This is a genomic window from Pseudomonas sp. FG29, assembly GCF_057809355.1.
Window position 1 is genome coordinate 1 of sequence record NZ_JBMDJU010000016.1, and the last position, 114473, is coordinate 114473.

Genomic DNA, 114473 nt, shown 5'->3' on the forward strand with positions numbered 1-114473 from the left:
GCTTCATCGCTGAAGTGGCGCGCATTCTACATCCAGCAGATTGCGCGTCAAGCTTTAATTGCAGTTTTATTACTCAGCCTTGAGCGTAATGCGCGCAAAGGCTTTTTTGCCGGCCTGGCAGACATGGGTCGCCCCAATCTTGAACAGGAAGGCACGATCAACCACTTCACCATCAACACGCACACCACCCGAGCCGAGAAGATCACGAGCTACGGCTGCGTTCTTAACCAAGCCTGCCTTATTAAGGACGGAGGAGATCGGCATATCTTCAGCAGAGGTCAGCTCCACCTCGGGCAGATCCTCGGGCAGCTCGCCGTCTTTCATACGATTGCCGGCAGAACGGTGCGCATTGGCAGCCGCCTCCTCACCATGGAAACGCGCAACGAGCTCTTCAGCCAGCTTGATCTTGATGTCACGCGGGTTTGCCCCCTGCTCGACATCACGCTTGAACTGCGCGATCTCCTCCATACCGCGGAAGCTGAGCAGCTCGAAGTAACGCCACATCAAGGCGTCAGGCATGGAAACCAGTTTGCTGTACATCACGCCCGGCGCTTCCTGGATGCCGACGTAGTTACCCAGCGACTTCGACATTTTCTTCACGCCATCGAGACCTTCCAACAACGGCATGGTGACGATGCACTGCGATTCCTGACCATAGGCGCGCTGCAGCTCACGCCCCATCAGCAGGTTGAACTTCTGATCGGTACCGCCCAGCTCGACGTCAGCCTTGAGCGCCACGGAGTCATAACCCTGTACCAGCGGGTAGAGAAACTCATGAATGGCAATGGGCTGATTGCCGGTGTAGCGCTTATCGAAGTCATCGCGTTCGAGCATACGCGCCACGGTGTACTGCGAAGCCAGGCGAATGAAGTCAGCCGGCTTGAGCTGATCCATCCAGGTGGAGTTGAACGCGACCTCGGTCTTGGCCGGATCTAGAATCTTGAAGACCTGCTGCTTGTAGGTCTCGGCGTTATCCAGTACCTGCTCGCGCGTCAGCGGCGGACGAGTGGCGCTCTTGCCGCTGGGGTCGCCGATCATCCCGGTGAAGTCACCAATAAGGAAGACCACCTGATGGCCAAGCTCCTGAAACTGGCGCAGCTTATTAATAAGGACGGTGTGGCCGAGATGAAGATCCGGCGCAGTCGGGTCGAAACCCGCCTTGATCCGCAGCGGCTGACCACGCTTTAGCTTTTCGATCAGCTCAGCCTCAACCAGAACCTCTTCCGCACCGCGCTTGATCAGCGCCAGCTGCTCTTCAACCGACTTCATAAAATGACTCGCAATGACCGTATTCAAAAGGGAACCAACCATACAAGAACGCCGACAAATCACAAGTTTTGCTCAGCGTGAGGCAGCCCCGGCGTCGATCATCGTCTGCAGGGTTGCCTCTGGGCGGTTTTGGTTATATTTTATACAGTTAGTGCATATTCATCATGCTCTTCTTTTAATCTTCATTTTTTCACTTCAAAAGCAGCCCTATGACCTCTACATCTAAAGCGCCGCCACTCTATCCAAAGTCCCATATTCTGGCAGCGAGCGGCGTTGCCGCGCTGTTGAGCCTGGCCCTGCTGGTATTTCCTTCGCGCGAAGTCGAAGCGCAGAAGACATTCATCGACCTGGATCTCGGCAACGATGCCGAGATGGTGCTGGAGGAAAAGGATGACCTTCGAGCGGGACAGGCAGCGGATCAAGCTGCCTCTCCATTCGCTCAGATCGATGAAGGTTCTGACGACGCAGAAAACAGCGCAGCCCTAGAAGACGCTGACGAAGACACCCCCACCACAGCAGACCTCCCCCCGGACGACCCCACTCATAAAAGCATCATCGTCGGTAACGGCGATACGCTTTCTACCGTATTCGCCAAGGTAGGGCTGAGTGCCAACGATCTGCATGAAGCGCTCGACAGCAGCAAAGACGCCAAAGAGTTCAGCCGCCTCAAGGTAGGTCAGGCACTGCAATTCGAACTCGATGAGGCGGGCAAACTCAAGAGCTTGCAGAGCAAGCTCAGTGATCTGGAAACCATTCATCTCAGCCGCAGCGACAAGGGCTACGAATTCCAGCGCGACCTGGTCAAGCCTGAGGTGGTCAAGGCTTACAGCCACGGGGTGATCAATAGCTCGCTGTTTCTCTCGGCAAAACGCGCAGGCCTTTCTCATGGCCTGACCATGGAACTGGCCAACATCTTCGGCTACGACATCGACTTCGCCATGGATATTCGTGATGGCGACGAGTTCGAACTGATCTATGAAAACAAGGTGGTCAACGGCAAGCGTGTGGGTACCGGCGATATCATCTCGGCACGCTTCACCAATCGCGGCAAGACTTACACCGCCGTGCGTTATACCGACCGCCAGGGTAATACCAGCTACTACACCGCCAATGGCGAGAGCATGCGCAAGGCGTTCATCCGCACCCCGGTCGACTTTGCCCGCATCAGCTCGCGCTTTTCCACAGGGCGCAAGCATCCGATCCTGAACAAGATTCGCGCCCACAAGGGTGTCGACTATGCAGCACCTCGTGGCACACCGATCAAGGCAGCCGGCGATGGCAAGGTCGTTCTCGCCGGTCGCAACGGTGGTTACGGCAATACCGTGATCCTCCAGCATGGCCAGCGCTACCGTACGCTTTATGCGCACATGCAAGGCTTCGCCAAAGGCGTGCGCAACGGCGTGAACGTCAAGCAAGGTCAGATCATCGGTTACATCGGCACCACCGGCCTGTCCACCGGGCCTCACTTGCACTACGAGTTCCAGGTCAACGGTGTCCACGTCGATCCTCTGAGCCAGAAGCTGCCGATGGCCGACCCGATCGCCGCCAACGAGAAAGCCCGCTTCATGCAACAGAGCAAACCGCTGATGGCACGCATGGATCAAGAGCGCGCCACCATGCTGGCTGCCAACAAGCAGTAAGCCATGCCTCATCTCTATATCGGCGTGATGTCCGGCACCAGCCTGGATGGCCTGGACATCGCGCTGATAGAACAGACCCGCGCCAACACCCGCCTCGTCGCCACCCTTTACCGCTCAATGCCGCAATCGTTGCGCAGCGTGCTGCTGGAACTCTGCAGCTCCGGCAACGACGAACTGGCACGCGCCGCGATCGCTGAACAGCAATGGGCCGAGCTGGCGGCCGAGTGCATCAACACCCTGCTCCTGCAACAGGGGTTGGTGGCAGAAGAAATTCGCGCCATCGGCAGCCACGGGCAGACCTTGCGCCATGAGCCCGCGCGCGGTTTCACCATTCAGATCGGCAACCCTGCTCTCCTGGCGGAGCGCACCGGGATCAGTGTCGTCGCCGATTTCCGGCGTCGTGACGTCGCAGCGGGCGGCCAGGGCGCGCCGCTGGTACCGGCTTTCCATGAGGCGCTATTTGGCTCGGCACAGCAACACATCGCCGTTCTGAACGTCGGGGGCTTCAGCAACCTGAGCCTGCTCTCCCCAGGGAAGGACGTCCACGGCTTCGATTGTGGGCCAGGCAACGTGCTGCTCGACGCCTGGATCCAGCACTGCCGCGGCGAGTCCTACGATCGCGACGGTGCCTGGGGGAAGAGCGGCACGTTACAGCAGGCGTTGCTGGATGACCTGCTCGGCGATCCTTTCTTCGCGACGCAAGGCCCCAAGAGCACGGGGCGCGAACTGTTCAACCTGAACTGGCTGATGAGCCACCTTGAGCGCCACCCTGGTCTCGCGGAACAGGATGTACAGGCCACGCTGGTCGAGCTGACCGCCCGCAGCATTTGCGACGCGTTGCAACGCGCTCAAGCACGGACAGACCGACTGCTGGTCTGTGGGGGCGGAGCGCACAATCGGCATCTGATGGCGAGAATGAGCACCCTGCTGGCCAATACCGAGGTGGCCTCCACCAGCAGTTGCGGCATCGATCCGGACTGGATCGAAGCCATGGCATTTGCCTGGCTGGCGCACTGCACCCTCGAGGGTATTGCCGCCAACCGCCCAAGTGTCACGGGAGCGCGTGGCCTGCGCATACTGGGCGCGATCTATCCGGCCTGACTCACCAGGCGGGCAGAAACAAAAACGCCGCGTACAAGACGCGGCGTTCGCGGAACAAAGCGGTCAGATCGAGAAGGACGAACCGCATCCGCAGGTCGTGGTGGCATTCGGATTCTTGATCACGAAACGCGAGCCTTCCAGACCTTCCTGATAATCCACTTCCGAGCCCACCAGGTACTGGAAGCTCATGGCGTCCACGACCAGACTGACGCCTTCACGCTCGACGATGGTGTCATCCTCGGCGACGTCCTCATCGAAAGTGAAGCCATACTGGAAGCCGGAGCAACCGCCGCCCGTGACGAATACACGCAACTTCAAGCGCGGATTACCTTCTTCATCGACCAGGGTCTTCACCTTGTTGGCTGCGCCCTGAGTGAAGTGCAAGGGGGCAGGGGTGAAGCTTTCGACGCTCATGCTGTACTCCCGGCGACATGCGCCATACTGCGTTAGGCGGACATTATCCGCTTGCCCGAGAAAATCGGTCAACTATTGCTCGACGTCCAACGTCTTCGGCAACTCCAGGGGACGTCCTTCTCCGTCCTTGATTGGGCACAAGCGCCCTTCGATCTGCGCCCCCATGGCCATTTCCATCAAAGCGTAATGAAGATTGCCGCGTACCCGAGCACGGGCGCCCAATTCGAGATGCGTCGACGCGAATACATCACCGATCACCTCGCCATCGATGACGATATGGGGAGCCCGCACCTCGCCTTCAACCGTGCCGCCGACGCTGATCCGCACCAACCCTTCGGAAGCGAGCAGATTGCCCGTGACACGGCCGTCGACCTGCACAGCGCCCTGAAAACGCATATCGCCGATCAGCTCAGCGCCCGCTGCAATAAGGCTGGTCTTGCCACTGAAACGCTGAAGATCCGGCTTGGGCTTTTCTTTATTCCACATGTGCGGGTGTCACTCCTTGTTTAACCATTTGAATGTACGACTCACCGTTTTTTGCCCCTCCACCGTGGCCTCCACCTTGATCTGGCTCGGCAGGAAGCCCTCGGGCAACAGCAGTTCGCCAAATCGCCCGGCCTCGGGCAGCGACTGGAAGTGCTTGAAGGAAAACGGCGTCTTCTCGCTCTCGAATTCTTCACTCAGCGCCGCCAGGGCGAGCACGCTGTCCTTCCCCCCCTGCTTGCCCTGAATGCTGACACTCAACTTACCCTCCAAGGGCTGTTCGGCCGAGCCAACCCGACTGAGCAGCAACTTGTAGCGAAAACGCAGGGGATCATCGGTCGCCTGGAGTTCGAACGTGCGAATACGCAAGCCCTCACGGCGACTGCCCGGCGCCAGCACTCCCTTGTAGAACGCCACGTCCTGCTGCAGCTTGAAGATCTGCTCTTCGAGCAGCTTGATGGTGCGGCGATTCTGCTCCATCGCCTGCTGACCGACCTTCTCGCCACTGCCGACGACCGCCAAACGCTGACGTAGAAACTCGAGCTCCTGATCCTGCTCGGCGATGCGCGTATGCAATTGCTGGTTACTGGCCGCATCCGACGCGAACGACAGGTAAGCGACGAACCATCCGGCGGCGAACATGAGTGGGATGGCGAGCAGCAGCGACCAGAACAGACGACGACGCAGACGTTCGCGCCGCGGATCGCTGAAACGGATCTCCCAGCCCGCACTCATGGGCGGGCCGCCATCATGCACGTATCTGGACGTTTCGCAGGTGAATTCGACACGCCAAGCTCACGGAGCATGAGCGCCCTGCTCACTGGCAGTTCATCGCCGATCGTGCGTCTGATCATCAAATGCCTCCGCCAGAAACGAGTGGAAAGCCGCCGATGATAAAGCTGCATCGGCCAGGCGCCAAACCCGATGGTGACGCAGCAGCGTGACAGCCTCTACTATCGGCCCCATTCGCTGACCGAGGAACGCTCATGCTGTATCTGTGGCTCAAAGCCTTTCACATCATCGCCGTGGTCTGCTGGTTCGCCGGCCTGTTCTACCTGCCAAGGCTGTTCGTCTATCACGCCATGAGCAGCGACGCGGCCAGCCACGAGCGTTTCTGCATCATGGAGCGCAAGCTCTACCGGGGCATCATGATGCCCTCGATGATCCTGACACTGGCCCTGGGTATCTGGCTGATCAGCCTCAACCCGAGCTACTACTTCAGCCAGGGTTGGATGCACGCCAAGCTCACGCTGGTCGTCGCCCTGGTGGCCTACCATCACGTGTGCGGTGCACAACTCAAGCGTTTCGCCCGTGGTGAGAACAGCCGCAGCCACGTGTTCTATCGCTGGTTCAACGAGGCACCGGTGCTGGCCCTGCTCGGCATCGTCATTCTGGTCGTCGTTCGCCCCTTCTGAGGAGTGCGTCATGTCCCTGCCCACCCTGCTCGAACAACGCCTGCGCCTGCCACTGGTGGCGGCACCGATGTTCCTGGTCTCCAACCCGGCGCTGGTGATGGCCTGCTGCAACAGCGGCATAGTGGGCAGCTTCCCGGCACTGAACCAGCGCGAGAGCGCGGGCTTTCGCGCCTGGCTGGAAGAAATCGCCGCCGGCCTCGACGACAGTGCCGCCCCCTATGCGGTCAACCTCATCGTGCACCCGAGCAATCCGCGCCTGCAGGCCGATCTCGCCATCTGCGTCGAGCAGCGCGTGCCCATCGTGATCACCAGCCTGGGCGCCGTGAAGGAAGTCGTCGACGCTGTGCACGCCTATGGCGGCCTGGTTTTCCATGACGTGACCACCCGCCGCCACGCAGAAAAGGCAGCACAGGCCGGTGTCGACGGCCTGATCGCGGTGGCCGCCGGCGCTGGCGGTCACGCCGGCACCTGGAGTCCTTTCGCCCTGATCGCCGAGATTCGCCAGTTCTTCGACAAGACCCTGCTGTTGGCTGGCTGCCTCAATCACGGCCACGAAATTCTCGCCGCCCAACTGCTCGGCGCCGACCTCGCCTATATGGGCACACGGTTCATCGCCACCCAGGACAACGACGCGCCCGATGCCTACAAACGAATGCTGCTGGAGGCGCATGCCGCCGACATCATCCACACGCCGGCCGTCTCCGGCGTGCCGGCCAGCTTCATGCGCCAAAGCCTGGAGCAGGCCGGTTACGACCTCACGCGCCTGCAGGACAAGGCGGCGATCGACTATGGCGAGAAGCTCAAACCGATCAACGACGAAGCCAAGGCCTGGAAAACCGTGTGGTCGGCCGGCCAGGGCGCTGGCGGTATCGATGACCTACCGCGCGTAGCCGAGCTGATCGCTCGCCTTGATCAGGAGTATCGCGCCGCCCTGCAGCAGAGCGCACGCCTGGGACAACGCTGGAGCCGATGAAACGTCGCCATCTGCTGGGCCTCGGCCTACTGGGAGTGGCAGGGGCCTGGGCACAGCGCCCCAACGATCTCGGTCGGCCTTACGCCCCCTATTTCGAGTCACTCAACACTCAGCTCAAGACCGACACTGATGGCCTTCCGGTACTGGTGCTCGACCTCGACCGACTCGACCAGAACGCCGAGGTGATCAGGAGGCTGCTGGGCAACCGCCTGCAATTGCGCCTGGTGGTCAAGTCGCTGGCATCGCCAGGGCTGCTGGAATACCTGGCCAAGCGCCTCGACACCCAACGCTTCATGGTGTTTCACCAGCCGCACCTCAACCAGTTGGCGCGCAGCTTCCCGCAGGCTGATCTGCTGCTGGGCAAGCCGATGCCTGTGCAGGCCGCGCTCGGTTTCTATCAGCAGTTGCCACGCCACAGCACCTTCGCCCCTGATCGACAACTGACCTGGCTGATCGATAGCGCAGCGCGGCTGCAGGAATATGCCGAACTGGCAGACGCCCTGCAGCGCCCGCTGCGCATTGCCCTGGAGCTCGATGTTGGCCTGCGTCGAGGAGGCTTTGCCGATGCCCGGAGCCTGTCACAGGCACTGCAACGCCTGCAGCGCGACAAACCCAATCTGCATCTGCAAGGGCTGATGGGCTACGACGCGCAGGTGGCGCATGCGCCGCCCTGGATCAGCACCACCGAGGCATTCGCCCAGGCTACCGCACGCTATCGCGAACTACTGAGCACCGCACAAGGCTTCTCCGAAATTTGGCCCGAGCAGCCACTGCTCAATGGCGCCGGCAGCCTGACCTACCCGCTGCACAGCCAACTGGAGACACCGTTGAACGAGGTCGCAGTGGGCTCAGCCCTGCTCAAGCCGGGCGACTTCGACAGTGATTTACTGCAAGCCCACCAACCAGCCCTCTGGCTCGCCAGCCCGGTGCTGAAAGTCGTCGATGGCGCCCTGCCCTTCGTGCAATCGGCGCAGGGTTTGCTGGAGGCATGGAACCCGAATCGCCAGCAGGCCTGCTACCTCTATGGCGGGCACTGGCCCGCGCAACCGGTCGCGCCAGAAGGCCTGGCTTACGATGAGCTATACGGCCGCAGCCGCAATCAGGAGCGCCTGATCAGCAGCCATGCCACTCGACTGCGGGTCGGCGACTGGGTCTTTCTACGCCCCTCGGTCAGCGAAGGAGTGATCGGCGAGTTCCGCGAAATCCGTCTGCTGCGGGGTGGCCAACTGGTTGGACGCTGGTCAACGCTGCCAAGTGTGTGAATTGTGCTGCAGGCCGCTTGTGCTCTGGGCTGTGGGCGCTCTACGCTTCACCCGCTGGTTGCGCTGAATCACTTTCGTCAAACACCTGGCCTCTGCCCCCAATCCAAGCAGACAAGGAAGCTCGCATGAATCAACCCTCCTACAAGATCGTGTTCAACGGCGAACTGATGCCGGACGCCGCGCTGGATACGGTCAAGGAAAACCTCGCGCGTCTGTTCAAGAGCGATATTGCGCGGATCAACGCGTTGTTCACGGGTGCGGCGGTGACCCTGAAAAAGGATCTGGCCGAGCATGAAGCGGATCAGTATCTGGAAGCCCTGCAAAAAGCCGGGGCTCGGGTGCGCAAGGAACTGGATCTGGCAGCCAGCCTGAGCCTGGTACCGACCGACGAGCACGCCGATGCCGATAGCGCGCCGGCCGAAGGCAGCGCAGCGTCCATGAGTTGCCCGAAGTGCGGGCACGAACAGCCCAAGGCAGAGAGCTGCGTAGCCTGCGGCATCATCATCGAGAAATACCTGGCGCGTCAGGCACAACAAGCTGCCACGCCGGTGGCTGCCGTAGCGCAACCCGCAGCATCGCCCTACGCCCCGCCACGCGCGGATGTCGCCGAAAAGCTCCCGGAGTTCGGCGAACTCAAGGTGCTCAGCGTCAGTGGCCGCATCGGACGTGTGCGCTACCTGGGCTGGAGCATGGCCATGATGCTGTGCGCATTGCCCATTTTCGGGATCGGTGCGGGGCTGACCGTCGCCTCGGAAACACTGGGCATGATCCTGATCGCCATTGCCATGCTCGCCATGGCGGCATTCAGCGTCTGCATCGGCGTCCAGCGCCTGCACGACATGGGTTGGTCCGGCTGGTTGTGGCTGCTCAACTTCGTCCCCGTCGTCGGCGGCGTGTTCTCCCTGTTGATGCTGATCATTCCTGGTACACAGGGCGCCAACCGCTATGGCCCGCCACCGCCGCCCAACAGCACCTCGGTCAAGGTCATGGCCTGGCTGATCCTGCTGGTGCCGGTGATTGGTATTCTGGCCGCCATCGCCCTGCCGCAGTACCAGAGCTACGTCGAGCGTGCCGCCCAGTCCGAGTACTCCAGCGACAGCGAGGCGCGCTGATCGCCTGCCATGCCCAGTTATGCATTGATCACCGGCGCCTCCAGCGGTCTTGGCCTGGCGCTTGCCGAGGCCCTGGCACGCCGGGGCCGCAACCTGATTCTGGTCGCGCGCCGTCGCGACGCCCTGGAAAGCATCGCCAGCGAGCTGTCACAACGTTTCGGGGTCGAGGTGCTGTTCCGCCTTTGCGATCTCGGCAAACCCCTGCAGATATCCGGGCTGCTGCTGGAGCTGGAGGAAGGCGACTGGCGCATCGATCTGCTGATCAATAACGCCGGGCTGGGTAGCGCCGGCCCCTTCCTCGAACAGGACTGGATGCGCGAGCTCGAGCAACTGGAAGTGAATATCGTCGCCGTCACACGTCTGAGCCACGCGCTCGGCAAACGCATGGCCTTGCAAGGCGGCGGGCAGATCCTCAATGTCGCCTCGGTCGCCGCCTTCCAGCCTGGCCCGTGGATGAGCAGCTACTACGCCAGTAAGGCCTATGTGCTGCACTTCAGCGAGGGACTGCGCGAAGAACTGCGCCACTATGGCGTGCGCGTTTCGGTGCTGTGCCCCGGGCCGACCCGTACCGCCTTCTTCCGCAGCGCACGGATGGACGTCTCCAATCTGGAGCGCAGCGTCTGGATGATGAATGCAGACGAAGTGGCCCTGCTCAGCGTACGCGCGCTGGAGAAGAACCGCGCGCTGATCATTCCCAACTGGCGCAACCGGTTGCTAGCCAACTGGCCGCGCCTGGCTCCGCGCTGGCTGGTACGCAAGCTGACAGCCCGCTTTACGCGGCCGTTCAGCCGGCGCTAATCCACCTGTTCTAGCCTGCGTCGACCGTACGACCGTGCGCCCAGTGGCGCAAGGCCGCCAGGTTCTCGGCCATCACTACCGACAAGGGCGAGGTGCCTTGCAGGGCACGCAGCAACAGCGCCTGGTCGACCGCCTGTTGCTGCGCCTGCCCGGCATACAGGGCGCTGACCACGGCCTGCTCGATCTCCGCGCCGGAAAAGCCCTCGCTGGCCTCGGCCAACTGAATCAGATCGAAGCGGCCCGCTTCCAGCTCGCGGCGCTCCAGATGAATACGGAAGATGTCGACGCGGACTTCGGCGCTGGGCAGGTCGACGAAGAACAACTCATCGAACCGTCCCTTGCGCACCAACTCAGGTGGCAGGCGGTCGATGGCATTGGCCGTCGCCACGACGAACACCGGCGCCTTGCGCTCGGCCATCCAGGTCAGCAGGGTGCCGAGCACGCGCAGGCTCACACCGCCGTCATGGTCACCACTGGCCAGGCCTTTCTCTACCTCGTCCATCCACAGCACGCAGGGTGCCATTTGCTCAGCGAGACGCAGCGCCTCGCGCAGGTTGCGCTCGGTCTCGCCGAAGAACTTGTTGTAGAGACAGGCAAAATCCAGGCGCAGTAGCGGCAAGCCCCAGAGTCCGGCAACCGCCTTGGCCGCCAGGCTCTTGCCGCCACCCTGAACGCCGACCAGCATGACGCCCTTGGGCGCATCGATCAGCTTGCCCTCGAGGAAACCCGCCTGGCGCTCGGCCAGCCAGCGCTTGAGATTGACCAGCCCGCCGACCTCGGCGAAACGTGCAGTGTCGTACTCGAAACTGAGCACGCCTTCCAGATCCAGCAACTGGAACTTGGTCTTGTTCAGCTCGGGAATATCTTCCTGGGTGATCGCCCCGTCATCGCAGATCACGTTGCGCGCCAGCGCTCGCGCCTCGGCATGACTGAGGCCGCGCAGGTTCTTCACCACCTGCTGCAGGGTGCGGTTGTCGGTACGCACTCGCGCGCCGCGATTGCCTTCGCTCCAGCGTGTAGCCTCGTCACGCACGATGCTCAGCAACTCGTCTTCGGACGGCAGGGAAAGGCTGAAGCGGGCCGCATAGCGCTGCACTTCCGGCGGCAGCTTGAGCGCGTGGGAAACCAGTACCAGAGTCGGTTTGTGCGCGGCCTCGCTCATGGCGATTTCCTTGAGCAGGCGCACCAAACGGGGATTTTCGTCGAGGAAGGGATGCAGGTCGCACATCACGTAGAGATTCGGTTGCGGATCGGCCTTGATCAGACGCAGCGCCGCTTCCGGCTCCAGCGTTGGCGACTCACCGACATCCGCGCCGCCGAAACCCAGGCGTTGCAAGCCTTCGGTCACCGACCAGGTGTGCAGGCCTAGCCCACGCTTGACCGCCAGGCCCGTCAGAGTCTCCAGCACGCGGGGCTCATCCCAAGACTCGATGACCACCAGCTTGACCTTGGAGTCCAGCACCAAGCCCAGGTCGTGAATATCGTTCTTCAACACATGCTCCTTGTGAAAGTTGGCCCGCCACTCGTCCGGGTTTACCATCCGCCGTTTGGCAATGACGGGAACCGCTGCATGGGTTGGCTGAATACAGATCGTCGCCGCAGGCCTCGCACCATGCAAGTGCCGGACGTGAGCCGTTTCACTGCCATGATGATCGGCGCGAGCCTGGGTCTGACCACGCTATCGGCTGGCGCCAGCGAGCCCTTTCGCGACGCCTTGCACATCGCAGGACACGGCCCAGAGCTGGTCCGAGTGCCGGCAGGTCAGTTCCTCATGGGCGATGGTAGCGGCAAGGGCAATGATAACGAGCGCCCACAGCGCTCCATCACGTTCGAACGCCCTTTCGCCATCGGCCGTCACGAGGTCACCTTCGCCGACTGGCGCCGCTACGCCGAAGCCACCGGGCAAGCGATGCCGGACAACGAAGGTTGGGGGCTCTCGGCCCAGCGACCGGTGATCCACGTGTCCTGGCATGAAGCGCAAGCCTACACGCGCTGGCTTTCGCAGCAGACCGGCGCCCGCTACCGCTTGCCGACGGAAGCCGAGTGGGAATACGCCGCACGCGGTGGCAGCCAGAGCTACTACTGGTGGGGCGACGAACTCGATAGCGATGAACGGGCACCTCGTGCTCATTGCCGCGGTTGCGCCACCTCGCGGCTACTGCGCAACAAGACCGCAGCCGTCGGTCAGTTTCCGGCCAATGGTTTCGGCCTGCATGACACGGCGGGCAATGTCTGGGAGTGGACGGCCTCGAACTTCACCCAGCGTTTCGACGGTAGCGAAACGCAAATCGCCGCCCTGCCCGACGAGAGCCCCCGCGCGGTGCGCGGCGGCGCCTGGAACAGCGGCCCGGTCTACCTGCGCAGCAGCATGCGCGACCTCAAGCAGCCGCAGCATCGTGACTATGCGCTGGGCTTTCGCGTGCTGCGCGAACTGCCCTGAGCGCGGACGCTCGCGCAACTTTGCAGTAGACTAGGGCGTCGTTCCACCCGGAGGTGCCCCATGGCCAGCGAACGCCAGTATTCCCCCGTCGACCGCCTGCTGCTGCAGGCCGATGCCGCCCTGCGCACCTTGCTGCCCTTCAGCGGCGCATCGGGCCGTCCCTCGCCCGCCATCGTGCAGAACGAAAGCGAGATGAGCAGCGATGAGTCCCGTCATGTAGCCGGTCTGATGCGCATCAACCACACCGGCGAAGTCTGCGCCCAGGCGCTCTATCAGGGCCAGGCGCTGACCGCCAAGCTGCCGGAAGTGCGCAGCGCCATGGAACATGCGGCCGATGAGGAAATCGACCACCTGGCCTGGTGCGAACAACGCATTCGCGAGCTGGGAAGCCAGCCGAGCGTGCTCAACCCGCTGTTCTACGGTCTGTCCTTCGGTGTCGGCGCCGTCGCCGGCCTGGTCAGTGATCGCGTCAGCCTGGGCTTCGTCGCGGCCACCGAAGACCAGGTGTGCAAACATCTGGATGAACACCTGGAGCAACTGCCGGAGCACGACGCCAAATCACGCGCCATCCTCGAGCAGATGCGCATCGACGAGCAGCAGCATGCCAACAGTGCGCTGGCGGCTGGCGGCGTACGCTTCCCGGCGCCGATCAAATTCGGCATGAGCCTGCTGTCGAAGGTCATGACCAAGAGCACCTACCGCGTCTGAAACGGCAAGGGCGCCGAATCAGACCCTGTGAAAACGTAGCGAGCGAAGGTCAGGCAAGGCAAAAAACGGCGAGAAAGCGCAGTTTACGAGCTGTAAATGAGCATTTTGAGCCGTTTTTTAACGCAGCATGGCCGAGCGCAGTAGTTTTCACACAGTCTGAATGGCGCCCTTGTCAAATGCGTAAACCAGGCTCAGCCCAGCTCGACGATCTCGTAGTCGTGGCTGATGTCCACGCCACCGCGTCCCAGCATGATCGAAGCCGAGCAGTATTTTTCCGCTGACAGTTCAACGGCACGTTTGACCTGGGCTTCCTTCAGCCCGCGCCCCTTGACCACAAAGTGCAGGTGAATCTTGGTGAATACCTTGGGTTCTTCGGTCGCACGCTCGGCGTCGAGGAACACTTCGCAGCTTTCCACCGGCTGACGACCCTTGCGCAGAATGCTGACCACGTCGAAGTTGCTGCAGCCACCGAGACCGATCAGCACCATCTCCATCGGTCGAACACCCAGGTTACGGCCGCCGGCCTCGGGCGGACCGTCCATTACAACGGCATGGCCGCTGCCGGACTCACCGAGGAACAGGGCTTCGCCGGCCCACTGCACGCGCGCTTTCATCTATCCAGGCTCCGTAGCTTTGCAAAGGCACGCAGATTAGCACAGGCCAAGACTGTGCCGTTGCATGACCGGTACGTCAAAGTTCAACTAGGCTGTGTTAGCCAGGTCACAAAAAACGCCCGTGCTTTCTTGCGTCTGTTAAGCTGGCGCCGGAATGCTGGCACACTTGGCCGGATAACTAATAAGAAATTGCCTGTTGGACAAAGGCCTACATTTTCATATTCGGGACTCGGGCATGGTAGCTATTACCCTTACACCTAAAATCAAGAACATCGATAAGCTTCTCGCGCACTGTCATCGCCGCCGCTATACCTCCAAAAGCACCATCATTTACGCGGGCGATCGCTGCGAAACACTCTTCTTCATCGTCAAAGGTTCGGTCACCATCCTCATCGAAGATGACGACGGCCGGGAAATGATCATCGCCTATCTCAATGCCGGCGACTTCTTCGGCGAGATGGGCCTGTTCGAAAAGGAAGGTACTGAGAAAGAGCGCAGTGCCTGGGTTCGCGCCAAGACCGAGTGCGAGGTCGCGGAAATCAGCTACGCCAAGTTCCGCGAGCTGACCCAGCAGGATCCGGACATCCTCTTCGCCCTGGGCAGCCAGATGGCCGAGCGCCTGCGCAACACCACGCGCAAGGTCGGCGACCTGGCTTTCCTCGATGTGACTGGCCGCGTCGCGCGTACCCTGCTCGACCTGTGCAAGCAGCCGGACGCCATGACCCATCCGGATGGCATGCAGATCAAGATCACCCGCCAGGAAATCGGCCGCATCGTCGGCTGCTCGCGCGAGATGGTCGGGCGCGTGCTCAAGTCCCTGGAAGAACAGGGCCTGGTACACGTCAAAGGCAAGACCATGGTGGTCTTCGGCACCCGCTGAAACCCGCTCAATAAAAAGCCGGCTTGATTGCCGGCTTTTTCACGCGCGCTATTCGGGGTCGGTGCCAATCACGGCAGGTCGACCGCGTTCGGGAAAGAACAGGCGCTGCAATTCGCTGCCGGGGCTTTCCGCACGCATGAAGGCCTCGCCGACCAGGAAGGCATACACCTCGTTGATTTCCATCAGCTCAACATCGGCGCGGTTGAGGATGCCGCTCTCGGTCACCACCAGGCGGTCACGCGGAATGCGCGGCAGCAGGTCGAGCGTGGCTTCCAGGCTGACATCGAAGGTGTGCAGGTTGCGGTTGTTGATGCCCACCAACGGCGTGTCCAGGGTGGTCAGCGCACGCTCCAGTTCGTCGCCATCATGCACCTCGACCAGCACGTCGAGGCCCACGTCCTTGGCCACCGAGGCCAGTTCGGCCATGCGCACGTCATCCAGGCAGGAGACGATCAGCAGCACGCAGTCGGCGCCGATCGCACGAGCTTCGACGATCTGGTACGGATCGACCATGAAGTCCTTGCGGATCACCGGCAGTGCGCAGGCGGCACGCGCCTGTTGCAGGTATTGATCGGCACCCTGGAAGAAGTCGATATCGGTCAGCACCGACAGGCAGGTGGCACCACCGGCCTCGTAGCTACGGGCAATCTCGGCCGGTACGAAGTTCTCGCGAATCACGCCCTTGCTTGGCGATGCCTTCTTGATCTCGGCGATTACCGCCGGCTGCTTGCGCGCCGCCTGTTCCAGCAGTGCACGGGCAAAGCCACGCGGGGCGTCGGCGCTGCGCGCGGCGGCTTCGAGTTCGGCCAGGCTGACCTGGGCACGACGGGCCGCCACTTCTTCGAACTTACGGGCGACGATCTTCTCCAGTACGGTTGGTACGCTCACCCTTCGTTCTCCTGTTTGAATACCGCGGTAAAGGACACCAGTTCTTCCAGCTTCTCACGCGCCAGGCCGGTATGCAGGGCGTCATGCGCCAGCTGGATGCCTTCGCGCAGGCTGCTGGCATGGTCGGCAGCATAGAGTGCAGCACCGGCATTGAGCACGATCATGTCGGCAGCCTTCTGGCCATTGTCGGTCTTGCGTCGGCCCAGCGCGTCGCGGATCAGCTCCAGCGACTGCTCGGCGTTGTCGACGGTCAGACCGATCAGGCTCTGGCTCTTGATGCCGAAATCCTCGGGCTGGATACGGTACTCGCTGACCTTGCCGTCCTTGAGCTCGGCGACGAAGGTCGGCGCGGCCAGGCTGATTTCGTCCAGACCGTCCTGCGCATGCACCACCAACACGTGCTCGCTACCCAGACGCTGCAGCACTTCGGCCATGGGACGGCACAGCGCCTGGCTGAACACGCCGATCACCTGATGCTTGGCGCCCGCCGGATTGGTCATCGGGCCAAGCATATTGAAGATGGTGCGCAGGCCCAGCTCGCGGCGCGGGCCGATGGCATGCTTCATCGCGCCGTGATGAGACGGGGCGAACATGAAACCGACGCCGACGCTTTCGACGCAGCGCGCCACCTGCTCGGGCTTGAGCCCCAGGTAGACGCCCGCAGCTTCCAGAAGATCGGCGCTGCCGCTCTTACCGGACACCGCGCGGTTGCCGTGCTTGGCCACCTTGCCGCCCGCCGCCGCGACGACGAAGGCCGCCGCGGTGGAGACGTTGAAGATATTCATGCCGTCGCCGCCGGTGCCGCAGGTATCGACCAGACGCTCGGCATCGATCACCACCGGCGCAGCCAGCTCGCGCATGACGCTGGCGGCACCGACGATCTCGTCGATGGTCTCGCTCTTCATGCGCATGCCCATGAGGAAGGCACCGATCTGCGCGTCGGTGCACTGGCCGGTCATGATCTCGCGCATGACCGCCTGCATTTCCTCGGTGGTCAGATCGAGCTGGGCGACGATGCGGTTGAGGGCTTCCTTGATATTCATGCGCGCACGCCTCCGGTCTGCTTGAGGAAGTTGGCGAACAGTTCGTGGCCCTGCTCGGTGAGGATGGACTCGGGATGGAACTGCACGCCCTCGACGTTCAGGGTCTTGTGACGCAGGCCCATGATCTCGTCGACCGAGCCGTCTTCATACTGCGTCCAGGCGGTGATCTCCAGGCAATCCGGCAGGGTTTCGCGCTTGACCACCAGGGAATGATAGCGGGTCACGGTGAGCGGGTTGTTCAGACCGGCGAACACGCCCTTGTCCTCGTGGAACACCGGGCTGGTCTTGCCGTGCATCACCTGGCGCGCGCGTACCACGTCACCGCCATAGGCCTGGCCGATGCTCTGGTGGCCGAGACAGACGCCGAGGATCGGCAGCTTGCCGGCGAAATGCAGGATGGCCTCAATGGACACGCCCGCTTCGGTCGGCGTGCACGGGCCGGGCGAGACGACGATGCGCTCAGGCTTGAGCGCTTCGATCTCGGCGATGCTCAGTTCGTCATTGCGAATCACGTGCACATCGGCGCCCAGCTCACCCAGGTACTGCACGACGTTGTAGGTGAAGGAGTCGTAGTTGTCGATCATCAAAAGCATGGTACGGCTCCTCTTATTCCTGGGCCTGGGCGGCAGTCTGTTCGGCGAGCGCGACGGCGCGGAACATGGCGCGGCGCTTGTTCAGGGTTTCTTCCCACTCCAGCGCGGGCACCGAGTCGGCGACGATGCCGGCGCCAGCCTGCACATGCAGCTCACCGTCCTTGATCACCGCGGTACGAATGGCAATGGCGGTGTCCATGTTGCCGTTCCAGGCGTAGTAGCCTACCGCACCGCCATAGACGCCGCGCTTGACCGGCTCCAGCTCGTCGATGATTTCCATGGCGCGGATCTTCGGCGCGCCGGACAGGGTGCCGGCTGGCAGAATGGCGCGCAGCGCGTCCATGGCCGACAGCTCGGGCTTGAGCTGGCCGGTGACGTTGGAAACGATGTGCATAACGTTGGAATAGCGCTCGATGACCATCTTCTCGGTGAGCTTGACCGAACCGATCTGCGACACGCGTCCGGTGTCGTTGCGGCCCAGGTCGATGAGCATCAGGTGTTCGGCGACTTCCTTGGCGTCGGACAGCAGATCTTCTTCCAACGCCTTGTCTGCCTCCTCGCTGGCGCCACGTGGGCGCGTACCAGCGATGGGACGCACGGTGACCAGGCCGTCCTCGACGCGCACCAGCACCTCGGGCGAGGAGCCGACCACATGGAAGTCGCCGAAGTTGAAGAAGTACATGTACGGCGTCGGGTTGATGCAGCGCAGTGCGCGGTACAGGTCGATGGGCGCGGCCTTGAACGGAATCGACATGCGCTGGGAAATCACCACCTGCATGCAGTCGCCGGCCAGGATGTAATCCTTGATCGAACTGACTGCCGCCTCGTAGTCGCCCTGGCTGTAGCTGGAGCGGAACGCCGGCTCCTCGCCCAGCGGCGCGGACAGATCCACACCCAGGCGCGGGGTGATCGGCTGGCGCAGCTTGCGCAGGATTTCGCGCAGGCGGGCCTGGCCTTGCTCGAAGGCGTCCGGCTGAGCCGGATCGGCGAGGACGATGCCGTGCATCTTGCCGGCCAGGTTGTCGAACACCACCACCGCATCGGAAACCATCAGCAGGATGTCCGGCGTACCCAGCGCATCGGGATTAACGCCGGCAGCCAGCTTGGGCTCGACGTAACGCACGCTGTCGTAGCCGAAATAACCCACCAGGCCGCCGTTGAAGCGTGGCAGACCGGCGATAGTCGGCACCTTGTAGCGCGCCTTGAATTGCTCGACGAACTCCAGCGGGTCGGCGCACTGATGGCGCTCGACCTCAACGCCGTCGGTGCTAACCACAACGTCATGGCCATGCACGCGCAGCACGGTGCGCGCCGGCAGGCCGATGATCGAGTAACGGCCCCACTTCTCGCCGCCCTGCACGGATTCCAGGAGGTAGGAGTTGGGCGCGTCGGCCAGTTTCAGGTAGATGGACAGCGGCGTGTCGAAATCCACCAGGGTTTCGCAGGCCAGGGGAATGCGGTTGTAGCCTTCGGCGGCTAAACGCAGGAATTCTTCATGGGTCATGATCAGCCTCATGGCTCGGGGAAAACGGTCGGGTGCAAACGGGCCGCGCGCAGCGGCAGGACGAAATCAGGCGCGCCAGCGCCAACGGGCCAGAGCCTTGATCACTTTCATCCAGAGTTTGCAGCTAACCACCACGGTGCGATCTCGACAGGCGGGGGATAAGGAGAGCGGCCAAGGTAGCAGCTACACGCCAAGCGCTGCAAGCGGGGCAAAGCGATAGCTTGGTGGGAGCGGGTTTATCCGCGATCTCAATCGCCAGTTTCGTGGATAAATCCGCCCCTACAAAAAGCGAACGGCACAGCTGAAGATTCGTCAGAGCAACTCGGCGAGGCTATCGACCACCAGGTTCGGGTTTTCTTCGGCAATCGGGCGGCCATGGTTATAGCCATAGCTCACCGCGACGCAAGGCACGCCGGCTGCGTAGGCGGCCAGCACGTCATTGCGTGAATCGCCGACGAACAGCGATTGCGCCGCAGTGACATCAGCCAAGCGCATCACCTGGAGCAACGCTGCCGGATCCGGCTTCTGCTGCGGCAGGGTGTCGCCGCCGATAATCCAGCGAAAGTACCCACCGAGGCCAACCTGCTCCAGCAACGGCGCAACGAAACGCTCCGGCTTGTTGGTCACCACGGCCAGCTCCACGGCTGCAGTGCTGAGCGCTTCGAGAAGCTCATGCACGCCTGGGTAGAGCACGGTCAGCTCATGGCAGTCGGCGTAGATATCGAGAAAGCGCGCCAGCGCCTGCTCCGTCTCGCCCTCACCCACTGCCGTGTGATCCAGGCCACCGGCCAGGGCACGGCGCACCAGCACGCGGGCGCCGTTGCCGACCCACTCGCGAACCTGTTCTACACCCGCCGGCGGACGGCCCAGCTCGACCAGCATGCGGTCGACCGCTGCGGCCAGGTCAGGCACCGAGTCGATCAGCGTGCCGTCCAGGTCGAACATCACCAGGCGCGGCAGCTCACCGCCGCACAGCTCGCGCAGCGGTTTCATCCACGCACCTGGGCCAGTTCGGCACGCATAGCGTCGATCACCGCCTTGTAGTCCGGCTGGTTGAAGATCGCCGAGCCGGCGACGAAGGTGTCGGCACCCGCTTCGGCGATCTCGCGGATGTTCTGTACGTTGACGCCGCCGTCGATCTCCAGGCGAATCTCGCGGCCGCTGGCGTCGATCAGCGCGCGCGCTTCACGCAGCTTGTCGAGGGTGCCGGGGATGAACTTCTGCCCGCCGAAGCCGGGGTTGACGCTCATCAGGAGGATCATGTCGACCTTGTCCATCACGTACTTGAGCACGTCCAGCGGGGTGGCCGGGTTGAACACCAGGCCGGCCTTGGCGCCGCCGGCCTTGATCAGTTGCAGGGAACGATCGATGTGCTCGGACGCCTCCGGGTGGAAGGTGATGTAGCTGGCGCCAGCCTCGATGAAGTCGCCGATGATGCGATCCACCGGCTTGACCATCAGGTGCGCGTCGATGGGCGCGGTGATGCCGTACTTGCGCAGCGCCGAGCAGACCATCGGGCCGATGGTCAGGTTGGGCACGTAGTGGTTGTCCATGACATCGAAATGGACGATGTCCGCCCCGGCGGCGAGTACGTTGTCCACTTCCTCACCCAGGCGGGCGAAGTCGGCGGAAAGGATCGACGGGGCGATGGCGAAGGGTTGCATGGCGCACCTCTGAGTGCTGGGTCACGGTGGCGCGCATTGTAACGGCTCAGCGGTTATCTGGCAGTGCCACCGAACCGCCCGCGCCAATTCGCCTCACAGCAAAAGGCCCCGCCGGTTGCCCGGCGAGGCCTTGATCGTGCAGGTGCGGCTGTCTATTCCGGCGTCGAAGTGCGCAGTTTCTCGCTACGCCCACGCAGCCACTCCAGGGTCAGCAGCAGCAGGATGGAGAAGCCGATCAGCAGGGTGGCGGCGGCGGCGATGGTCGGCGACAGGTTCTCGCGGATGCCGCTGAACATCTGCCGTGGCAGGGTGGCCTGCTCGGGACCGGCGAGGAACAGGGTCACCACCACTTCATCGAAGGAGGTGGCGAAGGCGAACAGCGCGCCGGAGATCACCCCCGGCGCGATCAGCGGCAGGGTCACGCGGCGGAAGGTTGTGATCGGAGAGGCGCCGAGGCTGGCAGCGGCGCGCACCAGGTTGTGGTTGAAGCCCTGCAGCGTGGCCGACACGGTGATGATGACGAAGGGCACACCCAGCACAGCGTGCACCAGGATCAGCGACAGGTAGCTGTTGCCCATGCCCAGCGGGGCGAAGAACAGGTAGCTGGCGACACCGATGATCACCACTGGGACGATCATCGGCGAAATCAGCAGGCTCATCACCAGCGCCTTGCCGCGGAATTCGCCACGGGTCAGACCGATGGCCGCCAGGGTGCCGAAGCCCATGGCCAGCAGCGTTGCCGCCGGGGCGATGATCAGGCTGTTCTTCAGCGAGCGCATCCAGTCGGCGGACATGAAGAAGTCTTCGTACCAGCGCAGCGAGAAGCCCTGCAGCGGGTAGACCAGGAAGGTGCCGGAGTTGAACGACAGCGGCACGATCACCAGCACCGGCAGGATCAGAAACAGCAGCACCAGGGCGCAGATAAGGCGCAGGCCGTAGTACCAGAGGCGCTCGACGGGTGACATGTAGGGGCTGAGCATGGGTTTTACTCCAGTGAGCGTTTTAAGCTCCCCTCTCACATTGATGGGAGAGGGGCTGGGGGAAAAGGCGCTCTTCCTGCGCCATTCTCCCGAGTTCGGTTACCGAGCAGCGGTGGTGCCGAAACAAGCACCCTCTCCCGCCCTTCGGGCACCCTCTCCCGCAAGCGGGAGAGGGGCATAAGATGGTCTGCTACGCAGACCGCTTTTAGCCAAGGCGCAGCTTGCTGGCGCCGACCAGCCAGCTGTACACCACGTAGAGCACCAGGGTCGCGGCCAGCAGCAGGCCGCCGAGAGCCGTGGCCATGCCCCAGTTGATGGTGGTGTTGGTGTAGAAGGCAACGAAGTAGCTGATCATCTGGTCGTTCGGGCTGCCCAGCAGCGCCGGGGTGATGTAGTAGCCAATCGACAGGATGAACACCAGCAGGCAACCGGCGCCGACACCCGCCAGGGTCTGCGGAAAGTACACCCGCCAGAAACTGGCGAACGGGTGGCAGCCAAGCGACACCGCCGCACGCATGTAGGTGGGCGAAATACCCTTCATCACGCTGTAGATCGGCAGGATCATGAACGGCAGCATGATGTGCACCATGGCCACGTACACGCCGCTGCGGTTGAACACCAGTTGCAGCGGTTGCTCGATGATGCCCAGCGACATCAATGCGGTGTTGATCAGACCGCCGGACTGCAAGAGCACGATCCAGGCCGCAACCCGCACCAGGATCGACGTCCAGAACGGCAGCAGCACGAGAATCATCAACAGGTTGCCGGAACGCGTCGGCAGGTTGGCCAGCAGGTAGGCCAACGGATAAGCCAGCACCAGGCAGATGGCGGTGATCACCAGCCCCATCCAGAAGGTGCGGGCGAAGATGTCCAGGTAGATGGCCTGATCGGGCGTGGCCTTGGCCAGCTCGCCGAGGTCGTCGATACGGTGATCGAGCGAAGCCAGCAGGTAATAGGACGTCACCGACGAGGCGTTGCGGCGGATCACCTGCCAGTAGGCAGGGTCACCCCAGCGCTCGTCGAGATTGAGGAATGCCTCCTGGTAGGACGCGGGTTCCTCGCGCAACGGCAACTTGCGTGCAGTGCTGCTGACCAGACTACGGAAGCCCGCCAGCTCCATGTTCAGGCGCTTGGACAGATCGCCCAGGCTCTGATTGCGGCGTGCTTCGACGATATCTGCAGCAATCGCCTGATAGACCGCATCCTCCGGCAAGCCACGGCCATCCCAGGCGGCAATCGCCTCAACGGTACGCGGCAGGCTGCCGACCACTTCCGGATTGTCCACACTGCGCAGCAGCAAGGCGCCGATGGGCAGCAGGAAGGTCAGGAAAAGGAACAGCAACAGCGGCAGGATCAGCGCCTTGGATTTCAGGCGATTGAAACGCTCGGCACGGGCCAGACGCTGCTTCAGGCTCGGCCCGGGCAAATCGTTGGCAGGCAGTACGGCGGCCATGGACAACTCCGCAAGCAAGAAAGGAATTCAGACGGCCCCGCCGCAGGGCGGGGCCGGATCGAGTCGCAGAACCTGTTCACGAGCTGGCGAGCTAGAGCGATGCAAGGCAAAAACGCGTGAGGAAGCGGAGTTTACGAGCTGTAAATGAGCATTCCGAACGTGTTTTTAACGCAGCAGCGCCGACGCGCAGCAGGTCGTGAATAGGTTCTTAACGCGCGGCCCAGGCGTTGAAACGTTGCTCCAGCTGCTCGCCGTAGTCAGCCCAGAAGGTCACGTCGATGGCCACCTGGTTGGCGATGTTTTCCGGCGTGGTCGGCATCAGGTTCAGACGCTCCGGCGCCAGCAGCTCGATAGCCTTCTTGTTGGCCGGGCCGTAGGCGATGTTTTCCGAATAGGTCTTCTGCGCTTCGGGCTTCACTGCGTAGGCGATGAACTCCTTGGCCAGTTCGGCGTTCTTGGCGCCACGCGGGATGGCCCAGGAATCGAAGTCGTAGATGCCGCCGTTCCACACCACCTGCAGGTTGCTCTCGGCTTGTACGGCAGCGATACGGCCGTTGTAGGCCGAGCTCATGACCACGTCACCGGAGGCGAGGTACTGCGGCGGCTGGGCGCCGGCTTCCCACCACTGGATGTTGGGTTTCAGCTCGTCGAGCTTCTTGAATGCGCGATCCTGGCCTTCTTTGGTGGCCAGCACCTTGTACACGTCCTTGACCGGCACACCGTCGGCCATCAGGGCGAATTCCAGGGTGTACTTGGCGCCCTTGCGCAGGCCGCGCTTGCCCGGGAATTTCTTCACGTCCCAGAAGTCGGCCCAGCTGGTCGGCGCCGCGCTCAGTTTGTCGGCGTTGTAGGCCAGTACGGTGGACCAGACGAAGAAGCCGACGCCGCAAGGCTGGATGGCACCGTCGATGAAGTTGGACTGATCACCGAACTGGGCCGGGTCGAGCTCTTCGAACAGACCTTCGTCACAGCCACGCGCGAGTTCCGGCGACTCCACCTCCACCAGATCCCAGCTCACGCTGCGGGTGTCGACCATGGCTTTGACCTTGGCCATTTCACCGTTGTATTCGCCGCCGATCACCTTGTTGCCGGTGTCCTTCTCGAAGGGTTCGTAGAACGCCTTGACCTGCGCCGCCTTGTTCGCGCCGCCGAAGGAAACCGCCGTCAGATCTACCGCCAGTGCCGGCATGGCACAGCTAACGCCCAGGGCCAATGCCGCGAGCTTCAGGGATTTCGTCATTCTTATCAGCTCCTCTGTGTTACGGGTAAAGGTGAAGCACTGCGCGAAAGGCTCACTCGGCTTGGAGTGGATCCAGCGCGCGGACATGCTCGACAGACCAGCCGAGCGGAACCAGATCACCAACCGCCAGGGTCGAGTCCAGCTCGGCCACGGGTTGCTTGACGTAGAAATCGGATTGGCCGCACACCTCCATGCGGATACGCACGTGGTCACCCAGGTAGATGAACTCGGCGATGCGCCCGGAGAAACGGTTCGGGCAGGCTTCGCTGTGGCCATTGAGACGAATGCGCTCCGGGCGGATCGACAGGCTCACCGCCTCGCCCACGGCGCCGACGTTGACTGCCGTGGCGCGCACTTCCTCACCCCGCGCCAGACGCACCACGCACTGCTCGCCATCACGGCTGACCAGCTCGCCCGGCAGGCGGTTGTTCTCGCCGATGAACTGGGCGACGAAGGTGTTGTGCGGCGCCTCATAGAGTTCACGCGGCGGCGCGATCTGCTGGATCTCGCCCTGGTGGAAAACGGCCACACGGTCGGACATGGTCAGTGCTTCGCCCTGGTCGTGGGTCACGTAGACCACGGTCACGCCCAGGCTCTGGTGCAGGTGCTTGATTTCCATCTGCATGTGCTCGCGCAACTGCTTGTCCAGCGCGCCGAGTGGTTCGTCCATCAGCACCAGTTGTGGCTCGAACACCAGTGCACGGGCCAGGGCCACGCGCTGCTGCTGACCACCGGAAAGCTGGCCCGGATAACGGTTGCGGAAAGTGTCGAGCTGCACCATGGACAACGCACGCTTGACCCGCTCGCTGATGTCGGTGCGCGACATGCCACGCACGCTCAGCGGGAAGGCCAGGTTCTCCGCCACGGTCATGTGCGGGAACAGCGCGTAGTTCTGGAACACCATGCCGATGTCGCGTTTGTGCGGCGGCAGTTTGTTCAGCGAACGACCATCGAGAAGGATTTCACCGGCAGTCGGCGTTTCGAAACCGGCCAGCATCATCAGGCTGGTGGTCTTGCCGGAACCGGACGGGCCGAGCAGGGTCAGAAACTCACCCTTGCGGATATCCAGGTTGAGGTCTTTGACGATCAGCGTTTCGCCGTCGTAGCTCTTCTGCACGCCGCGGAAGCTCACCAGTACATCGTTTGCCATCACACCACACCCTTGTTCTTGTCTCAGGCCGATAGATCAAGAGTAGGCCGGCAAGGCGAATGTGAAAAATCGGGCGGGATGACAAGCTGATATCAGGCGTACGGAGAATCTCGTGTAGGGATCGCCCTACAAATTCCGAGTGATCGTGTCGGTTATCGAAGGCCCCCATGGGTAATCCATGGGTAGGGTGGACATCACTTTTCATGTCCACCACTGCAGGTGTTCCGGTATCGAAACGGTGGATGAAAAGAGCGTCATCCACCCTACACCTCGGGACAATCAGACCAAACGGTGCTCCATGGCGTAGCGCACCAGATCGGCCACCGAATTCGCCCCCAACTTCTGCATCAGGCGCGCCTTGTGCGTGCTGACAGTCTTGTTGCTCACGGCCAGGTGCAGGGCGATATCGTTGACGCCCTCGCCACGCACCAGACGCTCGAACACCGAGAACTCGCGTTCCGACAGTTGCGCGTGAGGGGGGCGTGAATCGGTCAGGCCGACCTCGAAAACCATGCGATCGGCCAGTGCCGGATCGATATAGCGACCACCGCCAGCCACCTTGCGAATCGCGGTGATCAGCAGCGCCGGATCACTGTCCTTGGTGGCATAGCCCGCAGCGCCAGCCTTGAGCGCACGCGCCGCCATCTGCGCCTCATCGTGCATCGACAGCACCAGGATTGCCGGCGCCTCGCTCAAGGCGCGGATGCGCGGAATGGCCTCCAGGCCGTTGACGCCCGGCATGGAGATATCCAGCAGCACCACGTCGCAGGGCGTGCGGCGCAGCACCTCGAGCAATTGCTCGCCATTGCTCGCCTCGCCGGCCACCTCGAGATCGCGCGCCATGCCGATCAGTTGCTTGATGCCTTCCCGCACGATGGTGTGGTCTTCGGCCACCAGTACCCGAATCACGCCGTGGTCTCCTCATTCATGGCTATGCGCGCGCACAGCGTAGTACCTTCGCCGGGCTGACTGTCAATCTGCAACTGGCCACCGAGCATGAGCATGCGCTCCTGCATGCCGACCAGGCCGAACGACTGCCCCGGCTTGCGCGTTGCAACCTCGAAGCCCTTGCCATCGTCGATGACCGACAGGCACAAAGTGCCGGCCTCCAGCCACAAACGCACCTGAACGCTGTGTGCGCCGGCGTGGCGCATGACGTTGGTCAGGGCCTCCTGGAGGATGCGGAACAGGCCGATGGCCTGGGCATCGGGCAGATCAGGAAGATGCTCCGGCACCTCGACCAGGCAGGGAATCTGCGTGCGCTCTTCGAAGCGGCGCACCTGCCATTCGATGGCCGAGGCAATACCGGCATCGAGGATCGGCGGGCGCAGTGCGGTGGCCACGTCGCGCACCAGTTGGAATAGCTGAGCGATCAGACGCTTCATGCTGGTCAGGCGTTCGTCCAGTTCGGGAATCTGCCCGGCGCAGACCAACTCGCACATCGCCGTTTCCAGCTTGAGCACGGTCAGCACCTGACCCAGTTCGTCATGCACTTCGCGGGCGATGCGCGCCTTCTCCTCCTCGCGCACGCTTTCCAGGTGCGCCGACAGCTCGCGCAGGCGCGCCCGCGAATCGGCCAGGGCCAGTTCGGCCAGCTTGTTTTCGGTGATGTCCCAGAGAATCCCGTCCCAGACCACGCGGCCATTACCCAGTGGGCGGGCGGTAGTGCGGATGTCGGCCCACAGCACCTCCTGATCGGCGGTAAGGATGCGCCCTTGCCAGTACCAGTCGCTTTCGCCCTCCAGCGCCAGGGTCTGGCTGTTGAGGTAACTGGTCAGATCCTGCGGATGCACCAGGCTGCGCAGGCCGCGATCCTCGCGCTGCAGTTCCTGCGCCGGCCAGCCGACCATCTCCTGGCTGGCTTCGCTGATGTAGGCGAAGTTGACCACCGCCCCCGGCCCGGCGCGCTCCAGACGAAACACCAGGCCCGGCACGTTGCCGGCGATGCCCTTGAAGCGCGCCTCGCTCTCCTCCAGCGCGGCGCGCGCGCGTCGCCGCTCGGTGACATCGCTGAGAAACACCACCAGGTACTCGGCCTGACGATAACGCAGAAAACTCAGGGAAACGTCGGCCGGCATACGGCTGCCGTCGGCGCGCAGGCAGTCGATCTCGAAACTCGGCGAACCTTCCTCCTGCTCGCGCACGCGCTTCCACAGGTTGAGCCAGCGATCCATGTTCAGGCCGGGTTCGAGCCGACTCAGGGGCTTGTCCACCAGTTCGCCAGCGGCATAGCCGAGCATGCGTTCGGCGGCGCGATTGGCGTAGCGCAGGTGGCTGTCCCAGTTGACCCAGAGAATGCCCACGGTGCTGTGATCGAGGGAGAACTGGCTCAAGCGCAGCGCCTCGGCAGCCTGCTGGTGGCGATCCAGCTCGCTGCGCGCGCCGAGCAACCCACGCTCGAGCAAGCGGGTCTGCTGGCGCTGGCGATACAGCGCCGTGGCCCCGATCAGCATGACCAGGGCGAGAAACAGGCTGAGGGTCTTCCAGAAACCGACGAAATCGCTCATCTGCGGATAACGCAGCGGCAGCCAGCGCTCGCGTAAATCCTCCAGCTCGCGCGCGGGCAGCGCCTGCAGGGTGCGGTCGACGATGGCCGCCAGTTCGGGCGCGTCGATCCGCGAGGCCAGGCGCAGCAGTTGCGGCAAGCCGATGTCGCCGACGATGCTCAGGCTGGCAAAGCGCGGCTCACGTAACAGCAGGCTCAGGCTGGCCTCGTCCAGCACCGCGTAATCGGCTTCCTGATTGAGCACTCGCTGCAAGGCTGTGCGCTCGGAGCCAACCTTCATCAGGCGCAGATTGCTATGCGTGCGCTCCAGATATTCCGCTGCCTGACTGGGCGCCCGCACGGCCACCAGTTGCTCCAGTGCCAGCTGATCCAGATCCACCACGCCGTTGCCACTGCGCTCACCCACCACCAGATGCGGCACACGCAGGTAAGGCATGGAGTAATGCCAGATGCGCAGCCCGGCAGGCGTTTGTTGCAGCCCCGGGGCCAGATCCACATCGCCCTTCTGCACGGCTTGCTCGAGCGCTTCCACCGATGGATAGAGACGCCAGTCCGGCGTGACATCCATGCCCTCGAGGAGGCGCTTCATCAGCTCGACATTGGCTCCGACCAGATGCCGATTGCGCTCCATCTGTGCCCAGGGCGCCTGCAGCACCAGGCCGACGCGCAGCCGGGGATGAGCCGCCAGCCAGGCCTGCTGTTCGGCATCGAATGCCGGCCGCAACGGCATCCGGCTGGATTCCGCCCAGGCGGGGGCGGCGCTCGACAGCAACGAGAGCAGGAAGACTAGGCTGAGCAGACACTTCATGTGCGGGGCGAATCCACGAGCGTGATGGCCTAAGTTAACCCACTCCGAGGCTCACCGCCTGACAAACGCAGCGCCCCGCATTAGGCTCAAGCGAGGAAACCATGGAGAAATCTCGATGCGCGCCACTTCGCATGCCCTGTTCGGTCTGTGCCTGCTCGCCAGCGCTACTGCCTGGGCTCAGGATCCCGCGACGCCCGACAGCAGCGCGCCAGCCGAACCCCCGCCTGCGAGCAACGAGCGCGTACCGCTGCCCGAGCGCAGCGTCAGCGAGGCCCAGGCCCTGGAGCAACGCCTGGACAAACGCGAGCAGCAGATGCTGCAAGCCGGTAGCGAACAGTTTCTCGCCCTGTGGTTGCCGGCCAATGTCGGTGAGCCCAGCGGCACGGTCATCCTGCTGCCGGGCGATGTGGAAAATGCCGATGACGCACAGGTGGTCGGCCCCTTGCGGCGCAAGTTTCCAGACAGCGGCTGGCACAGCCTGAGCCTGACCCTGCCGGATCCGGACGGCGATCCCCTGCCGCTGCGTGATACCTCGCCAGCGCCTGCCGACACGTCGACGAGCGAACAACCCGCTTCGCCAGACGGAGAAGCGCAGGCGCCCACCCAGGCGCCCAGCGAAGGCAGCACCGATACACCACCTGCCGAACTGAGCCCGGAAGCACGCCGCGACGCCCATGCCGAGCGCGTCATGGCGCGCATCGACGCGGCCATCGAATTCGCCAAGCAGAAGGATTCCGTGCATATCGTGCTGCTCGGGCATGGCAGCGGCGCCTATTGGGCGGTGCGTTACCTCAACGAGCGCAAGCCGGCCTCCGTACACAACGTACTGATGGTCGCACCCGGAGTCCCTGCCGGCTTCGGCCCGCCACTCGATGAATTGGTCACGCAATTGCCAGTGGCGGCGGGCGACTTCTATTACCGTGATCAGGTAGAGGATCGCAACGCAGCGCTCAAGCGGCTGCAGGCCAGCAAACGCGCCAAGCTGCCCATTTATATTCAGGTCGCCATGAAGGCTCTGCCGGGGAATCGCGCGGTGGAGCAGGAGCAGCTCTACCGGCGCCTGCGCGGCTGGCTGAAACTGCACCTGAGCAAAGGCTAGGCGGGCTCAGCGCAGCCCGCGGCGCTCTCGGATCAGGGTATAGGCCTGGTGCAGCTGGCGGGTCGTCTCGGTGGCTTCACGAATGCGTTCAGGCGACGCACCGGCACCGGCCAGCTTGTCCGGATGATGGCGACTGAGCAGACGCCGATAGGCACGCTTGATCACCTCCGGCTCGCTATCGGCAGCCACCCCGAGCATGCGCAACGCCTCCTGGTAGCTGCCGCCCGAAGGCGCTGGCTGCTGGCTGCGCCGTGGCGCGTACTCGTCACCGAGGCGCTCCAGGCGCGCCGTTTCCCACCCCAGCCATTTGCCCCAAAGCAGGATCAGCTCATGCTCGCTGGGCGCCACCCGGCCATCGACCCAGGCCATGCGCCAGCAGGCCCTGAGCAGCGAGTCGGCGCGTTCACGCTGACGCTGCAACGGCGCTCGCAGGTTGTCGCGGCCGGTCTTGCCACGAGCGAACGCGTCGATGGCGCGGCGCTGGCCCGCATCATCCAGCCCCAGGCGCTGCATCTCCGAACGCGCCTGCTGGATATGGCTCGGCACCACGCGCCCGCCGCTCTTGGCCAAGCGCCCGAGCATGACGAACAACAACTCGTCATCTGCGGGTACGCCGCGCCCGCCCAGGCGTTCGCGCAAGGTATTCCAGTCATGCAGGCGCAGCCGTCGATCCAGCACCTGGCCCAGCAGCCCTCCGAGCATGGCGCCCGGAATGCTGGCCAGCGCCCAGCCGGCGGCAGCCCCCAGCAATGTCGCCGGCCACAGCATTAAACAGCCCCCAACAACAGGCGCTCGACCTCGGCCAGGCGCTCATGGGTACCGACATCGACCCAGCATCCGGCATACCGCTCGCCACTGACCCGATCCGCCGCCATCGCCTCACGCAGCAACGGCGCCAGCTTGAAGGCGCCCGCTTGGCAGCCGGCGAACAGCTCAGGGCTGAGCACGGCGATGCCACTGTAGGTCAGCCGCTCGCCATCTGCCGCCGCATCATGAACCTGACCCTGCTGCAGAACGAAATCACCCTGCGGGTGATGCAGCGGGTTGTCCACCAGCACTAGATGCGCCAGCCCGGGCAGAGGCCGACGCAGCTCGGCGAAGGCGTAATCGGTGAAGATGTCGCCATTGACCACGACAAACGGCTCGCTGCCCAGCAGCGGCAAGGCGCGGAAGATACCGCCCCCCGTCTCCAGCGGCTCACCCTCCGGCGAATAGGCGATACGCACGCCAAAGCGCGTGCCATCGCCCAGGTAATCCTCGATCTGCTGCCCCAGCCAGGCGTGATTGATCACCAACTCATCAAAGCCGGCAGCGGCCAGGGCCCGTACGTGGTACTCGATCAACGGCACGCCAGCCGCCCTGACCAGCGGCTTGGGCGTATGCAGCGTCAGCGGGCGCAGGCGCTCACCCTTGCCGGCGGCGAGGATCATCGCCTTCATGCAGGAGCCCCTTCTTCTATTGCCAGGCTGGCGAACAGCTCGCGCAGTTCAGCCAGCTCCGGCCTACGTGCCAGCACGTCCTGGATATAGGCAAAGAAGCGCGGTACGTCACCCAGGTACTTGGGCTTGCCGTCCCGATGGCAGATGCGCGCGAAGATGCCGATCACCTTCAAGTGGCGCTGCACGCCCATCAGGTCGCTGGCGCGCAGGAAATCATCCAGCGATGCCTGCACCGGGATACCGGCCTGCCGGGCGCGTTGCCAGTAATCCTGCAGCCAGGCGTGCACGCGCGCCTGCGGCCAACTGAGGAAGGCATCCTTGAACAGGCAGGTGATGTCATAGGTGACCGGGCCGTAGACGGCATCCTGAAAATCCAGGACGCCGGGATTGGGTGTGCTCTGCATCAGGTTGCGCGGCATGAAGTCGCGGTGCACCAGCACCTTGGGTTGCGCCAGTGCGCTGTCGATCAGCAGGCGGCTGATACGTTGCCAGGCGGCCTCCTGCTCAGGGGTGAAGCTGCGCCCCAGATGGCGTTGCACGTACCACTCGGGGAACAGTTGCAGTTCGCGGCGCAGCAAGGCCTCGTCGTAATGCGGCAGATCGCCGTCGAGCGGCAAGCGCTGTTGCAGCAACAGGGCCTCGATGGCGTCATGGAACAGGGCGTCGGCATTGTGCTCGTCGATCACGTCCAGATAGGTCTGGCGCCCCAGATCGTCGAGGATCAGAAAGCCTTGCGCGAGATCGGCCGCCAGCACTTCGGGCACATGCACGCCGGCACTAGCGAGCAAGGCGGCGATGCGTACGAAGGGTGCGCAATTCTCCTGAGGCGGCGGTGCGTCCATCAGGATCAGGCTGTGCTCACCGGCCTGCCAACGGAAATAACGGCGAAAACTGGCATCGCTGCTGGCAGCCGTCAGTTCGGCCTCGGGCACCTCACCCCAGCCGCGCGTGGCGAACAGAATGGGCAATTGCTCGGCAAGCCAGGCTTGCAGGTGTTGCAGACGTACATCGTGTTCGGACATCTAGGGGTCTCCGACGGCGCTAGCCGTTGCGCGGGTCATGCTTTATTATCCAGCATCTTTTTCAGCCCATCGAGAGGCGTGCGGCCCCTGGGCCGATAGCGCGCAGGAAGCCCGGACTAACAAGATGGCAGTAAAATACCCCGCGTTCCGCAAGAAGTTCCCGCTGCTGGTGACCGGCAGCCTCCTGGCCTTACAGCCCGCCTTCAGCCTACAGGCGTTCGCCGCTGAGCAGTATGACTGCGCAGCGTCGCCCACCGGCGGCTGGGCCTGTGCGCCCAAAACAGCAGCCAGCGCCCTGCCCCCACGCCCGGTGCACAGCCGCGATGCGGTCAGTGCGTCGGGTACGCCGGCAGCCGAGGCAACCGCCAAGCAGGAGGCCGCTCCGACTCTGGTAACAGAGAGCAAGGGCCGCGCCCTGGCTTCGCGCAGCGCTGACTACAGCCACCTCGACTGGGTGCCGCGTGACAAGCTCACCGCCGCGCAACTGGCCGAGGCTGGCCCGTATTGCGCCGGTGCCTATGTCGAGCCGCTGCGCCCGGGCATGGATGACACCACGCCGCTGAACGAGTCGCCCATGTTCGTTTCGGCCAAGGCGTCGCGCTACGAGCAGGAGCAACAGGTGGCCACCCTCGCGGGTGATGTCGTGCTGCGCCAGTCCGGCATGCAGGTCGAAGCCGACGAGGCCAGCCTGCACCAGACCGAGAACCGTGGCGAACTGGTCGGTAACGTGCGCCTGCGCGACAAGGGCATGCTGGTCGTTGGCGACCGTGCCGACCTGCAACTCGACAACGGCGAAGCCAAGATCGACAACGCCGAGTACGTGCTGCACAAGGCGCATGTTCGTGGCAGCGCGCTCTACGCCAAACGCGAAGAGACTGCGATCATTCGCCTCAAGGACGGTACCTACACCCGTTGCGAACCGGGCGACAACGCCTGGCACCTTAAGGGCAACAACGTCACCCTGAACCCGGCGACCGGCTTCGGCACCGCAACCAACGTGACGCTGCGGGTCAAGGACATTCCGGTGTTCTACACCCCCTACATCTATTTCCCGATCGATGATCGTCGCCAGTCCGGCTTCCTGCCGCCGAGCTTCAGCACATCGAGCGACACCGGGTTCTCGCTGCAGACGCCGTACTACTTCAACTTGGCGCCGAACTACGACGCCACGCTCTACCCGACCTACATGACCAAGCGCGGTCTGCTCATGGAAGGCGAGTTCCGCTACCTGACCAAGAGCAGCGAAGGCCAGGTCGGCGGCGCCTGGCTCAATGACGAGGAAGACGAGCGCAAACTGCAGTCGGGGTACGAAGACCAGCGCTGGATGTACAGCTGGCAGCACAAGCAGGGCCTCGATTCGCGCCTGCTCGCCGAAGTCGACTACACCGACATCAGCGACCCCTACTACTTCCAGGATCTGCGTAGCGATCTGGGCGTCGACAACGGCTCCTACGTCAACCAGCGCGGCACGCTCACCTACCGTGGCGACAGCTACACCGCCAAGCTGAACCTGCATGCCTACGAGCTGGCGACGATCACCGACATCACCCCGTACGATCGCCTGCCGCAGCTGACCCTCGACGGCAAGCTGCCCTTCCAGCCGGGCGGCCTGAACTTCGCCTACTCCACCGAGTTCGTGAAATTCGACCGCAGCCTGCGTAGCGGCTATTTCACCGACAAAAATGGCAATACCGGCACCGAAGAACAGCGCTGGTATGACGACCGAATTAAAGGTCTGGCACGTGCCAACGGCGATCGCCTGCACCTGGAGCCCTCGGTCAGCCTGCCTATGAGTTCGAGCTGGGGTTACGTCACACCGCAGCTGAAGTACCTGCAGACCAACTACGATCTGACTCTGGATAGCCAAGGCAAGAGAGATCTGGCCCAGGCCACACCAACCGACTTCTTCTACGGCCAGAACTACAAGAGCAGCCAGAGCCGCGGCCTTGGCCTGTTCAGCGTCGACAGCGGCCTGTACTTCGACCGCAATACCCAGCTGTTCGGCAAGGACTATCGCCAAACCTTGGAGCCACGCGCCTTCTACCTGTATGTACCGGAAGAAGATCAAGCCGACATCCCGGTGTTCGACACCAGCGAAAGCAGCTTCAGCTACGCCTCTTTGTGGCGCGAGAACCGCTTTACCGGTAAGGATCGAATCGGCGACGAGAACAAGCTGTCGCTGGGCGTGACCAGCCGCTGGATCGAGCCGAACGGCTTCGAGCGTCAGCGTTTCAGCATCGGCCAAGCGTTCTACTTCGAAGATCGCAAGGTGCAGATGCCGGGCATCGACTACCGCACCCGCGACGACGCCACCGCCAGCGTTTCGCCCTACGCCCTGGAGCACCAGTACCGCTTCAACCGCGACTGGCGCCTGAACTCCACCCTGAACTGGGATCCGGATCAGCGCAGCACCCGTTCGGGTAGCGCCATGTTCCACTACCAGCCGGAAGACAACCCGAACAAGGTGGTCAACCTGGGTTATCGCTATCGCAACGACACCGTTCGTTACGATCAGGCGAGCGGTCAGTGGCGCTTCGGTGGCGACTACGGCAACCCGGGCGACGCCAACTACATCAAGGACTACTACAAGATCAGCCAGCATGACTTCTCCGTCATCTGGCCGCTGGTTCCGCAGTGGAGCGTGATTTCGCGCTGGCAGTATGACTACAACCGCAACCGCACGCTGGAAGCCTTCGGCGGTTTCGAGTACGACAGCTGCTGCTGGAAACTGCGCCTGATCAACCGTTACTGGGTCGACTACGACGAAGTCAGCCTCAACCCGTCGCGCAACGACCAAGGCGACCGCGGCATCTTCCTGCAGATCGTCCTCAAGGGCCTCGGCGGCGTTGTTGGCAACAAGGTGGAAACTTTCCTCGACCAAGGCATTCAAGGTTACCGTGAACGTGAAGACCAAGCTTTCTGATTGCCTGCGCCCCCTGCTGTTGGGCGTAGCACTGCTGGCGGCGACGGCTCATGCCGAAGTTCGCCCGCTGGATCGTGTCGTGGCCATCGTCGATAACGACGTGGTCATGCAAAGCCAACTCGATGCGCGTCTGCGCGAAGTGCAACAAACCATCGCCAAGCGCGGCGGTGCGTTGCCGCCCGAGCACGTGCTGAGCCAGCAGGTACTCGAACGCCTGATCATCGAAAACATCCAGCTGCAGATCGGCGACCGTTCCGGTATCCGTATCACCGACGAAGAACTGAACCAGGCCATGGGCACCATCGCCCAGCGTAACGGCATGAGCCTGGAGCAGTTCCGTCAGGCGCTGGCGCGCGATGGCTTGTCCTATGCCGACGCCCGCGACCAGGTGCGCCGCGAGATGATCATCAGCCGCGTGCGTCAGCGTCGTGTTGCCGAGCGCATCCAGGTCACCGACCAGGAAGTGCAGAACTTCCTCGCCTCCGACCTCGGCAAGGCGCAACTGTCGGAAGAGTATCGCCTGGCCAATATCCTCATCCCGGTTTCGGAAGGAGCTTCCTCCACCGAGATTCAGGCCGCCGACCGTCAGTCGCAGGAGCTGTATCAGCAACTGCAGCAAGGTGCTGATTTCGCCCAGTTGGCCGTAGCCCGCTCGGCCAGCGAGAACGCCCTGGAAGGTGGTGAGATGGGCTGGCGCAAGGCCGGACAACTGCCGCCACCGTTCGACACCATGCTCAGCTCGCTGCAGCCGGGCCAGGTTACCGAGCCGGTGCGTACGCCGGGCGGTTTCATCATCCTCAAGCTGATGGAGAAGCGCGGTGGCGACACCCAGGTACGGGACGAGGTGCATGTACGCCACATCCTGATCAAGCCAAGCGAAATTCGCAGCGAAGAAGAGACCCGCCGCCTGGTCGAGCGCCTGTATCAGCGTATTCTCGCGGGTGAAGACTTCGCGGAGCTGGCGAAGAACTTCTCCGAAGACCCGGGCTCGGCGCTCAATGGTGGCGATCTCAACTGGATCGACCCGAACGCGCTGGTGCCGGAGTTCCGCGAGGTGATGAACAACACTCCGAGCGGCGAGCTGTCCAAGCCGTTCAAGAGCCCCTACGGCTGGCATGTGCTGCAGGTACTGGGCCGTCGCGCGACCGACAACAGCGAGCAGTTCCGTGAGCAACAAGCTGCCAACCTGCTGCGTAACCGCAAGTACGACGAAGAGCTGCAGACCTGGCTGCGCCAGATCCGCGACGAAGCTTACGTCGAAACCAAGCTGTAAGCGTTAATGCATTCGAGAAACCCGGCCTTGCGCCGGGTTTTTTCGTTATGGCTGCAGACGGATTAAACTGCTCCCCCGCTCCATCACCGAGACGCCGCGATGAACGTGCCCCCGATCTTTGCCCTGACCCCTGGCGAGCCTGCCGGCATCGGCCCTGACCTGTGCCTGCTGCTAGCGCGTGAAGCGCAACCGCAGATCCTGGTCGCCATCGCCAGCCGCCAGTTGCTCGCTTCTCGCGCCACTCAACTGGATCTAGCCATCGAGCTGATCGAGACTGGCCCAGGCCAATGGCCCGCCACCCCGGCGCCCGCCGGCAGCCTGTACGTCTGGGATACCCCGCTGGCCGAACCCTGCACGCCTGGGCAACTGAACCGCGCCAATGCCCATTACGTGCTGCAAACCCTGACCCGCGCCGGTCAGGGCTGCCTGGACGGCACTTTCGCGGCGATGATCACGGCGCCGGTGCACAAGGGCGTAATCAACGAGGCCGGCATTGTCTTCTCCGGGCACACCGAGTTTCTCGCCGAGCTGACCCAGGCCGAACAGGTGGTGATGATGCTGGCCACCCATGGCCTGCGCGTGGCACTGGTCACCACGCACCTGCCGCTCAAGGATGTCGCGGCCGCCATCACCAGCGAGCGCCTGCTGCGGGTCACGCGCATTCTGCATGCCGACCTGCAGAGCAAGTTCGGCATCGCCGAGCCGCGCATTCTGGTCTGCGGGCTCAACCCGCACGCCGGCGAGGGCGGCCATCTCGGCCGCGAGGAGATCGAGATCATCGAGCCGGCGCTGGAGCGCCTGCGCACGGAAGGCATGAACCTGATTGGCCCGCTGCCGGCCGACACGCTGTTTACCCCGAAGCACCTCGAACAGGCAGATGCCGTGCTGGCCATGTATCACGATCAGGGCCTGCCGGTGCTCAAGTACAAGGGCTTCGGCGCTGCCCTGAACGTCACCCTGGGCTTGCCGATCATCCGCACCTCGGTCGATCACGGCACCGCGCTGGATCTGGCCGGTAGCGGCCAGGTCGACACTGGTAGCCTGCGTGTCGCTCTGGAGACGGCCTATCAGATGGCGGCAGCCGCACGCTGAAGACACAAGTCGCCCGGCACGGATGCCGGGGCCAGCCTCAACTGATAAGCTTCGCCTCTTTATCTTTTCGCTTTACGCTCTTGCCTGACGCTTGCAGCTTGAAGCCTGGAGCTGCTCCATGTCCGAATACCAACACCGCGCGCGCAAGCGCTTCGGTCAGAACTTCCTCCACGACGCGGGCGTGATCGACCGAATCCTGCGTGCCATCCGCGCCAAGGAGGGCGAGCGCCTGCTGGAGATTGGCCCGGGCCAGGGCGCCCTGACCGAAGGACTGCTGGGCAGTGGTGCTCAGCTCGACGTGATCGAGCTGGATCTCGACCTCATTCCCATCCTGCAGGCCAAGTTCGGCGACAATCCGCGCTTCGCCCTCAACCAGGGCGACGCACTGAAGTTCGACTTCGCCCGCCTCAACGCGGCCCCTCGTAGCCTGCGCGTGGTCGGCAACCTGCCCTATAACATCTCCACCCCGCTGATTTTCCACCTGCTGGACAACGCGCCGGTGATTCGCGACATGCACTTCATGCTGCAGAAGGAAGTGGTCGAGCGTCTGGCCGCCGAGCCCGGTGGTGGCGACTGGGGGCGCCTGTCGATCATGGTGCAGTACCACTGCCGTGTGGAGCATCTGTTCAATGTCGGCCCTGGCGCCTTCAATCCGCCGCCCAAGGTGGACTCGGCTATCGTCCGCCTGGTGCCGCATGAAACCTTGCCGCATCCTGCGCAAGACCCACGCCTGCTAGAGCGCGTGGTACGCGAGGCCTTCAACCAGCGGCGCAAGACCCTGCGCAACACCCTCAAGCAACTGTTGCCAGCCGAAGCCATCGAAGCCGCCGGTGTCGATGGCAGCTTGCGCCCCGAACAGCTCGACCTGGCCGCCTTCGTCCGTCTGGCCGATCAGCTCGCCGCGCACCAGGCCGCCAGCCCGGTCTAAACTGCCAACAGGCTCGAAGAGTTCCCTGCATGTCCGACCCTCGTTACCAGATCGATGTCAGCGTCACGACCCAGTACCTGGCCGCGCAATCGCAGCCGGAGCAGAGCCGTTACGCCTTCTCCTACACCATCACCATCGTCAACAACGGCGAGCTGCCCGCCCAACTGCTCTCACGCCACTGGATCATCACCGACGGTGACGGCCGCGTGCAGGAAGTGCGCGGTGCCGGCGTGGTCGGCCAACAACCGCACATCGAGCCCGGCGCCAGCCACACCTACAGCAGCGGCACGGTGATGACCACGCAGGTCGGCACCATGCAGGGCAGCTACCAGATGCTCGCCGAGGACGGCAAACGCTTCGACGCCAGCATCGCACCGTTCCGCCTGGCGGTACCCGGGGCGTTGCACTGATGGCGGTGTATGCTGTCGGCGACCTGCAAGGCTGCCTCAAGCCACTCCAGTGCCTACTCGAGCAGGTGGCCTTCGATCCGGCGCATGATCAGCTCTGGCTGGTCGGCGATCTGGTCAACCGCGGCCCGCAGTCACTAGAAACCCTGCGTTTCCTCTACTCCATCCGCCATGCGGTGATCAGCGTGCTCGGCAACCACGACCTGCATCTGCTGGCCGTGGCGCACAACATCGAGCGCCTGAAGAAGGGCGACACCCTGCGCGAGATTCTCGACGCACCGGATCGCAACGACCTGCTCGACTGGCTCCGTATGCAGAAATTGGTGCACCACGATGCCGAACGCAAAATCACCCTGGTGCATGCCGGTATCCCGCCGCAATGGTCGTTGAACAAGGCCCTGCGCAAGGCGGCCGAGGTCGAGGAAGCACTGCGCGACGACGCTCGCCTGCCGCTGTTTCTCGACGGCATGTATGGCAACGAACCGGCCAAGTGGAGCAAGGAGTTGCACGGCGTGACTCGCCTGCGCGTGATCACCAACTACTTCACCCGCATGCGCTTCTGCACCGCAGACGGCACACTCGATCTGAAGAGCAAGGAAGGCGTCGGCAGCGCACCACCCGGCTTCGCCCCCTGGTTCAGCCACCCGCAGCGCAAGATGCGTGGCGAGAAGATCATCTTCGGCCACTGGGCCGCGCTCGAAGGCAACTGCCAGGAGCCGGGCCTGTATGCGCTGGACACCGGTTGCGTATGGGGCGGCGCCATGACTCTGCTCAACGTCGACAACGGCGAATATCATCGCTGCACCTGCCCCCAGGCCTAGAACACGACCCCCGAGGCACCCCATGAGCGAATTTCAGCGTATCTCCCCCGAACAGGCCCAGGCCCTGCGTGAAAAAGGCGCGGTGGTGGTCGATATCCGCGACCCACACAGCTTCGCCAACGGCCACATCGCCGGCTCACGCCACCTGGACAACCACTCCCTGCATGATTTCATCACCCACGCCGACCTCGATGCTCCGCTGATCGTCGCCTGCTACCACGGCAACTCCAGCCAGAGCGCGGCAGCCTATCTGGTCGGCCAGGGCTTTGCCGAGGTGTACAGCCTCGATGGCGGTTTCGAGCTATGGCGCGCCACCTATCCAGCGGAAACCGCGCAAGGCGGCGAAGAATAATTTTTCGTCTGCTGCAGGCCACGCCCGCTCTGGCCTGCAGCCACTTCCCGACAGGCGGTAACAACCTCTTATGGTTACCGTCGCCTTGACCCCCGCCAGAACGAACTATTCTGTTACTCAGGCCATCCATAGCAAGGTAGAGCCGGCCAACCGGCATCGGGCCATCGGTAACGATCTTTAGGGTTTGGGGGATTCATCCCCGGCACTTCTCCAGCCGGAGCCACCCAGCACCCACTCGCCCGACGACCCGCGCCCAGCTTCCAGCATCGAGCGAGGTGAAGTCATGAGTATTTTCAGTCACTTCCAACAACGTTTCGAGGCGACCCGCCAGGAGGAGTACTCGCTGCAGGAGTACCTCGAACTGTGCAAGCAGGATCGCAGCGCCTACGCCACTGCGGCCGAACGTCTACTGATGGCCATAGGCGAGCCGGAACTGTTGGATACCTCCAGCGACCCAAGGCTGTCGCGCATCTTCTCCAACAAGGTGATCCGCCGCTATCCGGCCTTTGCCGACTTCCACGGCATGGAAGAGTGCATCGACCAGATCGTGTCCTACTTCCGCCACGCTGCCCAGGGCCTGGAAGAGAAGAAACAGATCCTCTACCTGCTGGGCCCGGTGGGCGGCGGTAAATCCTCGCTGGCCGAGAAGCTCAAGCAACTGATGGAGAAGGTGCCTTTCTACGCCATCAAGGGTTCGCCGGTATTCGAGTCGCCGCTGGGGCTGTTCAACGCCACCGAAGACGGCGCCATCCTCGAAGAGGACTACGGCATCCCACGCCGTTACCTGAACTCGATCATGTCGCCCTGGGCCACCAAGCGCCTACAGGAGTTCGGCGGCGACATCAGCCAGTTCCGCGTGGTCAAGCTGTACCCCTCGATCCTCAATCAGATCGCCGTGGCCAAGACCGAGCCGGGCGACGAGAACAACCAGGACATCTCAGCCCTGGTCGGCAAGGTGGACATCCGCAAGCTCGAGGAATACCCGCAGAACGACGCCGACGCCTACAGCTACTCGGGTGCACTGTGCCGGGCCAACCAGGGCCTGATGGAGTTCGTCGAGATGTTCAAGGCACCGATCAAGGTGCTGCACCCGCTGCTGACCGCGACTCAGGAAGGCAACTACAACAGCACCGAAGGCCTCGGCGCGATTCCCTACAGCGGCATCCTGCTGGCCCACTCCAACGAGTCGGAATGGCACAGCTTCCGCAACAACAAGAACAACGAGGCCTTCATCGACCGTATCTACATCGTCAAGGTGCCCTACTGCCTGCGCGTCACCGATGAAATCCGCATCTACGACAAGCTGCTGATCAACAGCTCGCTGGCCAAGGCGCATTGCGCGCCGGATACCCTGAAGATGCTCGCGCAGTTCTCCGTCCTCTCGCGCCTCAAGGAGCCGGAGAACTCCAATATCTACTCGAAGATGCGCGTCTACGACGGCGAGAACCTCAAGGACACCGACCCGAAAGCCAAGTCGATCCAGGAGTACCGTGACAGCGCCGGCGTGGATGAAGGCATGAATGGCCTGTCGACCCGCTTCGCTTTCAAGATCCTCTCCAAGGTATTCAACTTCGACCCGCACGAGATCGCCGCGAACCCGGTGCACTTGTTGTACGTGCTGGAGCAGCAGATCGAGCAGGAACAGTTCCCGGCCGAAGTGCGCGAACGCTACCTGCGCTACATCAAGGAATACCTGGCGCCTCGCTACATCGAGTTCATCGGCAAGGAAATCCAGACCGCCTACCTGGAGTCCTACAGCGAGTACGGGCAGAACATCTTCGACCGCTACGTGCTGTACGCCGACTTCTGGATTCAGGATCAGGAATACCGCGACCCGGAGACCGGCGAGATCCTCAACCGCGTAGCCCTCAACGAGGAGCTGGAGAAAATCGAGAAGCCGGCCGGCATCAGCAACCCGAAGGACTTCCGCAACGAGATCGTCAACTTCGTGCTGCGCGCCCGCGCCAACAACAACGGCAAGAACCCAACCTGGCTCAGCTACGAGAAGCTGCGCGTGGTCATCGAGAAGAAGATGTTCTCCAACACCGAGGATCTGCTCCCGGTCATCAGCTTCAACGCCAAGGGCAGCAAGGAGGAACAGCAGAAACACAACGACTTCGTCAAACGCATGGTCGAGCGCGGCTACACCGAGAAGCAGGTACGCCTGCTGTCCGAGTGGTACCTGCGGGTTCGCAAGTCTCAGTAAGCCCTGTCCGGCGCGCAGCCCGCGCCGGGTCATTCGCTGTCTGCCTGTGGCTACAGGCGGGCAAGAACCTGTTCAAAGCCTCGCGTGCTAGAGCACTGCAAGGCGTAAACAGGTGAGGACGCGGAGTTTACGAGCTGTAAATGAGCAGTCCGAACCTGTTTTCAACGCAGCAGGGCCGACGCGCAGCAGGCTCTGAACAGGTTCGAAGGAGATGTCATGAGCTACGTGATCGACCGACGCCTGAATGGCAAGAACAAGAGCACGGTGAACCGCCAGCGCTTCCTGCGGCGTTACCGTGAGCACATCAAGAAAGCAGTGGAGGAAGCCGTCAGCCGGCGCTCCATCACCGACATGGAGCACGGCGAGCAGATCAGCATTCCTGGCCGTGATATCGACGAGCCGGTGCTGCACCATGGCCGTGGCGGCAAGCAGACCATCGTCCACCCCGGCAACAAGGAGTTCACCACCGGCGAACGCATCCCCCGTCCACAGGGGGGCGGCGGTGGACGCGGCAGCGGCAAGGCGAGCAACTCCGGCGACGGCATGGACGAGTTCGTCTTCCAGATCACCCAGGAGGAATTCCTCGACTTCATGTTCGAGGATCTGGAACTGCCCAACCTAGTCAAGCGCCACCTGACCGGTGCCGACACCTTCAAGACGGTGCGCGCTGGCATCAGCAGCGAGGGTAACCCCTCGCGCATCAATATCATCCGCACCCTGCGTTCGGCCCATGCCCGACGCATCGCCCTGTCCGGCTCTAGCCGCGCCAAGCTGCGCGAGGCCAAGGCCGAGCTGGAGCGACTGCGACGGGAGGAACCGGACAACTTCGGTGATATCCAGGCTGTTCAGGAGGAAATCGAACGGCTCAGCGCGCGCATCCATCGCGTCCCCTTCCTCGACACCTTCGACCTCAAGTACAACCTGCTGACCAAGCAGCCCAACCCCAGCTCCAAGGCCGTGATGTTCTGCCTGATGGACGTGTCCGGCTCCATGACCCAGGCCACCAAGGACGTGGCCAAGCGCTTCTTCATCCTGCTGTACCTGTTCCTCAAGCGGAACTACGACAAGATCGAGGTGGTGTTCATCCGCCACCACACCAGCGCCAAGGAAGTGGACGAAGAAGAGTTCTTCTACTCCCGCGAAACCGGCGGCACCATCGTATCCAGTGCGCTGAAGCTGATGCAGGAGATCATGGCCGAGCGTTACCCGATCAACGAGTGGAACATCTACGCCGCCCAGGCCTCGGATGGCGACAACTGGAACGATGATTCGCCGGTCTGCCGCGACATTCTGGTCAACCAGATCATGCCGTTCGTGCAGTACTTCACCTATGTCGAGATCACCCCACGCGAGCACCAGGCGTTGTGGTTCGAGTACGAGCAGGTGGCCGAGGCCTTCGCCGACAGCTTCGCCCAGCAGCAACTGGTGTCCGCTGCGGACATCTACCCGGTGTTCCGCGAACTGTTCCAGCGTCGCCTGGTGAGTTGAGGAGTTGCCATGAGCCCCGCCGAGAAGAAACGCCAGCCGATCTCCACCGGCTCGGAATGGACTTTCGAGCTGATCCGCACCTACGACCGTGAGATCGCGCGCATCGCCGAGCGCTATGCGCTGGACACCTACCCCAATCAAATCGAGGTGATCACCGCCGAGCAAATGATGGACGCCTATGCCTCGGTCGGCATGCCGCTGGGCTACCACCACTGGTCATACGGCAAGCACTTCCTCGCCACCGAAAAGGGCTACAAGCGCGGGCAGATGGGCCTGGCCTACGAGATCGTGATCAACTCCGATCCGTGCATCGCCTACCTGATGGAGGAGAACACCATCTGCATGCAGGCCCTGGTGATCGCCCATGCCTGCTACGGCCACAACAGCTTCTTCAAGGGCAACTACCTGTTCCGCACCTGGACCGATGCCAGCTCGATCATCGATTACCTGGTGTTCGCCAAGCAGTACATCATGCAGTGCGAGGAGCGTTACGGCATCGACGCCGTGGAGGAGTTGCTCGACTCCTGCCACGCCCTGATGAACTACGGCGTCGACCGCTACAAACGGCCCTACCCCATCTCCGCCGAAGAAGAACGGCGCCGGCAGAAAGACCGCGAAGAGCACCTGCAGAAGCAGATCAACGACCTCTGGCGCACCATTCCCAAAAGTGCGGACAAGGGCGGCGAGAAGGACAGCAAGCGCTTCCCCGCCGAACCGCAGGAGAACATCCTCTACTTCCTGGAAAAGCACGCACCGCTGCTGGAGCCCTGGCAGCGCGAAGTGATCCGCATCGTGCGCAAGATCGCCCAGTACTTCTACCCGCAACGCCAGACCCAGGTGATGAACGAAGGCTGGGCCACCTTCTGGCACTACACCCTGATGAACGACCTGTACGACGAAGGCCTGGTCACCGACGGCTTCATGATGGAGTTCCTGCAGTCGCACACCAGCGTGGTCTACCAGCCATCGTTCGACAGCCCCTACTACAGCGGTATCAACCCCTACGCCCTGGGCTTCGCCATGTACCGCGACATCCGCCGCATCTGCGAGAACCCCACCGAAGAGGACAAACACTGGTTCCCGGACATCGCCGGCAGCGACTGGCTGACCACACTCAAATTCGCCATGAGCAGCTTCAAGGACGAGAGCTTCATCCTGCAGTTCCTCTCGCCCAAGGTGATCCGCGACTTCAAGCTGTTCGGCATCCTCGACGACGACCAGAAGGACGAACTGCTGGTGCCGGCCATCCATGACGAGTCCGGCTACCGCACCATTCGCGAACTGCTCGCCGCCCAGTACAACCTGGGCAACCGCGAGCCCAATATCCAGATATGGAACGTCGACCGGCGTGGCGACCGCTCGCTGACCCTGCGCCACCAGCAACACGACCGCAAACCGCTGGGCGACTCTACCGGCGAAGTGCTCAAGCACCTGCATCGTCTCTGGGGCTTCGACATCCACCTGGAAACCCTGCAGGGCGAGCAACTGATCACCGTCCAGCACGTACCGCCCCGTGGCAGCAGCGACGGTGATAGCGACTACCCGCGTCTGGATCTGGTCATTCCACCCATTTGATCGGTTGTCGCCGCAAGGTAATCCCACCAGCATGCAGGCAGACCCCATGAGGCTGCCCGCATGCGCCTTTTCCTGGTAATCCTGCTGTGCCTGGGGCTGGCGACCTGTACCAGCCAGATTCCCCAAGCACGAATACTCAGCCCCGCTGACGCCTCGCTCGCCGGACACTACAGCTTCGCGCTGATCGACCCGCCGGGCACCGCCGCGACAGACGACTACAGCCAACTGCCACAGTTGCTGCGGCATGGCTTGTCCGCCCGCGGCTATCACGAAAGCACCCAGCCACAGCTGCGTGTCCACTACTGGCTGGCCGTGCAGGACAGCCCTGTGATGCTCAAGGTCGACGCCCCACCGCCCAGCTCACCCGGGATCTACCAGGCCATTCATCGGCTACACGACGAGCGCGGCACTTTGCGCCTGCGTCTCACCGACCTCGACGACAAGGTGCTGTGGGAAGGCACCATCAGCACCGGCCTCAGCCCGACACGCTACAGCGCCGAATTGCTGGAGCGCGCCACACAAGCGCTGACGGCGCAGATCCCTCTGGCTACGCCATAGCCTGCAGCCTCTGACGCAGACATCGCGGCGCGCCCCGCGGCGATCTTCGGTATCCTCTGCGCTCAGTGGAGGATCAGACATGCAGATCTACAAAGTCGGCGGCGCAGTGCGTGATCGCCTGCTCGGCCGCACCGTCAGCGAAGTGGATTGGGTAGTGGTGGGCGCCAGTGCCGAACAGATGCTCGAACTCGGCTACCGCCCGGTGGGCGCCGACTTTCCGGTGTTCCTGCACCCGCAGACGGGCGAGGAATACGCCCTGGCCCGTACCGAGCGCAAGAGCGGGCGCGGCTATGGCGGTTTCACCTTCCATGCCAGCCCCGATGTGAGCCTCGAAGACGACCTGATCCGCCGCGACCTGACCATCAACGCCATGGCCGAGGACGACCACGGCACCCTGTTCGACCCCTACGGCGGCCAGCAGGATCTGCAGGCCCGGCTCCTGCGTCACGTTTCCCCGGCCTTCGCCGAGGATCCGCTGCGCGTGTTGCGCGTCGCGCGCTTCGCCGCCCGCTATGCGCCGCTCGGCTTCAGCGTGGCGCCCGAGACGCTGGCACTGATGCGTCAACTGGCCGAATCCGGCGAACTGGCGGATCTCACCCCGGAGCGCAGTTGGAAGGAAATCTCCCGCGCGCTGATGGAACCGCGCCCGGACGTATTCATCCAGGTGCTACGCGACTGCGGCGCCCTGGCTGCGCTGCTGCCGGAAGTGGACGCCCTGTTCGGCGTGCCCCAGCCCGAGGCGCATCACCCCGAGATCGATACCGGCGTGCATGTGCTCGCCGTGTTGCGCCAGTGCGCCGAGCATGAGCAACCGCTGACCGTGCGCTGGGCCTGCCTGCTGCATGACGTGGGCAAGGGCCTGACGCCAACGGATGAGTGGCCACGGCATATCGCTCATGAACACAAGGGGCTGCGCCTGATCCAGCCGATCAACGAGCGCTGCAAGGTACCGCGCGACTGCGCCGAACTGGCGTTGCTGGTCGGCGAATTTCACACCCACGGCCACCGTGCGCTGGAGCTGCGCCCCTCGACATTGCTGGAACTGCTGCAACGTTTCGACGTGTTCCGCCGCCCACAGCGCTTCGCCGAATTCGTCGCGGCCTGCGAGATGGACGCGCGTGGTCGTAAAGGGCTGGAACAGCGCGACTATCCACAAGCCGCCTACCTGCTCGGCGCCGCCGAAGCCGCACGGCAAGTACCGGTCAAACCGCTGCTGGAGAAGGGATTCAAAGGCGCCGAACTGGGTGAGGCACTCAACCGCGAGCGCCTACGGGTGCTGAAGGCCTACAAGGCCAATAGCCTTGTAGGAACCGCGCACTGCGGCGAATAGTGGTCAAGTCGCAAATCTTCCTGAATGGCCACAATCGCTTTCGCCCCGGGACGGGGCTCCTACACCGATATGCATTTTTCCTGTAGGAGCCGCGCCTCGCGGCGAATCGTAGCCGCGCCGAAGCTTGCATCCTGCCTACGAAGAGCGCGCCTGCAACAGCTCAGCCGGCGTCAGCTCGGTGCCACGCCACTGGAAGGCTGCTGGCCATAACTGCTGATCGATCTGGGCGGACGCCCACAGCTCGGCGAACGGACGACCATCGAGCGGGTGCGACAACTGCGGCGCCAGCAGCGACAGCGGCCAGAGCACGAAGGCGTTCTTGAGGATTTCTGCCCGCGGCAGCACCAGGCCATCGAAGTTGCCGACCTGATCGCCATACAGCAGCACGTCGATATCCAGCGGCAGGCCCTTGCGATCCGGCGCATAGCGGCCGTTGTCAGCCTCGATGAACTTCAGTCGGCGATCCAGCTCAGCCAGCGGCAGATCGGTCTTGGCAGTCACCACCAGATTGAAGAAGTTGCCACTCTTGATGCCCACGGCATGGCTCTCGAACACCGGCGAGCACTGCAGGTCATGGAGAAAGCCGGCCAAAGCATCGAGGCCGGCACTCAGATGAACCTCGCGCTCGATGTTGCTGCCGAGGCCCAGGTAGATCCGCGTCAGGGACATCCGCGTTCGATCTCCACGCCAACACCGCCACGGGCCGCCGGCACCGCACCAGGCTTGGTCAGCTTGAGGTGAATCCAGGGAATGTCGAACTCGGCCATCAGCGTCTGCACCAGGCGCTCGGCGAAGGTCTCCACCAGGATGAACTGCGAATCGGCGGCGAAGGTCTGGATACGCGTCGAGACACTGGCGTAATCGAGCGCCTTGTCGAGGTCGTCATCGGCGGCAGCCGGGCGGTTATCCCAGGCCATCTGCAGATCCAGACGCAGACATTGACGAATGTCGCGCTCCCAATCGTAGGCCCCGATCACCGTCTCGACCTCGAGCCCCTCGATAAATACTCTGTCCACCCGCCTCTCCGCGCCACGACAAGGGCGCCGCACCTCGTTAGAATCGGGCCACCCCAAGCCTTGGAATGGCCACCATGTTCTGGCTTCTGGCAGTCCTTGCCTACCTGCTCGGTTCGCTCTCCTTCGCCATCCTGCTCAGCCGCCTGAGCGGCGGGCCGGATCCACGTGCCAGCGGCTCCGGTAACCCCGGCGCCACCAACATGCTGCGCGTCGCGGGCCGCAAGCTCGCCATACTGACGCTGCTCGGCGACCTGCTCAAGGGCTTGCTGCCGATCCTGGTGGCCAAGCTGCTCGGGCTTGGCCTGCAGCAACAGGCCTGGATCGGGCTGGCCGCCGTGATCGGCCACCTCTACCCGCTGTACTTCCGCTTCCGTGGCGGCAAGGGCGTCGCCACTGCCGCCGGCATGCTGCTGGGGCTCTACCCGCCCGCAGCCTTGCTCGCGCTGGCGGCCTGGGCGCTGGTATTCCTGCTGACCCGCACCAGCTCGCTGGCCTCGCTGATCGCCACGCCGCTGACCCTGCCACTGCTGGCCTGGCAACAACCGGCGGCCCTGCTGCCAGCCTGCGTGCTGACAGCGCTGATCGTCTGGCGCCATCGCAACAACCTGCGCGATCTGCTCGCAGGTCGCGAGCGCCGCTTTTAAGCAATCGGCCTTACGGGCATCGCGGCTGAAGCCGCTCCTACGCGGTAAAAATCTCGTCAGATCGCCGGCAGACTTTCCATCGGCCAGCGCGCCTGCACCTTGATCGCCAGATCCTCGTGCTGCCCGGCCAGCAGGCGCTGGCAACCGGCATAGGCGATCATCGCGCCATTGTCGGTGCAGAACTTGGGCCGCGCGTAGAACACCTGGCCGCGCATCTCGCCAAGCATGCGCTCCAGCGACTCACGCAATGCCTTGTTGGCACTCACGCCGCCGGCGATCACCAGGCTTTTCAGACCGGTTTGCTTGAGCGCGCGTTTGCACTTGATGGTCAGAGTCTCGACTACCGCCTGCTGGAAGGCCAGCGCGATGTCGCGGCGGGCTTGGTCGAGGTCGTCCCCGCCGTTCTTGCACTGCTGCCAGGTATTGAGCGCGAAGGTCTTCAGCCCGCTGAAACTGAAATCCAGGCCGGGCCGGTCGGTCATCGGCCGGGGGAAGACGAAGCGCCCCGGCGTGCCCTGCTCCGCCAGCTTGGCGATTTCCGGGCCGCCGGGATAATTGAGGCCCATCAGCTTGGCGGTCTTGTCGAAGGCTTCACCGGCCGCATCATCCAGCGACTCGCCGAGCAACTGGTACTGGCCGATGCCATCGACGCGCACCAATTGGGTATGCCCGCCGGAGACCAACAAGGCGACGAACGGAAACTGTGGCGGCTGTTCTTCCAGCATCGGCGCCAGTAAGTGGCCTTCCATATGATGCACGCCGACGGCCGGCACACCCCAGGCGAACGCCAGGGCCTGTGCGCAGGAAGCCCCGACCAGCAGGGCGCCGACCAGGCCGGGGCCGGCCGTGTAGGCCAGGGCATCGATATCGCTGGCCTGCTTGCCGGCTTCATCCAGCACCTGACGGATCAGCGGCAGCATGCGTTTGACGTGATCGCGCGAGGCCAATTCCGGCACCACACCGCCGTAGACGCGGTGCAGGTCGATCTGGCTGAACAGCGCATCAGCCAGCAGGCCACGCTCCGAATCGAAGAGCGCGACGCCGGTTTCATCGCAGGAAGTTTCCAATCCCAGTACGAGCATGGAGCGAGGCCTTGGTTTGCGGCGTGGAACGAAGGCGCGCATGATAAGCGCCGCCCGGCGGAGCGGCCAGCGCTTTTCGACCTAAGGGCTTTGCATTCCGCGCGATGAGGCGGTAACATCCGCAACCCTTGAAAACCGACGCATCCCGAGCCAACTGCCGGGCACGCGTTGAAACCGGTAATTAAAGATAGGTACGACCTGGATGCCAGCCGTCAAAGTTAAAGAGAACGAACCCTTCGACGTAGCCCTGCGTCGTTTCAAGCGCTCCTGCGAAAAAGCCGGTGTACTGGCCGAAGTTCGCAGCCGCGAGTTTTACGAGAAGCCGACTGCCGAGCGTAAGCGAAAGGCCGCTGCCGCTGTTAAGCGTCACGCCAAGAAAGTGCAGCGCGAGCAGCGTCGTAGCGTCCGCCTGTACTAATCAGTACGCGTGACGAACGAATGCCCGGCTCATGCCGGGCATTGCTTTTTCAGGAACTCCGCCTCACCTCAGGTGAACAGCGGAGTTTTCTGCTTTCTGAGTGCCCACACGGGCGACTATGCTGAGCACCTATGGCCGGCCTGATTCCGCAGTCCTTCATCGATGACCTGCTCAACCGCACCGACATCGTCGATGTGGTGAGTTCGCGCATCCAGTTGAAGAAGGCCGGCAAGAACTACAGCGCCTGTTGCCCGTTCCACAAGGAAAAGACCCCCTCCTTCACCGTCAGCCCGGACAAGCAGTTCTACTACTGCTTCGGCTGCGGCGCCGGCGGCAACGCCCTCGGCTTCGTCATGGATCACGACCAACTGGAATTCCCCCAGGCGGTCGAGGAACTGGCCAAGCGCGCCGGCATGGACGTGCCGCGCGAAGAGAGCGGGCGCGGGCACAAGCCCAGGCAACCGGTCGACTCACCGCTCTACCCCCTGCTGGAAGCGGCGGCCGAGCATTATCGCCAGGCCCTGAAAAGCCATCCGCAGCGCAAGTACGCGGTCGATTACCTGAAAGGGCGCGGCCTGACCGGCGAGATCGCTCGCGACTTCGGCCTCGGCTTCGCCCCGCCGGGCTGGGACAACCTGCTCAAGCAGATGGGCAACGATGCCCTGCAACAGAAGGCGATGATCGACGCCGGCCTGCTGATCGAGAACGCCGACACCGGCAAGCGCTACGACCGCTTCCGCGACCGCATCATGTTTCCCATCCGCGACAGCCGTGGCCGAGTGATCGCCTTCGGTGGTCGCGTACTGGGCGATGACAAGCCCAAGTACCTCAACTCGCCGGAAACTCCGGTGTTCCACAAGGGCCAGGAACTCTACGGCCTGTTCGAGGCACGCAAGCACAACCGCGATCTCGACGAAATCATGGTGGTCGAGGGTTACATGGACGTCATCGCCCTGGCCCAGCAAGGCCTGCGCAATGCCGTAGCGACCCTCGGCACGGCCACCAGCGAGGAACACCTCAAGCGCCTGTTCCGCATCGTGCCCAGCGTACTGTTCTGCTTCGACGGCGACGCCGCCGGGCGCAATGCCGCCTGGCGCGCCCTGGAGTCCACCCTGCCGAGCCTGCAGGACGGTCGCCGCGCGCGCTTCCTGTTCCTGCCCGACGGCGAAGACCCGGACACCCTGGTACGGGCGGAAGGCACCGACGCCTTCCGCGCCCGCATCAACCAGCACGCACAACCGCTGGCCGACTACTTCTTCCAGCAACTGTGCGAAGAAGCCGACCCGCGCTCGCTGGAAGGGAAAGCGCACCTGGTGACTCTGGCCGCGCCGCTGATCGACAAGATCCCCGGCAACAACCTGCGCGCCCTGATGCGCCAGCGCCTGAGCGAGCTCACTGGGCTCTCCGGCGAAGCCCTGAGCCAGATCGCCAGCGCGCCACGCAGCCAGACACCCAACCAAGCGCAGACGCAACACAGCGGCAATGCCTACCCGGAATACACCGACATCCCCAGCGGCGACTATTACGACGCCATCCCGGATCTGGGCGGTTACGAACAACCCACCCCCGGCTTCCAGGGCTACGACAGCAGCCCAGGCAAGAACAAGGGCAACTGGAAAAAGGATGGCGGCAGCTGGAAGAAAGACGGCGGCAAGTGGAATCGCAAGGGCCAGGGCCGTGATTATCCGCCGCGCACGGCGGTGAGCGTCGAATCCCCACACCTGAGTGCACTGCGCACCCTGCTGCATCACCCGCAGCTGGCGCAGAAGGTCGAGGATGTCAGCCACTTCGCCGACGAAGAAGACACCTACGCCCAGTTGCTCGTGGCGCTGGTCGGCACCCTGCAGAAGACGCCCAAGCTGCGTTCGCTGCAGTTGATCGCACGCTGGCACGGCACCGAACAGGGTCGCCTGCTGCGTGCGCTGGCGGAAAAGGAATGGCTGATTTCGGCCGACAACCTTGAACAACAGTTTTTCGACACTATAACTACTCTTGCAGCCCGCCAGCGGGAGCGCAGCCTTGAACAATTGCTACGTAAAGCCCGTCTAAGTGAACTGAGCGCAGAGGAAAAAGACCAGCTGCGCGCCTTGTTGAGCCGCAACGCCTCTCCAGTCGCCCCCTCATCAACTGGCGCTTGAGGCACTTTCTCTGGTATAATCCTCGGCTTGTTTTCAGCCCGCCAAGACCTTCAGTGGATAGGGTGTTATGTCCGTAAAAGCGCAACAGCAATCTCGTTTGAAAGAATTGATCAGCCGCGGTCGCGAGCAGGGTTACCTGACGTACGCGGAGGTCAATGACCACCTGCCGGAGGATATTTCCGATCCGGAACAGGTGGAAGACATCATCCGCATGATCAACGACATGGGGATCAACGTATTCGAGAGTGCCCCGGATGCGGACGCCCTGTTGTTGGCCGAAGCCGACACCGACGAAGCAGCAGCCGAAGAAGCTGCCGCCGCACTCGCCGCTGTCGAGACCGACATTGGCCGCACCACCGACCCGGTGCGCATGTACATGCGTGAAATGGGTACCGTGGAATTGCTGACCCGCGAAGGCGAGATCGAAATCGCCAAACGCATCGAGGAAGGCATCCGCGAGGTGATGAGCGCCATCGCTCACTTCCCTGGCACCGTCGAGAACATCCTCTCCGAGTACACCCGCGTCACCACCGAGGGCGGTCGTCTGGCCGAGGTGCTGAGCGGCTATATCGACCCGGATGACGGCAGCGTTCCGGACGAAGCCGCCGCGCCCGTTCCGGTAGAGGACGGCGCCAAAGCCAAGGATGACGAAGAGGACGAGGACGAAGAGAGCGAAAGCGACGACGACGAAGCCGATGGCGATGGCGGTCCGGATCCGGAAGAAGCCGCGCGTCGTTTCAACGCCGTGGCCGAGCAGCACGAAAAAGTCCAGAAGGCCCTGAAGAAACATGGCCGTGGCAGCCAGCAGGTCACTGACGAGCTGGCCGCACTGGCCGAGCTGTTCATGCCGATCAAGCTGGTGCCCAAACAGTACGACGCCCTGGTCGTTCATGTGCGCGACGCCCTTGACCGCCTGCGTGCGCAAGAGCGCGCCATCATGCAGCTGTGCGTACGTGATGCACGTATGCCGCGTGCCGACTTCCTGCGCCTGTTCCCGGGCAACGAAGTCGACATGGACTGGGCCGGTGATCTGGCCAAGGGCAAGGCCAAGTACGCCGAAGCCCTGGGCAACCTGCAGGCCGACATCAAGCGTTGCCAGCAGAAGCTGGTCGACCTGGAAGCCGAATGCAGCCTGAGCCTTGCCGAGATCAAGGACATCAACCGCCGCATGTCCATCGGTGAAGCGAAAGCTCGCCGCGCCAAGAAGGAAATGGTCGAGGCGAACCTGCGTCTGGTGATCTCCATCGCCAAGAAGTACACCAACCGTGGCCTGCAGTTCCTCGACCTGATTCAGGAAGGCAACATCGGCCTGATGAAGGCGGTGGACAAGTTCGAATACCGTCGCGGTTACAAGTTCTCGACCTACGCCACCTGGTGGATTCGCCAGGCGATCACCCGCTCGATCGCCGACCAGGCGCGCACCATCCGTATCCCGGTGCACATGATCGAGACGATCAACAAGCTCAACCGCATCTCCCGCCAGATGCTTCAGGAAATGGGTCGCGAGCCCACTCCGGAAGAGCTGGGTGAGCGCATGGAAATGCCCGAGGACAAGATCCGCAAGGTATTGAAGATCGCCAAAGAGCCGATCTCCATGGAAACCCCGATTGGTGACGACGAAGATTCGCACCTGGGCGACTTCATCGAGGACAGCACCATGCAGTCCCCGATCGACGTAGCCACGGTCGAAAGCCTCAAGGAAGCCACTCGCGAAGTGCTGGCCGGCCTCACTGCCCGTGAAGCCAAGGTACTGCGCATGCGCTTCGGGATCGACATGAACACTGACCACACCCTCGAGGAAGTGGGCAAGCAGTTCGACGTTACCCGTGAGCGTATCCGTCAGATCGAAGCCAAGGCGCTGCGCAAGCTGCGTCACCCGACGCGAAGCGAGCATCTACGCTCCTTCCTCGACGAGTGACACCCACAACCCCGGCCCAGGCCGGGGTTGTTGTTTTTACAGTCGAGCAAACTGCCAGTATGGCGATGGCGGTCTACACTCGAACGGTAACTAAACCGGACGAGATCGACATGCCACGCCTGCCAGCCATCCTGCTCTTGTGTCTGGCCTGCTGGACGCTACAAAGCCACGCCCTCCCCGCCGACGCCGCTCATCCCGATCAGCCCACAGCGCCCCATTCTCTCGGTACTGCGGACGAACAGACGCTCTGGTACGAAGCCCTGCCCTACAGCCTGCCCGGCCTGGCATTGTCGCTCGGCGTCATCCTGGTGATCCTGCTCACCAACCGCCGCCTGCACAGTGAAATGCGCCGGCGAGCCGCACTGGAAGACGAGCTGCGCGCCCGCGAGCGGCATTTCCGTGATCTGGTGGAAAGCCTCTCGGCCACCACCTGGGAAACCGAAGCCGACGGCCTGACCTACACCTACGTTTCACCGCATGCCGAAAAGCTGCTCGGCTATCCCCAGCAAGACTGGCTACAGTCGGGATTCTGGCAACGCCATGTGCATCCGGACGACCGCCAACGGGTCATGCGCCAATGCCTCGAAGACTGTGCGGCCGGGCGCGATCACGCCCTCGAATACCGCCTGCTGGCGGCGGATGGGCGCACCGTCTGGGTACGTGACACCGTCACCCTGCTGCAGCGCGACGACCGCCAGGTGATACGCGGCCTAATGATCGACATCAGTGAAGCCAAGCAGACCGAGCAGGCCCTGCGCCTGTCCGAGCAGAAGTTCGCCTCGGTGTTCCAGCAGTGCCCGGACATCCTCATCATCGCCCGCCGCGCCGATGGCGTACTGCTGGAGGTGAACAGCACCTTCATCCACTACACCGGCATCACCAACGAGCAGGCCGTCGGCAGAACGGCTACCGAGCTAGATATCTGGGGCATTCCCAACATCGGCCCGAGCCTGCTGCTGCACCTGCAGGACGACAGCCTGCGCAATCTGGAGATGCCCTTCCGCCGCGCCGACGGCAGCCTGTTCACCGGCCTGATCTCGGCTGCGCCCTTCCAGCTCGACGACACCGAGGCTCTGGTGGTGGTCGTCCGCGACATCAGCCAGTTGAAGGCGACCCAGGAACGCCTGCAGATATCCGAGGAAAAATTCGCCAAGGCCTTCCACGCCTCGCCGGACGGCCTGCTCATCACCCGCATCCGCGATGGCCTGCTGATCGAGGCCAACGAAGGCTTCAGCCGCATCACCGGTTATGGCCTGGATGTAACTGGGAACAGCACCACTCTGGGTCTCGGTATCTGGGCCAACCCGGAGGAGCGCCAGTGCATGCTCGACACCCTGCAGCGTGACGGCGTGGTTCGCGACCTGGTCGCCACGATACGCACCCGCACCGGCAAGCGCGTGCTCTGCGAACTGTCGACACAACCCCTGCAGTTGGGCGAGGAACAGTGCCTGCTGACCATCGCCCGCGACATCACCGAGCGTCAGCGCATGCAGGAGGAGCTGAAACAGGCCGCCACCGTCTTCGAGAGCACCGCCGAAGGCGTGATGATCACCGACACCCAGCAGCGCATCACCGCCGTCAACCGCGCCTTCACCCATATCACCGGCTATGACGAAGTCGAAGCACTCGGCCAGAGCCCGAAAATGCTCGCCTCCGGCCAGCACGACAAACCCTTCTACGCCGCCATGTGGCACTGCCTCGCCGCCCAGGGCCACTGGCAGGGCGAAATCTGGAACCGACGCAAGAACGGCGAGCTGTATCCGCAGTGGCTGACCATCAGCGCGGTACGCGACGAGCAGCAGACCATCACCCATTTCGTTGGCGTATTCGCCGACATCTCAAGTCTCAAGCACGCCCAGGCGCGCCTCGATCACCAGGCCCATCACGACCCACTGACCGGCCTGCCCAACCGCCTGCTGTTCGAGAACCGCCTGCGTCTCACCCTCGAAGGCTTGCATACGGAATATCAACAGGGCGCCGTGCTGTTTCTCGACCTGGATCGCTTCAAGCAGATCAACGACAGCCTCGGCCACCCCGTGGGTGATCAGTTGCTCAAGGTCATCGCCGCACGCCTGCGCCAGCAATTGCGCGACAGCGACACCGTGGCCCGCCTGGGCGGCGACGAGTTCATCCTGCTGCTACCGGACCTGCACCACGAACGTGATGCCGCACGCACCGCACAAAAGTTGCTGGATTGTTTCAGCGCACCCTTCATCATCGACGCACACGAGTTCTTCATCAGTGCCAGCATCGGCATCAGCCTCTACCCCAGGGACGGCAAGGACGTCGCCACCCTGGTCAAGAATGCCGACGCGGCGATGTACCAGTCCAAAGCCAAAGGCCGCAATCGCAGCGAGTTCTACACGCGCTCGCTGACCTTCCAGGTCAACGAACGCATGGCGCTGGAACAGGAACTGCGCCGCGCCCTCGAACGCAACGAGCTGAGCCTGCACTACCAGCCCAAGCAATGCCTGCGCACCCAGCACCTGGCCGGCGCCGAAGCCCTGCTGCGCTGGCAGCACCCGACCTTCGGCGAAATCCCGCCCGACCGTTTCATCCCCATCGCCGAAGAGAGCGGCCTGATCGTGCCGCTGGGCGACTGGGTGTTGCGCGAAGCCTGTCGCCAACTGCAACAGTGGAAGCAGCAGCACGCGCCCTTCGGCGCCCTGTCGGTCAACCTCGCCGGCGCCCAGCTGCGCCAGCCGAACCTGCTGCCACGCATCGAAGAACTGCTGCAGCAGTACCACCTGCAACCCGAGCGGCTGCAACTGGAGATCACCGAGAACTTCATCATCGACCAGGCCGAAGAAGCCCTCGACATCCTGCATCGCCTCAAGAGCCTCGGCATCCAGCTGGCCATCGACGACTTCGGTACCGGTTACTCATCCCTCAGCTACCTCAAGCACCTGCCGCTGGACACCCTGAAAATCGACCAATCCTTCGTTCGTGGCCTGCCCGACAACCCACACGACCTGGCCATCGCCCGCGCCATCATCACCCTCGGCACCAGCCTGCAGATGACGGTGATTGCCGAAGGCGTGGAGACCAAGGCCCAGGAACTCTGCCTGGCGGCCGAAGGCTGCCTGCAGATTCAGGGCTACGTGATCAGTCGCCCCCTCCCCGCCGACACCTTCGCCGAACGTTTTCTCCAACCGGCTCAAGCGGTTGGCGCTGGCGAGAGCGCGCCGGTATAATCCGCCGGCCTTCTGGGGGCCTATAGCTCAGTTGGTTAGAGCAGAGGACTCATAATCCTTTGGTCCACGGTTCGAGTCCGTGTGGGCCCACCACCTTCAAAGCCGCGCACTGCGCGGCTTTTGTGTTTCTACGCGGAGACAAATTCGCTGCTGCAGCCCGCCAAGTTTCCTGCGCCGACCACAAAACGTCCACACGCCCCAAGGGCTATCAAAAGCTCTGGGGATACCCATTCTGTACCCGCGCGACATCGGGATGATTAGACAGTGAGCCGAATAGTCGGCATTATCGGCTCACTCAATGAGCCGAATAGGCTCGTTAATCGGCTCACAGATGAACAACCCTTATGAATGACCCGCTCTGGATCTGGCAGCAGCCCCAATGGCCGCACTTCAGTTGGCAAGCAGAAGCGTTTGCACCACAGCTGCGTGCCTGCAATCTGATGCAGGGGCGTTTGTTGGGCATGCTCCGCGCGGTGGGTCGTGACACCGAAGTGCAGAGCAGCCTGGATGCCATGCTGCAGAACATCGTCACCTCTTCCGCCATCGAAGGTGAGCAACTGAATGTCGACTCGGTGCGCTCATCACTGGCGCGGCGTTTGGGGCTGAGCGAAGAAGGTCGCACCACGTCCCGCTCCGAAGGCCTGGCGGAACTGCTGCTCGATGCCACCCATGCGCATCAACAACCGCTAGACGAACAGCGACTCTTTACCTGGCACCGTTGGCTATTCCCCACCGAAGAGCAACTGCTGGCTCGGCCATTGCGCATCGGCGCACTGCGCGACGAAGAGCCTATGCAGGTGGTTTCCGGTCGCATCGATCAACCGACCGTACATTTCGAAGCCCCTCCACGAGCTGGGCTGGAAACGCAGTTGGCGGACTTTCTCGCCTGGTTCGAGAGCAGCCGCAGGGATGCCAGCCAGGATCCCTTTCTGCGTGCCGGCATCGCCCATTTCTGGTTCGTCACCCTGCACCCTTTTGATGACGGCAATGGCCGCCTCACGCGCGCCATTACCGACCTGGCGCTGGCCCAGGGCGAACAACAGGCCATCCGCTTTTATGCGATGTCTGCGAGCATCCTCGACGACCGTGCCGGTTACTACCGCATCCTCGAAGCCAGCCAGAAAGGCACCCTGGATATCACCACCTGGCTGCAGTGGTTTCTCGCCACCTTACTCGACAGCCTGGAGCAGGCCCTTGCTCGTATTGATCGCGTACTGGTCAAGGCGCGCTTCTGGCAGGCACACCGCAGCCAAACGCTATCGGCGGAGCAAATCAAAGTGCTTAACCGCCTGCTTGATGGCGGCGAGAGAGGTTTCGAGGACGGCATCAGTGCGGCGCAATACCAAGCTGTAGCAAAGGTTTCCAAAGCCACCGCGACCCGCCACCTGAGCGACCTGCTGGAAAAGGGCTGCATCGAGCGACTACCGGGTGGCGGACGCAGCACCCGTTACCAGATAGCACGCTGAGTGCCTGCACCGGGCTCATCAGCCCTTGGTGCGTCATCGCGCCATAGGACAATGGTCACTCCCCTGAACATTGAAAAATAAACCCTCTTCCCTCAATCCTTGGCGGCAATCTGGATAAAGCTCTACAGGTGAATGCCAATCTGCGGCAAACCAGCCAAGCCATTGACAGACACAATCTGCCAGCGCATAAACCGTCCTCAGTCCTAGGACAAAGGACAGCCGTTAACTGAGGCCACCATGAAGAGTCAAGACGTTCTGTTGCTAGTCAAACTGATCTGCCTTGAGCAGCGCGAACGCCTGCAACAGAGGCGTGAGAGCGAAACAGCAGAACTGCTCAAGCAAAGCGACGTCCCGTCACACGACCAGTGGCAAGGCTGGGAGGATGTCGCTGAGCAAGATCCACCCGTCCATCACGACAGTTACTCAGTGCGCGCCCTGCAAGCCTCACTGGGCATCAGTAAAAGCGAAATTGCCTCCGCGCTGAAACGCTGCCAACAGACAGGTCTCTTGCGAATAGACCCGCGCACACAGTTACCTCGGGTCAACAGCAAGGCACTATTGGGTTTCATCGAGCATGGCTTGCGCTACGTATTCCCGGTAAAACCCGCTGAAATCGTTCGCGGCATTCCTACAAGCTTCTCCGCCCCCGTGCTGCAAGGCACCCTGATGAGTGGTGGCGACCTTATCCATGTCTGGCCAGACGCTTACGGCAATCGCAAGGGACAATCCATAACGCCCCTGTTCAGGACGGTGCCAGGCGCAGTCAAGAAAGACCCGCGCCTGTATGAATACCTGGCCCTGATCGATGCAATTCGCTTGGGTAACGCCAGAGAAGCCAACCTTGCCAACCAGATGCTGCGCGAGAAGGTGCTGCAGGCATGAGCCACTCTCATAACATCCAGATGCTCGAAGTGGTCGCCCAGGCGCTTGGTCAGGACTTGTGCCAGCAGGTTGCCTTCGTTGGCGGCTGTACCACAGCCCTGCTATTGACCGATGAATTCAGCCTCGAAGAAGTCCGCTACACAGACGATGTGGATCTGGTCATTCATCTCACCGGCTATGCCCAATGGCAAAAGCTGGTCGAACAGTTACGTGAGAAAGGCTTCAAGCAATCCCCTCAGGATGACGTCGTGTGCCGTATGCGCCTGGGTGAGCTGAAAGTCGACTTTATGCCCGAAGATGCAGAGACCGCAGACTTACTGGGCTGCAACAATCGCTGGTTCAAGGATGGTCTAGCCTGCGCGCAATGGCATGAACTCCCCAGCGGTTGCCGCATTCGCCTGTTCACCCCGCCCTACTTTCTCGGCAGCAAACTCGAGGCCTATGCCGGGCGTGGTGCAAACAACCCATTGGGTAGCCAGGATCTTGAAGACATCCTCAACTTGGTCAATGGCCGCGAAGAACTACTCCAGGAAGTTGAAAACGCCGCACCCGAGCTACGCGCCTATCTGGCAGAGAAACTTACGGAGCTGCTGAACAACCGCGACTTCGCCTACCTGGTGCAGGATGCCGCCCGTGGCGATAACGAACGTGAGCAGATCATCTGGCAGCGGCTGCAACATATTGCCCAGGTAGCGACCTGAATGCGTGCAATCGTGCAATGGCATACTCAGACCGGTAAACGCATGGGCGACAACCGCGATGCTTATGCCCACCTGGATCTGCCGCAGGCCAGTTTCTATCTGGTCGCCGATGGCAGCAGCCGCCACCCAGGCAGCGGCAAAATGGCCAATGCTCTGCTGGCAGAGCTGACCCAAGGAATCGGCCGCCTACCTGCAACCGCTCTGAACCGGGAGCGATTGCCCGCAGAGTTGCTGCAGCTAATCGACGACAGCCATCGAACCCTGTGTAAAACACACCCGCATGCGGCCTGCAGTTACCTGGTTTTATGCCTGCTGGCCGATGCCGCACTCAGCATCCACGAAGGCGACTGCTGCCTGGGCCTTATAGACGCCGTAGATGCAATCAGTTGGCTGACTCCCGTGCACTGCATGGCCAACTGGCAAGGCAACCTCGCGCAAGCCGAGCTTGCGCAAATGCCATCACGCCACAGCCTGACCCGCTGCTTCAGCTCCAGACGCGTTGCCGACCCCGAAATCAGACACTGGCCGCTTGCCGCCAATCAACGCTGGCTGCTGGCGACCGATGGTTTCTGGGCTGGGCTGAGCACGTCACAGCAGCAACATTTCTTACATAAAGGTCACCTGAACACACCGCCCACGGACGACGATATCAGTTGCCTGAGCATCATCACGTCAACCATTCCATGAGCCGAATAGCGCCTGTATTCGGCTCATGGATAAACGATCCTTCTGAATGACCCGACCTGGTTCTGGCAGCAGCCCGGCTGGCCACACTGAACATGTCTGCAAAGGCACCAAACCAGGCGTAACCGCTTATCGACCATAGGACAATGGTCGCTATCCCCTTGAGCCATTGAAAGCAATTAGCCATTATCCGAATCAGTGCCAGGCAACTGGATTTCAGCACGCCTGCTCGCCCAGTCATCAAGCAGCTCTGCTCAAGGAAGAAAATGGATTACAGCCCGATAGTCGCCCAGGTCTGGGGCATGCTGACCTGGTTCATCCCAGCAGCCCTGCTGATCGGCCTGCTCAAATCGCCCTGGGCCAAAGGGCAGATCGGTGAACTGCTGGTACGCCTGTTCGCACATTGGCAACTGGACAAGCAAACCTACCGCCGCCTGCACAACGTCACCCTGAATACGCCTGACGGCACCACGCAGATCGACCACGTATTCCTCTCGCCTTACGGCATCTTCGTGCTGGAAACGAAGAACATGAGCGGCTGGATCTTCGGCAGCGAGAAGCAGGCGCAGTGGACGCAGAAGCTTTACAAACGCACCTTCAAATTCCAGAACCCGCTTAGGCAGAACTACAAACACCTCAAGGCTCTGGAAGCCACCCTTGGCGTCAGCCCTGAGCACCTGCACTCGGTCATCACCTTTGTCGGCGGCAGCACCTTCAAGACCGAAGTGCCGGCCAACGTGACCCAGGGCATTGGCTTTATCCGCTATATCCAGTCATTCCAGCAGCCGGTATTCAGCGCGGCTGAAGTCGACGCCATGCTGTACGCCCTGCAAACCGGCCGTCGCGCACCGACCCTCGCTACACACCGCGAGCATGTACAAAACCTCAAGCGCCGGAGCGATCCGACAGCTGAGCGGCAATGCCCGAAATGCGGAAGCGCACTGCTGGTTCGCACTGTGAAGTCAGGCCCGAAAGCGGGGCAGCAGTTCTGGGGATGCTCGGCGTTTCCCAAGTGCCGAACGATGCAGAATCTTTGAGAGGTAGAACAATGAAACGATCAAAGAGTGTTCGGGCAGAAAATGAATCTGTCCCCTTTTTCTCTTTTGACTTCCTGTACGGCGACAGCACAGGGCTTCCGGAGAGTAATTACAGCGTGGATGACATTAAGGCACTCACTGAAAATATCTTCCGCCACGTGTACCGGGCTTACCCGACCGTGCCGTCGCCGATATACGGGCACTGATAATTTAGAAAAATAAGCTGTAGTGCCAGTCGCTACGTTGCTTTTGCCTGGAAGGGAATGCTTATGACAAGCAAAGCAAATGAATTCGATGCAACAGCGTCAATGCTTGGTTACCTGTACCAAGCCCGGTACGCCTTGTTCTTAAGTCTTCAGAAAATCCGGGAGGTCCAGGACCCGGATGAATGCTTCGTTTCTATCGAAAAGCTGGACGATATTGCTTTTGAGACAGGTGGAAACCCCGCCGACATTCTTCAGACCAAATACCATGGTACTGAAGGAAACCTGACCGACAGAAGCGCCGACCTGTGGAAAACCATCAGGGTTTGGGCAGAAGGCATAACAAAGGGCAGCCTTGACCCCGCCACGACGAACTTCACCCTTATCACGACCCAGAGCGCGCCTGACACCGGGCTGGTGGCTGCTTTGCAGCCTGCTTCCTTCCGTGACATCAAGACGGCACGGGATTTTCTCGATGGGATTGCCGCCGAGACTTCCAACGCGACAAACCTACCGGCCTATGCGGCATACAACGCCTTGCTGGACTGGCAAAAGGACCAGCTTATCGGCTCCATCAACATCCTGTGCCGCTCCGCGAGCATTCTGGATGTAGCGGAACTGATAAAAAAAGAACTCAGGACCACTGCCGAGAAAAGACATATCGATGCTTTCAGCACACGCCTGGAGGGTGAGTGGTTTAAGCGCTTTATCAGCGCCATGTCGTCGTCAGATGAAAAGGAAGTCTGCCTCGGTGAGGTCGTCGCCATCATCGACGATCTGCGCTCCCAGTTTTCCTTGACCAATCTGACAGCAGATTATGCCGACGCGGAGCCAGAAGATATTGATATCGATGACGACGATAGAAATTTTGTAGAGCAGTTGCGTCTGGTAGGGATACCAAACCAGGCGATCCGCTTTGCGATAATCAATTATTACCGTGCTTGCGAACAGCGTTCACGCTGGTCAAGAGATGGGCTCGTCAAACCCGGCGAACTCAAATCATATTTGAAAAGACTGGAAGAGGAATGATTAAACCATTCGTCTCTCATTCTTCCAGATGTTGACACTAGCAATGTCGAGCAATGTAGAAAATCTGGGCGAGATGTCTACGGCAAGTGCCAGAACGAAGGCGCATTGGCCATTCGGCGAGACTTTAACCATCCTTACGTCGCCAGAGGAAGTTATCATACTCTAGCTGATGAGCTGAAAATAGGCTGGCACCCAAATTACAAATCCCTTCTTTTAAAGGAAGATAAGAAGGGAGCGGCCTGATGTCGTTGAGAGAAATTCTGACGCAGGAAGAGATCAATCTATACAACCCGGCCTATACCGGCTTTCTTTTCCTCTCATCATTGCGTGCCTATTGCGAAGTCAATGAGCAGGGGATGCACTGCGCATTGCCCTATATAGTGGTCCCGATGGCGCTATCGCCGCGTATCGCGGCCAGTCTGCCGACGACCTACAGGACTCCCATCGCTTCATGGGTTGCTGAGCAAGGAGGAGAGTTATCTGATTTTTCGGCGATGGCGTCAGCCTGTATTCCTGTTGTCAACGCTGCCACGCTCTTTTTGCTGGATAGGAAAGTCATCCAGCTGACAGAAGAGGCGTACTACCTTATTGCCAGTAATGAATTAGCCAAAGCGCCCAGCCTCTTCAATAAGAGCGAGAGCATGAAGCAAGCTCTTCATGCAGCCAACTTTATAGGAAAATGGTTTGCCCATTCCTCGACCGTTGAAACCATTTACGCACAGCTAGGGATCAGGCCATGACCATGCAGATTCTACAAATATCCGTCTACGGCAAAAACGGAGAGCGCCGAGATGTGAAATTTAATCCCTCCCGCGTCAATATCATTACGGGAGCATCCAAGAAGGGAAAGTCATCCCTTCTGGATATTGTAGAGTACTGCTTGGGTTCCAGTGAATGTGGAGTTGCAGAGGGCTTCATCAGGAAAACCGTCGATTGGTACGCCATCCTTCTTCAATTCCGTGATACGCAGGTGTTCATTGCCCGCGCTGCGCCACTGCAGGGGCAAAACTCTAGCAGCACATCGCATATGATTGTGGAGGCGGACATAAAGGTTCCGGACAGGTCGGAGCTCAAGTCATCCACGAACATTGACAGCGTTGTTAATTTCCTGACGGAGAAGCTTGGTGTCCCGGAGCAGGAAACAGAAGTTTCTGAAGGTCAGACACGCGCTTCCATTTCCATCAATTTCAAACACTCAAGGTATTATCTCTTTCAGAGCCAGGATGAGATTGCCGCTAAAAAGATCCTGTTTCACCGACAATCAGAACCGCACATTCCCCAGGCGATCAAAGACACCATTCCATATTTCCTGGGGGCTGCTGAAGATGACCGCCTGAAGGACCTCTCCTCCTTGCGGGGCCTGAAGCAGGAAAAGACACGTCTCACCAAGAAGCTGTATGAACTTGAATCCCTGAAAGGGGATGGGCTTCAGAAAGGTTATGTCTTGCTGGCAGAAGCCGCAGAAGCCGGTCTTTATACGGGTGAAAATCTCATCCCCAACGAGAAAGACCTGCTTGCTAGCCTCTCCCGCATCAGCAACTGGGCGCCGCCGCTCGTTCCTGTTGAAGACAATACCGACGATCCGTTGCCCGCACTGGAGCGCGAATATCAGCGCTTCCAGCAGCAAAAGCGTGAGGTGCGGTTCAAGCTCAATGCCGCCAACGAGTTCGCAAGGTCGGAAACCGGCTTTGAAAAAGAAGCCGAAGAACAGAGTTTCAGGCTGCAATCCATTGGCCTCTTCAAGAAGGCAGCGGCAGCTGAACATATCTGCCCCATATGCGACTCTCAGCATAAAGCCGCTGATAGTGCCGAGGGCATCATTCAGCAAGCCCTTGCAGACCTTGCGCACAAGCTCGATGGCGTCGAGCGAAACCGCCCACGGATTACGGGTTACATTCAGGGCCTGATCAAGGAGCAAAATGATCTGGCAGATAAGATCAAGAAGACTCGTGACAGCATGAATCAGATCAGGTCGAAGGACGCTACTTCGGAAGGTTTGCAGGACAGGAATCTGCTGAAATCCAGAGTCGCTGGTCGGGTATCGCTCTATCTGGACGGCATCAACTGGGCAGACGATACCGGGCCGATCAAGAGACAAATTGCTGCGCTTGAGCCGCAGATCGAAGAGCTCGAAGAAAGGCTAAATCCTGATGCTCTCAAAGAGAGGCTGGACGCCCAGATCAGCATCATCAGCGAGGATATGACGCGGTGGGCAAGGGAACTTGGACTGGAACACTCGGAACATCCTATCCGTCTTGATATACCTAAGCTTACTGTCGTGGCCGAGACGCCCCACGGCAGGACGCCGCTCTATCGCATGGGCAGCGGTGAAAACTGGGTTGGTTATCACCTCGTGGCTTATCTGGCATTAGCCAAATGGTTCATCAAAGAAAATCGTCCCGTCGGCAGGTTCATCTTCTTTGATCAGCCCACTCAGGTGTACTTCCCGTCTGACAAGGCCGTGACCGGAAACATTGACGAAATTGAGAACGACGAGGACCGCAAAGCGGTCAAGAAAATGTTCGAATGGCTCTTCAAGGTGGTCGAAGAGGAGCTGGGGCCTGACCTTCAGGTGATCGTCACCGACCATGCCGATATTGAGGAGGACTGGTATCAGTCCGCTATCGCCGATGAAAAATGGCGTGGAGATGTTGCGCTTATTCCAAAGCATTGGTACGCGGAAGAGTAAACGTGGCTCACGTTTTCACCTTAGATCCAATGACAGCTGACAGAAACCGCCTAGCGGTTTCTCGCTTGCGCCGCTGAAGCCACACACTGTGCTCTCAAAGGTACATAAAACAGTACACTGGCGGTACAGTGCCTAGCTTCTATCACTTTTGTAAAATTGCGCTCAAGCCCAGTAATGACGCTACTTTCAGCTTATTTCACTTGCACTAAGCTGCTAACGGTTTTACTGGGCTTGCGGCGTTTCGAGGCAACTCATAATCCTTTGCTCCACGGTTCAAGTCCGTGTGGCCCCCAACCTCCAAAGCCGCGCATTGCGCGGCTTTGTGCCGTATGCAGATCAGGATGGGGAAGCCGCCGAGAAGAGTGGCGGGAAGGAGGGTGTAGCCTCAGCGACAAGCCAGGCACGAGCCTGGGGTCAGGCGGAGTTGCGGGAGGCTTCGAGCTGGTTGGCCAACAGTTGCACCAACTGCTTCTGGTGGACGAGTTCGGCTTCGCAGTCCATCGAGCGTTCCAGGCGAAAGACGATTTCGCTGTTCATGCTGCGGTAGTTGTACCCAGCCTTGTCGTAGATCTGGTTACGCAGCGCTTCGGGCATGCGTAGAACGAATTTGTCGGTAGTCACGTTTTTTTGCATAAGGTTTCCCTCGGTTGTTCACGCCTGTTTGCCGCATTGGGCAAGGCGATGCAGTCACAACCCAGTTCATCCAGTTCGGGCTCGGCTGCATGGAAATTTCAGGGCGGCCAATCGTCCCTGTGGCGGCGAGACGAATTCTTGTTGTGTATAAAGTCGATCCCAGCGAGGCCCGAGGGTTCCCCCTAAATGACGAGCGTCAGCTTCGCTTAAGCTGCTTTTCGCCGGTGATCACAGCCGTACGTCGAGCTTGTCCAGCAGGATTTCGCTCGGCAGATCGGTGCTGACCAGTTGGTTACGTCCGCTCTGTTTGCCGCTGTACAGGCGGCGGTCGGCGCAGCGGTAGAGCTCGGCGGCGCTGCGCCCGTCCTCTGGCCAGGCTGCCAGGCCGAAGGTGGCGGACAGCGTGATCGGCTGGCCGTGATAGTCCAGCGTCTGCCCAGCGATATGCTGGCGCAACTGATCCACCAGCGGTTCGGCGCCGAGGCGGTCGGTGTGGCGCAGCAGCAGGCCGAACTCTTCCCCACCGAGGCGGCCGAGAAAGTCGGTCACCCGCAGGCGCTGCTGCAGGATCTGGCAAATGTGCTGCAGCGCCTGGTCGCCGGCCTCATGCCCCCACTGATCGTTGACCTGCTTGAAGTGGTCGACGTCGAGCAGCGCCAGCACCAGTTGCCCATTGCTGCGCTCGGCCTCCTGGATCGCCCGCTGCAGCGCGTGCTGGAAGCTGCCACGGCTGGCCACGCCGGTCAGCGAGTCGGTCTGCGCCAGGCGTTCCAGCTCCTCGTAGGCCTGCATGCGCAGGCCGTCATAGATATGCACGAAGACCAGGATCAGCACGCCACACAGCGCCGCGTTACCTATGTCGATCAGGCCGCGGGTATCGAGGTTGAGGCGGTTGTCGGCGAAGTACAGCAGCAGCCCCGCGAGCATGAAGGGCGCGGTGAGCAGAAAGGCCCGTTGCTTGCCCAGCAGCAGGTAGGCCAGCAGCGGGATCATGTACAGCCAGACGAACGCCCCCGATGAGGCGTCCGGCATGATGATGATGTAGAGGATGAAGCAGAAGGTCGGCAGCAGGTACAGGTAGATCCACAGGTACAGGTGGCGGGCGCGCTCGATGCGCCAGGCACCGAACAGCAGCATGGTGGTGAACAGCACCTCGGCGATGGCGAAGGGATAGTTGCCGGCCAGCGCCTGCAGGATGGAGAAGCCGCCCAGGGTCAGGCCGGTGGCGAGCAGAATGGTGCGCATCAGCGCACGCTTGCCGGACTCGCGCAGCCCTTCACAGTGCCCTGCGCCTACGTCCTTGTGATCGTTATAGTCACCGTCGCCCATTTTATTGCCCAGCACCGCCGCCCTCGATGACGCCTAACAGGCCGTTGAGAACAACCCATACGCTCTCAACGAACTGCTCCCCCTGCTGCAAGCACTAGGCAACTATAGACGCCTTGGCCTGTTTTACACTGCGTAACCCATTACACGCGGCAGCCACAGGGCGATTTCCGGGAAGATCGCCACCAGCATCAGCGCACTGGACATCACCACGACGAACAACGCCGCCCAGCCAACGGTCTGCTCCAGGCGTATCTTGGCCACTTCCGCCGTGACCATAAGGTTGATCGCCACCGGTGGGGTGAACTGGCCGATGGCAATGTTCATCGCCAGCAGGATGCCGAACCACACCGGGTTCCAGCCGAAGTGCTGCATCACCGGAATCAGGATCGGCATCAGGATCAGGTAGATGGAGATGGCATCGAGCAGCATGCCGGCCAGCAGCACGGCAAGCATCACCAGCGCCAGCAGCACCCAGCCGTTGTCCGATAGCGAGATCAGCCATTCGGCCAGGTGGCGGAAGGTGCCGAGCAGGGTGCCAGCCCAGGCGAAGATACCGGCCAGGGCGATGATCAGCATGACCACACCGGAGATCACGCCCGCCTCGCCACACAGGCGCCAGAGGCTGCGCCAGTCCAGCTCACGGGTGACGAACAGGCCGATCACCACGCCGTAAGCCACGCCAACCACGGCCGCCTCGGTCGGTGTGAACAGGCCACTGCGCAGGCCGCCAAGGATCAGCACCGGGGCGAACAAGGCCGGCAGCGCCTGCCTGAAGCTTTCGCCGATGGCCGGGCGCTCGCCCTCCTCCGGGGATTCCCAACCATAGCTACGCGATAGCAGCCAGGCCGGCAGCAGCAGCACCAGACCGGCGAGGATGCCGGGGAACAGGCCGGCGGCGAACAGCGCGCGCAGATCGACGCCCGGCACCACGATGGAGTAGAGAATCAGCGCGATGGACGGCGGAATCAGAATCGCTGTCGAAGCCGACGCCGCGATCAGCGTGGCCGAGAACGGCTTGGGATAACCCGCCTTGGTCATGCTCGGCAACATCACCATGGCCACGGCGGCGGCATCGGCCGGGCCGGAACCACTCATGCCGCCCATGATCAGGCACACCAGCACCGCAACCAGGGCCAGGCCACCATGCCGTGGGCCGATCAGCGCCTGGGCGAAGCGCACCAATCTCAGTGCTACGCCGGCTTTCTCGAACACCAGACCGGTGAGGATGAACAGCGGAATGGCGATCAGCGGGTACTTGGCCACGCCGTTGTAGGTGTTGGTGCCGAGGGTGGCGAGCATGTCCGGCGACAGCCCGGCGATGATGCCGATGGCGCCGGACAGGCCGAGGGCGAAGGCCACCGGCACACCGAGCGCCAGCAGCACGACGAAGCTGAGAATCAGCCAGAGATCAGGGCTCATCACTGATCCTCCCGCGCAGGCGATCGACGGTCATCTGGGTCAGGCGCACGAACACCAGCAGCGCCAGGATCGGCAGCCAGATCACGTACCACCAGTTGGGCAGGCCGAGGCCGGGCGATTCGGAATCCCACTGGAACTCCTCCCAGGCGAACTGACCGCCGTACCAGCACACAAGCCCCAGCACCAGCACGCCGGCCAGCCACTGCAGCAGGATCAGCGGCGTGCGCAGGCGCGGGAACAGGCGCTCGAGCAGGCCGATACGAATGTGTCGGTTGCTGCGCATGGCCACCGAAGCACCGGCGAAGGTGAGGATGACCAGCAGGAACACCGAGATTTCCTCGGTGAAGGCGAAAGATGCATCGGTGAAATAACGCACCACGACGTTGGCCAGGCTGATCAGGCTGATGATCACCAGAGCCAGGGTGGCGAGCACGCGCTCCAGCGGCGCGTCGATTGGCTTGCTCATAAGAACCTCGAATGACCGGAGTAATGCGCTCATGCGGTGGCGCCCCCTGCCCTGTCCCCCTCTCCCATGAACGGGAGAGGGGAGCAGAGCAGGCTGAGGGAGCTTCCGGTCAGATAAAACGAATCAGGGCTGGGCCACGGCCTTGCGCGCGGCGTCCATCAGCGCGTCGCCGATGCGTGGCGCCCACTTCTGCTGCACGCTGGCGGTGGCCTCGACGAAGGCGGCGCGCTCGGCGTCGGTCAGTTCGATCACCTCAACACCGCGCTCGCGGATGTCGGCCAGGCGCTTGGCCTGCGCGCCACGCGACAGCTCGATTTCCCACTTGCCGGCGTCGATGGCGGCCTGGCTGAGCAGCGCACGATCTTCTTCGGGCAGGGATTTCCACACGCGCTGGTTGACGGCGAACACCAGCGGGTCGGCCATGTAGTCCCACAGGGTCAGGTACTTCTGGCCGACCTGATCGACGCGCGCCACGTCGAACACCGACAGCGGGTTTTCCTGGCCATCCACGGCGCCGGTGGTCAGTGCCGGTTTGGCGTCGGCCCAGCTCATTTGCGTGGGGTTGGCGCCGAGGGCGGTGAAGGTGTCCTGGAACAGCGGCGAGCCGACCACGCGGATCTTCAGGCCGGCCATATCAGCCGGGCTTCGCACCGGCTTGGCCGAGTTGGACAGCTGGCGGAAGCCGTTCTCGCCCCAGGCCAGCGGCACGATGCCGCGCTGCTCGATGGCGGCGAAGGCCAGTTTGCCGGCTTCGCCCTGGGTGATGGCGTCGAGGTCGGCATCGTTCTTCATCAGAAACGGCAGGGAGAACAGGTTGAGCTCCGGCACCTGCGGCGACCAGTTGATGGTCGAGCCCACGGCCATGTCGATCAGGCCCGAGCGCATGGCGGAGAATTCCTTGGTCTGGTCGCCAGCGACCAGTTGCGCGTTAGGGTAGACGCGCAGGGTGATGCGCCCTTCGGAGCGCTCGTTGACCAGATCGGCCCACTTCTGCGCGGCCTGGCCCCAGGGGAAGGCGTCGGACAGTACGGTGGAAACGGAGTATTCACGCGCCTGCGCGGTGGCGCACAGGGCGGTCAGCGCAGCGCCGGCGGCGAGCGCGGAGAAGAGTCGCTTGAGTTTCATGGGGCGTCCTTGTGTGGATCTTGGTGTTGTCGTTGTGGCACCGGCACAGCGGTGCGGATCCAGCGGCGGGCGGTTGGCTCGCCAGGCATGCCCGGTCGGCATGCGAAAGGGACACGGCAGGTGTCTCGTCTGCCGGGCAGGCCTTGTGGGCGTTCGGCAGGTGCCGGCGGGTTACGCGCAGCCGCCCAACTATTCCAGAAGCGCGTGGCGAATGCCATTGTCTGATGTCTGTTGACGTTGCCCGGCCTGATCGGCGCTGCCCATAATCGCCGGCATCTCCCAGACGGACACTCGCCTATGGCCATTTCCCGCGACGACCTCGACCAGCACGGCCTGATCATCGGCGTGTCGCCCGAGCGCTTTCGCGCGGTGGCCATGCCGCTGCTGTTCGATCACCTCGATGCGCAGTGCGAGGGCACCATCGCAGTCAATCGCCAGGCGCGCATCGTCTGGATCAACGACAAGTACGCGCAGAAGGTCGGCATCGCCGATGCGCGCACGGCGCTCGGCAAGGAGATCGAGGAAGTGCTGCCGGCCAGCCGCCTGCGCGAGGTGGTAGAAAGCGGCCAGCCGAGCATGCTCGACCTGATGGCCTTCGGCAGCGAGCACTTCGTGGTCACCCGCATTCCACTGCGCGACGAGGACGGCACCCTGGTCGGCGCGCTGGGCTTCGTGCTGTTCGACCGCGCCCGTCACCTCAAGCCGCTGATGGCCAAGTACGCCAACCTGCAGACGCAGCTGCTCGCCACCCAGCACGAGCTGGCCAAGGCGCGGCGCGCGCGCTACACCATCGCCGGCTTCATTGGCGCCAGCACGGCGGCCAGCGAGGTCAAGCGCCAAGCCCGCCGTGCTGCGCAGCTCGATGCCACGGTGCTGATTCGTGGCGAAACCGGCACCGGCAAGGAGCTGCTGGCGCAGGGCATCCACAACCTGTCGCCACGCGCCAACGGGCCGTTCGTCGCGGTCAACGTCGCGGCGATTCCGGAAACCCTGGTCGAGGCCGAGCTGTTCGGCACCGCACCGGGCGCCTTTACCGGCGCCGAGCGCAAGGGGCGCATCGGCAAGTTCGAGGTGGCCAACGGCGGCACGTTGTTTCTCGACGAGATTGGCGACCTGCCCCTGCCGTTGCAGGCCAAGCTGCTGCGGGTGCTGCAGGAGCAGGAGGTGGAACCGCTCGGCTCCAACCAGGTCAAGCCGCTCAACGTGCGGGTGATCGCGGCGACCCATATCGACCTGGAGGCCAAGGTGGCCGCCGGGCAGTTCCGCGATGATCTCTACTACCGCCTCAATGTGCTGGCCCTGCGCGTGCCGCCACTGCGCGAACGCGCCAGCGACATTCCCGCGCTGATCGAACACCTGCTCGATGACCTGGCCAACCGCTCCGGCCTGGCGCCCATAGAGCTGACGGACGATGCCCTCGCCCTGCTCTGCGCGCAGCCATGGAAGGGCAACGTGCGCGAGTTGCGCAACCTGCTGGAGCGGGCGCAGTTGGCGGTCGATGGACGATTGGATGGTGAGGCGTTGCGTGGATTGCTGGTCGATCCGGTGGCGCCGAGCGAGGCGGTGCCCGTTGTGCCAGTGGTGACGAGCATGGCGCAGACGCTGGCCGAGCAGTTGGCGCAGGCAGAGCGTCAGGCATTGGTGGCGGCATTGGCCGCGTGCGACGGCAATCGGCAACTGGCAGCCGAGCGCCTGGGTATTTCCCGCGCGGGGTTCTACGCCAAGTTGGCGCAGCATGGGTTGGGGCGAAAGGGCTGAGCGCCTCATTCTGCAGGAGCCGGCTTGCCGGCGATGCGCCACCCGCAACACTTCCCCAAAACAGTCGCGGCTAAAGCCCCTCCCACAAAAAGCGTGCTGGGCCGGAAATCGCTTCGCGGCTGAAGCCGCTCCTACAGATAACGTTGCCGTCCGCAATTGCGTAGCCCGGATGAAATCCGGGGCCTGCCCTGCAAACAACAGACAACTGGCGGGTTGCACCCGCCCTACATCGCCGTAGGGCGGGTGAAACCCGCCGGATGGGAACCTGGCTGGGTGCAATCCTAAAAACCACAAATGTCCAATTTCCTGGACTAAAAACCATCAAGCCGTCCACAAATCTGGACTAAATCCAGAAATATGGACGTCTGCGCCACTCGCCCCGCTCGATTCAAATCACGCATTCAAGCCTGAAACCCTCGCTGCAGAGCCATTCCGGCTCCATCGACCAAGGTCTTACCCCACCCTGGCACGACTCTGGCTCTATATCCGGCAAAGGCGCACTTCAGCATCCGCGCCTTCCCGATAAAACGGCCTCGAGCCACTAGAACAACAACAAAAGGAACCACCCATGGGTACCCTCGGTATTCTGCTGTCCCTCGCCTTGTTGATGTACCTCGCCTACCGCGGCATCAACGTCCTGATCCTCGCCCCGCTGCTGGCCTTGCTAGCGTTGCTGTTCGCCGGCGACATCGCCCTGCTGCTGCCCACCTACACCCAGGTGTTCATGAAAGCCATGGGCGGCTACGTGATCCAGTTCTTCCCGCTGTTCCTGCTTGGCGCGCTGTTCGGCAAATTGATGGACGACTCCGGGTCAGCCCGCGCCATTGCCCACGGCATCGTCGCCAAGGTCGGCAGCCAACGCGCCATCCTGGCCATCGTGCTGGCCTGCGGCATCCTCACCTACGGTGGCGTATCGCTGTTCGTGGTGGCCTTCGCCGTGTACCCGATTGGCGCCGCGCTATTCCGCGAGGCGGGCATTCCCAAGCGCCTGATCCCCGGTGCCATCGCCCTCGGCTCGTTCACCTTCACTATGACCGCGCTGCCCGGCACGCCGGCTATCCAGAACGCCATCCCCAACCCCTTCTTCGGCACCGACGCCTTCGCCGCGCCGGGCCTCGGGGTGATCGCCGGCCTGATCATGTTCGGCCTCGGCACCTGGTGGCTCACTGCGCAGTCGCGCAAGCTGATGGCAGCCGGTGAGGGCTACGGCGAGCACCGTGATGACCCGGTTGCCGAAGAGCGCCGCGACATTCCCGGCTTCTGGCTGGCGCTGCTGCCGATCTTCGTGGTGATCGCGCTGAACTTCCTGATGGCCAAGCAAATTCTGCCGGCGATGGATACCAGCTACCTGGCCAAACCGGAATACGGCGGCCTGCAGGATGCCAAGTCGCTGATCGGCATCTGGTCGATCATCGTGGCCCTGGGCGCCGCCATCGTGCTGCTGATCGCCATGCACTGGCAACGCTGGGTGGATCTGAAGAAGAGCGTCAACGACGGCGCCTTCGGCTCCATGCTGCCGATCCTCAACACTGCCGCCGAGGTGGGTTATGGCACGGTGATCGCCTCCCTGGCCGGCTTCGTCATCATCCGCGACCTGGTGCTGGGCGTGTCCAGCAACCCGCTGATCTCCGAAGCAGTGGCGGTGAACATCCTCGCCGGTATCACCGGTTCCGCCTCCGGTGGTATGTCCATCGCCCTGAAGACCCTCGGCGCGCAGTACCTGGAAATGGCCAATGCCGCCGGCATCAGCCCCGAGCTGCTGCACCGCGTCGCCGCCATGGCCTCGGGCTGCATGGACACCCTGCCGCACAACGGCGCGGTGATCTCCCTGCTGGCGATCTGCAAGCTCACCCACCGTGAGTCGTACAAGTTCATCTTCGTCAACACCGTGGCCTTCCCGATGGTGGCGCTCGCTGTCGTCATCACCCTGGGCACCCTGTTCGGAAGCTTCTGACGAGCATGGCGCCCTCGGGCGCCATGCTGTCTGCAGGCCGTGTTGATCAATCGTTTTCGAGTACCCGCAATGAGCAAGATCATGACCGCCGCCGATGCCGTGGCGCGCATTCCGGACAACGCCAACCTGGCCACCGGCGGCTTCGTCGGCATCGGTTTCGCCGAGCAGATCGCCATCGCCCTGGAACAGCGCTTCATCGCAGAACAGGCACCGCGTGACCTGACCCTGGTGTATGCCGCCGGCCAGGGCGACGGCAAGGGCCGTGGCCTCAACCACCTGGCCCATGAAGGCCTGGTGCGTCGGGTGATCGGCGGCCACTGGGGCCTGGTGCCGGGCCTGCAGAAGCTGGCGGTGGACAATCGTATCGAGGCCTACAACCTGCCGCAGGGGGTGATCTCCCAGCTGTTCCGCGACATCGCCGCCGGCAAGCCAGGGCAGCTGTCGCGCGTCGGCCTGGGCACCTACGTCGACCCACGCCATGGCGGCGGCAAGCTCAATGCGCGCACCACCACCGATCTGGTGCGGCTGATGCCCATCGATGGCGAGGACTACCTGTTCTACCCGACCTTCCCGATCCACGTCGGTATCGTCCGCGCCACCAGCGCCGACCCTGACGGCAACCTCAGCTTCGAGCGCGAGGCGCTGACCATCGAAAGCCTGGCCATCGCCATGGCTGCGCGCAATAGCGGCGGGCTGGTTATTGCCCAGGTTGAGCGCGTGGTCGAGCGTGGCTCGCTCAACCCACGCCAGGTGAAGATTCCCGGCATTCTGGTGGACTGTGTGGTGGTGGCCGAACCGGCCAACCATCAGCAAACCTTCGCCACCGCCTACAACCCAGCATTCGCCGCCGAAACCCGCGTACCGGTGGACAGCCTGACGCCGATGCCGCTGGACGTGCGCAAGCTGATCGCCCGGCGCGCCGCGCTGGAGCTGAAAGCGAACGCGGTGGTGAATCTCGGTATCGGCATGCCCGAAGGTGTGGCGGCGGTGGCCGCCGAAGAGGGCGTGATCGAGCGCCTGACCCTGACCGCCGAGCCCGGCGTGATCGGCGGCGTACCGGCCTCGGGCCTGGACTTCGGCGCGGCGAGCAACCACAGCGCCCTGCTCGACCAGCCTTATCAGTTCGACTTCTACGACGGCGGCGGCCTGGACATCGCCTTCCTAGGCCTGGCCCAGGCCGATGCGGCGGGCAACCTCAACGTGTCCAAGTTCGGCAGTCGCCTGGCCGGGGCTGGCGGTTTTATCAACATCAGCCAGAACGCCAAGCAGGTGGTGTTCGTCGGCACCTTCAGCGCCGGTGCGCAGGATATTCGCATCGAAGACGGCCAGTTGCGCATCGTTCAGGACGGCGAGCTGCGCAAGTTCGTCGCCGAGGTGGAGCACCGCACCTTCGCCGGCCGCCTGGCCGCCGAACGTGGCCAACCGGTGCTCTATGTCACCGAGCGCTGCGTGCTGCGCCTGACCCGCGAAGGGCTGGAACTGATCGAAGTGGCGCCGGGCGTGGACATCGAGCGCGACATTCTCGCGCGCATGGACTTCGCCCCCATCGTGCGCGAGCCGAAGCTGATGGATGCGCGGCTGTTCCGCCCCGAACCCATCGGCCTGGGGCAATGCCTGGACTGAGGGCAGGTCAATTCTTGAGCGTGAACTTACGGGCCTGAACAGGCCCGTTTTTTTGCTACGGAGAAAATCATTTCGCAACCAGAGTCACGCTGTTGCGGCTTTGCCGTTGCATGCTCGAATGCCCACTGGCATGGTGGCGCCTCTCTCACGAACAAGGAACGTTTACGATGAGCCTGCCCGCTCCCACTCCGCTCGTTTTTTGCAGCAACCCTCTAGAAGACGATCTGCCATTCAAAGCCTGGCCCGATCTGTCACTGGAGATCGACGGTCAGCCCGAGCACAACGAAAACCTGCTGAACCTAGCCGGCTATCTCGTTCGTCAGGCACTGGCCGACCAGCAGCCTGAACGCATCAAGCATCCACGCGACGTCGATTCAGCGCTCTATGGCTTACGGGCTCACGTGCAATTGCATTCCGGCGGCTGCTTCAATTTCGCCGAGGCACTCACCGAGCAGGATCAGCCGTCGCCAGAGGTGCAGGTGATCCCGGGGCTATCCATCGGCAGCCTGCTGCTGCTCGCAGAGGGCTCCGCCCGTGCCGGAATCGAAGCACTACATCGCCACCTGAAACCCGTCGATGCGCTGGCCAATGCCTTGAAGCAGGCCCAGCAATCCGAGCTGTCACAACCGGCCAAGCATGTCTGCGCCCTACTGCCAGGTATGACCATCACCCTGTCCCCGCCCTTCGCCGATAGCCAGACCCTGATCTACCCGAGCCGCCTGGAGACCTATCAGCAGGAGCTCAAGCTCGAAGAGCTGGCCGGCCTGCCGCAGCAACGCTGCGAAATCATCCTCGGTGACCAGCCGCTGGAGGAGAGCCAGGCAGCCTATGGCATCGCCTACGAAATTCTCTCGAGCATGCTGCACCTGCTCCGCCACCGTGCGCAGGAGAATGATCGCCCCGATCTGTCCGCGCGCCAGCAGGAATGGGAGCGGGTGCGCCTGGTGATCGGCAGCGGCGTGCACTACAGCGCGCAGTTCATGCTCCACCCCGAAACCTACCGACCTGCCTTCAGTAGCGCGATGCGCGGCCTGAAGCTGGCGGGCACGCAGAGTATCCTGCTGCCGGATCATTTCGACCTGGCGGCCCTGGAACAGATCTGGGACGCCCTGGCGCATCCGGACGCACATATCGAATGGCAACGGATACAAGCGAGCAAGGATAGTGCAGACCGCTCGCTGGTGCTCAATCTGGAAGTGGCCTGCCGACTGGATGTTCTCGCGCCAGGCGAGGACGGACAACTACAAGTGCTGGAAACCCACCGCGACAGCGACTTCATCACTCAGCCAGCCGAACCCACGGTGACGCAGAAGGCGCCAGCCGCTCTGCCGGAGGCCAAGCGCGAGAACGACGCGGAGCACGCCCCCATACCCAGCGCGGCGCAGAGCGAACAGCCAGCGACTAACGCGTACAACGGCCGTATGGCTTCCCGCAAGTCCGGCAGCTACGGCCCGGTGCTACTGGCAGCCGTGGTCGTCGCGACACTGATTGCAGTTCTGCTCAAAGGCTGAACGCGCTAACGCCAGCCTCGGCCCCGCTCCGGGGCTGCTGCGCCGCCTACAATCCCGAGTCAACGCGCTGGTGCCGCTCTGGCACCACTAGAAGAAGACCAAGGTGCCGGCAGCCAAGTCGATCCCCAACAGCCCTTCATCGCCACAACTCGCGCCTTGCAATCAGATAAAGAGGAACCCCGCTGCTCTGGCGGGTCTATAGTTGCTGCCTCTTCATCAATCCGCCAGAGGGAACACCATGAGCAAGACCTACAACGTCGCCGTACTGGTCGGTAGCCTGCGCAAAGCCTCCATCAACCGCAAGCTGGCCCTGGCGCTGGCCGACCTGGCGCCCGCCTCGCTTAACCTGGAAATCGTCGAGATCGGTGATCTGCCGCTGTACAACGAAGACGCCGACGGCGACAGCGCTCCGGCCTCCTACGCGCCGTTTCGCGGCAAGCTCAAGGCAGCCGATGCGGTGCTGTTCGTCACGCCCGAGTACAACCGCTCGATCCCCGGCGCGATGAAGAACGCCATCGACGTTGGTTCGCGTCCTTATGGCCAAAGCGGCTTCAGCGGCAAGCCGGGTGCCGTGCTCAGCGCCTCGCCAGGGGCCATCGGCGGCTTCGGCGCCAACCATCACCTGCGCCAGTGTCTGGTGTTCCTCGACGTGCATGTGCTGCAACAGCCGGAGGCCTACCTCGGCGGCGCTGGCAATTTCTTCGACGAGAACGGCGTACTCAGCGACAGCATCAAGCCCTTCCTGCAGAAGTTCATCGATGCCTATGCGGCATGGGTGGCCAAGCACCTGGGCTAAAGCGGAAGAAAAAACGCCCCGACGGTAGAACGGGGCGCTGCGACAGACTCGCAAAAGGGTGTTCAGGTCATATGGGCGTGAGCACCCGAGAGGTAATCGAGCAGGCGGAACAAGGTGGCGTTGGCCGAGGCGGCATGCGGTGCGCCGTCGCGAATGCTGGCGCTGTCCTGTACCTGGCCGGGTAGGCGCAAGTCGGCAGCGGCATGCTGCAAGCGTTCATCCAGGCTCGGCGCGTCCGCCTCCAGCTGGCACAGCAAACCGATGGCCCGCTCCTGCCAGACGAAACCCTGCAAGGCCGCTGCCGCCGAGCCGTACAAGCCGATGGCACCATGCGGCAGGCTGCAGTGCTCACGCTGCCAGTGCAGCGCCAGCAGACGTTGCGGCAGCATGCGCCCAACGGGCGACTGGCGTGATTGCGGATCCTTCTCCAGTTGCCACCACCCGATTCGCGCCGCCTGCGGATCAGCCGCGATACGCGCACCGAGGGCCTCGGCCAGGAGCAAGGCGCCCAGCCCGCTGCCGAACACCCGTTTGCGCGCCATCAGGGCCTGGTGGATCAGGCGTTTTTCGGCGGCCATCCAGGCGTGCTGGCGCTCGTCATGCACGCTCAGCGAGCCGTCGAGTAACAACAGCAGGTCGAAATCCTCCAGGCTCGGCAAGGGCGCACCAGCGTGTAGTGAATGCCGGCTGACCATATGGTCGCCAAGCCAGTGCTCCAGCGCCGCCGGGCCAACGCCGGCACTGTGCTCGATCAGGGCGATACGCATCAGGCCACCTCCTCGCACTGCCGCTCGGCTCGCTGCAATGCTCGGCCCAGGCGGCGCAGCATTTCCTCGACGTTGCCATGGCTGACCGTCAGCGCTGGCGACAGGCGCAGGCAGTCGCGACGGGCAATGCCGAGCAGCAGGCCCTGTTCGCGGGCGGCACGCTGGACGGCAAGTGCTGAAGGCCCGCTCAGGGGCAGACCCAGCAGCAAACCATGACCGCGCAGCGAGCCATGCCCGTGCCGCCGTGACAGCTGTGCCAGCCCCTCACGCAGGTGCTCGGCCACCTCGCGAATCTGGCCGAAGAAGCTGCCGTCGAGTACGGCGCCGAGCACAGCGACACCGGCCACGGTCAGCAGCGCTTCGGCCGGGCAGGCCGGCAGCCAGTCCCCCGCCTCATCGGCGATGCGCCCACGCGCCAGCACGGCGGCCAGGGGCAGGCCGCCGCCAAGCGCGCAGCCGAGGGTCAATAGGTCGGCGCGCACGCCGTACAGTTCCTCGGCTAGCAGCGCGCCACAACGTCCCATGCCGCTGCCCGTCTCGTCGAGGATCAATACGGCGCCCTGCTCGCGGCAGAGCCGCTGCGCGCCTTGCAGGTATTCCAGTGTCGCCGGCACCACGCCGGCGCTCAGTTGCACCGGTTCGATCAACACGGCGGCGCAACGCAGGTCGACCACGGCGGCCAGCGCCTCGAGATCGTTGAATGGCACGCGGATGACTCGCGTCGCCCCGAGGTGCAGCGGCAGGGCAAGGTGGCTGCCGTCGAGCAGCACCAGGGTGTCCGCCGCTGGCTTCTGCTCCGCCGCCGCCAACAGGGCCAGGCGAACCGCCAGCGCATTGGCCTGCGCGGCATCGCTGCAGAATGCGGCGCGCTCGCTGCCGGTGGCCTGGCACAGGCGCGCAGCCAGCTTGAGCTGCCCCCGTGTGCACTGCTCCTGCCCCGGGCTGATCAGCAGCTCGGACTGGCGGCGCAGGGCATCGAGCAGCAAGGTCGGGCTGTGGCCCAGGCTGTTGCCACCCTGGCCCTGGTCGAAATCGAGATAGGCGCGGCCCTCGGCGTCCCACAGCCAGGAGCCCTGCCCACGTACGAACAACGACGCCGCACGCTCGCCCATCAGGTGCAGGCGTCCCATAGCCTCACGCATAACGACGCCCCGCTTGGCCCACCACACCCTCCAGCGGCACGCCGAGCAGGCGCGCCGACCAATCCTCCACGCGCCCGCTTCGCAGACGCTGCGCGGCGATCTCACGCCAGCGAGCCGACAGCGCCGGGCACAGTTGCAGTTGCTGCAGGCCGGCCCGCTCCAGCGGCGTGTGATAGAAGTGCTGTAGCGCCCGCGCCACGCTCAGGCTCGGGTAGCTGCGCTGCACCAGTTCGAACGGCATATCGACGCTGACGAAACCCGGCTTGAGCACCCGGTAGAACCAGCCACAGCGGCCGCTGTCCTGCACCACCTGCGCCAGCTCGGGATGCAGGCCGTCACGATTCAGGCGATAGCACGGCGAACGCGGCTGACTGACCTGCAACAGCACGTCGCCCCAGCGAAACACATCACCGATGCACACCTGCACCTCGGTCAGCCCCAGGCTGGAAAGGTTCTCGCCGAAGCTCGGCCGGGCCCAGTCCAGCTGCGGATAGCGCGCTTGCCAGTGACCATAGTGCTCGGCCGGGTAGTGATGCAGGGCGCGTTCGGGGCCGCCATGAAAGCGGGCATCGCCCTGCTCGTCCTGGCCGAGCCCCTGCGGCCACAGCCACAGGCGGTGATCGACCCGCTGCTTGTGACGCGCCACACTGAGGCCACCGCCGATCTCTTCGGCTTTGCCTATGAATATGCCCTGCACCTCGACCTGCTTCACCGACCGCTCCGGCCTTATCGGCTGTTGATCATGGCGCTAGACTAGGGAGCATCAGGTCATTTTTACATTTCGATTTCCCTGCTTGATTCATAACCAGAACTTATGGATTTTCGTCAGCTTCGCTACTTCGTCGCGCTCTACGAGGAAGGCCATGTCGGCCGCGCTGCCGAGCGCCTGAGCATTTCCCAACCGGCGCTGTCGCAGCAGATCCGCCAGCTGGAGGGCGAGCTGGATGTTGGCCTGTTCCAGCGCAGTGGCCGGCGCCTGCTGCCCACCCTGGCCGCGCACACGCTGTACAACCACGCCCTGCCGCTGCTCGACGGCATGGAGCGCGCGCGCGAGGCGCTGCGCAGTTTCCGTGGGCCGGGGCCGCGCAGCCTGTCCATCGGCGTGCTGCAGACGGTCAACGCCAGCCTGGTGCCGCTGTTGCTGGAACGCCTGCAGCAGGCGCAGCCGCAGTTGGTAGTCAAACTCTACGAACTGTCGGCCGTGGACATCGAGCGACGCCTGCTCAGCGGCGGCCTGGATATCGGCATCGGCTTCCTGCCGCCGCGCCAGCCCGGTTTGCACAGCCTGGCGCTGTACGAGGACGAGTTGCAGTTGGTGGTACCGGAGAATCATCCTCTGCGAGAGTTCCGCAAGGTGTCGCTGAGCCAGGCCGCGGAGCTGCCGATGCTGTTGCTCGGCGAGGAGTTCCGCATCCGCCAGATCTGGCAGGAGCAGCTCGCCCTGCTCGGTCGCAGGCCGCAGGTGCAGGCCGAGCTGAACCACATGAACGGCATCCTCGACAGCCTGCCGCACACCACCCTGGCCAGCGTGCTGCCCGGCCGCGCCCGGCAGATGCATGCTCACCGAGGGCTGCTCTGGAAGCCCCTGAGCGAGCCGCGCATCCCGTTGCAGGTTGGCCTGGTCTACCGCGACGCGCAGCGCCAGCAGGCGATGATCGATCTGCTGCGCACGGCGCTCGACGGCGCCTGGGACACGCCCTGAGCCGGGTTCGCATTGCCGATATGGCGTGATCCACGGCCTGAATGACACTGGCCGCTAGACCGATCGGTCTACATACTCCAGGCCATGACCAAGACCACACGTGACATCCTGATCGACGCCATGATCGACGCCCTGCAGCGCAAGGGCCTGCATGGTGTCGGCCTGAGCGAACTGCTGACCAGCGCCGGTGTGCCGAAGGGCAGCCTTTATCACCACTTTCCCGGCGGCAAGAACGAGCTGGCCATCGCCGCCATCGAGCGTGTCGGCCAGCGTGCCGAGCAGGCGTTCGCCACGCTCTTCGAGCGCCAGGCCGATCCGCTCGATGCCCTTACCACCTGGCTGCAGCAGGCCCTTGGCCAATTGCAGGCCAGCGCGTTCGAGCGGGGTTGCCCGCTGGCCACCGTCGCCCTGGAAAGCGGCCCGGACGATCACGCCATTCGCGCCGCCCTGGCCAATGCCTTCATCGCCATTCGCCAGGCGCTGCAGCAGCAATTGCAGCGGCATGGTTATCCACAGCCGCAGGGCCTGGCCGCGCTGTTCGTCGCGCTCTACGAAGGCGGCCTGTTGCAGGCACGCGTCGCGGGTAGCAGCGAGCCGCTGAAGGAAGCCGTGACCACCCTGCTCCACCTCATCCGCCAGCACCGCACGGAGTCCATGCCAGCATGAATGCGCCGATCCGCAGTGAAACCCTGCCCCTGCTCGCCCTCGACGACTACACCTTGGCCGCCACGCGCTATTACGCCGAACAGCCTCGAGCGCAATTGCTGATTGCCGGCGCCACCGGCGTGCCGCAGGGTTTCTACCGACGCTTCGCCGAGCATGCGGCCAGCCGTGGTTTCAACGCCCTGACCCTGGACTATCGCGGTATCGGCCAGTCCAGGCCGGCCAGCCTGCGCGGCTTCGAGATGGAGTATCTGGACTGGGCTCACCTCGACCTGGCTGCCGCAGTGGATCAGCACCGGCATGCCGAGCGGCCGTTGTTCATGGTCGGTCATTCGTTCGGCGGCCATGCGTTCGGCCTGCTGCCCAACCATGATCAGGTCGCCGGTTTCTATACCTTTGGCACCGGCGCCGGCTGGCATGGCTGGATGCCGAAGAGCGAACAACTGCGTGTACTGGCCATGTGGCGCGTGATCGGCCCGCTGATGACGCGCTACAAGGGCTACCTGGCCTGGAGCAAGCTGGGCATGGGCGAGGATCTGCCACTGGGCGTCTACCGCCAGTGGAAGCGCTGGTGCCGCTTCCCCCGCTACTTCTTCGACGACCCGCAGATGCCGGGGCTGGCCGAGCGTTTCGCGCAGGTGCGTACGCCCATCGTGGCGCTCAACGCACTGGATGACCTGTGGGCACCGCCTGCCTCGCGCGATGCCTTCATGGCCGCCTACGTCAACGCGCCGTACCAGGCGCGCACGCTGGATTCGCAGGCAGAAGGCCTGGGCGCTATCGGTCACATGGGTTATTTCCGCCCGGCGGCGCGGGGCCTGTGGGACGAGACGCTGGATTGGTTCGAACAGCGCATGGCTGGACGGGCTGCGGCCTGATGATTATCGGGCGCAGAAAAAAGAAAACCCCGCGTTAGCGGGGTTCGCAGACTGTTGTCCTGACATCCTTGATCTGCTCACCGTCCTGGTGGCTGTCCAGTGTGTCCCTTTTCGTCGATGCGCTTCCTGCACTGAATCCATGGACGGCAGAGTACGCCCGTACCGCATTGCCCGAAAGCGGCGATCATCGCGACAGCTTGTAAGCCATGGCTTACAAAACGACAAACCACGATCCGGTCACTGTTGCCGTGTGAAACGGCTCACTCGATGCCTGCCGCCCTATCTGCGCTTGTGCAACGACCGCAGCTTGTAGCGCTCGCCAGGGTGGATCAGCCGTGCGTAGCTGATCAGGTGATCGCCAGACCAGGTACGGCGGATCACGCTCAGGCAGGGCATGGCCGGATCGATCTGCAGATGCTCGGCGGTCTGCGCGTCCACCAGCACGGCCTCGACCACATGCTCCACGTCCGACATCGGGCTGCTGGCAACCAGCACCTCGTTGGGCGTGCGCTGGCTGAAGTCGGTTTGCAGGTAATCGGGCACCCAGCGCGGGTTGACGAAACGATCCTCCAACTGGATAGGCAGGCCGTCCTGCAGGTGCACCAGCACGCTGTGGAACACCTCGGTACCCAGGCGCACGCCGAGGCGCAAGGCGACCTCGTCATCAGCGGCAATGGCTTCGCAGCGCAGCACGCGGTTGGCGTAGGCATGGCCGCGCCCGCGCACTTCGCTGGCAATGTTCATCACCTCATGCAGCGGCGATTCGGCCTTGCGGTCGGTGACGAAGGTACCGAGGCCAGCCTGGCGCATCAGGTAGCCCTGTTGCACCAGATTCTGGATCGCCTTGTTGGCGGTCATGCGGCTGACGCCGAAGTCGCGCGCCAGCTGTTCTTCCGGCGGGATCTGGTGATTGACCGGAAACGCGCCGCCCTGGATGCGCTCCAGCAGGAAGGCCTCGATGGCTTTGTAGCGCGGGGTGGTGGTCACGAAAGCTCCTTGGCAAGACCGGGTGCGCGGATGATAGCGCGCGATTCACTCCGTAGGAGCCCCGCCCCGGGACGAAGCGCTGGTGGCCACTCGACACAATGTGCGGCATGCCCACCATTCGCCACGAGGCGCGGCTCCTACAAAGCGCGTAGGACGGGCTCAGGAGCGAAGCGAACAGCCCGCCGGGCCATGCCGAGGTCGGCACCACAACCTGCGCCTAGCACTCAAACGGCGTACTGCTGCGCGAGTACGCCCTACATTCTGCATGGATGCAGGAGGTAGGGCGACGCAGGATGCCAAAGCCGAGCACGCCCTACATTTCTGCGCGACTCACCCCACCGACGGCAACATGCCGGCCGGCAACAACGGCGTCAGCACGCGCTCGGCCAGCAGCGCGTCAGCGGCGGCGATGTCCGGGGCGAAGAAGCGATCTTCGACGTAGTACGGCACCTTGGCGCGCAGCGCCTGGCGGGCCTGTTCCAACGCCGGCGTGCTCTTCAGGCCTTCGCGGAAGTCCAGACCCTGGCAGGCACCCAGCCATTCCACGGCGAGGATGCCACGGGTGTTCTCGGCCATGTCCCACAGGCGTTTGCCGGCGTTCGGCGCCATCGACACGTGGTCTTCCTGGTTGGCCGAGGTGGGCAGGCTGTCGACGCTGTGCGGGTGGGCCAGTGCCTTGTTGTCGCTGGCCAGCGCGGCTGCCGTCACCTGGGCAATCATGAAGCCGGAGTTGACGCCACCATTGGCCACCAGGAATGGCGGCAGTTGCGACATGTGCTTGTCCATCATCAGCGAGATACGCCGCTCGGACAGCGAACCGATTTCAGCGATGGCCAGGGCGATATTGTCGGCGGCCATGGCCACGGGTTCTGCGTGGAAGTTGCCCCCGGAAATCACTTCGCCTTCGGCGGCGAACACCAGCGGGTTGTCCGATACCGCGTTGGCCTCCACGGCCAGCACCTCAGCGGCCTGGCGCAGCTGGGTCAGGCAGGCGCCCATGACCTGCGGCTGGCAGCGCAGCGAGTACGGGTCCTGCACCTTGTCGCAGGCGGCGTGGGAGCTGCCGATCTCGCTGCTGGCGCCGAGCAGATGGCGGAAGGCCGCCGCCGCGTCGATCTGCCCACGCTGGCCACGGGCAGCATGGATACGTGCATCGAACGGCGAGCGCGAACCCAGCAGCGCCTCGACGCTCAGCGCACCGCAGACGCTGGCAGCGGCGTACAGGTCTTCACCCTCGAACAGCCCGCGCAGGGCGTAGGCGGTGGACACCTGAGTGCCGTTGAGCAGGGCCAGGCCTTCCTTGGCAGCCAGGGTCATCGGCTGCAGGCCGGCGATGGCCAGCGCTTCGCTGGCCGGCAGCCACTGGCCCTTGTGGCGTGCCTGGCTTTCGCCGAGCAGCACGAGGGACATATGCGCCAGCGGCGCCAGGTCACCGGACGCGCCGACCGAGCCTTTCAGCGGAATATGCGGGTAGACCTCGGCGTTGACCAGGGCGATCAGCGCGTCGATCACCTGCCGGCGGATGCCGGAGAAGCCGCGCGCCAGGCTGTTGATCTTGAGCAGCATGATCAGGCGCACCATAGCGTCATCCAGCGGCTCGCCGATGCCGGCGGCATGAGACAGCACCAGCGAGCGCTGCAGTTTTTCCAGATCGTCGTTGGCGATGCGGGTCGAGGCCAGCAGGCCGAAACCGGTGTTGATGCCGTAGGCGGTGCGGCCCTCGGCGATGATCTGGTTGACGCAGGCGACACTGGCATCGATGGCCTCGTGGGCGCTGGCGTCCAGGGTCAGGTGCACGGGCGCCTGGTAGGCGGCGCGCAGATCGGCCAGGGTCAGGTGGCCGGGTTTCAGGTTAAGCGTATTCATGGAATCTCTTTCCTCAGCCGATCATCGGCAGGTTCAAACCCTGCTCGCGGGCACAATCGATGGCGATCTGGTAACCGGCGTCGGCGTGACGCATCACCCCGGTGCCCGGGTCGTTGGTCAGCACGCGGGCAATGCGCGCGGCGGCTTCGTCGGTGCCATCGCAGACGATGACCATACCCGAATGCTGGGAGAAGCCCATGCCCACACCGCCACCGTGGTGCAGCGATACCCAGGTGGCGCCGCTGGCGGTGTTGAGCAGAGCATTGAGCAGCGGCCAGTCGGATACGGCATCGGAGCCGTCCTGCATCGCTTCGGTCTCGCGGTTGGGGCTCGACACCGAGCCGCTGTCCAGGTGGTCGCGGCCGATGACGATGGGCGCACTCAGCTCGCCCGAACGCACCATCTCGTTGAACGCCAGGCCGAGCTTGGCACGCAGACCCAGGCCGACCCAGCAGATACGCGCCGGCAGGCCCTGGAAGGCGATACGCTCGCGGGCCATGTCCAGCCAGCGGTGCAGGTGGGCGTCGTCCGGGATCAGTTCCTTGACCTTGGCGTCGGTCTTGTAGATGTCCTCGGGATTGCCGGACAGCGCCGCCCAGCGGAACGGGCCGATGCCACGGCAGAACAGCGGGCGGATGTAGGCCGGGACGAAGCCGGGGAAATCGAAGGCGTTGCTTACGCCCTCTTCCTTGGCCATCTGGCGGATATTGTTGCCGTAGTCGAAGGTCGGCACGCCCATCTTCTGGAAGTCGAGCATGGCCTGCACATGCACGGCCATGGACTGCTTGGCGGCCTTGACCACGCCAGCCGGATCGGTGGCTGCACGATCCTTGTATTCGGCCCAGCTCCAGCCGATCGGCAGGTAGCCGTTGAGCGGGTCGTGGGCGCTGGTCTGGTCGGTGACCATATCCGGGCGCACGCCACGGCGTACCAGTTCCGGCAGGATTTCGGCAGCGTTGCCCAGCAGGGCGACGGAGATGGCCTTACCTTCTGCGCAGTACTTGGCGATGCGCGCCAGGGCGTCGTCCAGATCGGTGGCCTGCTCGTCGACGTAACGGCTGCGCAGGCGGAAGTCGATGCTGCTCTGCTGGCATTCGATGTTCAGCGAGCAAGCGCCAGCCAGGGTGGCAGCCAGCGGCTGGGCACCGCCCATGCCGCCGAGACCGGCGGTGAGCACCCAGCGGCCCTTGAGGTTACCGGCATAGTGCTGGCGACCGGCCTCAACGAAGGTCTCGTAGGTGCCCTGGACGATGCCCTGGCTGCCGATGTAGATCCAGCTGCCAGCGGTCATCTGGCCGTACATGGCCAGGCCCTTGGCGTCGAGCTCGTTGAAGTGTTCCCAGCTCGCCCAGTGCGGTACCAGGTTGGAGTTGGCGATCAGCACACGCGGGGCGTTGCTATGGGTCTTGAACACGCCGACGGGCTTGCCGGACTGCACCAGCAGGGTTTCGTCGTCATTCAGGTTGGTCAGGCTCTCGACGATCTTGTCGTAGCACTCCCAGTTACGCGCGGCGCGGCCGATGCCGCCATAGACCACCAGCTCCTTGGGGTTCTCGGCCACGTCCGGGTCGAGGTTGTTCATCAGCATGCGCAGCGGCGCTTCGGTCAGCCAGCTCTTGGCGGTGAGCGTGGTGCCGCGCGGAGCGCGGATTTCGGTGTCGCGGAACTTGGTCATGTTGCGGGCTCCTGTGGGAACGGGTCAGTGGTGGGCGGTCAGAGCCAACCCAGAAATTGGGCGAGGTAGGCCAGGGGGATGGCCAGCAGCAGGCTGAGCAGGGTGCGCTGCAGCCAGATCAGCAGCAGGTGGCCCAGACTCAGCGGAATTCGCGTGGCCAGCACGCAGGGAATCGAGGCGGAGAGAAACAGCACGCTGCTGACCGAGACGATGGCGGTGACGAACTTCACCAGCACGTCGGCGTCCTTGAGCAGCATCGCCGGCAGGAACATCTCGGCCAGGCCGGCGGAGATGGCGCGGGCTACCTGCATGGGCTCGTCCAGACCGAACAGCCATGTCAGCGGGTAGAGCAACACGCCGAGTGCGTCGAACAGCGGCGTGTACTTGGCAGCGAGTAAGCCGAGCAGGCCGACGGCGAGAATGCTCGGCAGAATCGCTGCGGTCATACGCAGGCCATCGACGAAGGTTTCACGCAGTGCCGACCACAGCGACGGCGCATTGCTGGCCTGCTCCATCCCGGCGCGCCAGGCACTGCCCAGGCGGCTTTCGCCGGTTTGCAGTTGCGCCTCGGGCGTGGACTCGGACGGCAGCCGTGACAGCGGATAGATGCGCGCGCTGATCGCGGTGACGGCGAAGGTCACCGCCATGGCGCCCCAGAAATACAGGTTCCACTGCCCCATCAGGCCCAGGGTCTTGGCGATGATCACCATGAACGGTGCCGACACGGTGGAGAAGCCGGTAGCGATGATCGCTGCCTCACGCACGTTGTAGTGCCCCTGTTGGTACATGCGGTCGGTGATCAGCAGGCCCACCGAATAGCTGCCGACGAAGGACGCCACGGCATCGATGGCCGACTTGCCCGGCGTGCGCCAGATCGGTCGCATCACCGGCTGCATCATCACGCCGATCAGCTCCAGCAGGCCGAAGCCGATCAGGAACACCAGGGCCAGCGAACCCAGCGGTACGATCAGCGCCAGGCTGAGTACCAGCTTGTCGAACAAAAATGGCAGCATGCCCGGCTGGTACAGCGCCTCTGGGCCGAGCTGCAGCAGGTAGGCGACGCCGATCAGCAGCCCGAACACCTTGAGCACGCTGAATACGCTGTGGGTCAGGCTGCGCCGCCAACTGCCGTCGAGCCAGGGCGCCAGCGCGCCGTAGAGCATGAACAGCAGCGCCACGCCGATCACCAGTGGCCGCGCATGCAGTTGCAGGGCGCTGGCCGCGTGGTCGAGGAGGATGGTCGAACGCCCGGCGATCTCGAACGGCACGAAGAACAGCAGCAGGCCGATCAGGCTGTAGCCCAGCAGGCGCGCCAGGGCGCGTGGGCGCGATACGCCGGCGCTCAGGGACAGGGACTCAGACATGGCGCGGCTCCTGGTCGCGGCGGGCGGTGCTAGGCATCGGAGTTTCCTCGTAGTTGTTGTTGTGCGGGAAAGCGTCGGGCTCAGAGGCTGAGCAGATGAATCAGCCGCGCCGCCACCTTGGCGGTGCGGTTGTCGATGTCGTATTCGGGGTTGAGCTCGGCCAGGTCGGCCAGGCGCAGCTTGCCGCTGGCCTTGAGCCGTTCGAGCAGCGGCTCCAGCAGTTCCAGGCGCACGCCGCGGGCGGCCGGCGCGCTGACGCCCGGCGCTTCGCAGGCCGGCAGCACGTCGATGTCGATGGTCAGGTAGAGCGCGTCGCACTCGGCGGTGAAGGCGTCCAGCTCGGCGCCGATGGCATCGAGGGTCGACTCGCGAATCTCATGATCCTCGCGCACCAGCACGTTCAGCTCGGTGGCGCGGGCAAACAGCGCGCGGGTGTTGCTGGCGCGGCTGACGCCGAGGCAGGCGTAGCGGAACGGCCAGCCGCGTGCGGCGCACTGCTCGGCGATCTGCGCGAAGGGCGTGCCGGAGGAATGCACATGGGCCGGGTCGCGCAGGTCGAAATGGGCATCGAAATTGACGATGCCAATACGTGGAGCAGCTTGGCCGCTCAGGTGCTCGGCCAGGCCCGACCAACTGCCGAACGCCACTTCGTGACCGCCGCCAATCACCAGCGGCAGATGGCCGGCGTCCAGCAGTGCGCAGACGTTTTGGCCGAGGCGCGCCTGCGCAGCTTCCAGGTCGCCGTCCTCGCAGGTTACGTCACCGGCGTCATAGGCCGGAGCCTGACGATGCCAGGCCAGGTTGGCCAGGGCCTTGCGCACGCTTTGCGGCGCAGCGGCGGCGCCGACACGGCCATGGTTGCGGCGCACACCTTCGTCGCAGGCAAAACCCAGCAGCGCCAGGCCCGGCTGGCAGTCTTCTGTAAGCGAGCGAATGCGCTGGTGCCAGCGCGCGCTGTCGGTTTCCGGGTCGGTACGACCGCTCCAGGCGGCCATCGAGTGACGATCAGCGAGCATAGGTAATGGCCTCTTTTTCGTAGCTGATGGCTCCATTGAACACGCGCTGACGCAGGCGCCCGGCCTGCACCGCGTAGGCCAGTTCGGCCGGTTGCTGGATATCCCACAGGCACAGATCCGCCGGCGCGCCGACGGCGATACGACCGAGCTCGGGCAGACCGAGCGCGCGGGCGCCATGGGCGGTCATGCCGGCCAGGGCTTCGCGCGGGGTCAGGCGGAACAGGGTGCAGGCCAGATTGGCCATCAGCGTTGGCATGCAGATCGGCGAGGTGCCGGGGTTGGCGTCGCTGGCCACGGCCATCGGCACTTTGTACTGACGCAGCAGCTCGATGGGCGGCAACTGGGTTTCGCGCAGCACGTGGAAGGCGCCGGGCAGCAGCACGGCCACCGTGCCCGCCTCGGCCATGGCGCGCACACCGGCTTCATCCAAGTATTCGATATGGTCGGCGGACAGCGCGCCATAGCGTGCGGCCAGGGCACTGCCGCCCAGGTTGGACAGTTGCTCGGCATGCGCCTTGATCGCCAGGCCATGGGCCTGGGCTGCCTGATAGATGCGTTCGCACTGCGCTGGGGAAAAGCCGATGCCTTCGCAGAACACGTCCACCGCATCGGCCAGCCCTTCACGAGCAGCAGCCGGGATCATCTCCTCGCAGACCAGGCTTACGTAATCATCGGCGCGGCCAGCATATTCCGGCGGCAGGGCATGGGCACCGAGCAGCGTGGTGAGCACCCGCACCGGGCGCAGTTCGCCGAGGCGACGAGCCACGCGCAGCATCTTCAGTTCGTCGGCGACGGTCAGGCCATAGCCGGACTTGATCTCCAGCGTGGTCACGCCATCGGCCAGCAGCGCATCGAGACGCGGCAGGCTGGCGGCGATCAGCTCGTCTTCGCTGGCCGCACGGGTGGCGCGCACACTGCTGAGAATGCCACCGCCGTTGCGGGCGATGGTTTCGTAGCTGACGCCTTCCAGGCGCTGCTCGAATTCACCGGCACGATCACCGGCGTACACCAGGTGGGTGTGGCAATCGACCAGTCCCGGAGTCATCACGCCGCCACGCCCGGCTTCGACTGCGCCTTGCGCCAGGGTCTCATCGAAGGTGCGCGACGGCCACAGGCCGGCAATGCAACCGTCTTCGACCAGCACGTTCATCGCCTCGTCCAACTGCGCCAGGCCATCGAAGACCTGCACATCGCGCCATAGCTGTTTTGAGGTGGATTGCATCGGCATGGGATTCTCCCGGCTCAATTTGTATATACAATATGAGCGGATCGAATCGGCGTCAAGCCGTGAACACCCGTCAGATCCAATGATAAAGACCCTTATCGAAACACCAGCTGTCTATGCATAAAGCCTATCAGCCCACTGAAGCCTCTATCAAAAGCTACGGATAGCCGCGCCGTGATCTAAACCGTTCGCCGCATCACCCATTATGTATATACATTTGGAGAGCCTATGCCTTTTAGCCTGCTCGATCCCACACTGGCCCTTGCCATGCCCTGGAAGAACGGCGGCGGTACGACGCTGCAGCTGGCCATCTCGCCAGCGAACGCGGGCCTGGAAGATTTCGCCTGGCGCATCAGCAGCGCTAAGGTGGCGGTGGACGGTGCCTTTTCCAGCTTCCCAGGTATTGACCGCAGCCTGGCAGTGCTCGCCGGCAACGGCTTGTGCCTGCAACGAGAGGATGGCCGGAGCGAAACGTTGTACAGCGGTGGTGCCATAGCGGCTTTTGCAGGCGAAGAGGCCATCGACGCGCAATTGCTGGGCGGCCCGATCACCGACCTGAATCTGATGACCCGACGAGGCCTCTGGACGCATCAGGTGCAGTTGCTGAAATGGCAGGGAAGCCGAAGGCTGGAGAACGATGCGGCGGTGATGCTGCTGTGGAATGCGGATCAGAGCGCAGTCGACGTGAATGCTGGCGGCGCGATGCACCATTTAGCGGCGGGCAATGGCCTGCTGATCGAGAACGAACCCGGCCAATTGCACCTGCACGCACAACACCCCGCCCTGCTCTACGTGGCCTGGCTGAACCCGTTCGCACGCTGAAATAAAAAGCCCCGGCGCGCGGGCCGGGGCTCATTTGTGCGCGGCAGCGTGATCAGAACTGCGCAGCGTCCAGCAGGTAGAGCGACTCGCTACCGGCCTTGACCGATGCGCTCAGCGAGTGAATACGCGGCAGCAGGCGAGCGAAGTAGAAACGCGCAGTGCCCAGCTTGCTGGCGTAGAACTCTTCCTGCGCTTCCTTGCCCAGCGCGGCACGCGCCATGAGCGCCCACATGTAGGCATAGGCGGTGTAGCCGAAGGCCTGCAGATACTCGACCGAAGCGGCGCCGATTTCGTTGGGATTACGCTTGGCGTTATCCAGCACCCAGGCCGTCAGGGCGTCGAGGTTCTCCACGGCAGCCGCCAGCGGCTGGGTGAACTCGGCCAGCGAGGCATCGGCCGAGGCGACGAAGGCTTTGATCTCGTCGGCGAAGTGCTTGTAGTAGCTGCCGCCGCTGCCAACGATCTTGCGCCCGACCAGATCCAGCGACTGAATACCGTTGGTGCCTTCGTAGATCTGGGTAATGCGACAATCCCGGACAAGCTGCTCCTGACCCCACTCGCGGATGAAACCGTGGCCGCCGAAGATCTGCTGGCCATGCACGGTGGTTTCCAGCGCCATGTCGGTGAGGAAGGCCTTGGCCACCGGGGTCAGCAGGGCGACCAGTTCGTCGGCGCGCTGGGCGGTGGCCTTGTCCTCGCTGTATTTGGCGGTATCGAGCTGCATGGCGACGTAGCTGGAGAAGGCACGACCGCCCTCGTTCAGCGCCTTCATGGTCAGCAGCATGCGGCGCACGTCCGGATGCACGATGATCGGGTCAGCGGCTTTGTCCTTGGCCACCGGGCCGGTCGGCGCGCGGCTCTGGATACGCTCGCGGGCGTATTCGATGGCGCTCTGGTAGCTGCGCTCACCGAGGGACAGGCCCTGAATGCCAACGCCCAGGCGCTCGTAGTTCATCATGGTGAACATCGCTGCCAGGCCCTTGTTCACTTCGCCGATCAGGTAGCCGGTGGCGCCGTCGAAGTTCATCACGCAGGTGGCCGAGGCCTTGATGCCCATCTTGTGCTCGATGGAGCCGCAACCCAGGGCGTTCTTCTCACCCAGCGAGCCGTCGGCATTGACCATGACCTTCGGCACCAGGAACAGCGAGATGCCTTTCGGCCCCGCCGGTGCGTCCGGCAGCTTGGCCAGCACCAGGTGGATGATGTTCTCGGTCAGGTCGTGCTCACCGCCGGTGATGAAAATCTTGGTGCCGGAAATCTTGTAGCTGCCATCGGCCTGCGGTTCGGCCTTGGTGCGGATGATGCCCAGGTCGGTACCAGCATGCGGCTCGGTCAGGCACATGGAGCCAGCCCAGACGCCGGCGTACATGTTCGGCAGATACTGCTGCTTCAGCTCTTCGCTGGCGTGATTGAGGATCGACAGGCAGGCGCCGGAGGTCAGCATCGGGTACAGGCCGAAGGACAGGCTGGCCGAGTTGACCATCTCCTCGACCTGGGCGCCAATCACCTTGGGCATGCCCATGCCGCCGAACTCCGGCGCGCCACCGACACCGACCCAGCCACCTTCGGCGTAGGTGCGGTAGGCCTCGGGGAAGCCGGCCGGGGTTTTCACCACGCCGCCTTCCCAGGAGCAACCTTCTTCGTCACCGCTGCGGTTCAGCGGGGCGATGCTACCGGCCGTAACCTTGCCGGCTTCTTCGAGAATGGCGTTGGCGGTGTCTTCATCCACCACTTCGGCCAGGGCCGGCAACTCGGCCCACAGCTTGGAGACTTCGAATACTTCATTGAGCACGAAGCGCATGTCGCGCAGGGGGGCTTTGTAATCGGCCATGACACATCCTCGGGAAAACGGACTGACGATAGGAGGTCGAGTTTAATCCAACAACTTTTCAGACACATAGGGTCGTGTTGTGACCATATATCCACATTAAGTTTATAGGTGCCTGAAATGAAAAGACCCGCCAGATGGCGGGTCGAATGGTCATGACCGCTGGTCAGAAGGCGAAGTAGGCCTCTGGCAATTGCATGGTGCTGGCACTGCCAGCGCCGATGGCCTGGCGATGCGCCTCGGTGCGCGGCAGGATGCGCTGGAAGTAGAAGGCGCAGGTGGCCAACTTGGCCTGATGGAAGCCATCGTCCTCGCCTGCCGCCACTTTCTCCTGGGCCACTACCGCCATGCGCAACCAGAGATAGGCCAGCGTGACATAACCCGAATACATCATGTAATCGACGGACGCCGCACCCACTTCATCCGGGTTCTTCATCGCGGCCATACCGATCTGCTGGGTCAGTTCGCCCCACTGCTTGTTCAGCGCCGCCAACTGGGCCACCTGTGCGGCCAGTTGCGGATGTGCCGCCTGTGCTTCGCAGAACTTGTGCACCTGCCGGGTGAAGCCGAGCAACAGCTTGCCCTGGCTGCCCAACACCTTGCGCCCGAGCAGGTCGAGCGCCTGGATGCCGTTGGTGCCCTCGTAGATGAGCGCGATACGGCAATCACGCACCAGTTGCTCCATGCCCCATTCGCGAATGTAGCCGTGCCCGCCGAATACCTGCATGCCGTGGTTGGTGGCCTCCAGGCCGGTCTCGGTCATGAAGGCCTTGCAGATCGGCGTGAGGAAGGCCAGCAGGTTCTCGGCGTCCTGGCGCGCTTCGGCCGTCTCGGCGTGGTGGGCAACATCGATCAGTTGCGCAGTGAAGTAGGCCAGCGCGCGGTTACCCTCGTTGAAGGCCTTCATGGTCAGCAGCATTCGGCGCACGTCTGGGTGCACGATGATCGGGTCGGCGGCCTTGTCCGGCGCCTTGGGGCCGGTCAGCGCGCGCATCTGCAGGCGTTCACGGGCATAGCGCAGCGCGCCCTGGTAGCTGGTCTCGCCCAGGCAGAGGCCCTGCATGCCGGTGCCGAGACGCGCGTGGTTCATCATGGTGAACATGCAGGCCAGGCCCTTGTTGGCTTCGCCAATCAGGTAACCGGTGGCGCCGTCGAAGTTGATCACGCAGGTCGCCGAGGCCTTGATGCCCATCTTGTGCTCAATGGAGCCGCAGCTCACGGCATTGCGCGAACCAACGCCGTCCCCTTCGGGCATGAACTTGGGCACGATGAACAGCGAGATACCCTTGGTGCCAGCCGGCGCATCGGGCAGCTTGGCCAGCACCAGGTGGACGATGTTCTCGCTCATGTCGTGCTCGCCAGCGGAGATGAAGATCTTCGTTCCGGAGATCGCATAACTACCATCGGCCTGCGGCACGGCGCGGGTCTTGATGATGCCAAGGTCGGTGCCGCAATGCGGCTCGGTCAGGCACATGGTGCCGGTCCAGCGCCCTTCGGTAAGACGGGTGAGGTAAGTCTGCTTCTGCTCCTCGCTGCCATGCGCGTGGATGGCCGACATGGCGCCGTGGGTCAGCCCCGGATACATGCCCCAGGAAAGATTGGCCGAACCGACCATCTCACTGAACACCAGCCCGAGCGATGCGGGCAGGCCCTGACCGCCATAGGTCGGATCGGCCGCCAGGCCCATCCAGCCACCCTCGGCGTATTGGGCAAAGGCTTCCTTGAAGCCCTTGGGCGTGGTCACCACGCCGCTGTCAAAGTGGCAACCCTCTTCGTCACCGCTGCGGTTGAGGGGCGACAGCACCTGCTCGCAGAACTTGGCGCCCTCCTCGAGGATCGCAGTGACCATATCGGGGCTGGCGTCATGAGCGCCCAGGGCTTCGTAGTGAGCGGAAAAATCGAATACATCGTCGATCAGAAAGCGCATGTCGCGCAGCGGTGCCTTGTACTCGGGCATGTTCATTCTCCGTTCGGGTAGCGGTCAGGTCGCCCCACGCTACTGCCGCGAACGGGCCGGCAACAATGATCGTTGGCCGCCTGAATGCGGCGCTATAAGCCGGCTCAGTCTGTCGGAGTGGCGACCTTCACCGCGCCCCTGCGATGCCCCGCACTGCGGATGCAGTTACGCCCAGCCGCCTTGGCACTGTAGAGCGCCTTGTCCGCAGCCTTGATCACCTCCTGCGGGCGGCGCTGCTCGGCCTGGCGCTGGGCCACACCCATGCTGACGGTCACCGATACCTCGCCCGCGGTCTTGCCGGCGCGGCGCTGCTTGCCCTCGCGGTCGTCGCGTGGGCGGCTGTGTTTGTCACGCAGCTGCATGCGGTAGTGCTCGATGGCCTGACGTACCGCCTCCAGGTGCGGCAGGCATTGCTCCAGGCTCTTGCCGGGGAATAGCAGGGTGAATTCCTCCCCGCCGTAGCGGTAGGCCTTGCCGCCGCCACCGACCTTGCGCAACTGGCTGGCGACCAGACGCAGAACCTGGTCGCCGACGTCATGGCCGTGGGTATCGTTGAATTTCTTGAAATGGTCGACATCGACCATGGCGATCACGTAGTCGCGCCCCAGTCGCTGCAGGCGCTCGTTCAACGCACGCCTGCCGGGCAGGCCGGTAAGCTCGTCACGGAAGGCCATTTGATAAGCCTCATGCGCCACCGCCGCAACCAGCATGAGCATCACCATGCTGCTCACCACCTGCAGGGCGTTGGCCAGGATGAACACCTGCGGCAGCATCCACAGCAAACCGATCAACCCCATCAGTTGCGCCGCATGCAGTGGCCGTGGACGACGCAGGTATTGCACCAGCAGGGCAATGAAGGCGATCAGGAACATCAGGTACACCAGCTGCGCAAGACTCATCCCGGCAGCGTGCAGCGACGGCCAGTGAATCTGCGCCAGCCATTCGGCGATCCCCTGCGGGTAGCGACGCGCCAGGCCGAACGCCACGGCACTGACGGCCAGCAGCACCAGGGCACGGGCAAAGATGTCCTGCAGCAGATGTGAACGCTCCTCCCAGCAGCCGTAGAGGGCATAGAGCAACGGCAACAACAGGCAGATCAGATGGAAGACCAGCGCAGCGTCATCACGTACCTGGCCGCTATCGCGGAAATGGTCGACCTGGATATCCAGCAGGAAATAGCCGACGTACAGCACCAGCAACAGAAATACTTCGCGCTGGCGGCCATAGACCAGACAGAACGCACCGCCGAGCAACAGCAGCAAGGTCGGCAATACGTTGAACAGGGAAACGAAGAACTCGCTCAATACCGGTAGACGCGCAGCCACTACGGCACCCACCAGAAAAGGCAGCGACGAGAAGAAGTGACTGAGACGCAGGCTGGCCAGGCGTATCAAGGCGGTATCCCGAACGAGAAGTGAAGGCATTCTGCCTGCTTCGTTACAGGAAAACAGCGACCTGATGCGACATTCGCTTCAGTGCGCAGCGCAAAAACGACAACGCCGCCCCGAGGGGCGGCGTTGCGGTTCAACCAATCAGGAGTCAGAAGCCGAGCGCGAAGTGCTCTTCTTCCATCTCCATCAGGTTGTTGGCGCCCGACAGCATGGCTTCGACATGCATGCGGGTACGCGGCAGGATGCGCGCGAAGTAGAAGCGAGCGGTCTGCAGCTTGGCCTTGTAGAACGCGGCATCGCCTTCACCGGCAGCCAGCTTCTCGGCAGCCAGGCGTGCCATGTCAGCCCAGAAGTAAGCCAGGCAGGCGTAACCGGAGTACATCAGGTAGTCCACCGAAGCGGCACCGACTTCCTCGCGATCCTTCATCGCCGCCATGCCGATCTTCATGGTGACGTCGCCCCACTCCTTGTTCAGCTTGGCCAGCGGCTCGACGAATTCCTTAACGGACTCGTTGCCTTCGTTGGCCTGGCAGAACTTGTGCACGATCTTGGTGAAGTTCTTCAGCGCGCCGCCCTGAGTCATCAGCACTTTGCGGCCCAGCAGGTCGAGGGCCTGAACGCCGGTGGTGCCTTCGTACATCATGGAGATGCGGCAGTCACGCAGGTTCTGCTCCATGCCCCACTCGCTGATGAAACCGTGGCCACCGTAGATCTGCATGCCGTGGGAAGCGGCTTCGAAGCCCACTTCGGTCATGAAGGCCTTGGCGATCGGGGTGAGGAAGGCCAGCAGCTCGTCGGCGGCCTTCTTCTCTTCTTCGTCCTGGCTGTACTTGACGATGTCCACCTGCTTGGCGGTGAAGTAGACCATGGCACGGTTGCCTTCGGCGAAGGCCTTCATGGTCAGCAGCATACGGCGCACGTCTGGGTGCACGATGATCGGATCAGCAGCTTTTTCCGGTGCTTTCGGGCCGGTCAGCGAACGCATCTGAAGACGCTCGCGAGCGTACTTGATACCACCCTGGAAACCGGCTTCGGCGTGGGCCAGGCCTTGCAGCGCAGTACCCAGGCGAGCGGTGTTCATGAAGGTGAACATGCAGTTCAGGCCCTTGTTGGCCGCGCCGATCAGGTAGCCGGTGGCGCCATCGAAGTTCATCACGCAGGTAGCGTTACCGTGGATGCCCATCTTGTGTTCGATGGAACCGCAGGAAACGGCGTTGCGCTCGCCTACGCCGCCTTCGGCATTGGGCAGGAACTTCGGCACGATGAACAGCGAGATACCCTTGGTACCCGCCGGAGCATCGGGCAGGCGGGCCAGTACGATATGGACGATGTTGTCGGCCATGTCGTGCTCGCCAGCAGAGATGAAAATCTTGGTGCCGCTGACCTTGTAGGTGCCGTCGGCCTGCGGTTCGGCCTTGGTGCGCAGCATGCCCAGGTCGGTGCCGCAATGCGGCTCGGTCAGGCACATGGTACCGGTCCACTCACCGGAAACCAGCTTGGTCAGGTAGGTGTGCTTTTGCTCGTCGGTACCATGGGATTCGATGGTGTTCATCGCACCATGGGACAGGCCAGGGTACATACCCCACGCCCAGTTGGCGGTGCCGACCATTTCACTGACGGCCAGGCCGAGGGATTCCGGCAGACCCTGACCGCCATGCTCGACGCTGTGCGCCAGGCTCGGCCAGCCACCTTCGACGAACTGCTGGTAGGCCTCCTTGAAGCCGGCCGGCGTCTTCACGCCCGACTCGCTCCAGGTGCAGCCTTCGGTGTCACCGACACGGTTCAGCGGCGCCAGCACCTGCTCGCAGAACTTGGCGCCTTCTTCGAGGATGGCGTCGACCATGTCCGGAGTGGCGTCCTGACAACCTGGCAGGCTCTGGTAGTGAGCTTCATAGCCCAGCAGCTCGTCACGAACGAAACGAATGTCACGCAAGGGGGCCTTGTAGTCAGGCATAGCGAATAACCTCTGCGGTGGTGTCCTAAGTTGTCAGGGTGACCGGAAATGCGGTCTCTGCGGGATCGATCCCGGCTGCCTGGCCATGGCGTCAGGGGCAGGCAATCAAACAGGCGTTTGAAACATACGTTTACGCCCATTCCTTGTCAAGCGCTGGACTAAGCCACCTGATCGACGCGTGACACTGGCTCCTGCAAGTCGCCGATACGGCGATAGATATCAAGATTAGGTGGTGGGGCGGATGCCTGCTGAGGATCGCTGCCGGTCGCGGCCTGATCCTCTTCATCCGTCGCGGCCTCGTTCTTGCCGGCGCCCTGGGCCTGCTCCTCAGCCCGCATCTGCGCCAGCTCGACCCTGGCCTGCGCGGCCTGCGCCTGAGCGGTGGCGGCCACACTCAGGTCTTGCGCCGAAGGTTCGGCCGGCGCCAACGCGGCACGCTGGACGATCTCCATTTTCTGCAAGGTCGCCTCGGGGTCGTTGGGCACGGTGCTGACATCGATACCCACCTCACCAGACACGGCATAGCGCTGCCCATCCGGCCCGCGCTTGAAGCTGTAGGTCGGGGCACCGGCATGCTGACCACCGACTGCAGCGTGCGCCTGTTCGTGGGCACGCACCTCACGGTCACGCTGGCTCAGCTCGGAGATTTCGAGCTGCTCCTGGCGCAGTTGCTGCTGAGTCTTGTCGCGGGAAGTGGACGAGCCTTCGGCCTGGCCATCCTGCTCACGCGACGATGTCGACGTATCACGCGGTGCTGCCTGGGGCGCGGTGGCCGGGGCAAGGTCGGAACGAGCGAGATCAGGGGAAACGTCGGTTGAGAGCGGGCGAGCCGACGCATTGATCGGAGAGAAGGAAGGGTAAGGCGAGCTGCTGCCAATCTGCATAGGTGTCGCCTCCCCGCAAGAAGGCGGCCAGGCCGAGGCGACGGGCCGTCGGCGTCAGGCGCGGGTATCGATCAGAGTGCCCAGTACTTCGTCGGCCGTGTCGATCACGCGGGAGTTGGCACGCACTTCGTTTTCACCGACACGCAGGGCGACCAGGCTCTCGGTCAGATCCGGGCTATTCGGATCGGCACTCTGGGGGCTTGGGTTGACCTGATTCTGCGCGTTGTTCTGATTGGCCTGATTGGTCGTCTGAGCCTGAGGCAGGCCGCTGCCGGCAATCTCGAAGGCAGCCTGATCGACACGACGTTGGCCGGTCTGAATACCGCTCAGGCCGGAGCTGAATGCGCTGGGAGTGATTTGCATGTAACCGCCCTCGCGGATTTCAAAACCAATGGCAGCTATTGAAGCAGAAGCTGCCTAAAAAATGTACAGGCAAATGGCTATGCTCGGGTTACCGCTTATTACGATGCGAACAGGGTCTCGAGATTCAGATGCTCGGCGACCGCTGCCGGCGTGGCCTGTGGCAGGCGTGGCACCCGCCCAAGGCACGGTGCCGGCAGGCGCTCGGCGAGCGTGGCGAGGTTGTCGTCGAGGCGCGAGGTCTGCGCATCGACCACGTTGGCGACCCAGCCGGCCAGACGCAGACCATCGCGGGTAATGGCTTCGGCGCTGAGCACAGCGTGGTTGATGCAGCCCAGACGCACACCCACCACCAGGATCACCGGCAGATTCAGCGCCACAGGCAGGTCGGACAGGGTTTCCTGACCACTCAGCGGCACCCGCCAGCCACCCGCGCCTTCCACCAGGGTGAAATCCGCGCCGCGCGCCAAGATCGCGCCCACCGCCTGCTGCAGGCTGGCCACATCGAGCCGCACCCCCGCCTCACGCGCGGCCAGATGCGGCGCGATGGCCGGTGCGAAGGCCAACGGGTTGACCTCCTCGTAACGCAGCGGCAGCGAACATTGGCCGAGCAGCGCCAGCGCATCGTCGTTGCGCAGCCCCTCGGCCGTAGCGACGCAGCCGGACGCCACCGGCTTGGCCGCCGCCGTGCTCAGGCCCGCGCGCCGGGCCGCATGCAGCAGGCCGGCAGCGATGGTGGTCTTGCCGATCTCAGTATCGGTACCTGTGACGAAATAGGCGTGAGGCATGCAGCGACTCTCCTCAGAAGCAGTTCAACGAGGCTTGCGCAAGACGCCATAGACCACCTGATAGGTGGCCGGCAGGCCGTCTGCATCGCGATGGCGCTCATAGGCGGCCAGCAACGCGGCGATGCGCGCGCGGCCGGTGAGCCCATCGGGGCGCCCGGGATTGAGGTTGTGCGCGCCGATGTCCTTGAGCGAACGGGTCAGGCTGCGCAGATCGGGGAAATGCAGCACCTGCGCCTCGCGCTGCAGGCTCAGTACCTGCAGTTCGCTGGCCGCGCACAGGCGCTGGTAGTCCTCGAAATGACGGAAGCGATTGACGTGGACGAAGCCATCGACGGCCTGCCAACTGTCGCGCAGTTCCTGCAGGGTGCCGACGCACAGGCTGGAGAAGGCCAGCGTGCCGCCCGGACGCAGCACCCGCGCGGCCTCGCCCAGTACACGGGCCAGGTCGCCACACCACTGCACGGCCAGGCTGGAAAACAGCAGATCGACGCATGCGCTCTGCAGCGGCAGTGCCTCGGCGTCCCCGGCGATGAAATGCCTCGCGCCAGCCTGAGGCCATGCGTGCCGCAGCATGCCTTCGGCGATGTCGACGGCAAGCCCCTCGCCTGCGCTGAAACGCTCGCTCAGCAGCCGGGTGAAATAGCCAGTGCCACTGCCCAGGTCGACCCAGCGCTGTGGCGCCAGCACGGGCGGCAGTCGCTTCAGCAATTGCGTACCGACGCGTCGCTGCAACTCGGCGACGGCGTCGTAGCTGGCCGCCGCACGGGAAAAGGACGCGGCCACCTGGCGCTTGTCCGGCAGGCCGGCGTGCTGGGGTTCCGCCTCGATAGCTCGTTCAGTCATCGCCAGCCTCACGCATGAATTCGCGCATCAACGTCGCCAGCAGTTGCGCTTGCTCCAGCACGAAGGCATGGCTGCAGCCGTCGAGCAGCGCAACCTCGCCACGCGGCAGCAGCGCCAGCAGCTCGTCAGCCACGGCGGCCGGCACCAGCGCATCACCATCAGCCAGCAGATGCAGCTGCGGCCCGGCATAGCTCGCTAGCGCAGCGCGGTTATCCAGCCTCGACAATATCGCCAGCCCGGCCAGCAACTGCGCCTGGTCAGCGACCAGCGTATGGCCCTGCAACTGGCGCGACAGGCTGCGGGCATCTTCCCCGCCCTGCGCGCAGAGCATGGCGAAGCGCTTGCGCGTGACCTCGGGCTGCTGCTCGCACCCTTGGTAGAACGCCTCGAACGTGGCCTGCGGCATCGCCGTCGACCAGCCCGGCCGGGCGACGAAACAGGCGTTGCTCGCCAGACTGATCAGCCCCAGGCAGCTCGCCCCCCGGCGCGCCGCCAGCGCGCTGGCGAGCATGCCGCCCAACGACCAGCCGGCCAGCCAGCAGTCACGCGGCAAACGGGCATCCAGCTCGTCCAGCCAGTCCTGCGGGTTCACCGAGATCAAGGCCGGCAAGGCATGCACTTCGCCGCCCAGCGCCTCGGCCAGGGGATGCAGCACGGCGCTGTCCAGGCCCCAGCCCGGTAGCAGGATCAACCGCTCAGTCATCGCTGCACACCTGTGGCCAGCATTCGGCGAGTGCCTCGAGCAACAGTTCGAGCTGCCCGTCGCTGTGCGCGGCCGAGAGGGTCACGCGCAGGCGCGCACTGCCAGCCGGCACGGTCGGTGGACGGATGGCACCAACCAGCAAGCCGCGCTCGCGCAAGAGTGCGGAAAGTTTCAGCGCGCGGGCGCTGTCACCGACCAGAATCGGCTGGATCGGGGTGAAACTGTCCATCAGGCTCAGGCCGATCTCTGCGGCGCCCTGGCGGAATCGACTGACCAGGCGCGCCAGATGCTCGCGACGCCAAGATTCGCTGCGCAGCAGCTCCAGGCTTTTCAGAGTGGCGCAGGCTACCGCCGGTGGCTGGCTGGTGGTGTAGATGTAAGGGCGGGCGAACTGGATCAGGGTTTCGATCATGTCCTCGCTGCCGGCCACGAAGGCGCCCGCCGTGCCGAAGGCCTTGCCTAGGGTGCCGACCAGCACCTGCACATCATCCAGGCCCAGGCCGAAATGCTCGACGATGCCGCCGCCAGCGGCGCCCAGCGTGCCGAAACCGTGAGCGTCATCGACCATCACCCAGGCCTCTCGGGCACGTGCTTCGGCGCACAGCGCCGGCAGGTCGGCCAGGTCGCCGTCCATGCTGAACACGCCATCGGTGACCACCAGGCAGTTACCCCGGGCCTTGCGCAGACGATTGGCCAGGCTGACCGCATCGTTGTGCTGATAACGCGAGAAACGCGCGCTGGACAGCAGACCGGCGTCGAGCAGCGAGGCATGGTTGAGACGATCCTGCAGCACGCTGTCGCCCTGCCCGACCAGCGCCGTGACGGCAGCCAGGTTGGCCATGTAGCCGGTGGAAAACAGCAGAGCACGCGGGCGCCCGGTGAACTCGGCCAGGGCTTCTTCCAGTTCGTGGTGCGGCGTGCTGTGACCGATCACCAGATGCGAGGCGCCACCACCAACACCCCATTTTTCCGCACCCTGCTGCAGCGCAGCGATGACGTCCGGGTGATTGGCCAGGCCGAGGTAGTCGTTGGAACAGAAGGCCAACAGACGCCGACCGCCGACCTGCACCTGCGGCCCTTGCGGGCTGTCCAGCAAGGGCCGCAGGCGGAACAGATCGGCAGCCTGGCGTTCGGCAAGGCGAGTGGCAAGGTCGAAAGACATGGAGGGCACCGGAGAACGGTGGATAAGCACAAGCGGGTTATCCACCCTACGCCTCACATCAAGCGGCGCAGGGTGGATGACGCTTCATCAATCCACCAAGGGATATCAAGCCGAAGCGGCGTTGTAGAACAGCTGGGAATCGCGCTGCTCGACCAGCGCCTGCTCGATGGCCGCCTGGTGCACTTCGTCGGCGTGCTCCTCGCGCTCTTCCGGCTTGATGCCGAGGCGCTTGAACAGGGCCATGTCCTTGTCCGCCTGCGGGTTGGCAGTGGTCAGCAGCTTCTCGCCGTAGAAGATCGAGTTGGCGCCAGCCATGAAGGCCAGGGCCTGCATCTGCTCGTTCATCGCTTCGCGGCCAGCGGACAGGCGCACGTGGGATTTGGGCATCATGATCCGCGCCACGGCCAGGGTACGGATGAAGTCGAACGGGTCGACGTCCTTCTCCTCGGCCAGCGGCGTGCCCTTGACCTTGACCAGCATGTTGATCGGCACCGATTCCGGGTGCTCTGGCAGGTTGGCCAGCTGGATCAGCAGCCCGGCGCGATCATCCACCGATTCGCCCATGCCGAGGATGCCGCCGGAACAGATCTTCATCCCCGCCTCGCGCACGTAGGCCAGGGTCTGCAGGCGCTCGCCGTAGGTGCGGGTGGTGATGATGTTGCCGTAGAACTCCGGCGAGGTGTCGAGGTTGTGGTTGTAGTAGTCCAGCCCTGCTTCGGCCAGCGCCTGGGTCTGCTCCTGATCGAGGCGACCGAGGGTCATGCAGGTCTCCAGGCCGAGTTTCTTCACGCCTTTGACCATCTCCAGCACGTAGGGCATGTCCTTGGCCGACGGGTGCTTCCACGCCGCGCCCATGCAGAAGCGCGTGGAGCCGATGGCCTTGGCCTCGGCGGCCGCCTCCAGCACCTTCTGCACTTCCATCAGCTTTTCCTTGTCCAGGCCGGTGTTGTAGTGGCCGGACTGCGGGCAGTACTTGCAGTCTTCCGGGCAGGCGCCGGTCTTGATCGACAACAGCGTCGAGACCTGCACGCGATTGGCGTCGAAGTGCTGGCGGTGCACGGTCTGCGCCTGGAACAGCAGGTCGTTGAACGGCTGCTCGAACAGGGCACGCACCTCGGCGAGCGTCCAGTCGTGACGAGTAGAGAAGGTGGCGGTTGCGCTCATGGAGGAGTCCTTCGACGCTTGGCGGCGTCTGTCATGGTGCCCGGGCGGGCGTTCAGGCTTCGGCCATCATAGGAGCCCAAGGAATGCTGTCAACCAGAAAAACAACACAAGTTTACCATTGATCATTTATCGATCAATCGAACTTCCACGATGGCACAAGGCCCAATGAGCAACGCCAAAACAGGATGCGCGACATGCGGGTAGAAGGTTTCTTCGAGGGACTCGGCCATGCGCTGGGGCAAATGATCCGATTCATCGTCGACCTGCTTTCCGGAGCGCTGGGCGCGGTAGCGGATGCAGTCGACGATTTTCTCCATGGCCTGGCCAGCGCCATCGGCATGGACAGTTCGATCTTCAGCATCATCCTGCTGATCATCGGCCTGCTGTTTCTCTACAACGGCGTACGCGCCCTGCTGCGCCGCTCCATCTTCGGCGGGGTGATCTGGCTGCTGCTGGGGCTGGTGGTGATGGGCTGGCTGATCCGCTGATGCGCGACTAGGCTGAGGGCTTCGACTCAAGGACGAGCGAGCATGGCCCTGCTGCGACCACTCCCCCTGCAACGCCCCGCCTGGCTGACACTACGCCGTCATTGCCAGTTGTGCGACGAAACCACCGACCATCCGCGTCATGACATCTGCACGGCCTGCGAGGCTGAGCTGCCCTGGCTCGGCACCCATTGCCAGGTCTGCGCGCTGCCGCTGCCCGCACCCGGCATGATCTGCGGCGCCTGCCAGAAAAAGCCACCGGCCTTCGCCCGCGTCGAAGCGCCCTGGCGCTACGCCTTTCCGGTCGACAGCCTGATCACCCGCTTCAAGCACCAGGCGCAGTGGCCCTTCGGTCGGTTGCTCGGCGAGTTGCTGGCCGAACACCTGCTGCACGCCTACGACGAAGGTTTGCCACGGCCACAGGCGTTGCTGGCGGTGCCCCTGGCACGCCGCCGCGAACGCCAGCGCGGCTTCAACCAGGCGCGCATGCTCGCCGACTGGCTGAGCCGCGCCTTGCAGATTCCCGCCCCTGACGATTGGCTATCGCGCACCCTGGACACGCCAGCCCAGCAGGGGCTGGACGCTGCCACACGCAAGCGCAACCTGCGTCAGGCCTTCGTGGTCAATGCCGCCGAGCGGGTCGAGGGCCTTCACCTGGCGCTGATCGACGACGTGCTGACCACCGGCGCCACTGCCAACATCCTCGCCCACCTGCTGCTGCGAGCCGGCGCGGAACGGGTCGATGTGTATTGCCTGGCACGCACGCCGCCACCAGGAGGCTGACGCGCTCGGGCTACAGCGATTGGTTATGCTTGTGCTCCCTGCCAACCGCCAAAGCGCCTCGCCATGTCCCAGCTCGACCCGATCGCCCAGATGCTCAGCCGCCGCCCGCAACGCCTGGCGTTGCTGGAGCAGATCGCCACGCAGGGCTCGATCACGCGTGCGGCCAAGGCTGCCGGGCTGAGCTACAAGGCCGCCTGGGACGCCATCGACGAGCTGAACAACCTGGCCGAACAACCGCTGGTCAGCCGCAATGTCGGCGGCAAGGGCGGTGGTGGCGCGTGCCTGACACCAGCCGGTGCCCGCCTGCTGGCCCTGCACCAACGCGTACAAGCCCTGCAGGCGCAGCTGTTGCAAGCCGCCGAGGACGACGCCGATCTGCAACTGTTGGGGCGCCTGATGCTGCGCACCAGCGCTCGCAATCAGCTGGCCGGACGCGTCTGCGCCATCGCCGCTCAAGGCCACAATGACCTGATCACCCTCGAGCTACCCGGCGGCGCGCGCCTGCAGGCGCAGATCACCCGTGACAGCACAGAGCGCCTGCAACTGGCCATCGGCAGCAGCGTGGTGGCGCTGATCAAGGCTGGCTGGCTGGAACTGCACCCTGCCTCGTCTGCCAGCACAGTTTTCGATAACTGCCTGACCGGGCTGATCGAACAAATCCTGCCAGCCAGCGACGGCCCATGCGAAGTGCGTATCGCCCTGCCCAACGGCCAGACGCTGTGTGCACTAAGCAACGCCGAGCACTTGCAGCGCATGCAACTGAAGGAAGGCTCGTCGGTGAGTGCGCAGTTCGCCGCCAGCCAGGTGCTACTGGGCACGCAACTGTAGGGGGGGTGCAACCCGCCAATCGCTGCTAGTGATTTCGCCGGCGGGTTGCACCCGCCCTACGGCAAGATCATTCGCCGGGTACACTGTGCGCCCAGCCATACGGAGCCGCTCATGAGCCATCCCTTTTCCACCCTCACCCCGGATCTTGTCCTCGACGCCGTGGAGAGCCTGGGCTACCTCAGCGACGCCCGTGTGCTGGCGCTCAACAGCTACGAGAACCGCGTCTACCAGGTGGGCATCGAGGGGGAAACGCCGCTGATCGCCAAGTTCTACCGCCCGGATCGCTGGAGCGATGCGGCGATCCGCGAGGAACATGCCTTCAGCCTGGAGCTGGCCGAGCAGGAAGTCCCGGTGGTAGCGCCCATGGCACGCGACGGCGAGACGCTGTTCGAGCATGGCGGCTTCCGCTTCGCCCTGTTCCCACGTCGTGGCGGGCGGGCACCCGAGCCAGGCAACCTCGACCAGCTGTATCGCCTCGGCCAGTTGCTCGGCCGCCTGCATGCAGTGGGCGCCAGCCGCCCCTTCGTCCATCGCGAACAGTTGGCGGTGGATAACTTCGGCCACGCTGCCCTGGCCACACTGCTCGACGGCGGCTTCGTGCCACGCAGCCTGCTGCCGGCTTACGAATCGGTGGCACGTGACCTGCTCGCCCGCCTCGATGAGCTGTTCGCCCGCGTGCGCTACCAGCCGATTCGCCTGCACGGCGACTGCCACCCCGGCAACCTGCTGTGCCGCGACGACGCCTTCCATATCGTCGACCTCGACGATTGCCGCATGGGCCCGGCGGTGCAGGATCTGTGGATGATGCTGGCCGGCGAGCGCCACGAACGTCTCGGCCAGATCGCCGAGCTGGTGGACGGTTATCAGGAGTTCCACGATTTCGCCGCCCGCGAACTGCCGCTGATCGAAGGCTTGCGCGCCCTGCGCCTGATGCACCACAGCGCCTGGATCGCCAAACGCTGGGACGACCCGGCCTTCCCCCTGGCCTTCCCCTGGTTTGCCGGTGAGCGCTACTGGGGCGACCAGATTCTCGCCCTGCGTGAACAGACAGCAGCACTGGATGAGGAGCCCCTGCGGCTGTTCTGAGTGGTCGCCATGACGGTTGGCCCGAAGGGCGCCAGACAAGCGTTTGCACGCGCACTAGAATGGCGCACTCAACCTGCCCGTCCAAGGATGCACCATGACCGCCGCCAACCCGCAACGCGGGTATCTGCTCGGCCTGACCGCCTACATCATCTGGGGCCTGTTCCCCATCTACTTCAAAGCCATCCAGGCCATCCCGGCGCTGGAGATCATCGTCCATCGCGCGCTCTGGTCGGCGCTGTTCGGCGCCGCGCTGCTGGCGGTCTGGAAGCATCCGGGCTGGTGGCGCGAACTGCGCGACAACCCTGCTCGCCTGCTGGTATTGGCCGGCTGTGGCCTGCTGATCGCCAGCAACTGGCTGGTGTACGTGTGGGCGGTGAACAACGACCGCATGCTCGAGGCCAGCCTGGGTTACTACATCAACCCGCTGGTCAACGTGCTGCTGGGCCTGCTGATCCTCGGCGAGCGCTTGCGCCGCCTGCAATGGCTGGCGGTGGGTCTCGCGGCCCTGGGCGTGGCGCAGCAGGTGTGGCAAGTGGGCAGCCTGCCCTGGGTCTCGCTGGTGCTGGCGCTGACCTTCGGTTTCTATGGGCTGATCCGCAAGAAGGCGCCGGTCGCCGCCCTACCCGGCCTGGTGGTGGAAACCTGGCTGTTGCTGCCAATCGCCCTGGCCTGGCTGGCACTGCACCCTGCGGCGATGAGCAATCAGGCCGCGTTCTGGAGCAGTTGGCAGTGGCTGCTACTGGCCGCAGCCGGGCCAATCACCCTAGTGCCGCTGGTGTGCTTCAACGCGGCCGCGCGTCATCTGCCCTACACCACTCTGGGCTTTCTGCAGTACATCGCACCGACGCTGGTGATGCTGCAGGCGATCTTTCTCTACAACGAGCATTTTGATCCGGCCAAGCTGATGGCCTTCGTCTGCATCTGGGCGGGCCTGGCGGTCTACAGCCTGGATATCTGGCTGACCCTGCGCGCACGCAAGATGGCCTGACGCGCATCCCCTGGGCAGAAAACACTCAGCCTCCCGTACACCGCGCCAATCCTGGCGCGGCGCACTCTGCCCCCGGCTTATCCACAGATCCATCCCCGGCATTTGTGCACAAGCCATTGATCCTGCTGGTTTTTTAGCCACCCATGAAAAAGCCCCGGGGCACTAGGTCGTGCGCCGGGGCTCCCCAGTTTATCCACAGGCTGATCCACCCTTATCGTGGATATCGGCCCGGTCAGTCGTCCTGGCGCAGATTGAGCTCCACCATCAGGTCATCGGCCAGGGTTTCCAGGCGCGCCTGCAACTGTTCCAGGGAAAGGTTTTCGGGCACGGCCAGCAGCGCCTCGGCGGTGAACAACAGCTCGCCGCTCATCGGCGCTGGCGCCACCTCGGTGAGCAGGCTTTCCAGGTTGACGCCCTGCTCGGCCAGTACGCGGGTGATGTCACGGACGATACCGGGGCGGTCATTGCCCACCAGTTCCAGACGAATGGCGTTGTAGCGACCGGCCGGCTCACTACCGCTGACCGCCAGTTGCACGCGAATGCCCTGGCTGCCGAGAGCCTGCAGCGCCTGGATCAACTCGGCATGAGCCTCGGCCGCCACTTCGACGCGCAGGATGCCGGCAAATTGTCCGGCCATACGCGCCATACGGCTCTCCAGCCAGTTGCCACCATGGGTGGCGATGCAGGCAGCGATGCGCTCGACCAGGCCGGGTTGATCTTCGGCTATCACCGTCAGTACCAGATGATCCATGTACGACCTCATTGCTTGAGTGGAACTCGAAAGGCTCAGCTGCGCAGCGGCAGCCAGTAGGTAAGAAATTGCTCGTCGCGAATGTAACCCAGGCGCTCGTAAAGGCGCTGGCCGGCCAGGTTGGTCTTCGCCGTCTCCAGTTGCAGACCGCAGGCGCCGGAGGCTTCGGCATGGGCACGCGCAGCGTTCATCAATGCCTCACCAACGCCACTGCGGCGCGCCGACTCATCGACGTACAGGTCGCTGAGCAGCCAGGCCGGGGCCAGCGCCAGTGAAGACTGGAAGGGATAGAGCTGCACGAAGCCCTGCGCCTGGCCTCGCCCATCACGCGCGATGAACAGGTGCGAGTCGCCCAAGCGCAGACGTGTAGCGAGAAAGGCCTCGATCTCCGCCGCTCGGCGTGGCACCTCATAGAAGTGCAGGTAAGCACCGAACAGGCGCGTCAGGTCAGCAAGATCGACAGGGGTGGCAGCGGTTACCGGCATGGCAGACTCCACGAAGATCGAAGCTGCAGTATAGGTGATGGTCGGGAAGGCGGGCCTCGCTTAACGCATGCAAACGGGTCAATTAGTCGTATACCCGAATTAAAGATATATGGAACAATGTTCACTTATTATGGATACATAAATACCCATCGTGACTGAAAACCCCATTTCGGTCGCGCACTGACGCAGACCCCGTGCATTTCCCCGAAATCTTGATGTAGTATGCCGCGCCACGGACTACAAGACGGCCAGACCGTCTCCGATGCGGCTATCGAGTAAAGCTCAGAGAGTGAGGCAAGTGATGACTGAACGCGTTCAAGTCGGTGGCCTGCAGGTCGCCAAAGCCCTGTACGACTTCGTGAACAACGAAGCCATCCCCGGTACCGGCATCGCTGCCGACAAGTTCTGGGCCGGTGCCGCCGCCGTGATCGCCGATCTGGCACCGAAGAACCGCGCTCTGCTGGCCAAGCGTGACGAGCTGCAGGCGCAGATCGACGCCTGGCACCAGGCACGCAAGGGCCAGGCCCATGATGCCGTAGCCTACAAGGCCTTCCTGCAGGAAATCGGCTACCTGCTGCCTGAGCCGGCCGACTTCCAGGCCACCACCACCAATGTCGACGAAGAAATCGCCCGCCTGGCCGGCCCGCAGTTGGTGGTGCCGGTGATGAACGCGCGCTTCGCCCTGAACGCCTCCAACGCCCGCTGGGGCTCGCTGTACGATGCCCTCTACGGCACCGACGTGATCAGCGAAGAAGGCGGCGCCGAGAAGGGCAAGGGCTACAACAAGGTGCGGGGTGACAAGGTCATCGCATTCGCTCGCGCCTTCCTCGACGAGGCTGCGCCGCTGGCTGCCGGCTCGCATGTCGATTCCACCGGCTACCGCATCGAAGGCGGCAAGCTGGTCGTTTCCCTCAAGGGCGGCAGCAACAGCGGCCTGCGTGACGACGCGCAACTGGTCGGCTTCCAGGGCGAGGCCAGCGCGCCGATCGCCGTGCTGCTCAAGCACAACGGCCTGCACTTCGAGATCCAGATCGATGCCTCCAGCCCCATCGGCAGCACCGACGCCGCTGGCGTCAAAGACGTACTGATGGAAGCGGCGCTGACCACCATCATGGACTGCGAAGACTCCGTCGCCGCCGTCGATGCCGACGACAAGGTAGTGGTCTACAAGAACTGGCTGGGCCTGATGAAGGGCGACCTGGCCGAGGAAGTGTCCAAGGGCGGCAGCACCTTCACCCGCACCATGAACCCGGATCGCGTCTACACCCGTCCGGACGGTTCCGAGCTGACCCTGCACGGCCGCTCCCTGCTGTTCATCCGTAACGTCGGCCACCTGATGACCAACCCGGCCATCCTCGACGCCGCCGGCAACGAGATCCCGGAAGGCATCCAGGACGCGCTGTTCACCAGCCTGATTGCCATTCACAACCTCAACGGCAACACCTCGCGCAAGAACACCCGCACCGGCAGCGTCTACATCGTCAAACCGAAGATGCACGGCCCGGAAGAAGTCGCCTTCACCAGCGAGATCTTCACCCGTGTCGAAGAGGTGCTGGGCCTGCCGCGCAACACCCTGAAGGTCGGCATCATGGACGAGGAGCGCCGTACCACGGTCAATCTCAAGGCCTGCATCCAGGCAGCCAGCGAGCGCGTGGTGTTCATCAACACCGGCTTCCTCGACCGTACCGGTGACGAGATCCACACCTCCATGGAAGCCGGCGCCGTGGTGCGCAAGGCCGCCATGAAGAGCGAGACCTGGATTGGTGCCTACGAGAACAACAACGTCGACGTCGGCCTGGCTACCGGTCTGCAAGGCCGTGCGCAGATCGGCAAGGGCATGTGGGCCATGCCGGATCTGATGGCGGCGATGGTCGAGCAGAAGATCGCCCACCCGCTGTCCGGGGCCAATACTGCCTGGGTACCGTCGCCGACCGCCGCCACCCTGCACGCGCTGCACTACCATAAGGTCGACGTGTTCGCCCGCCAGGCCGAACTGGCCAAGCGCACCCCGGCCTCGGTGGACGACATCCTGACCATCCCGCTGGCCAAGGACACCAACTGGAGCCAAGAGGAGATCCGCAACGAGCTGGATAACAACTCGCAAGGCATCCTCGGCTACGTGGTGCGCTGGATCGACCAGGGCGTCGGTTGCTCCAAGGTACCGGACATCAACGACGTCGGCCTGATGGAAGACCGTGCCACCCTGCGTATTTCCAGCCAGTTGCTGGCCAACTGGCTGCGCCACGGCATCGTCACCGAAGCGCAGGTGGTCGAGAGCCTCAAGCGTATGGCACCGGTGGTGGATCGTCAGAACGCCAACGACCCGCTGTATCGCCCGATGGCGCCAGACTTCGACAACAACGTCGCCTTCCAGGCTGCGCTGGAGCTGGTGATCGAGGGCACCAAGCAGCCCAATGGCTACACCGAGCCGGTGCTGCATCGTCGTCGTCGCGAGTTCAAGGCCAAGAACGGGCTGTAACCCGCCAACGAAAAAACCGCCTCGATGAGGCGGTTTTTTTATGGGCGGTGGGTGATAGTGAGTGGTGGCGCCGACGATGGTATGGCCCGGCGGACTGTTCGCTGGCGCAACGAGCGGTCGGCGCCCCCGATCAGCCCTGAGCCTGATTTGGGTACGGGAATTGTTCGGGTGCCTGTTCAGAATTGCCGCGTTTTTGCTGATGTTTTTGATTTCGCCTTCCCAGGCGAGCAACCGTGTCCAGCGTCAAGTCACTTGAGGCCTGAAATGAGCCTGATCACGGA

100 protein-coding genes, 1 tRNA gene and 3 pseudogenes are annotated in these 114473 nt (G+C 63.3%); 52 read left to right on the forward strand and 52 right to left on the reverse strand.

Annotated elements, in window-relative coordinates:
- Window positions 1-69: 69 nt before the first annotated feature.
- A complete protein-coding gene (gene tyrS / locus ACODS1_RS16300) occupies window positions 70-1269 on the reverse strand; it encodes a tyrosine--tRNA ligase (RefSeq protein ID WP_489086566.1) in 1200 nt (399 codons plus the stop codon).
- Window positions 1270-1478: 209 nt separating this feature from the next.
- Between tyrS and ACODS1_RS16305 the strand changes: the two genes are divergently transcribed.
- Both ACODS1_RS16305 and ACODS1_RS16310 read left to right on the forward strand, forming a co-directional pair.
- Complete coding sequence (locus ACODS1_RS16305; protein WP_489086488.1) at window positions 1479-2909, forward strand: peptidoglycan DD-metalloendopeptidase family protein; 1431 nt, start codon at window positions 1479-1481, stop codon at window positions 2907-2909.
- A gap of 3 nt (window positions 2910-2912) precedes the next feature.
- Entirely contained in the window at window positions 2913-4010 is a 1098-nt protein-coding gene (locus ACODS1_RS16310; RefSeq protein ID WP_489086489.1) for an anhydro-N-acetylmuramic acid kinase, read from the forward strand.
- A gap of 63 nt (window positions 4011-4073) precedes the next feature.
- Here ACODS1_RS16310 and erpA read toward each other — a convergent pair whose 3' ends face one another.
- The 3 genes from erpA to ACODS1_RS16325 form a co-directional block, all read right to left on the reverse strand.
- Window positions 4074-4424, reverse strand: a complete 351-nt coding sequence (erpA, locus tag ACODS1_RS16315; protein ID WP_322978701.1) for an iron-sulfur cluster insertion protein ErpA — start codon at window positions 4422-4424, stop codon at window positions 4074-4076.
- Window positions 4425-4496: 72 nt separating this feature from the next.
- Window positions 4497-4910 carry a bactofilin family protein gene (locus tag ACODS1_RS16320; protein ID WP_322978702.1) on the reverse strand — a complete coding sequence of 138 codons (414 nt, stop codon included), beginning with the start codon at window positions 4908-4910 and terminating at the stop codon, window positions 4497-4499.
- Window positions 4911-4919: 9 nt separating this feature from the next.
- A complete protein-coding gene (locus tag ACODS1_RS16325) occupies window positions 4920-5642 on the reverse strand; it encodes a DUF6776 family protein (protein WP_489086490.1) in 723 nt (240 codons plus the stop codon).
- A gap of 254 nt (window positions 5643-5896) precedes the next feature.
- Between ACODS1_RS16325 and hemJ the strand changes: the two genes are divergently transcribed.
- From hemJ to ACODS1_RS16350, 5 genes are all read left to right on the forward strand, one after another.
- On the forward strand, window positions 5897-6322 hold the full coding sequence (gene hemJ, locus ACODS1_RS16330; protein WP_322978999.1) for a protoporphyrinogen oxidase HemJ: 426 nt from the start codon (window positions 5897-5899) through the stop codon (window positions 6320-6322).
- Between the two features lie 10 nt (window positions 6323-6332).
- On the forward strand, window positions 6333-7295 hold the full coding sequence (locus ACODS1_RS16335; RefSeq protein WP_489086491.1) for an NAD(P)H-dependent flavin oxidoreductase: 963 nt from the start codon (window positions 6333-6335) through the stop codon (window positions 7293-7295).
- Window positions 7292-8557, forward strand: coding sequence for an alanine racemase (locus tag ACODS1_RS16340; RefSeq protein ID WP_489086492.1), 1266 nt, complete (start codon window positions 7292-7294; stop codon window positions 8555-8557). Before ACODS1_RS16335 ends, ACODS1_RS16340 begins: the two co-directional genes overlap by 4 nt.
- A gap of 125 nt (window positions 8558-8682) precedes the next feature.
- Window positions 8683-9669 carry a DUF805 domain-containing protein gene (locus tag ACODS1_RS16345; protein WP_489086493.1) on the forward strand — a complete coding sequence of 329 codons (987 nt, stop codon included), beginning with the start codon at window positions 8683-8685 and terminating at the stop codon, window positions 9667-9669.
- Window positions 9670-9678: 9 nt separating this feature from the next.
- Window positions 9679-10467 carry an SDR family NAD(P)-dependent oxidoreductase gene (locus ACODS1_RS16350; RefSeq protein WP_489086494.1) on the forward strand — a complete coding sequence of 263 codons (789 nt, stop codon included), beginning with the start codon at window positions 9679-9681 and terminating at the stop codon, window positions 10465-10467.
- A 10-nt stretch (window positions 10468-10477) separates the two neighbouring features.
- On the opposite strand, the gene ACODS1_RS16355 is transcribed toward ACODS1_RS16350, so the two are convergent.
- Window positions 10478-11959, reverse strand: coding sequence for an AAA family ATPase (locus ACODS1_RS16355; RefSeq protein WP_489086495.1), 1482 nt, complete (start codon window positions 11957-11959; stop codon window positions 10478-10480).
- Window positions 11960-12094: 135 nt separating this feature from the next.
- On the opposite strand from ACODS1_RS16355, the gene ACODS1_RS16360 reads away from it, so the two are divergent.
- On the forward strand, window positions 12095-12907 hold the full coding sequence (locus ACODS1_RS16360; RefSeq protein ID WP_489086496.1) for a formylglycine-generating enzyme family protein: 813 nt from the start codon (window positions 12095-12097) through the stop codon (window positions 12905-12907).
- 60 nt (window positions 12908-12967) lie between these two features.
- Window positions 12968-13615: a 2-polyprenyl-3-methyl-6-methoxy-1,4-benzoquinone monooxygenase gene (gene coq7, locus ACODS1_RS16365; RefSeq protein WP_489086497.1), complete on the forward strand. Its 648-nt coding sequence runs from the start codon at window positions 12968-12970 to the stop codon at window positions 13613-13615.
- A 191-nt stretch (window positions 13616-13806) separates the two neighbouring features.
- Here coq7 and ACODS1_RS16370 read toward each other — a convergent pair whose 3' ends face one another.
- Window positions 13807-14229, reverse strand: a complete 423-nt coding sequence (locus tag ACODS1_RS16370; RefSeq protein ID WP_322978711.1) for an OsmC family protein — start codon at window positions 14227-14229, stop codon at window positions 13807-13809.
- Between the two features lie 235 nt (window positions 14230-14464).
- Here ACODS1_RS16370 and crp point away from each other — a divergent pair, with 235 nt between their 5' ends.
- Window positions 14465-15109, forward strand: a complete 645-nt coding sequence (crp, locus tag ACODS1_RS16375) for a cAMP-activated global transcriptional regulator CRP (protein ID WP_143499530.1) — start codon at window positions 14465-14467, stop codon at window positions 15107-15109.
- 48 nt (window positions 15110-15157) lie between these two features.
- On the opposite strand, the gene trpC is transcribed toward crp, so the two are convergent.
- The 13 genes and pseudogenes from trpC to ACODS1_RS16440 form a co-directional block, all read right to left on the reverse strand.
- Entirely contained in the window at window positions 15158-15997 is an 840-nt protein-coding gene (trpC, locus tag ACODS1_RS16380) for an indole-3-glycerol phosphate synthase TrpC (protein WP_322978712.1), read from the reverse strand.
- Complete coding sequence (gene trpD / locus ACODS1_RS16385; protein ID WP_013717376.1) at window positions 15994-17040, reverse strand: anthranilate phosphoribosyltransferase; 1047 nt, start codon at window positions 17038-17040, stop codon at window positions 15994-15996. Before trpD ends, trpC begins: the two co-directional genes overlap by 4 nt.
- Complete coding sequence (locus ACODS1_RS16390) at window positions 17037-17633, reverse strand: aminodeoxychorismate/anthranilate synthase component II (protein WP_489086498.1); 597 nt, start codon at window positions 17631-17633, stop codon at window positions 17037-17039. The genes trpD and ACODS1_RS16390 overlap by 4 nt, the downstream gene beginning before the upstream one ends.
- A gap of 13 nt (window positions 17634-17646) precedes the next feature.
- A complete protein-coding gene (gene trpE / locus ACODS1_RS16395; protein WP_489086499.1) occupies window positions 17647-19137 on the reverse strand; it encodes an anthranilate synthase component I in 1491 nt (496 codons plus the stop codon).
- Window positions 19138-19203: 66 nt separating this feature from the next.
- Window positions 19204-19306 (reverse strand): annotated as a pseudogene (locus tag ACODS1_RS16400) (phosphoglycolate phosphatase); the annotation flags it as partial.
- Window positions 19307-19449: 143 nt separating this feature from the next.
- Window positions 19450-20130, reverse strand: coding sequence for a phosphoglycolate phosphatase (locus tag ACODS1_RS16405; protein ID WP_489086500.1), 681 nt, complete (start codon window positions 20128-20130; stop codon window positions 19450-19452).
- A complete protein-coding gene (gene rpe, locus ACODS1_RS16410) occupies window positions 20127-20801 on the reverse strand; it encodes a ribulose-phosphate 3-epimerase (protein ID WP_013717380.1) in 675 nt (224 codons plus the stop codon). Before rpe ends, ACODS1_RS16405 begins: the two co-directional genes overlap by 4 nt.
- Window positions 20802-20953: 152 nt before the next feature.
- A complete protein-coding gene (locus ACODS1_RS16415) occupies window positions 20954-21781 on the reverse strand; it encodes an ABC transporter permease (protein WP_489086501.1) in 828 nt (275 codons plus the stop codon).
- A 205-nt stretch (window positions 21782-21986) separates the two neighbouring features.
- Entirely contained in the window at window positions 21987-23234 is a 1248-nt protein-coding gene (locus ACODS1_RS16420; protein ID WP_489086502.1) for an ABC transporter permease, read from the reverse strand.
- Window positions 23235-23442: 208 nt separating this feature from the next.
- Window positions 23443-24474, reverse strand: coding sequence for an ABC transporter substrate-binding protein (locus tag ACODS1_RS16425; RefSeq protein ID WP_489086503.1), 1032 nt, complete (start codon window positions 24472-24474; stop codon window positions 23443-23445).
- 52 nt (window positions 24475-24526) lie between these two features.
- Complete coding sequence (locus ACODS1_RS16430) at window positions 24527-25624, reverse strand: ABC transporter ATP-binding protein (protein ID WP_489086504.1); 1098 nt, start codon at window positions 25622-25624, stop codon at window positions 24527-24529.
- A gap of 279 nt (window positions 25625-25903) precedes the next feature.
- A complete protein-coding gene (locus tag ACODS1_RS16435) occupies window positions 25904-26533 on the reverse strand; it encodes a response regulator transcription factor (RefSeq protein WP_322978724.1) in 630 nt (209 codons plus the stop codon).
- Entirely contained in the window at window positions 26530-28938 is a 2409-nt protein-coding gene (locus ACODS1_RS16440; RefSeq protein ID WP_489086505.1) for a PAS domain-containing sensor histidine kinase, read from the reverse strand. The genes ACODS1_RS16435 and ACODS1_RS16440 overlap by 4 nt, the downstream gene beginning before the upstream one ends.
- 115 nt (window positions 28939-29053) lie before the next feature.
- Here ACODS1_RS16440 and ACODS1_RS16445 point away from each other — a divergent pair, with 115 nt between their 5' ends.
- Window positions 29054-30037 carry an alpha/beta hydrolase family protein gene (locus tag ACODS1_RS16445; protein ID WP_489086506.1) on the forward strand — a complete coding sequence of 328 codons (984 nt, stop codon included), beginning with the start codon at window positions 29054-29056 and terminating at the stop codon, window positions 30035-30037.
- A gap of 6 nt (window positions 30038-30043) precedes the next feature.
- Here the strand turns inward: ACODS1_RS16445 and ACODS1_RS16450 are convergent, their stop codons facing one another.
- From ACODS1_RS16450 to ACODS1_RS16460, 3 genes are read right to left on the reverse strand one after another with little or no spacing between them, the layout of a single operon-like run.
- The gene (locus ACODS1_RS16450) at window positions 30044-30805 is read right to left on the reverse strand and encodes a DnaJ domain-containing protein (RefSeq protein WP_489086507.1); all 762 of its coding nucleotides are present in this window, start codon (window positions 30803-30805) and stop codon (window positions 30044-30046) included.
- Entirely contained in the window at window positions 30805-31476 is a 672-nt protein-coding gene (murU, locus tag ACODS1_RS16455) for an N-acetylmuramate alpha-1-phosphate uridylyltransferase MurU (RefSeq protein ID WP_489086508.1), read from the reverse strand. Before murU ends, ACODS1_RS16450 begins: the two co-directional genes overlap by 1 nt.
- Window positions 31473-32498, reverse strand: a complete 1026-nt coding sequence (locus ACODS1_RS16460; RefSeq protein WP_489086509.1) for an aminoglycoside phosphotransferase family protein — start codon at window positions 32496-32498, stop codon at window positions 31473-31475. The genes murU and ACODS1_RS16460 overlap by 4 nt, the downstream gene beginning before the upstream one ends.
- Before the next feature lie 124 nt (window positions 32499-32622).
- On the opposite strand from ACODS1_RS16460, the gene ACODS1_RS16465 reads away from it, so the two are divergent.
- The 12 genes from ACODS1_RS16465 (at window position 32623) to ACODS1_RS16520 (ending at window position 47451) form a co-directional block, all read left to right on the forward strand.
- Complete coding sequence (locus ACODS1_RS16465) at window positions 32623-35421, forward strand: LPS-assembly protein LptD (protein WP_489086510.1); 2799 nt, start codon at window positions 32623-32625, stop codon at window positions 35419-35421.
- Window positions 35402-36694, forward strand: a complete 1293-nt coding sequence (gene surA / locus ACODS1_RS16470; RefSeq protein WP_489086511.1) for a peptidylprolyl isomerase SurA — start codon at window positions 35402-35404, stop codon at window positions 36692-36694. The genes ACODS1_RS16465 and surA overlap by 20 nt, the downstream gene beginning before the upstream one ends.
- 99 nt (window positions 36695-36793) lie before the next feature.
- A complete protein-coding gene (pdxA, locus tag ACODS1_RS16475) occupies window positions 36794-37786 on the forward strand; it encodes a 4-hydroxythreonine-4-phosphate dehydrogenase PdxA (protein WP_489086512.1) in 993 nt (330 codons plus the stop codon).
- A 118-nt stretch (window positions 37787-37904) separates the two neighbouring features.
- The gene (gene rsmA, locus ACODS1_RS16480) at window positions 37905-38714 is read left to right on the forward strand and encodes a 16S rRNA (adenine(1518)-N(6)/adenine(1519)-N(6))-dimethyltransferase RsmA (protein WP_489086513.1); all 810 of its coding nucleotides are present in this window, start codon (window positions 37905-37907) and stop codon (window positions 38712-38714) included.
- Between the two features lie 29 nt (window positions 38715-38743).
- Complete coding sequence (gene apaG, locus ACODS1_RS16485; protein WP_322978734.1) at window positions 38744-39124, forward strand: Co2+/Mg2+ efflux protein ApaG; 381 nt, start codon at window positions 38744-38746, stop codon at window positions 39122-39124.
- Complete coding sequence (locus ACODS1_RS16490; protein ID WP_489086514.1) at window positions 39124-39942, forward strand: symmetrical bis(5'-nucleosyl)-tetraphosphatase; 819 nt, start codon at window positions 39124-39126, stop codon at window positions 39940-39942. Before apaG ends, ACODS1_RS16490 begins: the two co-directional genes overlap by 1 nt.
- 22 nt (window positions 39943-39964) lie before the next feature.
- Window positions 39965-40294: a thiosulfate sulfurtransferase GlpE gene (glpE, locus tag ACODS1_RS16495; protein ID WP_322978736.1), complete on the forward strand. Its 330-nt coding sequence runs from the start codon at window positions 39965-39967 to the stop codon at window positions 40292-40294.
- 283 nt (window positions 40295-40577) lie between these two features.
- Window positions 40578-42500 (forward strand): PrkA family serine protein kinase, encoded by a 1923-nt coding sequence (locus ACODS1_RS16500; protein WP_489086515.1) that lies wholly within the window; start codon window positions 40578-40580, stop codon window positions 42498-42500.
- Window positions 42501-42716: 216 nt separating this feature from the next.
- Window positions 42717-43988: a YeaH/YhbH family protein gene (locus ACODS1_RS16505; protein ID WP_322978738.1), complete on the forward strand. Its 1272-nt coding sequence runs from the start codon at window positions 42717-42719 to the stop codon at window positions 43986-43988.
- Between the two features lie 9 nt (window positions 43989-43997).
- Window positions 43998-45563: a SpoVR family protein gene (locus ACODS1_RS16510; protein WP_489086516.1), complete on the forward strand. Its 1566-nt coding sequence runs from the start codon at window positions 43998-44000 to the stop codon at window positions 45561-45563.
- A 60-nt stretch (window positions 45564-45623) separates the two neighbouring features.
- Complete coding sequence (locus tag ACODS1_RS16515) at window positions 45624-46121, forward strand: DUF4136 domain-containing protein (protein WP_489086517.1); 498 nt, start codon at window positions 45624-45626, stop codon at window positions 46119-46121.
- A 79-nt stretch (window positions 46122-46200) separates the two neighbouring features.
- Entirely contained in the window at window positions 46201-47451 is a 1251-nt protein-coding gene (locus tag ACODS1_RS16520; protein ID WP_489086518.1) for a multifunctional CCA addition/repair protein, read from the forward strand.
- Window positions 47452-47586: 135 nt separating this feature from the next.
- Here ACODS1_RS16520 and folK read toward each other — a convergent pair whose 3' ends face one another.
- A complete protein-coding gene (folK, locus tag ACODS1_RS16525; RefSeq protein ID WP_489086519.1) occupies window positions 47587-48120 on the reverse strand; it encodes a 2-amino-4-hydroxy-6-hydroxymethyldihydropteridine diphosphokinase in 534 nt (177 codons plus the stop codon).
- Window positions 48111-48467: a dihydroneopterin aldolase gene (gene folB / locus ACODS1_RS16530; RefSeq protein WP_489086520.1), complete on the reverse strand. Its 357-nt coding sequence runs from the start codon at window positions 48465-48467 to the stop codon at window positions 48111-48113. The genes folK and folB overlap by 10 nt, the downstream gene beginning before the upstream one ends.
- Window positions 48468-48541: 74 nt before the next feature.
- On the opposite strand from folB, the gene plsY reads away from it, so the two are divergent.
- Entirely contained in the window at window positions 48542-49111 is a 570-nt protein-coding gene (gene plsY / locus ACODS1_RS16535; RefSeq protein WP_489086521.1) for a glycerol-3-phosphate 1-O-acyltransferase PlsY, read from the forward strand.
- Window positions 49112-49167: 56 nt separating this feature from the next.
- On the opposite strand, the gene tsaD is transcribed toward plsY, so the two are convergent.
- The gene (gene tsaD / locus ACODS1_RS16540) at window positions 49168-50193 is read right to left on the reverse strand and encodes a tRNA (adenosine(37)-N6)-threonylcarbamoyltransferase complex transferase subunit TsaD (RefSeq protein ID WP_322978745.1); all 1026 of its coding nucleotides are present in this window, start codon (window positions 50191-50193) and stop codon (window positions 49168-49170) included.
- Between the two features lie 202 nt (window positions 50194-50395).
- On the opposite strand from tsaD, the gene rpsU reads away from it, so the two are divergent.
- From rpsU to ACODS1_RS16605, 13 genes and pseudogenes are all read left to right on the forward strand, one after another.
- Window positions 50396-50611, forward strand: coding sequence for a 30S ribosomal protein S21 (gene rpsU, locus ACODS1_RS16545; protein ID WP_003290642.1), 216 nt, complete (start codon window positions 50396-50398; stop codon window positions 50609-50611).
- Window positions 50612-50742: 131 nt separating this feature from the next.
- Window positions 50743-52749, forward strand: a complete 2007-nt coding sequence (gene dnaG / locus ACODS1_RS16550) for a DNA primase (RefSeq protein ID WP_489086522.1) — start codon at window positions 50743-50745, stop codon at window positions 52747-52749.
- Window positions 52750-52816: 67 nt separating this feature from the next.
- Complete coding sequence (rpoD, locus tag ACODS1_RS16555) at window positions 52817-54667, forward strand: RNA polymerase sigma factor RpoD (protein WP_489086523.1); 1851 nt, start codon at window positions 52817-52819, stop codon at window positions 54665-54667.
- Between the two features lie 215 nt (window positions 54668-54882).
- A pseudogene (locus ACODS1_RS16560) lies at window positions 54883-57861 on the forward strand (sensor domain-containing protein); the annotation flags it as partial.
- A 16-nt stretch (window positions 57862-57877) separates the two neighbouring features.
- Window positions 57878-57954, forward strand: a tRNA-Ile gene (locus ACODS1_RS16565).
- A gap of 251 nt (window positions 57955-58205) precedes the next feature.
- Window positions 58206-59327, forward strand: a complete 1122-nt coding sequence (locus ACODS1_RS16570) for a Fic family protein (protein ID WP_489086524.1) — start codon at window positions 58206-58208, stop codon at window positions 59325-59327.
- Window positions 59328-59564: 237 nt separating this feature from the next.
- On the forward strand, window positions 59565-60209 hold the full coding sequence (locus tag ACODS1_RS16575; RefSeq protein WP_489086525.1) for a hypothetical protein: 645 nt from the start codon (window positions 59565-59567) through the stop codon (window positions 60207-60209).
- The gene (locus tag ACODS1_RS16580) at window positions 60206-60910 is read left to right on the forward strand and encodes a hypothetical protein (RefSeq protein ID WP_489086526.1); all 705 of its coding nucleotides are present in this window, start codon (window positions 60206-60208) and stop codon (window positions 60908-60910) included. The genes ACODS1_RS16575 and ACODS1_RS16580 overlap by 4 nt, the downstream gene beginning before the upstream one ends.
- The gene (locus tag ACODS1_RS16585) at window positions 60911-61597 is read left to right on the forward strand and encodes a PP2C family protein-serine/threonine phosphatase (RefSeq protein ID WP_489086527.1); all 687 of its coding nucleotides are present in this window, start codon (window positions 60911-60913) and stop codon (window positions 61595-61597) included. It abuts the gene before it with no gap.
- A 263-nt stretch (window positions 61598-61860) separates the two neighbouring features.
- Window positions 61861-62631, forward strand: a complete 771-nt coding sequence (locus tag ACODS1_RS16590; RefSeq protein ID WP_489086528.1) for a nuclease-related domain-containing protein — start codon at window positions 61861-61863, stop codon at window positions 62629-62631.
- A 308-nt stretch (window positions 62632-62939) separates the two neighbouring features.
- Window positions 62940-64106, forward strand: a pseudogene (locus tag ACODS1_RS16595) (ABC-three component system protein).
- A complete protein-coding gene (locus tag ACODS1_RS16600; protein WP_033969993.1) occupies window positions 64106-64603 on the forward strand; it encodes a three component ABC system middle component in 498 nt (165 codons plus the stop codon). Before ACODS1_RS16595 ends, ACODS1_RS16600 begins: the two are co-directional and overlap by 1 nt.
- Window positions 64600-66552: a DUF3732 domain-containing protein gene (locus ACODS1_RS16605; protein WP_489086529.1), complete on the forward strand. Its 1953-nt coding sequence runs from the start codon at window positions 64600-64602 to the stop codon at window positions 66550-66552. Before ACODS1_RS16600 ends, ACODS1_RS16605 begins: the two co-directional genes overlap by 4 nt.
- 414 nt (window positions 66553-66966) lie before the next feature.
- Here ACODS1_RS16605 and ACODS1_RS16610 read toward each other — a convergent pair whose 3' ends face one another.
- From ACODS1_RS16610 to ACODS1_RS16630, 5 genes are all read right to left on the reverse strand, one after another.
- Complete coding sequence (locus ACODS1_RS16610; RefSeq protein ID WP_322978750.1) at window positions 66967-67173, reverse strand: Arc family DNA-binding protein; 207 nt, start codon at window positions 67171-67173, stop codon at window positions 66967-66969.
- 240 nt (window positions 67174-67413) lie between these two features.
- Window positions 67414-68514, reverse strand: coding sequence for a GGDEF domain-containing protein (locus ACODS1_RS16615; RefSeq protein ID WP_489086567.1), 1101 nt, complete (start codon window positions 68512-68514; stop codon window positions 67414-67416).
- A 123-nt stretch (window positions 68515-68637) separates the two neighbouring features.
- Window positions 68638-69933 (reverse strand): TRAP transporter large permease, encoded by a 1296-nt coding sequence (locus ACODS1_RS16620; RefSeq protein ID WP_489086530.1) that lies wholly within the window; start codon window positions 69931-69933, stop codon window positions 68638-68640.
- Window positions 69923-70399 (reverse strand): TRAP transporter small permease, encoded by a 477-nt coding sequence (locus ACODS1_RS16625; protein ID WP_489086531.1) that lies wholly within the window; start codon window positions 70397-70399, stop codon window positions 69923-69925. The genes ACODS1_RS16620 and ACODS1_RS16625 overlap by 11 nt, the downstream gene beginning before the upstream one ends.
- A gap of 123 nt (window positions 70400-70522) precedes the next feature.
- Window positions 70523-71524 carry a DctP family TRAP transporter solute-binding subunit gene (locus ACODS1_RS16630; protein WP_489086532.1) on the reverse strand — a complete coding sequence of 334 codons (1002 nt, stop codon included), beginning with the start codon at window positions 71522-71524 and terminating at the stop codon, window positions 70523-70525.
- Window positions 71525-71821: 297 nt separating this feature from the next.
- Here ACODS1_RS16630 and ACODS1_RS16635 point away from each other — a divergent pair, with 297 nt between their 5' ends.
- The 5 genes from ACODS1_RS16635 to ACODS1_RS16655 all read left to right on the forward strand — a co-directional run bounded on the left by ACODS1_RS16635 (window position 71822) and on the right by ACODS1_RS16655 (window position 79166).
- Entirely contained in the window at window positions 71822-73282 is a 1461-nt protein-coding gene (locus ACODS1_RS16635) for a sigma-54 interaction domain-containing protein (protein WP_489086533.1), read from the forward strand.
- Between the two features lie 568 nt (window positions 73283-73850).
- The gene (locus ACODS1_RS16640) at window positions 73851-75236 is read left to right on the forward strand and encodes a GntP family permease (protein WP_489086534.1); all 1386 of its coding nucleotides are present in this window, start codon (window positions 73851-73853) and stop codon (window positions 75234-75236) included.
- A gap of 69 nt (window positions 75237-75305) precedes the next feature.
- The gene (locus ACODS1_RS16645; protein ID WP_489086535.1) at window positions 75306-76859 is read left to right on the forward strand and encodes an acyl CoA:acetate/3-ketoacid CoA transferase; all 1554 of its coding nucleotides are present in this window, start codon (window positions 75306-75308) and stop codon (window positions 76857-76859) included.
- A 167-nt stretch (window positions 76860-77026) separates the two neighbouring features.
- Window positions 77027-78370, forward strand: a complete 1344-nt coding sequence (locus ACODS1_RS16650; RefSeq protein ID WP_489086536.1) for a hypothetical protein — start codon at window positions 77027-77029, stop codon at window positions 78368-78370.
- Window positions 78371-78608: 238 nt separating this feature from the next.
- The gene (locus ACODS1_RS16655) at window positions 78609-79166 is read left to right on the forward strand and encodes an NADPH-dependent FMN reductase (protein ID WP_489086537.1); all 558 of its coding nucleotides are present in this window, start codon (window positions 78609-78611) and stop codon (window positions 79164-79166) included.
- Between the two features lie 62 nt (window positions 79167-79228).
- Here the strand turns inward: ACODS1_RS16655 and ACODS1_RS16660 are convergent, their stop codons facing one another.
- The 3 genes from ACODS1_RS16660 to ACODS1_RS16670 are packed head-to-tail and all read right to left on the reverse strand — an operon-like array spanning window position 79229 to window position 81787.
- On the reverse strand, window positions 79229-79933 hold the full coding sequence (locus ACODS1_RS16660; RefSeq protein ID WP_489086538.1) for a type 1 glutamine amidotransferase family protein: 705 nt from the start codon (window positions 79931-79933) through the stop codon (window positions 79229-79231).
- Complete coding sequence (locus ACODS1_RS16665; protein WP_489086539.1) at window positions 79933-81075, reverse strand: aspartate aminotransferase family protein; 1143 nt, start codon at window positions 81073-81075, stop codon at window positions 79933-79935. Before ACODS1_RS16665 ends, ACODS1_RS16660 begins: the two co-directional genes overlap by 1 nt.
- Complete coding sequence (locus ACODS1_RS16670) at window positions 81068-81787, reverse strand: MOSC domain-containing protein (protein WP_489086540.1); 720 nt, start codon at window positions 81785-81787, stop codon at window positions 81068-81070. The genes ACODS1_RS16665 and ACODS1_RS16670 overlap by 8 nt, the downstream gene beginning before the upstream one ends.
- Before the next feature lie 102 nt (window positions 81788-81889).
- Between ACODS1_RS16670 and ACODS1_RS16675 the strand changes: the two genes are divergently transcribed.
- The 3 genes from ACODS1_RS16675 to ACODS1_RS16685 all read left to right on the forward strand — a co-directional run bounded on the left by ACODS1_RS16675 (window position 81890) and on the right by ACODS1_RS16685 (window position 84318).
- Window positions 81890-82777: a LysR family transcriptional regulator gene (locus ACODS1_RS16675; protein WP_322978761.1), complete on the forward strand. Its 888-nt coding sequence runs from the start codon at window positions 81890-81892 to the stop codon at window positions 82775-82777.
- 84 nt (window positions 82778-82861) lie between these two features.
- On the forward strand, window positions 82862-83443 hold the full coding sequence (locus ACODS1_RS16680; RefSeq protein WP_489086541.1) for a TetR/AcrR family transcriptional regulator: 582 nt from the start codon (window positions 82862-82864) through the stop codon (window positions 83441-83443).
- Window positions 83440-84318: an alpha/beta hydrolase family protein gene (locus ACODS1_RS16685; RefSeq protein WP_489086542.1), complete on the forward strand. Its 879-nt coding sequence runs from the start codon at window positions 83440-83442 to the stop codon at window positions 84316-84318. Before ACODS1_RS16680 ends, ACODS1_RS16685 begins: the two co-directional genes overlap by 4 nt.
- A 279-nt stretch (window positions 84319-84597) precedes the next feature.
- Here ACODS1_RS16685 and hutC read toward each other — a convergent pair whose 3' ends face one another.
- From hutC to hutI, 6 genes are all read right to left on the reverse strand, one after another.
- Window positions 84598-85305: a histidine utilization transcriptional repressor HutC gene (gene hutC, locus ACODS1_RS16690; protein ID WP_489086543.1), complete on the reverse strand. Its 708-nt coding sequence runs from the start codon at window positions 85303-85305 to the stop codon at window positions 84598-84600.
- A 330-nt stretch (window positions 85306-85635) separates the two neighbouring features.
- Window positions 85636-87171: a histidine ammonia-lyase gene (hutH, locus tag ACODS1_RS16695; protein WP_489086544.1), complete on the reverse strand. Its 1536-nt coding sequence runs from the start codon at window positions 87169-87171 to the stop codon at window positions 85636-85638.
- Window positions 87172-87184: 13 nt separating this feature from the next.
- Window positions 87185-88846 (reverse strand): urocanate hydratase, encoded by a 1662-nt coding sequence (hutU, locus tag ACODS1_RS16700; protein WP_489086545.1) that lies wholly within the window; start codon window positions 88844-88846, stop codon window positions 87185-87187.
- Window positions 88847-88884: 38 nt separating this feature from the next.
- A complete protein-coding gene (locus tag ACODS1_RS16705) occupies window positions 88885-90210 on the reverse strand; it encodes a YjiH family protein (protein WP_489086546.1) in 1326 nt (441 codons plus the stop codon).
- An 80-nt stretch (window positions 90211-90290) separates the two neighbouring features.
- Entirely contained in the window at window positions 90291-91226 is a 936-nt protein-coding gene (gene hutG, locus ACODS1_RS16710) for a formimidoylglutamase (RefSeq protein WP_489086547.1), read from the reverse strand.
- On the reverse strand, window positions 91216-92454 hold the full coding sequence (hutI, locus tag ACODS1_RS16715) for an imidazolonepropionase (protein WP_489086548.1): 1239 nt from the start codon (window positions 92452-92454) through the stop codon (window positions 91216-91218). The genes hutG and hutI overlap by 11 nt, the downstream gene beginning before the upstream one ends.
- 225 nt (window positions 92455-92679) lie before the next feature.
- Between hutI and ACODS1_RS16720 the strand changes: the two genes are divergently transcribed.
- Entirely contained in the window at window positions 92680-93273 is a 594-nt protein-coding gene (locus tag ACODS1_RS16720; RefSeq protein ID WP_489086549.1) for a HutD/Ves family protein, read from the forward strand.
- 52 nt (window positions 93274-93325) lie between these two features.
- Here ACODS1_RS16720 and ACODS1_RS16725 read toward each other — a convergent pair whose 3' ends face one another.
- The 11 genes from ACODS1_RS16725 to bioB all read right to left on the reverse strand — a co-directional run bounded on the left by ACODS1_RS16725 (window position 93326) and on the right by bioB (window position 106307).
- On the reverse strand, window positions 93326-95104 hold the full coding sequence (locus ACODS1_RS16725; protein WP_489086550.1) for an acyl-CoA dehydrogenase C-terminal domain-containing protein: 1779 nt from the start codon (window positions 95102-95104) through the stop codon (window positions 93326-93328).
- A gap of 163 nt (window positions 95105-95267) precedes the next feature.
- Window positions 95268-97058, reverse strand: a complete 1791-nt coding sequence (locus tag ACODS1_RS16730) for an acyl-CoA dehydrogenase C-terminal domain-containing protein (protein WP_489086551.1) — start codon at window positions 97056-97058, stop codon at window positions 95268-95270.
- Between the two features lie 104 nt (window positions 97059-97162).
- Window positions 97163-98452 (reverse strand): GGDEF domain-containing protein, encoded by a 1290-nt coding sequence (locus tag ACODS1_RS16735; protein WP_489086568.1) that lies wholly within the window; start codon window positions 98450-98452, stop codon window positions 97163-97165.
- A gap of 145 nt (window positions 98453-98597) precedes the next feature.
- Entirely contained in the window at window positions 98598-100403 is a 1806-nt protein-coding gene (locus ACODS1_RS16740) for a phenylacyl-CoA dehydrogenase (RefSeq protein WP_489086552.1), read from the reverse strand.
- 158 nt (window positions 100404-100561) lie between these two features.
- On the reverse strand, window positions 100562-101287 hold the full coding sequence (locus tag ACODS1_RS16745) for a putative metalloprotease CJM1_0395 family protein (protein WP_489086553.1): 726 nt from the start codon (window positions 101285-101287) through the stop codon (window positions 100562-100564).
- 54 nt (window positions 101288-101341) lie between these two features.
- Entirely contained in the window at window positions 101342-101650 is a 309-nt protein-coding gene (locus ACODS1_RS16750; protein WP_489086554.1) for a hypothetical protein, read from the reverse strand.
- 98 nt (window positions 101651-101748) lie between these two features.
- A complete protein-coding gene (gene bioD, locus ACODS1_RS16755; protein ID WP_489086555.1) occupies window positions 101749-102435 on the reverse strand; it encodes a dethiobiotin synthase in 687 nt (228 codons plus the stop codon).
- Between the two features lie 24 nt (window positions 102436-102459).
- Entirely contained in the window at window positions 102460-103278 is an 819-nt protein-coding gene (gene bioC, locus ACODS1_RS16760; RefSeq protein WP_489086556.1) for a malonyl-ACP O-methyltransferase BioC, read from the reverse strand.
- A complete protein-coding gene (locus ACODS1_RS16765; protein WP_489086557.1) occupies window positions 103271-103981 on the reverse strand; it encodes an alpha/beta fold hydrolase in 711 nt (236 codons plus the stop codon). The genes bioC and ACODS1_RS16765 overlap by 8 nt, the downstream gene beginning before the upstream one ends.
- Complete coding sequence (gene bioF / locus ACODS1_RS16770; RefSeq protein ID WP_489086558.1) at window positions 103974-105143, reverse strand: 8-amino-7-oxononanoate synthase; 1170 nt, start codon at window positions 105141-105143, stop codon at window positions 103974-103976. The genes ACODS1_RS16765 and bioF overlap by 8 nt, the downstream gene beginning before the upstream one ends.
- Before the next feature lie 105 nt (window positions 105144-105248).
- Window positions 105249-106307 carry a biotin synthase BioB gene (gene bioB, locus ACODS1_RS16775; protein ID WP_489086559.1) on the reverse strand — a complete coding sequence of 353 codons (1059 nt, stop codon included), beginning with the start codon at window positions 106305-106307 and terminating at the stop codon, window positions 105249-105251.
- A 194-nt stretch (window positions 106308-106501) separates the two neighbouring features.
- Here bioB and ACODS1_RS16780 point away from each other — a divergent pair, with 194 nt between their 5' ends.
- From ACODS1_RS16780 to rarD, 5 genes are all read left to right on the forward strand, one after another.
- Complete coding sequence (locus tag ACODS1_RS16780) at window positions 106502-106795, forward strand: hypothetical protein (RefSeq protein WP_322978781.1); 294 nt, start codon at window positions 106502-106504, stop codon at window positions 106793-106795.
- Window positions 106796-106837: 42 nt separating this feature from the next.
- Entirely contained in the window at window positions 106838-107575 is a 738-nt protein-coding gene (locus ACODS1_RS16785; protein ID WP_489086560.1) for a ComFC family protein, read from the forward strand.
- A gap of 63 nt (window positions 107576-107638) precedes the next feature.
- Complete coding sequence (locus ACODS1_RS16790) at window positions 107639-108403, forward strand: TOBE domain-containing protein (protein WP_489086561.1); 765 nt, start codon at window positions 107639-107641, stop codon at window positions 108401-108403.
- 111 nt (window positions 108404-108514) lie between these two features.
- Window positions 108515-109489, forward strand: coding sequence for a serine/threonine protein kinase (locus ACODS1_RS16795; protein ID WP_489086562.1), 975 nt, complete (start codon window positions 108515-108517; stop codon window positions 109487-109489).
- A 94-nt stretch (window positions 109490-109583) separates the two neighbouring features.
- Window positions 109584-110477 carry an EamA family transporter RarD gene (gene rarD / locus ACODS1_RS16800; RefSeq protein ID WP_489086563.1) on the forward strand — a complete coding sequence of 298 codons (894 nt, stop codon included), beginning with the start codon at window positions 109584-109586 and terminating at the stop codon, window positions 110475-110477.
- Between the two features lie 232 nt (window positions 110478-110709).
- Here rarD and ACODS1_RS16805 read toward each other — a convergent pair whose 3' ends face one another.
- Window positions 110710-111228 carry a glycine cleavage system transcriptional repressor gene (locus ACODS1_RS16805; protein ID WP_322978786.1) on the reverse strand — a complete coding sequence of 173 codons (519 nt, stop codon included), beginning with the start codon at window positions 111226-111228 and terminating at the stop codon, window positions 110710-110712.
- A gap of 35 nt (window positions 111229-111263) precedes the next feature.
- The gene (locus ACODS1_RS16810) at window positions 111264-111713 is read right to left on the reverse strand and encodes a GNAT family N-acetyltransferase (RefSeq protein ID WP_489086564.1); all 450 of its coding nucleotides are present in this window, start codon (window positions 111711-111713) and stop codon (window positions 111264-111266) included.
- Between the two features lie 301 nt (window positions 111714-112014).
- Here ACODS1_RS16810 and ACODS1_RS16815 point away from each other — a divergent pair, with 301 nt between their 5' ends.
- Window positions 112015-114192, forward strand: coding sequence for a malate synthase G (locus ACODS1_RS16815; RefSeq protein ID WP_489086565.1), 2178 nt, complete (start codon window positions 112015-112017; stop codon window positions 114190-114192).
- Window positions 114193-114473: the final 281 nt, after the last annotated feature.

Bases quoted from the DNA above. Each gene is read 5' to 3' on its own strand.
- glpE (WP_322978736.1), top strand. From the start codon at position 39,965: ATGAGCGAATTTCAGCGTATCTCCCCCGAACAGGCCCAGGCCCTGCGT.
- ACODS1_RS16805 (WP_322978786.1), bottom strand. From the start codon at position 111,228: ATGGATCATCTGGTACTGACGGTGATAGCCGAAGATCAACCCGGCCTG.
- pdxA (WP_489086512.1), top strand. From the start codon at position 36,794: ATGAACGTGCCCCCGATCTTTGCCCTGACCCCTGGCGAGCCTGCCGGC.
- ACODS1_RS16465 (WP_489086510.1), top strand. From the start codon at position 32,623: ATGGCAGTAAAATACCCCGCGTTCCGCAAGAAGTTCCCGCTGCTGGTG.
- ACODS1_RS16335 (WP_489086491.1), top strand. From the start codon at position 6,333: ATGTCCCTGCCCACCCTGCTCGAACAACGCCTGCGCCTGCCACTGGTG.
- apaG (WP_322978734.1), top strand. From the start codon at position 38,744: ATGTCCGACCCTCGTTACCAGATCGATGTCAGCGTCACGACCCAGTAC.
- bioC (WP_489086556.1), bottom strand. From the start codon at position 103,278: ATGACTGAACGAGCTATCGAGGCGGAACCCCAGCACGCCGGCCTGCCG.
- ACODS1_RS16725 (WP_489086550.1), bottom strand. From the start codon at position 95,104: ATGGCCGATTACAAAGCCCCCCTGCGCGACATGCGCTTCGTGCTCAAT.
- murU (WP_489086508.1), bottom strand. From the start codon at position 31,476: ATGAAGGCGATGATCCTCGCCGCCGGCAAGGGTGAGCGCCTGCGCCCG.
- ACODS1_RS16505 (WP_322978738.1), top strand. From the start codon at position 42,717: ATGAGCTACGTGATCGACCGACGCCTGAATGGCAAGAACAAGAGCACG.
- ACODS1_RS16320 (WP_322978702.1), bottom strand. From the start codon at position 4,910: ATGTGGAATAAAGAAAAGCCCAAGCCGGATCTTCAGCGTTTCAGTGGC.
- ACODS1_RS16660 (WP_489086538.1), bottom strand. From the start codon at position 79,933: ATGCGTATCGCCCTGATCGAGCACAGTGCCGGCGTTGGCCCGGCGGCG.
- ACODS1_RS16450 (WP_489086507.1), bottom strand. From the start codon at position 30,805: ATGCTGTGGCCGGCGACATTGCTGGGGGCTGCCGCCGGCTGGGCGCTG.
- coq7 (WP_489086497.1), top strand. From the start codon at position 12,968: ATGGCCAGCGAACGCCAGTATTCCCCCGTCGACCGCCTGCTGCTGCAG.
- rpe (WP_013717380.1), bottom strand. From the start codon at position 20,801: ATGCAACCCTTCGCCATCGCCCCGTCGATCCTTTCCGCCGACTTCGCC.
- ACODS1_RS16815 (WP_489086565.1), top strand. From the start codon at position 112,015: ATGACTGAACGCGTTCAAGTCGGTGGCCTGCAGGTCGCCAAAGCCCTG.
- ACODS1_RS16720 (WP_489086549.1), top strand. From the start codon at position 92,680: ATGCCTTTTAGCCTGCTCGATCCCACACTGGCCCTTGCCATGCCCTGG.
- ACODS1_RS16620 (WP_489086530.1), bottom strand. From the start codon at position 69,933: ATGAGCCCTGATCTCTGGCTGATTCTCAGCTTCGTCGTGCTGCTGGCG.
- ACODS1_RS16345 (WP_489086493.1), top strand. From the start codon at position 8,683: ATGAATCAACCCTCCTACAAGATCGTGTTCAACGGCGAACTGATGCCG.
- ACODS1_RS16640 (WP_489086534.1), top strand. From the start codon at position 73,851: ATGGGTACCCTCGGTATTCTGCTGTCCCTCGCCTTGTTGATGTACCTC.
- tyrS (WP_489086566.1), bottom strand. From the start codon at position 1,269: ATGAAGTCGGTTGAAGAGCAGCTGGCGCTGATCAAGCGCGGTGCGGAA.
- ACODS1_RS16390 (WP_489086498.1), bottom strand. From the start codon at position 17,633: ATGCTTTTGATGATCGACAACTACGACTCCTTCACCTACAACGTCGTG.
- bioD (WP_489086555.1), bottom strand. From the start codon at position 102,435: ATGCCTCACGCCTATTTCGTCACAGGTACCGATACTGAGATCGGCAAG.
- ACODS1_RS16685 (WP_489086542.1), top strand. From the start codon at position 83,440: ATGAATGCGCCGATCCGCAGTGAAACCCTGCCCCTGCTCGCCCTCGAC.
- ACODS1_RS16750 (WP_489086554.1), bottom strand. From the start codon at position 101,650: ATGCAAATCACTCCCAGCGCATTCAGCTCCGGCCTGAGCGGTATTCAG.
- ACODS1_RS16655 (WP_489086537.1), top strand. From the start codon at position 78,609: ATGAGCAAGACCTACAACGTCGCCGTACTGGTCGGTAGCCTGCGCAAA.
- ACODS1_RS16580 (WP_489086526.1), top strand. From the start codon at position 60,206: ATGAGCCACTCTCATAACATCCAGATGCTCGAAGTGGTCGCCCAGGCG.
- ACODS1_RS16785 (WP_489086560.1), top strand. From the start codon at position 106,838: ATGGCCCTGCTGCGACCACTCCCCCTGCAACGCCCCGCCTGGCTGACA.
- ACODS1_RS16780 (WP_322978781.1), top strand. From the start codon at position 106,502: ATGCGGGTAGAAGGTTTCTTCGAGGGACTCGGCCATGCGCTGGGGCAA.
- bioF (WP_489086558.1), bottom strand. From the start codon at position 105,143: ATGTCTTTCGACCTTGCCACTCGCCTTGCCGAACGCCAGGCTGCCGAT.
- trpE (WP_489086499.1), bottom strand. From the start codon at position 19,137: ATGACCCATGAAGAATTCCTGCGTTTAGCCGCCGAAGGCTACAACCGC.
- ACODS1_RS16635 (WP_489086533.1), top strand. From the start codon at position 71,822: ATGGCCATTTCCCGCGACGACCTCGACCAGCACGGCCTGATCATCGGC.
- ACODS1_RS16445 (WP_489086506.1), top strand. From the start codon at position 29,054: ATGCGCGCCACTTCGCATGCCCTGTTCGGTCTGTGCCTGCTCGCCAGC.
- ACODS1_RS16765 (WP_489086557.1), bottom strand. From the start codon at position 103,981: ATGACTGAGCGGTTGATCCTGCTACCGGGCTGGGGCCTGGACAGCGCC.
- ACODS1_RS16740 (WP_489086552.1), bottom strand. From the start codon at position 100,403: ATGCCTGACTACAAGGCCCCCTTGCGTGACATTCGTTTCGTTCGTGAC.
- ACODS1_RS16705 (WP_489086546.1), bottom strand. From the start codon at position 90,210: ATGTCTGAGTCCCTGTCCCTGAGCGCCGGCGTATCGCGCCCACGCGCC.
- ACODS1_RS16490 (WP_489086514.1), top strand. From the start codon at position 39,124: ATGGCGGTGTATGCTGTCGGCGACCTGCAAGGCTGCCTCAAGCCACTC.
- crp (WP_143499530.1), top strand. From the start codon at position 14,465: ATGGTAGCTATTACCCTTACACCTAAAATCAAGAACATCGATAAGCTT.
- ACODS1_RS16515 (WP_489086517.1), top strand. From the start codon at position 45,624: ATGCGCCTTTTCCTGGTAATCCTGCTGTGCCTGGGGCTGGCGACCTGT.
- hutU (WP_489086545.1), bottom strand. From the start codon at position 88,846: ATGACCAAGTTCCGCGACACCGAAATCCGCGCTCCGCGCGGCACCACG.
- ACODS1_RS16500 (WP_489086515.1), top strand. From the start codon at position 40,578: ATGAGTATTTTCAGTCACTTCCAACAACGTTTCGAGGCGACCCGCCAG.
- ACODS1_RS16790 (WP_489086561.1), top strand. From the start codon at position 107,639: ATGTCCCAGCTCGACCCGATCGCCCAGATGCTCAGCCGCCGCCCGCAA.
- ACODS1_RS16795 (WP_489086562.1), top strand. From the start codon at position 108,515: ATGAGCCATCCCTTTTCCACCCTCACCCCGGATCTTGTCCTCGACGCC.
- ACODS1_RS16675 (WP_322978761.1), top strand. From the start codon at position 81,890: ATGGATTTTCGTCAGCTTCGCTACTTCGTCGCGCTCTACGAGGAAGGC.
- ACODS1_RS16420 (WP_489086502.1), bottom strand. From the start codon at position 23,234: ATGGCCGCCGTACTGCCTGCCAACGATTTGCCCGGGCCGAGCCTGAAG.
- ACODS1_RS16680 (WP_489086541.1), top strand. From the start codon at position 82,862: ATGACCAAGACCACACGTGACATCCTGATCGACGCCATGATCGACGCC.
- hutI (WP_489086548.1), bottom strand. From the start codon at position 92,454: ATGCCGATGCAATCCACCTCAAAACAGCTATGGCGCGATGTGCAGGTC.
- ACODS1_RS16625 (WP_489086531.1), bottom strand. From the start codon at position 70,399: ATGAGCAAGCCAATCGACGCGCCGCTGGAGCGCGTGCTCGCCACCCTG.
- hutG (WP_489086547.1), bottom strand. From the start codon at position 91,226: ATGCTCGCTGATCGTCACTCGATGGCCGCCTGGAGCGGTCGTACCGAC.
- ACODS1_RS16310 (WP_489086489.1), top strand. From the start codon at position 2,913: ATGCCTCATCTCTATATCGGCGTGATGTCCGGCACCAGCCTGGATGGC.
- rpsU (WP_003290642.1), top strand. From the start codon at position 50,396: ATGCCAGCCGTCAAAGTTAAAGAGAACGAACCCTTCGACGTAGCCCTG.
- ACODS1_RS16810 (WP_489086564.1), bottom strand. From the start codon at position 111,713: ATGCCGGTAACCGCTGCCACCCCTGTCGATCTTGCTGACCTGACGCGC.
- rsmA (WP_489086513.1), top strand. From the start codon at position 37,905: ATGTCCGAATACCAACACCGCGCGCGCAAGCGCTTCGGTCAGAACTTC.
- ACODS1_RS16425 (WP_489086503.1), bottom strand. From the start codon at position 24,474: ATGACGAAATCCCTGAAGCTCGCGGCATTGGCCCTGGGCGTTAGCTGT.
- rpoD (WP_489086523.1), top strand. From the start codon at position 52,817: ATGTCCGTAAAAGCGCAACAGCAATCTCGTTTGAAAGAATTGATCAGC.
- ACODS1_RS16430 (WP_489086504.1), bottom strand. From the start codon at position 25,624: ATGGCAAACGATGTACTGGTGAGCTTCCGCGGCGTGCAGAAGAGCTAC.
- ACODS1_RS16665 (WP_489086539.1), bottom strand. From the start codon at position 81,075: ATGCGTGAGGCTATGGGACGCCTGCACCTGATGGGCGAGCGTGCGGCG.
- ACODS1_RS16630 (WP_489086532.1), bottom strand. From the start codon at position 71,524: ATGAAACTCAAGCGACTCTTCTCCGCGCTCGCCGCCGGCGCTGCGCTG.
- ACODS1_RS16650 (WP_489086536.1), top strand. From the start codon at position 77,027: ATGAGCCTGCCCGCTCCCACTCCGCTCGTTTTTTGCAGCAACCCTCTA.
- ACODS1_RS16615 (WP_489086567.1), bottom strand. From the start codon at position 68,514: ATGGGCGACGGTGACTATAACGATCACAAGGACGTAGGCGCAGGGCAC.
- ACODS1_RS16370 (WP_322978711.1), bottom strand. From the start codon at position 14,229: ATGAAAGCGCGCGTGCAGTGGGCCGGCGAAGCCCTGTTCCTCGGTGAG.
- ACODS1_RS16605 (WP_489086529.1), top strand. From the start codon at position 64,600: ATGACCATGCAGATTCTACAAATATCCGTCTACGGCAAAAACGGAGAG.
- ACODS1_RS16575 (WP_489086525.1), top strand. From the start codon at position 59,565: ATGAAGAGTCAAGACGTTCTGTTGCTAGTCAAACTGATCTGCCTTGAG.
- rarD (WP_489086563.1), top strand. From the start codon at position 109,584: ATGACCGCCGCCAACCCGCAACGCGGGTATCTGCTCGGCCTGACCGCC.
- ACODS1_RS16745 (WP_489086553.1), bottom strand. From the start codon at position 101,287: ATGCAGATTGGCAGCAGCTCGCCTTACCCTTCCTTCTCTCCGATCAAT.
- ACODS1_RS16415 (WP_489086501.1), bottom strand. From the start codon at position 21,781: ATGCTCAGCCCCTACATGTCACCCGTCGAGCGCCTCTGGTACTACGGC.
- hutH (WP_489086544.1), bottom strand. From the start codon at position 87,171: ATGAATACGCTTAACCTGAAACCCGGCCACCTGACCCTGGCCGATCTG.
- bioB (WP_489086559.1), bottom strand. From the start codon at position 106,307: ATGAGCGCAACCGCCACCTTCTCTACTCGTCACGACTGGACGCTCGCC.
- ACODS1_RS16440 (WP_489086505.1), bottom strand. From the start codon at position 28,938: ATGAAGTGTCTGCTCAGCCTAGTCTTCCTGCTCTCGTTGCTGTCGAGC.
- erpA (WP_322978701.1), bottom strand. From the start codon at position 4,424: ATGAGCGTCGAAAGCTTCACCCCTGCCCCCTTGCACTTCACTCAGGGC.
- ACODS1_RS16585 (WP_489086527.1), top strand. From the start codon at position 60,911: ATGCGTGCAATCGTGCAATGGCATACTCAGACCGGTAAACGCATGGGC.
- ACODS1_RS16600 (WP_033969993.1), top strand. From the start codon at position 64,106: ATGTCGTTGAGAGAAATTCTGACGCAGGAAGAGATCAATCTATACAAC.
- ACODS1_RS16325 (WP_489086490.1), bottom strand. From the start codon at position 5,642: ATGAGTGCGGGCTGGGAGATCCGTTTCAGCGATCCGCGGCGCGAACGT.
- ACODS1_RS16305 (WP_489086488.1), top strand. From the start codon at position 1,479: ATGACCTCTACATCTAAAGCGCCGCCACTCTATCCAAAGTCCCATATT.
- ACODS1_RS16645 (WP_489086535.1), top strand. From the start codon at position 75,306: ATGAGCAAGATCATGACCGCCGCCGATGCCGTGGCGCGCATTCCGGAC.
- ACODS1_RS16350 (WP_489086494.1), top strand. From the start codon at position 9,679: ATGCCCAGTTATGCATTGATCACCGGCGCCTCCAGCGGTCTTGGCCTG.
- ACODS1_RS16520 (WP_489086518.1), top strand. From the start codon at position 46,201: ATGCAGATCTACAAAGTCGGCGGCGCAGTGCGTGATCGCCTGCTCGGC.
- plsY (WP_489086521.1), top strand. From the start codon at position 48,542: ATGTTCTGGCTTCTGGCAGTCCTTGCCTACCTGCTCGGTTCGCTCTCC.
- tsaD (WP_322978745.1), bottom strand. From the start codon at position 50,193: ATGCTCGTACTGGGATTGGAAACTTCCTGCGATGAAACCGGCGTCGCG.
- ACODS1_RS16340 (WP_489086492.1), top strand. From the start codon at position 7,292: ATGAAACGTCGCCATCTGCTGGGCCTCGGCCTACTGGGAGTGGCAGGG.
- dnaG (WP_489086522.1), top strand. From the start codon at position 50,743: ATGGCCGGCCTGATTCCGCAGTCCTTCATCGATGACCTGCTCAACCGC.
- ACODS1_RS16590 (WP_489086528.1), top strand. From the start codon at position 61,861: ATGGATTACAGCCCGATAGTCGCCCAGGTCTGGGGCATGCTGACCTGG.
- ACODS1_RS16730 (WP_489086551.1), bottom strand. From the start codon at position 97,058: ATGCCCGAGTACAAGGCACCGCTGCGCGACATGCGCTTTCTGATCGAC.
- trpD (WP_013717376.1), bottom strand. From the start codon at position 17,040: ATGAATATCAAGGAAGCCCTCAACCGCATCGTCGCCCAGCTCGATCTG.
- ACODS1_RS16510 (WP_489086516.1), top strand. From the start codon at position 43,998: ATGAGCCCCGCCGAGAAGAAACGCCAGCCGATCTCCACCGGCTCGGAA.
- folK (WP_489086519.1), bottom strand. From the start codon at position 48,120: ATGTCCCTGACGCGGATCTACCTGGGCCTCGGCAGCAACATCGAGCGC.
- ACODS1_RS16570 (WP_489086524.1), top strand. From the start codon at position 58,206: ATGAATGACCCGCTCTGGATCTGGCAGCAGCCCCAATGGCCGCACTTC.
- ACODS1_RS16405 (WP_489086500.1), bottom strand. From the start codon at position 20,130: ATGAAACCGCTGCGCGAGCTGTGCGGCGGTGAGCTGCCGCGCCTGGTG.
- ACODS1_RS16460 (WP_489086509.1), bottom strand. From the start codon at position 32,498: ATGTCCGAACACGATGTACGTCTGCAACACCTGCAAGCCTGGCTTGCC.